A 115,343-nucleotide genomic window follows, 5' to 3' on the forward strand; every position below is an offset into this window, starting at 1 on the left:
TGATACACGAAATAGTTCGTTTCTATGCATTCGTTTAGTTCACTTTATTTTCTCTGGTTCTTCAGAATTTAATTAGTATCTAATTTATTACTAAATCCTTTTGCAAATCTAAAGGCATTCGTGGCAATATCCAGCGGTGTACAATTTTATCAGAGATAAAATTTTTACACCTTAAAGCATCATGCATTTAAAAATCTTTGTGCCCTTGCGATTTCAAGCATTTACATCTTTCATTAAAAACAGAAAGCGCAGCCCAAAAATGGACTACGCTTTCTTCGTAAATTCAACCCTATATAATATTCAGCAAAAGTTTTATTCTTCCCAGGCTTCTACTTTCAATATTTCAATTTTCCTGTCCCCTTCTCTGAAAGGCCAGTCGATAATATCCCCAACTTTATATCCCACTACTGCAAGGGCAATATCGGAAAGAATGGAATGTTTATTCTTTTTAAGCTTTTCTTTGGTAGACGGCACAAAAATATACTCGTGTTCAAAATTCAATGTATGATCCTTTAAGGTCACTTTTCTGTCTACTGTTACAATATCTGCCGGCAAATCTCTTCTCAAAACCTGTTTTGCTTTTCTGAGTTCTTCGGCCAGTCTTTTTTCTTCTCCGATGCTTACTTTTTTCCTTCTGAGAGTTTCTTTTATGGCATCATAAATTCCGGTAGTGACAATAATACGTTCTGACATTTTTTTCGATTTTAAAATTAAAGTGCAGCTATTCCCGATGATCCAATGTAGACTACAGATACCTCTGCCTTCCATAGGAAAACCGCAAAAAACAATAAATAAAAATCTGGAAAATCCCCTGTCTTGGATCCTGACAGGGCTTAATTGATAAAGTCCTTAGAACTTTTCAGAAAAGAATCTCTATGTAGATAAAGTAATGACAGCAACAATCCTGATCGTCGGCATCCTGCTGATAAAAAGATTGTTGCTGTCATTATATGAGATGTTTTTAATTTCTACAAATATAGAACTTAAAAACGGAATCCAGCGGCTGCACTTAAAGAAACTCTTGTAAGACCTTCTTTCTGATCATTTCCAAGATCCAATGTCTGGCCGTTTACTTTCATTTTGTTTAGTGTTCCTGCAGTAAACCCGAATTTTGGCCCAATCAGGAAGTTCTTAGAAACTTCATACTGGTATCCGATACCTGCTTCAAGACCTAAATTGGAACCTGTTCCTTTTACAAATCCGGTCTTGGTGGTATAAGAGATCACCCCAATAGATACATCAGCGGCAAACTTGTGTTTTGTAGGCTTGGTATAATTGGAAAACATCACTGAAGGACCGAAGAAAGTAATATTATCTTTCGTATTTACAGGTACAGAAACGGTTTGCCCATTTGCATATCCTCTCAATGTTCCGCTGCTAGAAGCACTATAATTGGAAAACTTAGCTCCAATCCCGATATTCTTCACATTGTAATATGCTGCGATTTCGAAATTAACTCCGCTTTTCAATCCTTTTACATAATTTCTTTCTTCCATTGAAAGTCCGGATGCTGTTTCAGCGACTCTCCACGCATATCCTACAGCAGGGCTGATGGTTACTTTTTGGGCAAATGAAAATAAAGAACTCGAAATAACTCCTAATAGGATCAGTTTTTTTATCATGGTTTAAAAATTTCCTGCAAAAATAAGGTTTTCACGGCAAGAAATAGCCTAAAGCCTGAAACGTCTGTTCTCTTTTTTGTCGGAAAGTTTTTTCTTACTGTCTAATCTTTTCTGTTTCTGAGCTTTTGAAGGTTTTGTAGCTGTTCTTTTTTTTGGAATAATCAGCGCTTTGCTTACGATTTCTATTATTTTTTCAATGGCCTTGTTTTTATTCATCAGCTGGGTTCTGCTTTCAGAAACCGTAAGGAATAGAAAACCTTCAACGTTGATTCTGTTTTTCAGTTTATTCTGAATCAATGCTTTTTCATCTTCATTGAAAAATTCAGAGGCATCCACTTTCCAAAGTACGGTAACAGCCGTCTCCACTTTGTTGACGTTTTGCCCTCCTGCCCCACTGCTGCGGGAAGTTTTGAAGCTGAGTTCTTTTGAAAAGTTTTTCATTGTTTTAAAATGTAGAATAAGGCGTTATAGTTTTGCTGTTATGTTTTGATATAATTCTAACCTGTTTACTTTTCCGTTGGGAGTCCTCGGAATTTCTTTAATGAAAATAATTTCTTTAGGATGATGAAAATTTTTCTCAAAAGGGGTTACTGAAATTTTCCTGATTACCTCTTCAGATTCATTTCCTTCTATAATTAACATCAATTTCTGGCCCAAACTTTCGTCCGGAAAGCCTATAAATACGGCTTCATTGGGAATCTCTTTTTTCACCAGAGCTTCAAGGGCTTCCGGGAAAATTTTTGCTCCACCGGAGTTGATCACGTTATCTATTCGTCCCAGAAATTTAAACTGTTTATCATTTTTAATTTCAACTAAATCATTCGTTTGCAGCATTTCATCATTCACATTGGGAGCATAGATCTTCAGACAGGCTCTTTCATCCAGAGAGATGTTTACATTTTCAAAAACCGTAAAATAATCTTCCTGTAACGGCATCAGCTGTTTCAACCCAATATGAGATAAAGTTTCCGACATTCCATAGGTTTCAAAAATACGGTTTGAGCTGCTGAGATTCATATGGAGGATCTTATTTTTCAAACTTTCTGAAACGGCTGCTCCGCCAATAATCAGATTTTTGATCAAATGAAGCTTATCTAACGAGTTTTCTACCTGAAGTGGGGTCATCGCACAAAAGCTGATTTCTTCTTCTACATTTTCCAGAGGCTTTAAAGAGGGTTCTGTGACAAAGAGTTTTAAATGTCTTTCCATAGAACGTACAATCATCATTTTTCCTGAGATATACTCTACCGGCAGGCATAATAATGCGGTATCACCTTCTTTTAACCCTAAAAAGTTGCAGGTCATCACTGCAGAATTGATCATTTTCTTTTTTTCAATTTCAAAAATTTTAGGAACTCCGGTAGAACCTGAAGTCTGAACGTTTACCATTGCACTATCAGAAAGCCATTCTTTCAGAAAAGTTTCTACTTTTTTTTCAAATCCCGTATGGAAGGATAATTGATTAATATTGAGATTATTGAAGTCTATCAGCATGTTTTCCGTAAATAAAATCTACAGTAAATTTAAAAAAAATTTTAAAAAGTTCTTGTATATAAAGAAAAAAGCTGTAAATTTGCACCACTAAAACAAACAGACTCATGGTGTAGCGGTAACACTACTGATTTTGGTTCAGTCATCTGGGGTTCGAATCCCTGTGAGTCTACAAACCACTCTTTTTTAAGGGTGGTTTTTGTTTTTTATTCTCTTTTGAAAAATAAAACTGAATTCGTCACAAAAGTTGTGGACCCCAGCAAAAAGTTGAGTTCATCTGAATAGAAAAAAGGTCATGTTCTTTACCAATTAGAATCAACAGTTGTGGAGATAGGGTTTGACGCAAGGTTTTAAGTTTGTGTATGCTTTATTTTAAGTGAACTAAGAAGGGATCGATTTTCAATCGATCTGAAGAAGCGAGCGAATAGTCACAAAGCTTCATCAGCGACGAAGTTGCATTACATAGCCTCCTAAAATAAAGTATTCGAATCACTAATTCTTTGTGCCTATAAAATTTAGAATAATCAATCGGTATTCAATTGTTTTGCCACAACTTTTAAGAATGATCCTATTTTTACCGTTCACGAAATCAATATTTTTTAGAGCCATAGAAAAAAGTATGTCTTCTGAAAATCCTTCTATCAATGGACGAATGTTCATCCAGGTTAAATAGATTTGAATTCCATATATGGCAACCAGATATTAAATTATAAAAACTTAGCGCCAGATAAGGATAGATGGCTTTATAAAAAAAAATCAAACTCAAATCTGGTTCCTTATTTCCAATCACTTCCTCATAAAAATATCTAGCTGCAATTACAATATTCGCCAGTCCATTTATGGTACTCATATAAAATACTGATGAATTGATTATTAATTCACCCGTCTTATTTCGGTTAAAAATACTTGTTACTGCAATTACAGAATAGCGAGGTCAAAAAACTTTTATAAGGACCAAAAAACAATGAAATTTGCAGTCTTAAGAATGTGAATAATCAATTGGAGTCAAAAAAAATACACCAAGAAAACATTATAGAAAAATGTAGTTGATTTTAGAATAAACTACAAAAAAACATTGCGAAAATATATGTTTTCTAAGTTGTAACCCTATTAATAATTCACTAATTAATAGTACGATAAAAGAGAGGGAACATCAATAATTACTCAAAAGAAATAGAATTCTATTTTACTACAAAAAGCCTATCCAGAATAGTCTTTCCCTCAAATCATCAATTTTATAAAAACTAATTTCCAATAATAATGAAAGTACCATTAAAAACAATATTTAGCTGGTTCGAAAAGGGTGATATGCCCACAGAAAATCAGTTTCAGCAGACCTTTTCTTCATTCCGACATTTAGATGAGAACATCAAAATGGAAGAGGTAACGGGTTTAAATGAAACTTTTCAAAAAACAGTATCCAGCACCACTTTTACAAATCATCTGCAAGATGAAAGCGCACACGATTTAGTGCTCGCAAAACTTAATGCATCCAATCTTACTGCTAGAAATGTAGAAGAATGGAAAGAAAAATTAAAGATCAAACTAGCAGCCACTATAGACGATGGTGAAGAGACCGGAAATGTCTTTACAAAGAAGCAAATCGAGGAACTTGTAAATATACTTCAGGAGCAGATAGAATTGCTTAAAGGTTCGGGAGCAAATTCTTCTTTTGGAGGAATTTTAAGGCCTACTGATCATATTATTGTTAAACCTGGATCAGCAAAATGGTTTTGGGCAGGGAGTGGAGTTTACGAAAATGCTTCAGGAGTTAAGATTGAAAATTTCGGAATCATTTCCTTTGACGGTTCTGTTTGGTCTGTTCTGGAGGTTAATATGCCTGGAGGTGGAACAGATGGTTTTATTGATTTAACACAAGAAGATTAAAATGAGATATACAGGAAGAATTTATTTTACAAATTATGAAAGATCGGATAAAGAAGTTGCAGATAACTTCATTTATCCCGTGATGTTCTTCATTAAAAATGAAGAAGGAAAAATCATTAAACAGATTGCCTATTCAGCTTTAGGAGAAAAGTCAGAAAGTGAATACGGAACTGGTGGGGGACCCGGAGGAGGCAATGGAATTGTTTTCCGCGCAAAATCTGAAATACCTGCATCGTTCGTAAAATCATTTGGAAGTGAGGTTAGATTAGTTTTTTCATGGTCATCCATCGACAGCGTTGATGGTAGTGAGACTGGCGGAGGAACTGCGAGTATTTTAAAAGGAAACACAATCCTATTTAATAAAAACATTAATCAGGGAGCCAATGATATAGATATAACCCCATATATTTTGGCGGGAGATAATACAATAACGCTTAGTATCACCGATAGTTATGGAAATAATAGGAAATTAAAATATGATATTCAAACAATAGCACTTGCTTTAAGTACTACATACGACAAGACCACTATTAATTCGGGACCCATCATTTTCCGATATATTCCAACCGGAAATGTTGAGAAGACGATTCATTTCAAATTAAATGGATCAGATCTTCCGCCAGTAGTTACTTCAATTAATAACAAAGAGCTTCTTTATGAAATTCCTGCACAGTCGCACGGAGTTCATATTTTAGAGGTGTATATGACCGCTGATTTGTCAGGAGAAATCATTGAGAGCAATCATTTATTTACAGATATTATCAGTGTTGTTGCCGGTAATTTAACGCCTCTGGTTTCTTCAGCCAATAATGTTGTTGCTAATCAATATGCTCCAGCTTCGATTGAATATCTGGTGTATTCACCATCGTCAAATTATAGCGATGTTGAGATTTTGGTCGATGGAGTGAAGGTTTCTGAATTACTTGTAAATAGAAGTTTGCAGAAGTTCACCTATACATTTACGGACTCAGGGGCACACACTGTGACTTTTAAATGTGGCAATGTCACGAAAAATACTTCAGTAGTTGTAGCAGCATTTGATATTCAAGTTGAAGCCGAAACGTTAGGCCTGGAATTATTTTTAAGCAGTCGAAACAGAAGCAATTCAGAGATTAACAAAAACGAGTGGAAATACAAAAACCTGTCATGTACTCTTACAGATTTTGATTTCAGCACCAATGGATGGATTCAGGATTCAAAGGGTTCTGTGGCGCTTAAAGTGAGCGGAAATGCAAGGGTTGAGATTCCTTTCAAGATTTTTGATAACGATTTTAAAACAGGTGGTAAAACATTAGAATTTGAATTTTCAACTTCAGATATAAAAAACAGTGACAGTACTATTTTTTCTTGTAAAAATGGAAATGTTGGATTTGTTGCTACTTCAAATTCGTTTTCGTTCAGTTCTGAGCAGGACAGTACGTCCATATTTTTTAAAGAAGAGGAAAGGATTCGTGTAAGTGTAGTTGTTACAAAGGTTGCAGATCAAAGATTGGTATTTGTGTATATCAATGGAATTATATCTTCATTATATCAGTATAATTCATTAGACAGCTTTTTACAACAAGCTCCTCAAAACATTACCATTGGAAGCAGTGATTGTACTATTAATCTATATAATATCAGGGTTTATAATAATAATCTAAACGCCGACCAGATGTTGTCGAATTTTATTGCTGATATGGATAACCTGGTTGAAAAAGTCAACATTTACGAGAGAAATAAATTGTACGATGCATTCGGAAATTTGTCCTACGATAAATGTTTACAATCAATTCCATGTTTAACCATTGTTGGAGATCTGCCAACTTATAAAGGCGATAAAAAAACAATTGTGGGTGAGTATGAAAATGCTCAAGATCCTACAAAATCGTTTTCTTATGTAAATGCGAGTATTGATGTTCAGGGTACATCATCACAATATTATCCCCGAAAAAACTTTAAAATCAAATTTAATGGAGGTTTTAAAAATGGTGAAATAAATTCTTCAAAATACAAGCTTCGTGACAATTCATTGGCGGAAAAGACATTTACTTTTAAAGCTGACTTCATGGAATCTTCAGGTTCTCACAACATTGGTTTGGCGAGGCTTGCACAAGATTCTTTAAATCAATTGGGTTATTTGGTTCCACCACAATTGGTAAATCCAAATATCAGAACAACGATGGATGGTTTTCCAATGCTTATATTTCACAGAGCGACACCAGATTCGGAGCGTATTTTCTTAGGAAAATATAATTTTAACAATGATAAGTCGAATGAAGCAACGACAGGTTTTACAGGTGGTCAGGAATGCTGGGAATTTTTAAATAATACGTCAGATAATACCTTATTTATTGCTACAGATTTTCAAAGTGTAGACGGAAATGGTAAGCATTTATGGAAAAATGATTTTGAGGGACGATATCCGGAAAATAATGAAGATACATCGAATCTTGAAGCTTTGCATAAATGGATTGTGAGTTGCAAAAATAATCCTGCAAAATTCAAAACTGAGGCTCCAGACCATTTTAACATTCAGTTTTTACTGTTTTATTATGTATTTACTGAGTTTTTTGCAATGGTCGATCAGCGCGCTAAAAATCAAATGTTTGCGATGTATCCGGATGCGCAAGGAAACAACCGTTGGTATCTTATATTTTATGATAATGATACGGTTTTGGGTCTTAATAACGAAGGCCACAATGTGTATGATTATTGGGTGGAAGCTCACGACCAGGTAGGAAGTGGTTTTGTCTGGAATGGCGCGCTTTCAGAGCTTTGGAAATTGGTTGAAGTTGCTTTTGATACTGAGATTACGGCTTTGTATCAGAAAATGAGAACTTCAGGAATTCTGACTTATGATAAGTGCAATACTTATTTTAACACATTAGAATCTGACAAATGGGCGGAAAGTATTTTTAATGAAGATGCGAAATATAAATATATAGATCCTTTGGTTGTTGCAGGGAACGGAAGTTACTTATACACTGCACAAGGTTCAAGAAAATCGCACAGGAATTATTGGTTATTAAATAGATTCAGATATATGGACGGAAAGTATGACACCTCTACTTTCTCATCTGATTATATCACGATGCGACTTTATACCCCTTCGGGCACGCCTGTAGTTGCTCCCAATGCTAATTTTTTATTAACGGCTCAGAAAGACGGCTACACTAAAATTAAGTTTGGTTCCTATATCAACCGTGCGAGGCTTAGAAAAAATGTTTCATCTTTAGTTCAAGCTCCGGCTATTACTTTTAACGATACAGAAACCATTATCTATGGTGCCTCTGCAATTAAAGACCTTGGAGATTTGTCAGGAAAGTATCTAGGTACTTTAGATGTTTCAAAAGCGACGAATTTATCGAGACTTCAAATTGGAAGTCAAATTTCCGGTTATTCAAATCAAAATTTGAGAAACTTGTTTATTGGTAATAATACAATTCTGGAGGAGTTGGATGTAACGAATTGTCCAAATCTAAAACAGTCAATAGATCTTACTGCTTGTACAAGTATTAAAAGAGTTTCTGCTGCAGGAACAGGAATATCTTCGGTATTATTGCCGAAAGGTGGCTTGCTTACTTCCTTAATTTTGCCAAGTACAGCAAGTACTTTAATATTAGATAATCAAAAATTTATTACCAATTCTAACTTAACTTTTACAGCAAGTTCAATTAAAACACTTGTTATCAAAGACTGCCCTTTAATTAATGTAAATAATATTGTTTCTTATCTAAAAAATGTAAGTCGATTAAGGGTTAATAATCTGAATGGAAGTAGTGCTTCTAGTGAGATTTTTTTTCCTATCATTAATGCTAAAGGTATTGATGATTCGGGTAACACAACGCCTCATTCTGTAGTTGAAGGAATTTGGAACTTTACTACCATATATCAAGAAGATAAAGATTTCATGGAAGCCAATTGGCCAGACTTTAAATTTACATTTTCAAATGTTGCCACTTTCATTCAAATTTCGAGTGCGATCAGGAAAGCTACATTATTAAATGTCTTTGATACCAACGGTGATGGAGAACTCAGTTTTGCGGAAGCAAGAGCTGTTATCAATATTCCTGCTGACACTTTCAACAAATCTGTTAATGCCTCGAGAGACCTTTCTTACAGTTTTGATGAGTTTAGATTTTTCACGAATGTGGAGACAATTGGAGATAGAGCATTCAATTCAAATAAATTGGAAAGCATTATTTTTCCTCCCAATATAAAGAAGATAGGTTCTAATGCATTTTACTTTCAGTATAATGCTGTTATAGTCGGAAATTTTGATAAGCTAGAGGAACTTGGTGATGCTCCATTTTTTGGAAAATACTTAGATATTAATTTATTTAAGAATGTTAAAACTTATACAGCAAATTCATTTACGTACATGTATCCGAGAGCGGGGAAATATTCTCTTCCTTATATCACAAGAATTTTCAGTGGCATGCTTACTAATAATGTAGGTTATGAAACTGTTGAAGAGCCTGTTTCCAATCTTGTTGATTTATCCGGGTGTACGAGCTTAGAAAGAATGGATTCGTTCGGTTTGAATTTAAGACCTCTTAAGGGAGATAATGAAGTTACTATTATTCTTCCGGCTTCCATTAACTACCTGGAAAACTACTGCATGCCTATGAATCCATCTGCAGGTCAATCAAGCGTTACAAAAGTAATAATAAAAATTTTGGCAACGACACCTCCTATTTTAGTAGGAACAAACATAGTTTCTGATGGGGTTATTATTGATAAAGTAGAAATTCATGTACCTGCAGCAAGCGTTTCTGCTTATAAAACGGCAACCAATTGGAGCTATTTCGCCGCAAAAATTTATCCGATAACATAATAATAAAATATGACACAGACAGACAATATAATAAAAGCAGAGCCAGGGAAATGCTTTAAAAGAAAAATAGATGGGGTTGTTTTTGGCGATGAAATCTATTTAGGAACAACTTACTATCTCGACGGTATACGGCTCGAAACTCCAATTCAGGAAACTCCTGATGATTTTGAAGAAATTGATATCGAGGTTCAAACAGAAGAAATTGATTAAAAGATGATAAATTTATTACTTATTTCCCGAACGGAAATTTATAACGAGTCCTGACAATATGATAAAGATCTTAGGGCAAAAATAAATAATTATAAAATTTACATGTTTAAAAATCTCAAAATACGATCGAATATAATGGCAAATCAGTTAGAATAATATAAATACGAATGTGTTTTTATGATGTAAGCTTTGATAGAACTATAAGGTCTTCAACTATTTGGTTCGACATTTGTTCGCTTTTGACTACAAACCACTCTTTTTTAAGGGTGGTTTTTGTTTTTTATCTTTTTTGAATAATATTCCTCTTTCCTAAAAATTTTAAAATAGATGCTAGCTTATACAGATCATAATCGATCATCTGGCGTTCACCCATTACCACTTTTTGTAAGAACGCCCAATCTTCAGTAAGGCTTCCCATTGTAAAATTTTCAGGTTTTTCATACGGGTCATACAAGTCTTCATCTAAAATATTCCAGTACAGGTCATCATCAAGTACTATGACTTCTGCATCGCCTAGTTTACTCAATTCATCTGATAGATGTACGATAAGATTTTTTACATCCGAAACTTTCAGGACCGGATTATTATTTTCCATGATTGTATTTTTTTATTTACTCTTTAAGCGCATTCAACACCTCTATAGCTTTTGCAGCATCCTTCTCATCCACAAATATATGATCATGAAAATAGGCCGCCACGACATTGCAACTAATTCCTGCATCACTTAAAGCTTGTGAAAACTTTGCCGTCAAACCAACAGCTGATAAAGAAGAGTGAACCTCCAGAGTGATCCATGAAGCGACATAGCTGAAGTCTAAGTTTAACGCTTCCGCATCTTCTTTTTTGATTACAATCGTTACACTTTCCGTCTCTTTAAACAGAAACAAAATTTTTGACATAGGAATTGTATCGATGTCATTGACTGTACAATACACATATTTCCCTTCATTAAGTGCCGGATTTAAATTTTTCAAAATATTCTTTAAACTAATTTCGCCCTCCATAATCGATTATTTTTTATTTTGAAACCTACTGGTGGTTTCCTATTGATGATGGGATAAAATTAGTGATATATTTTGATCAAAATACGTTTGTTTAATTCCTGATTTTTATTTTATGCATTAAAGTAATATACTTACCACAGCATTTCTTTTAAACCATACAACCCAACAGTCTCATTCAATATCACTTATCATTTTTTATACGAAACGGTATTCTCACAATATCCACTACCTTTTCGCCACGGTTATTCTTTCCTGCCACCCATTTTATTTTATCGGTTGATTTTACAGCTGCCGCCTTTACCTCATCATTGAATGGTCCGCTTTTTCCATAAGTAGAAATATTGATCACATCTCCTTCGTCATCAATCTTTAGTATAATTTCTGTATTCAGGTTCTTGGGAAGGGAGGCCAATGCAGTTTTATTCAAATTGGTTTCCACTTTTTTTACAAAAGCTTTATTACCATCAGGGAACTGTGCCGGGAAGGGATTTACAGGCGGCGGCGGAACTGAAAAATCCTGTGGCTGTTTTGATTCATATTTATTAACCAGTTTTGGATCTGGTTTTCCTTTTGTATTCTGTGAAAATGCAACCGTTGACGAAACAACACAGATGATGAGTATTATTTTTTTCATGATTATAAGATGTATAAGTGGGTTAAAATATGGGTAAATCATACTCCTTTCTATCTGATAGTGAATATCTTTTACCAACCATCCTAAATTAGCAAAAAAACTAATCAAGTCTCAATAAAAAAACCCCTAAAAAGTAAAACTTATCAGGGGTATTTATTTTTCAAATGACATTCATTATTTCTTAAGATCATCAATTTCATCCTGAATCGATTTGATTCTGTCTCTCAGTTCCTGGCTTACTCTTCCGGGAATCTTTTTCACTTTTCTAAGATCAAGAGCCAGCATAATGGAAGCCACTCCCATAAAAATAAAGGAAACCCCAGTGAGTGTCACTAAAGAAATCCCTGTAAATATAGGATTGAATATCAGTAATAAAGAAAAAATGATGCCTCCTACACTGGCAAGAGCAACATTTCCCCAGCTCATTATTTTCATACTTTTCAGGTCAAAGGCAAAACCCAGCAGCTGAAAGGAACGGAATAACAGCGTAAATCCGATCACAAACGGAAGTACGGTCATTGAAATCTGAGGATTGGCGATAAGATAAACCCCGATTGCCGTAGTCAATAGTCCACTGACAAGGAACCAGCCCCAGCCCTGTAATGATTTGCTGTTTTGGAGGGAAAAGAATATTTCCGTGATTCCGGAAAATAAAAAGGAGACACTAAAGAAAACAGAAAGCGTCACATACGTAGCAAGGGGTACGCTGAATACATAAAAACCGCAGATCAGAAAAAGGATTCCGAAAATCAAAGGGATGTACCAATGTTTTACCGTGTTGGTAAGCGTCTGAAATAAATTAGCCATAGGTGTCTTTTTTAGTCTTGCCTACTTTGGAGAGCGGTGTTCGGCTTGTCCGCAGGAATTCCAAACAGGCTATAATTTTCACCCGAATTTGAAATACAACCTTTACTAAGGTACGAAAAATAATGGATCAAAGCATCAAAATCATCCATGAATCAGTATTTAAAGGATAGGATTTAAGGGCCCATCATACAAAAACATCTCAAGGAAATAGTGGGTATGAGCCGTTTTCTATGAGATGTTTTTAAGAAATTACTGATCTTTATTAATTGCCTATTTCAAAAGGTTTCCTGCAGGCTGCTGCTGGGTAACGCAATGTACCATTCCCCCGTTTTCGTACAGGTTCCGTACATCTATTCCTATAACTTTTCTACCCGGATACTGCTCCTGAATGATCTTATTGGCCACAGCATCATTAGGATCTCCGTAATTAGGAACCAGCACCACTGTATTGGCAACGTAATAATTGACATAAGAGCCTTTTTCATCCAGCTGTTTTCCATACGCCGTTTTCACTTTATTTTTGGTAGCCGGCAGATAGACTTTCTTATATTCTTTTCCATTGACATTGGAAGCAGTATACAATGTGTTGACATCTTTTTCGGAAAGCCCAAGCTCCAGAAGGTCATCTTCTTTCATCGTGATCATAGTACGACCGTCAACGAATTTCATAAAACCATCAATGTGCATATCGGTAACATCTAATCCTGTCACCCCGTCCAGCCAGATCACTTTTGATACTCCGTAATAGGTTTCAAACATTTCTTCGGCTTCTTCCTGAGTGATTCCTTTGTTTCTTGTCGCTCCTTTTTTCTGACTGATCACTGAGCTTTTACAAGCCATCAGCACTCCGTTTCCATCTGTTTCCACAGACCCGCCTTCATTCACCATTTCTTCATTCAGATCAATCACTTTTACGCCCAGATCTTTTCCTATACGTTGCGGAATTTCATCACAGTTTTCAAAGTCAAATTTTTCACCCCAGCCATTGAAGCCCCAATCTTCTATTAAAACATTTCCTTTTTGATCTTTCACGAAAATAGGTCCGTTATCCCTGATCCAAACATCATCTGTAGGATAAATTCTGAAATCAATATTTTTCAGCGGAATTTTATTCTGTTCCAGAAGGTTTACGATTCTGTTTTTTTCTTCGGTATTATAAGCAATAATGTGAACTTTCTCTCCTTCCTGTAATGCTTTGGTCATATCAATCCAGGTCTGCTCTACTCTTTTACGGTAAGTATCGCCATGCTGATAATGATGCGGCCATTGTAACCAGGTTCCTTCGTGACGTGAAGATTCTTCCGGAAAATGATAAGTAGTCTGTGCCCTATTTACGATAAAACTCAATGCTAAAATGAGTGTGAATAATTTTTTCATATGTTTTAAAATTTCTTTCCTATAAAAACACCGAAATTGACATCGGTTTCAAAATCCTTTCCGGTCTGAGAAATATTACTTCCTATCCCGAACTGCATTTTTTTCTGATTTTCTATCCCTAAACGAACAACCTGGCTGCTGGCCTGATGTTCTTTAAAACTGAAGTCTGATTCTACAATCAGCATGCTGTAAAAGTTGAGTTTCTCATTGATTTTCGGAGTATATTCCAGTAAAGTATACAATCCAAGCCCCAATTCTTTTGCTTTTGTAGAATAGGTTACTGCAGGGAAAATACTGATATTCCAAACTTCATTTTCTTTTCCATAAGCCAGCCCTACAGATGGCATAATATCTTCTTTTGAAATATGGACTCCAGCAGAAACACCAAGATTTCTTCCGATTCCGTAATTGAGATTCTGATAGACTTCAGGATTTATTTTTTGTGATTTATAATCATAAGCGAGGGTTGCCGAAGCGAAATAATTCCATTTTCCACTGAAATCTTTATTATAAATTCCCAGCAGTTCAGTTTCTTTATTTCCCCCATATGCCTGCACAGAAATTTGTGATTGGGCACAAAAAGGCAGTAATACGAGGAAGAGAAATATATTTTTCATTCTATCTGTTTTTTGAAGTTTTACATTGCAAATTCATCATTGTGATGATTTACAGGTGCAAAATTAGGTCTCTCAAAAAAACAAATCTTGTCCTAAATTGACATTCTATTCATACAGCGAAAAAAATAAATACAGGAAATCATATCTCCTGCTTCCCATTGTAAATATTCTTCAAAAGCTTCTGAATGATCTGGTAAAGCAAATTGTTCAGCAAGCCCAAAACGATGGAAAGAAGGATCTATTTTCAAAACAGATCCATTACTAATTTACAGAAATTTAAAACAAAAAAAAGATGGAAATCAAACGACTTCCATCTTTCCAAACCTCTTTAGGCTTCTTATATTGTTAGCTAGGTTTATATAATTTATACATGACAAACAGGAATCCTATCCATATCGGAATCAGAATTACCTGAATTTCCATTCCCGTAATGCTCATTAATCCTAAAATAAGAACTAAAAATGCAATACAAATGTAATTGGAAATCGGATAAAATATAGACGGGAACTTCGACTGAATTCCCTCACGGGTAATGGCCTTTTTGAATTTCAAATGTGTATAGCAGATCATCAGCCAGTTAATAATCAATGTAGATACCACTAAAGCCATCAGGTATTGAAACGCTTTTTCCGGTACCAGTTTATTGATAATAATACAGATTCCTGCAAAGCATGAAGAGATAATGATCGCATTGGTAGGTACTGAATTTTTATTAAGCTTTTTCAAAAACTTAGGTGCATTCCCCTGCTGAGCCAATCCGAAAAGCATACGGCTGTTACTGTACACGCTACTATTATATACGGATAAAGCAGCAGTAAGTACAATAAGATTAAGAACATTCGCTATCAATACATTGAATTGAATCACTTTACCAAAAAGACTGAATTCCATTCCATTCAAATTCTCAAATACCATTACAAACGGACTTGATCCTTCTGTAATCTGTCTCCACGGGCTTAATGAGAACAGGATTACTAAAGCTCCTACATAGAAAATTAAAATTCTATAGATCACCTGATTAGTTGCCTGAGGAATGGTTTTCTCCGGGTTTTTAGCTTCTGCTGCGGTAATTCCGATCAGTTCCAATCCTCCGAAAGAGAACATGATCATGGCCATTGCTGCAAACAACCCTGAATATCCGCTATCCGTTTTATTGAATAATCCTTTCGGGAAAAATCCACCGTCGTTCCATAAGTTTGTAATAGTAGCTTTTTCTCCTCCGGTCCCACTGATCAACAGATATACACCGAAAACAATCATTGCAATAATCGCAATCACTTTGATGATGGAAAACCAGAATTCTGTTTCTCCATAGACCTTTACAGAAGCAAGATTAAGGGCAGTGATGACGACAAAAAAGAATAAACTGGAAACCCAGAGTGGGATTTCCGGCCACCAGAAATGAATATAATGTCCAATGGCTGTAAGCTCGGCCATACTTACGAGGATATAAAGAATCCAGTAGTTCCACCCTGAGGCAAAACCTGGAAAATTTCCCCAATATTTATAGGCAAAGTGACTAAAACTTCCCGATACCGGTTCCTGAACAACCATCTCCCCCAGCTGACGCATGATAAAAAAGGCAATGATTCCGGCTAAAGCATACCCTAAAATAACCGATGGTCCGGCTAATACGGCTGCAGGTCCTATTCCCAGGAATAATCCTGTTCCTATGGCACCTCCAAGGGCTATTAATTGTATGTGTCGATTTGTTAATCCTCTAACTAAAGTCTCGTTTTGTCCTGTTTTATTTTCGTTGCTCATTGAATGAATTATTCGGTCGCTAAATATATAAAAACTTTTCAGAGAAATTCGCATTCTATGGGGTAAATTGGCAATTCATCCCACAATGCCCGTCTTCGTTTTAGGCCGGAATTGATAAATATCTTTATGATAATTTTAGCGTAATGAATCAGTTGGTAGGTATGCATACATAATAGTTTCAGTTCAACTGCCCGCAGGATTTATCAAAATAAAAGTTTAACTGAAGTTTATTGCAACTAAAAAGAGTCTTACTTCCTAGGTTTGCATTATCAAAAAATACGGATTAGAAACACAAGCTACTTAAACACAAAATCAATATGACCTTCCCAAGTAATTTGAGAAGGTCATTATGTATGATTACTACAATTGAGTTTAAAGAAAAAGGCGAATTGATTCTTACCTATTTTCCAATATTTAAATTCTATTATTTTAAATTAAATCTGATCTTTTACCTGTTTTTTTTAAGCCCAGCTTAGCTTTATTGAAATAATTCAGTCCAATTCTCTACCTATACTAAAATGACATATATCTGTCATTTCACAAATCTTTCTGATCAATTAATTTCGTAACAAAGTAAAAATGAATACGATATTAGCATCTACCTTAACTATTTATAAATACCCTCAATAATACTTGCAAAATATTAAAGTAACTAATTTAAAAAAAATAAAATCTAAGATGAAAAAAAAATTATTATCAATCATGACCATATTCTCCATAGTTCATGCTTTTGGACAGGTAGGTATTAACACCGATACTCCAAAATCTACTCTACATATAGAGAAAGGTAAAGTAACAGGTAATCCTGATGGTGTAATCGTTCCACGATTTGATGTTTATGATCTTGGTACTAAAGATAGTCAATACGGAAATGATCAAAATGGCACATTGGTATTTATTACCAGTGAAACAGCTGGTACTACGGCAAAAACAGTAAATATTCTAGAAAAAGGATTCTATTTTTATGATAGTATACAATCTGTATGGGTAGCAGTGGGGTCCTATGCGGGAGGACAACCGCTTGCGGTTTGGGTAAGAAACCCTTCCGGACAAAGAGTGGAACTAGCTGTAAAATCTGATGGCTCTTCAAGAACTACAGGAACCGAATTTGTAGCAACTGATAATGGAAATGTTGGTATAGGCAAAGCAGAACCAGATTCAAATGCGATGCTTGATGTAACTTCATCTAATAAAGGAGTATTGTTACCACGTCTAAGCACCGCACAGAGAGATCAGATCCCAGCAGCCCTGGCCAACGGATTACTGATTTATAATACAACGCAGAACTGTTTCAACTACTATGACGACAATGTTGCCAAATGGTTAAGTCTCTGTGGTACGCAAGCACCTGCAAAATTCACCTTACAGGATTGCACTTCTTCCCCATCTGGCCCATCTGGTACTTATAAAGCAGGTACAGCTGTTACATCAGCAAATACTTATACAATAAGCGTGAACGTATCTGAACCTGGAACCTACACGATAACAGCTAATACTACGAATGGATATAGTTTTACTAAATCTGGTACATTTACTCAAACAGGCATTCAGACTATAGTTCTGGACGGCCAAGGAACACCTAGTACAGGGCCTAGTACAGACACTGTATCTCTTATATTCAATGGAATTTCAGTGGCTTCTTCTTGTGCTACAATCAGTGTAGCTGGCAATACAACATCATTCAAAGTAAACTGTAGTGGGCTTTCAAAGAATGGAGTCTATACAAAAGGAACTACAGCTACTTCAGCAAACTATATTGATGTACCAATAACTTCCGTTACAACGCCGGGTACAGCTACCATTACTACCAATACGACTAATGGACTAACGTTTTCTTCCGGACCGGTTAATATTACTACAAGTACTTCCAGTATAAGACTGTATGCCCAAGGCACACCTAGCAATACAGACAATGGTACCCTGTATACCTATACATTTACCGCACCTGGTAGCAGTCCGTGTAGTTTTGGAGTCACCGTAGGATCTACGATAGGTACATTTAATAATCCTGCACCAAGCTGCCAGGCTATTTATGATGAATTTAATTCTTCAGGTACTTTAGTAGCCAATGATGGAGAATACTGGATCGGAACCTCAACTTCTAATCGGTATAAAACTAAATGTGATATGGTAGACGCCGTAGAAGCAACTGCACTGGATAAGGAAGTGGGAGGATATACTTTATTAATGTCTTATTCTGAAGGGGTTGCAGATACTAAGAATAGATTTGGAACCAATGGTGTATTTAATTGGGGAGGAACAACTCTGGATAATACGAATGTTGTGACCACACAAACAGGTACTATGAATTATAACGAATTCAGAATTACCACAGCTGAGAAAACAAGATGGGCAGGTAAGGCAACAAGAGAAATATTCACCGATCAGCCAACCAATGCCAATGTTACACTTGCATCTTATTTTAAATATCCAGTATCAAACATAATTACAGGAAGTCAATCGGAGTTCCGTGGAGCAAGTGCTTTGACGGTGACAGGTAAGTATCTTGGAAAAACATTCAATGTCGTAGGAAATACTAACGGAACTGCCAAGGTAAGTATTGATGGAATCCTTATTAGTAATTATAACATGTTTTATAATACAACTTATAACAATCATTGGGATCAGGGAGGCTACTATTATGCACCTACTATCATGAGTAACGGAACTAATAATGCAATTATTTCCAATTGGCCATTATGGGTTGTGGGAGAATATGTAAATGTAATGCCTTTTGGATATTGTGTAGCCGGAATTCAATCCGTAGGCATCAGTGGTCCAGCACAAGGTGGCTATCCTAGTAAGACAATGACTGATGTTTGTATACCGAATGACACAAACCTAGGTAAACATCCCGGAGTAAATGGTACAGATGGATATGTATTGCAATGGTGGGCTAAATAAACCGAATGCTAATTACTGATTATGCAGAATATTAGTCTTTCTATATAAAGATGCATAATTGGAATATCTACTAAAACTATATGTTTTGTGATGAGGCTGCCCAGGTAAAAATTAAAAATGTTTTATACTGAGCAGCCTTTTCCATGTAGCAGAAAGGGGAAGTCTTATGAGAATGGGACATTAAAAGCTAATTTTCAAAATCATACATCGTTACTGTGAATATGAATGGAAGGACGACAACGTTGGATTGCTCTGGATTATAAAAAATGGTCCCTTTGTTTCCAATAGAATTATATAGGTAACAATACTAGGGATACAAGATCGACTGGTGATTTTTGAGACGCCGGAAATAAAATCTAAATAGACCGCAGCATCATTGCGGGGTATAACAAAAGACAAAACAGTCATGAATTTTAAAAAAATACATATAGGAAGTATCGTGGAAAGAAGGCTGAAAGAATGCGGGATAGAAATGTCGCGAATATGCAATTTTATGAAGTGTAGTGAAAAGGAGATAAAGGAAATGTATTTGCAGGAAGATTTTTCTACATTGGTGCTTTTAAAGTGGAGCAAACTATTGGAATATGATTTCTTTAGGATTTATTCACAACATCTTATTCTGTATGCTCCTCCTACAACTATCAAAATAATGAAAGAACAGGAAGACCATAAAATCAGTTTGCCACAGTTTCGAAAAAAGCTTTACACGAAGGAGGTTATTGATTTTATAATTTCTCAAATCGAATCAAAAGAAATGTCAAGAAATGAGGTAATAGAAAAATATAGGATTCCAAAAACTACACTTTATAAATGGATCAATAAACATCTAAATTCAAAGCCCGATGCCCCTTTATCCAACCCTAAATGAAGAAAATAATTTCGCTGAATGAAAGATTTTTTAGCCAGTCTAAGGAAGAACTTCTGTCAAAAATAGAGGAAGGATTTATTTTCTATTTCGAGAGCGAGTGGTATTATATTTTAAAAAGATATTGCTTCGGAAGAAAAAGAATATTGATCATAGAATTTAGAAAACAACACTGTAATTGCTCGGTATAGTATACCTTTTTAAAATATGGAAAAATATAATGACCCTAACTATAATCAGATCTATTCGGATATTATTCAAAAGCAATATCCTGAAAAAATGGCACAATGCAGGGAGCTTCTTATGAAAAGTCCTCTTTCTGCGATGGAAATTCTGGATTTAAACCAAAGAATATTTGGAAAATTAGAGAAGATTAATCAAAAATACCGTTCTTACAATAAATCTGATATATTACAAATTTTGGATTATCAAAAGAGATATAATCTGAACAACAAGCAATTGGCAATTCATTTCAATATTAGCCGTAATTCTGTTACGAAGTGGAAAAGATTTTTTTTATAAATAGAAACAATTATGTTTTTATCAGATAGATTGCATTGAAAAAATAAAGGATCAAAATATTTAATCATTAAAAAAAGCGGGATTATAAGTTATTATATAAACCATTAATTCAGCTGAGGTTTTAGTATTTGTTTTCTTTCTGAGGTTTCGTTTATGATTTTCTACCGTATGATAAGATATGAATAGCTCCTTGGCAATTTCAGGAGAATTGAGACCCTGCCCCATTAATTTTAATATTTGTTTTTCTCTATCGGTAATTACCGGAAATTTCGTCTCTATTTCTTTGATGCCCTGCTCAAAGTACTTATAGTAATACATCATCTTTCCGCTCATATAATCAATAACTGAAATCAATGGCTTATTGATGATCCTGAAGTGAGATAAATCATAAACAATATAGAGAATACTTTCAATTTTTCCTCTTTTATTAATATAAATATCAGGTATTTGTATCATTACCCATGTATATTCATTATGTGCATTAAGTGCCCTTGCATATATATTGAATTTAAAATCTTTTCTTTTATTGTTGTTCATATCCTGATAAGTTTCAGAAGCAAATTTGATTGCTGCCAATACATAAGATCTGTCCTCTACATGAAATTGTTCTATAATAAATTGGAGACTTTGATTTAGCCAATCTTCTTTCGTATATGGGGTCAGTTGATGAATATTTTCGCTTACCCACTTTAGTTTCATTTCTGTATTATTATGTATAAACCAATAAAAAGAACTCATGGCAAATCTTTTTGCCATTCTGATTGTATTTTCAAATATTTTATAATAATCACTTATTCCAAATTCAGTATTTGAAACTTTCATTTTCTTTGAAAATTCTTCAATATTTATAGGAGTGATTTTATTTCTCATTACAGAATATAAAAATTTAAGTAAAAAGTCAACTCAATTTTAAATATACTCTGTATTTTATACTAGTAAAATGACAGATATCTGTCATTTTAAGCATTCCCTAATTAAGAACATAAATATATTATGAACCCCACTTTGTTCTTTAATAATACAAAAAGAATGAAGAATTTTGTGTTGTGATAGTTTATATTAAATACTCTGCATTTTCAGTTTACAAACCATCACATAGCTCAACAGGCTATTATCTCTGCTTGGAAGAATAAATCATCATAAATACTGTGTTCTCATTTTATATCACCAAATATAGATTTTTTTTAAGAGATTTAAAAAATTACTTCTTCATCGCCATCTTTATCATCAGGTTCATGGCTCAAAACACAATTCTAACACAACAAAATAATGACCTCCCCTGATCATTCTTGGGAGGTCATTACATATAGTTTTAGCAGAGATAAAACTGAAAAAATTAAAGAAACTCTTTCGGAACCGAAATATTATTTTTTTTCATGTATTCCAGAAGTCCCTGGTATTTATCTTCATATCCGTCTGTACTGCACTGGTGCGAAATGCTGCATATATCGGAAGGCTTAATGTCTAAAATAGCTGATATTTTAGTAAGGATTTCCAGGTTGATCTTCACCTTAGAATTCTCAATATCTGAATATGCTTTCTGGGAAATCCCCATTTCAAAAGCCATATACTCCTGCGTAAGATCTTTGCTCCTACGAATTTTTCTGATATTTTGTCCACACACTTTCATCCTTTTTGTTTTAGTAGTTTTCGGTATATTTTAGAAGATTATCTATTAGCCTCTAACAAAGTTAATAAATACCTTTGGCAAAACATTATACACGTTACATGATATTTATTTTCATCATAGAAAAAGCTGGAAAATAAGCCTCTTTTCAGAGAAAATATCACTTCGGTAAACACTATTGGAATTTATGGAGACGCAAAAATTTAATTATGACAATAATATTGTCAGAGCATTCCTCTATGCTACTATCGCATTCGGACTTGTAGGATTTCTGCTCGGGCTTACGGCCGCACTGATGCTTTTTTATCCTGAATTGCCTGAATTTTTATTCGGGACGGATGATACAACAATTAAAAGTCTGGCATCGGGTAATATTCAGGGACTGATCAATACTCAGGGTGCTATGGGCTTCGGAAGAATCAGAATGCTTCACACGAGTGCTGTAATTTTTGCTTTTGTCTGTAATTCCTTCTTCTGCGGTGCTTACTACAGTATGCAGCGACTCCTGAAAACAAGAATGTATAGTGATGCGCTTTCATGGATTCACTTCTGGTCATGGCAGTTGATGATTATCTCTGTAGTGATTACATTCCTGATGGGAATCAATACGTCTAAAGAATATGCTGAACATGAGTGGCCTATTGATATTTTAATTACGTTCTCATGGGTCATCTTCGGAATCAATATGTTCGGAACGATTGCCAAAAGAAGGGTAAGACATTTATATGTAGCGATCTGGTTCTATATGGCCACATGGATTGCCGTAGCCATGCTTCACATCTTCAATAACCTGGAAGTTCCTTTATCTTTCACAAGCTGGAAATCTTATTCTGTATATGCAGGTGTAAAAGATGCATTGGTACAATGGTGGTATGGGCACAATGCGGTAGCATTCGTATTAACCACCCCTGTATTGGGTCTGATGTATTACTTTATGCCAAAAGCTGCTCAGCGACCGGTATTCTCATACAAATTATCCATTATTCACTTCTGGTCGCTGATCTTTGTATACTTATGGGCCGGGCCTCACCACCTGCAATATACTGCATTACCGGCATGGGCTCAGGCTGTGGGAACAGGATTCTCTATTATGCTGATTGCCCCATCATGGGGAGGGATGCTGAATGGTCTTCTTACCTTGAGAGGAGCATGGGATAAAGTAAGGGAAAATCCTATCCTGAAATTCTTTGTGGTGGCTGTTACCTGCTATGGTATGGCAACTTTCGAAGGACCTTTATTAGCAACAAAATCATTAAATAAAATCGGGCACTATACCGACTGGGTGATTGGTCACGTACACTTGGGAGCTCTTGGATGGAATGGTTTCATGGCATTCGGAGTAGTTTATTACCTGGTACCAATCATGTGGAGAACACCCCTTTGGTCTAAAAAATTAGCCAACTGGCACTTCTGGCTGGGAACATTAGGAATCATTTTCTATGCAGTTCCGATGTATATCTCAGGATTCACACAGGGATTGATGTGGAAACAGTTCAACCCGGACGGAACTCTATTATGGAAAAACTGGTTAGATACAGTAACCGCAATTATTCCTTACTTTAAAATGAGATTCTTAGGAGGTGTGCTTTATCTGTCCGGAGCAATTTTAATGGTGATCAACGTCATCAAAACGGTTAAAGCCGGTTCATTCCAGAAAGAAGTACCTGCTGAAGCTCCTGCATTAGCCAACATCGGTGGAGCAAGAAAAGAAGGAGAAGGGGTACACTTATGGCTGGAAAGAACGCCTACCCTGCTTGCTATCTTAGCTTTCATTACGGTAGCCATCGGTGGACTTGTGGAAATCATTCCTACCCTATCACTGAAACAAAGTGTTCCTACCATTACCGCAGTAAAACCATACACTCCACTGGAGCTTGAAGGTAGAGATCTTTATATCCGTGAAGGTTGTAACGCCTGCCACTCGCAGATGATCAGACCGTTCCGTGATGAGGTTTTAAGATTTGAAGGAAAAAACGGACAATATTCAAAAGCTGGAGAATTTGTGTATGACAGACCATTCCTTTGGGGATCTAAAAGAACCGGACCGGATCTTCACAGAGAAGGAGGCAGAAACCCGGATTCATGGCACTTCAAACATATGTATAACCCAAGGATTACTTCCGCAGGTTCTATCATGCCACGTTTCCCATGGTTAATTACCAACCAACTGGATCGTACGCAGATGGTGGATAAAATGAAACTGATGAAAAACTCTTTTGATGTACCGTACACAAAAGCTCAGATCGACTCAGCTAATCAGTGGGCAGACAACCAGTCAAAAGCGATTGTAAAAAGAATATATGCAGAAGCTGCTGATGTAAAAGATCAGATGACCAAGGAAAAAACAGCAAAAGGATCAGCTTATATCCCATTGGAACAAAGAGAAATTGTAGCGATGATCGCTTATCTTCAAAGATTAGGTACCGACATCAAGACGACACAGATCCAAACTGCAAGCGTAGACTAATCATTAAAATTGTATTGTCATGAAAACGAGAACCCCTATTTCAATATATATCGCAACCACGATAGGCTTAACGATAATGGCCTTTGAAATGTTCGCCAGCGATTCAGGCTACTTTTCATCACCTTTTTTCTGGGCGTTGATACTGATTGCTATCATCCTTCTTCTCATCATGAATTCCATAGGAGATCTGATCGAAAATGAAAACTTCGCCCGCTTACCGGAAGAAGAAAAACAAAAATATCTGGCAGAAAAAAATGTTCCTTATTACCAGAAACTATGGAACTCTGCTTTCAAAAAGCAGTCTGTGACAGAGGAAAAAGATATTCTGATCGACCATGGTTTCGATGGGATCACAGAGCTTGATAATTCTCTTCCTAAATGGTGGATCGGTCTGTTCTGGTTCGGATGTATATTCTGTGTGGTATATCTTACGGCCTTTACCTTTACAGATTATGCCCATCCGGAAGCTGAGTACACCAAAGAAGCGAAAACGATGCTGGCTTCCATTGAGGAATATGAAAAAAGTGCTCCTCAGATCGATCTGGAATCTGCCAAATACAGTGCTGATAATATCGCAGAAGGTCAGGAACTTTTCAAGACCAATTGTGTAACCTGCCACGGAGACGGAGGGAAAGGAGGTATTGGTCCTAACCTTACCGACACTCACTGGATCAACATCAAAGAAAAAAGTTTATTTAAAAATGTATTCTGGATGCTTGAAAACGGTTCTCCCAACAATCCTACCATGAGACCTTTCATCAAAGAAGGAACCATCACGGGAAGAGATGCTGAAAAAATTGCAGCCTATATTTATCATATTAATCAGGAAACTGCTCCTATTAGCCCGGCTCAAGGTGGTGCCACACCACAGGGAGAAGAGGTAAAATGGGAAAACGGAAACGAATAAAAATTTATTATCTTTTTATACAAACCATGCCATGCCCCCTTTAGAACTACACTAACATTTGAATTTTCATTTTTGCTAACTAACCTTTTCAACATTAAAAAATGATATAAAGGGGGCATTTTAAAGCATAAAAATCCGCACCTTGGCTCGTCTTACTCAACTATTCACTTGACAACTACAGACTAAAAATTCCATAATAGGCCAGCCAAGGCAGGATTTTTGCATTCGCAAAAGGGTACCACAACAAAGAGTGAATAAATTAGTATTATTATCTTTGTTACAAACCCATTTCATTTGAAACTAAAAATCAACAAAAGAAAACTTCTAAGGCGTATTGCAATAACCTTTATTTCAGTATTGGTATTTCTTACCCTGTTGATACTAAGCTTAAGACTTCCCGCCGTTCAGAATTTCATCAAAGACCGGCTTATTGTTTACCTTGAGAAAAAGATCAAAACTCCGGTAAGCCTTGAAAGAGTTTATATCGGATTTCCCAACAGCCTTGTGATGGAAAACCTTTACCTCAAAGGACAGGATGTAGATACTCTTTTGGCGGTTAAAAAGCTGGATGTAGGTTTACATATGCTGAAGCTGCTCAATTCAACGGCTGACATTACTTCTGTAGATCTGGAAGGTGCCCGTGCCAATGTGGTACGAAAGCCCGACGGCAAATTCAATTTCGATTATATCATTGATGCTTTTGCAACCAGTGATAAGGAAGAAAGTTCGTCCAAGCCCTTCATTATTTCCCTTGATAAAATTAATCTAAAAGATATTGGGGTCACTTTCAACGACCAGCAGTCGAAGAATGACATTAAGCTCTACTTCAAATCTTTTGATACAAGAGTAAAAAAATTCGATCTCAATAAAAATACCTACGCTGTCAATGATATTAATCTGGATGGATTAAAATTAAAGTTAAAGCAGGGGATTGTAGAGGAAGTTTCTAAAAAAGTTGAGAAAAAAGTAGATTCTCTTAATGAGAAAAAACCAATGAATATCGGGCTTAGAGGCATCAAGCTTACCAATTTTGATATTGATTATGGAGATGACAATACCAAAACATTTGCCAAGGTTTTATTTAAGGAATTAAGCACAAAGGTTAATAAACTTGATCTTGAAAACAATTCCTACAACGTTGCCAATGTCTTCCTTTCCGGGGCAGATATTAATGCCAACCTTTATCTTCCTGCCCAGAATGCTCAGCCTAAAAATACCAAAGAACCTGAAGTTTCAAAAGCTTCGGATCAGGATAAAGCGATGAAATTGCTTTTAGGCAAGCTGGTTCTTAATGATGTAAAAGCAACTTACAACAATACAGCCATTGCTCCCACCAAACAAGGAATGGACTTCAACCACCTGAATTTTTCAAAAATGAATGTGGAAGTGAGAAGTTTCAAAATGGAGAACAATACTTTTGCAGGAACTGTTAATTCCGCAGAAATCCAGGAGTCACGAGGCTTGGATATTCAAAAATTCAACACAGATTTCGTCTATGCAGAAAAAGAGGCTTATCTCAAGGATCTTTATCTTCAGACTCCGAAAACTTTAGTGCGTAATGAGGTTATTTTAAATTACAACTCTATCGATCAGCTGAGTTCAAACCTTGGAGCAGTAAAAATTTCAGCCAATATTAAAGATTCAAAAATCGGTTTTTCAGATATTCTGAATCTGGTGCCTACTTTAAGAAATACAGTTCCATTTAATAAATACCCGAATGCCATTCTTAATGTCAATGCCAATGTAAAAGGCAGTGTAAATGACCTTTTGATCCGGGATCTTAAAGTATCAGGTCTGGATCAGCTGAGAGTCGTTGCTTCAGGAAAGGTTAAAAACGCGATGAATCCTGATCAGCTGTCTTATGATCTGAACATCGGGGAATTTTCTTCTGAGGCCAGAACCATCTTTAATCTTGTTCCTAAAAATACAATTCCATCCAATATTTCACTTCCTTCTCATTTCAGCATTAAAGGAAATGCAAAAGGAACCACCAAAGTGGTAAATGCAGACCTCAACCTCTACTCCACTCTTGGGAATGCGGCAGTTATTGCCAATGTTGATATGCGCAGGAAAAATCATGAATTGTATGATGTGAAAGCCAATCTTCAGGGCGTACAGGTAGGAAAAATCATCCAAAACAAAGATATAGGCCCGGTTACGGCACAGATTGCGGCAAAAGGAGAAAGCTTTGATTTCAAAAATGCCAATGCATACTTAAAAGGGCATGTTGCTTCAGCAGTCTACAAAGGATACCGTTACCAGAACATGAATTTGACAGGCAAGATCAACAAAGGGGCTTACCATGTAATTTTAGATTCAAAAGACCCGAATGCCAGCTTACTGCTTACTGCTTCCGGAGTTTATGATGAAAAAAATCCTACGGTAAAAGTGAATGGTGAGGTGATCAAACTGGATGTCAACAAACTTGGTTTTTATGAAAAGCCAATGATCATTGCCGGAAAAATTGATGGGGATTTTACAAGTCTTGATCCGAATAATCTGAACGGCTATTTGAACCTGAAAGATTTTGCATTTTCTGATACCAAAGAAGTTTATCCTGTACAGGAACTGAATCTGAAAGCCTCCTCTACTGCAGACTCTACTCAGATCATTTTCAATTCTCAGGTTGCAGACGTAGAGTTGAAAGGAAAATATAAGCTTACCCAGATTTTTGGAGCTTTAACGCAGACAGTCAACCAATATTATCAGTTTCAGAAACCTGATAAAAGCCAGAAAATTGATCCGGGACAGCATTTTGCTTTCACCGCAAAAATTAAAAATGATGATATTATCAGAAAATTTGTTCCTGATCTGAAAAGTTTTGAAACCATTAATTTAACAGGAAACTATGATGCCGATTCTCAGAAAATTGAAATCGACGGACAGGTTCCGCAGCTGCTTTATGGTGAAAATACGATTGAAAACGGAGTTTTAAAAGTAACCAATGAAAACCAGGCACTGCAATACAGCCTGAATGTAGCAGCTTTGAAAAGTTCCAGTTTTTCTTTAAATAAAATCAATATCGATGGGGATGTTGCTGACAACACCATCAGGTATAATATCACCACAAAAGATGAAAAAGATGCGACCCGATTCCTTATTGCGGGAAGTGCCAAATCATTGAATGATATTACGGAAGTCTCTTTAAATCCAAATGGTTTAAAACTCAACTACACCGACTGGAATGTTGCTGAAAACAACAAAATTCAGATCAGCAACAAAGGAATTCTTGCAGACAATTTTATTCTTTCCAATGCGGGTAGTGAGATTTCTATCCAGTCTGAAAGCCCAAGCCCAAGCAGCCCTTTGAATATTTCACTGAAAGATTTTAAGATCGAAACCATTACAGAACTTATTAAAAAAGATACTGTTCTGGCAAGAGGAACAATCAACGGGAAGGCTCAGCTGAGGGATGTGATGAAAGATATGACTTTCACTTCGGATTTAAACATTACCGATCTGATCGTATATGGAAGTCCGGTAGGAAATCTGGCAGTAAAGGTCAACAATGCTTCACCTAAAATCTTAAATGCTGATATTGCTCTTTCCGGAAACAATAATGATGTGAAAATTCTTGGAGATTACAATACTTCCTCGAGTACATTCGACCTGAATATGGCGATCAACCAGCTTCAGATGAAGAGTATTCAAGGTTTCTCAATGAATGCGATTACCAATACGGAAGGCTATCTCTCCGGGAACTTAAAGATCACCGGAACTTCTGACAAACCGAATATTTTAGGAAAAGTAAAATTCAATGATGCCGGCCTGGAGATTGCCAAAACAGGAAGTGACTTCAGAAAACTGAACGATGAGATTGATTTTACCAGCCGTGGTATCGAATTTAATAAGTTTAAAATTAACGATAAAGACGGAAATGCTCTTGTGGTAGACGGACAGGTTCTTACCCAGACTTACAGGGACTTCGCATTTAACCTGAATGTGAATGCAAAAGATTTCAAAGTCGTAAACTCAGAAAAAACAAATGATGCGATGATGTACGGAATTCTTGCGATTGATGCCGGACTTCGTATCCGTGGAAATCTGGATTTGCCAAAAGTAGACGGAAGACTGAGTGTTTCAGACAATACGGATTTCACTTTTGTATTGCCTCAGTCTACACCATCGTTACAGGAAAGAGACGGTATTGTAGAATTTATTGATCAGGATCAGGTTGTCTTAAACAAAACAGTAAAAACGGATTCTCTTAATGCACAAAGCCGTATCAAAGGGATGGATGTAAGTGTTAATATTGAAATAAGCAAAGAAGCTAAACTTTCTCTGATCATTGATAAAGCAAATGGAGATTTTGTACAGCTTCAGGGGGAAGCGGAACTGACCGGAGGAATTGATCCTTCAGGAAAAACAACTCTTGTTGGGGTGTATGAAGTCAACAAAGGAAGCTATGATCTTTCGGTAAGTTTCCTGAAACGTAAATTCGATATTCAGAAAGGAAGTACCATTACCTGGACCGGGGAACCTACCATGGCGATCATGAATATTACTGCCGTATATAAAACCGAAGCCCCTCCTATTGATCTTGTGGAACAGCAGGTCAGCGGACAGAGCGCTTCCGTAATGAATCAGTATAAACAGAGAATACCTTTCAACACTTTATTGAAGATGAAAGGTGAACTTTTGAAACCTCAGCTTAGTTTTGACATTACTACAGAGGAAAAGAATAATTCTATATCGACCAATGTAAAGGAGGTTATCGATCAAAAACTGGCTCAGCTCAGAACGCAGGAGTCTGAAATGAATAAACAGGTATTTGCTTTACTCCTTCTGAACCGATTCATCGGAGAAAACCCGTTTGAGAGTGGTGCCGGAATGTCCGCAGAAACGATGGCAAGACAGAGTGTAAGTAAAATTCTTTCTCAACAGCTGAACAATCTTGCCTCAGGACTTATAAAAGGCGTGGATCTGAATTTCGGTCTTGATTCTTCGGAGGATTATTCTACCGGAGAGAAAAATACCAGAACCGACCTGAACGTAGACATCAGTAAAAAACTGTTGAATGATAGGCTGAAAGTGACTGTAGGAAGTAATTTCGGACTGGAAGGACAAGCCCGTCAGAATGAAAATATGACCAATATTGCCGGTAATGTTTCTGTAGATTACAGCCTTTCCAAAGATGGAAGGTATATGCTGCGGGCATATCGTAAGGACGAATATCAGGTAGCTCTTCAGGGGCAGATCATTGAAACCGGAGTCGGGTTTATCATTACTCTGGATTATGACAAATTCAGGGAGATATTCCAGAAGTCCAAAGAGAAGAAACCTAAAAAGAATCAAAACAATCAAGTGGTAGAATTTAAGTAATGAGTAAAACATTCCCTATATATTGTAAATCTCTGTTGGTTTCCGGATTGGCATCAACAGTAATCTCCTGCAGCAATACAAGATTTCTGAAAGAAGGCCAGATGCTCTATACCGGAGCTAAGGTAAAGATCGAAAACGATACTATCCCGAAAAAAGAAAAGCAGAACCTTCAGTCTGCCCTGGAAGCGAATCTTACTCCCAAGCCTAATTCTACATTTCTAGGAATGCGTCCTAAGCTGTATTTCTATAATATTGCCAAAGAGCCTAAGAAGGATAAAGGTTTTAATTACTGGCTTAAGTATAAAATGGGTGAAAAGCCTGTATTATTGGGAGACGTAGATCGTGAATTCAATAAGGATATTATTGAGAATTATTCTGAAAACAAAGGGTATTTCAATGCGCGGGCTACTTATGATACGGTTTCAAAGAATAAAAAAGCGCAGGTCATTTATACGGTAAGACCCGGTGCCAGGTATCTTGTGGACGGGGTGAAATTTCAGAAAGATTCTACACTCGTCAATCAGGAAATTCAGAGTTTAACGAATAAAACACTTCTTAAAAATGGTCAGCCTTTTGATCTGGACGTCATCAAGGCGGAAAGGGAAAGAATTGATAACGGTTTAAAAGAAAGAGGTTTTTATTATTTCCATCCGGATAATATCATTGTACAGGCAGACAGTACGGTAAGCAAAAATCATAAAGTAGAGCTGAATGTAAAGCTAAAGGAGAACACTCCTGATCTGGCTACTCAACAATTCAGTATTGATAAGGTGGTGGTGTTTCCCAATTACAATATTCAGGATGTAAAAGACGGGAAATACAGTATTCCTATGAATCAGGATTCTCTTTCTAAATATGCTTTTGATGATATTTATGTGATTGACCCACAGCACAAATTCAAACCGAAAATTTTCGACAGAGCACTGTATTTTAAACAAGGAGATCTTTATAACCGATCGAATCATAATCTTACGCTGAACCGATTGATCAGCTTAGGAGTATTCAAGTTTGTGAAAAATGAATTTATTACTTCAGATTCTTTACAGCATAAGTTTGATGCCTATTATTTATTGACACCAAAAAAAATCCAGTCCCTCCGTCTTGAAGCTTTAGGAAGGACCAATTCTGCCAACTATGCAGGGAGTGAGCTGAACCTGAACTGGACGCACAGAAATTTCTTCCGAGGTGCTGAACAATTCAAAGCCGCCATCTACGGAGCTTTTGATTTCCAGATGGGAGGTGCTCAGGATGCCAACAACATCTTCCGTGCAGGAACTAATGTACAGCTTTCCATCCCAAGGATTGTTGCTCCTTTCCGTTTTCATTCTTCCAGTGAATTTGTTCCAAGAACGAATATTACATTGGGATATGAATTCCAAAACAGAACAAAGTATTATACCCTTAATAACTTCACAGCTTCATTTGGGTACTTATGGAAAGAAAATGCAAGAAAGGAACATGAACTGAAAGTGATTGACATCACCCTAGTTTCTCCACAAAAAGTTACAGATCTGTACACAACAGAGTCTGCAAATAATCCTGCCATGCAACGGGTTGTAGCGAAACAGCTGATCTTTGGACCTACCTATTCCTACACCTACACCAATACCATGCTCCCTAAAACCAATACTTTTTATTATAAAGGGACATTGGATCTGGCAGGAAATATTACAGGTCTGGTAACCGGTGCTGATGCCAAAAACGATAAACAAAAAGAAATCTTCGGAATTCCTTTCAGTCAATATGCCAAGATTGAAAACGATTTCAGATTCTATCATAAGTTTACGGAAAAATCTTCTTTGGCCACGAGGTTTATTGGCGGAATTGCCTATCCATACGGAAATTCAGAATTCGTTCCTTTCTCTAAGCAGTTTTTCTCCGGAGGGAGTAACAGTATCAGAGCATTCCGTGCAAGAACTTTAGGTCCGGGAAGTTTTGACCCCAGAACCATAGGTCAGGGTATTTACTTCGATCAGTCCGGAGATATAAAGCTTGAACTAAATGCCGAATACCGTGCTAATCTTTATAAATTTCTGAATGCTGCCGTTTTTGTGGATGCCGGAAATATATGGCTTATCAACAATGATACCAGCCGACCTGGCGGAAAATTCACCAAAGATTTTTTAAATGAAATTGCTGTAGGCGCCGGAGTGGGGCTGAGACTGGATTTTTCTATCCTGATTTTAAGATTAGACCTGGCGATGCCATTGAGAGTTCCTTATTATGCCAAGGGAGACCGCTGGACATTTGATAAGATCAACTTCGGTGATCCGGGCTGGAGAAAAGATAATCTTGTTTTTAATATTGCTATTGGCTATCCATTTTAATATAGTTTGATATGATTAATAATGCTAAATTTTTCTGGGAGGTTCTGAAAGATACGTTTACAGAATGGAACAACTCTTCTGCATCAAAAGATTCGGCGAGTCTGGCCTATTATGCTATTTTTTCTATCCCGGGATTATTGATCATTATCATTTGGGTACTCGGAAACTTTTTCGGTGAAGAAGCAATCCGGGGGCAGATCAGTACACAGATCAGCGGCATTATGGGACCTGATGTTGCCAAAAGTATTGAAGGAATGCTGGCAGGTGCCCTGATTGACAAAAAAAATATTTTCATGAAAGCTGTGGGAGTAGGAGCTTTGGTTTTTGGTTCCACTACCCTGTTCTTTCAGCTGCAACATACGTTGAATGCACTTTGGGATGTAGAAGCTGCTCCCAAAAAAGCTTTACTTAAATTTTTATTGGACAGGGCCAATTCTCTCGGGATGATTCTCATTTTGGGTTTCTTACTGATGATCACAATGGTTTTGTCCTCCCTTATCAGTCTTTTTAATAAGATCATCACCCAATACTTTGGATTTGAGACGTATATGCTCGTTGAATTCGTCAATTTCTCAATCGGATTCGGACTTGTTATGCTTCTATTTGCCTTGATGTTTAAAGTATTACCTGATATACAGATTAGCTGGAAGTCCGTTTGGCGGGGTGCTTTTTTAACAACGGTATTATTTACACTGGGAAAATTTTTATTAAGTCTTTATTTCAACCAGGTAAAACCTACTTCAGCATTTGGAGCTGCCGGAACAGTGATTCTGATTATGATGTGGATCAACTACTCCTGCATGTTGATCTTTTTCGGAGCTAAATTCACGAAAGTATATACGTATAAAAAAGGCTATGAAGTGGTTCTCTCCAAACATGCACGATGGACTCCTGCCAAACTCTATGCCGATAGCCTGAAACAAATGGCTGGCAAAAAAGACCATGAAATCCCGAATGTGCCGGACTCAAAACAATTGTAAAATATCTGATATAGTTAGAATAAAAAAGCCTTTTGAAAATTCAAAAGGCTTCTATTTTTTACATTCTGTTTACGGTTCCTATTCCCAGCAGTTCTAACGCTTTTTTGATCGTTTTCGCTGTCAGGTCCGAAATATTTAAACGGAATTGTTTTACATTTTCATCTTCCTGATTCAGGATCGGATTATTCTGATAGAACGAGTTGTATGTTTTTACAAGGTCATATACATAATTGGCCACTAAAGCAGGACTTAATGTTTCTGCAGATTTTGCCACTACTGTTTTAAAGTTAGCCAGCTGCATGATCAATTCCTTCTCAGATTGGTTTAATTCAATATCAGCCGTTTCTGTCTGCAAAGTACCCGCTTTGGCTAACAACGACTGAATACGTGCATAGGTATATTGGATAAATGGCCCTGTATTTCCGTTGAAGTCAATACTTTCAGCCGGGTTGAAAAGCATTTTTTTCTTAGGATCCACTTTCAGCATGAAATATTTTAATGCTCCCAATCCTACCGTTTCATAAGATGCTTCTTTATCTTCTTCTGAAAGGGTTTCAAGTTTTCCTAGTTCCTGAGCTTTTGATTTTGCGGTTTCATACATTTCCTGCATCAGATCATCGGCATCTACCACAGTTCCTTCACGGGACTTCATTTTACCTTCCGGTAATTCTACCATTCCATAAGAAAGGTGGAATAGCTGATCTGCCCACTGGTATCCTAATTTTTTAAGGATTTTAAATAAGACCTGGAAGTGATAATCCTGCTCATTTCCTACGGTATAGATCAGCTTCTGAATATCGTTTTGTTTAAAACGCTCCACTGCCGTACCCAAATCCTGAGTCATATAAACAGAGGTACCGTCTGAACGTAAAAGTAGTTTTTGATCAAGACCTTCATCTGTCAGGTCACACCAAACAGAACCGTCTTCTTTCTGATACAGTACTCCTTTCTCCAATCCTTCCTGAATAAGATCTTTTCCTAAGATATAAGTATTGCTTTCATATTGAACCTGGTCAAAGTCAACGCCTAGTCTTTTATAGGTTTCATTGAATCCTTTGTATACCCAGGAATTCATTTCAGCCCAAAGATTTCTTACTGTTTCGTCACCATTTTCCCAATCAAGAAGCATTTTCTGAGCTTCTTTTATCATTGGGGCATCTTTTTTAGCCTGCTCCTCTTCTACTCCCTGACCTACAAGTTCTGAAATCTCTTTTTTATAATTTTTGTCAAACTCAACGTAATAGTTCCCTACAAATTTATCTCCTTTTGTATGGGTAGTTTCAGGAGTTTCTCCGTTTCCGAATTTCTCCCATGCCAACATCGATTTACAGATATGAATCCCTCTGTCGTTGATGATCTGAGTTTTTATCACATCATAGCCAGCCTCTTTCAGGATCTGAGCAACAGAAAATCCTAACAGGTTATTTCTGATGTGTCCTAAGTGCAAAGGCTTATTGGTATTGGGTGAAGAATATTCTACCATTACTGTAGCATTCTTCTTTTCTATTGTTGAAAAACCGTCGCTTACCGATCTGAAGTTATCTACGAAAAACTGGTTTTTAACTTTAACGTTAAGGAAACCTTTTACTACATTAAAGCTTTCGAAAAGTTCGGTCTGCTCTGTTAAAGCTTCCCCTAACTCAACCCCAATGCTTTCAGGATTTTTTTTCAATTGCTTCACCAATGGAAAGGTAACGATCGTAAAATCGCCTTCAAATTCCGTTTTATTTTCCTGAACTTCCAGTTTGATGTCTTTCAACTGATAGACATTCAAAATGACTTCTGAAAGTTTCTGTTCTATAATATCTTTAATATTCATCTCAAAATTTAAAGTACAAATTTAGTGAAATAAAAAAGACAAGCCCATAATACAAAGCCAGACATTCAATCATTTGACAGATTTTTTAAATATTTACATTGAAAACCAACATCATGCACATATTTTCTCTATATTTATTATACTCATTAAACAAAACTTTATTATGAAAAATCTAAAAAAATTCACGAAAACAGATCTTAAAAAAATTACTGCCGGAAATGCACCATGCTGCGAGCCATGGGGGAAATGCCCTACTGGCTACAAACAATGTCAGGCATGGGGCGCGTGTGTACCTAAATCCGAAAATTGTGGAGGATAAAAAAGAGCTCATATAAGCTCTCTTCTCCTTAAATATGTCTATAAAAAAACCGCCCGAAGGCGGTTTTATCTTTAAGAATTTATTCTTTTCTGAAAACGAGAATGGCTTCATCATTTCCAGGTTCACTGTCTAAATTCTTACTGTTATCTAGTATTCTGAGTTCAGTATCAGAAAATCCGTCTATTTCTTTTTTCAACGTTTTAGAAATTCCAGCTTCTGTATAGGTAAGGGTAAGGGTACTATACAGTTTATCAAAATTCCATTTACCAGGAAAAGATTCAACTTTATTACAATTGCCGGTTGACTCTGCAACAGCATACCTTTCATATACTCCAGAGAAATCAGCGTTAATCAGCAACTGTCCTTTACGTTCGCAGTCACTCAACATAACATCTTTTCCTCTAAATTCATATTTATATGGTTTCCAGCTTCCATTTACATTTTGATTTTCAACGGTTACATTTCTATCATCATCACTGGAACATGATGCTACTCCTAACAAAAGAAGAATTCCTATAAAAAGTCTCATATAAAGTATTTAAGTTATTTAAACAGAATCGTTGTCTAAACAACAGGTTATTAATTAAAATTTATCCCAGAAGATCTTCGTGGTCACTTTGTCTCCGCCTATTTTTGCAGCAGCAGCTTTAACATATGTTGCATTTAGAAGATATTCCTGATCTGAATAAAACATTCTAACAGGAACTCCCTCCACTAATGAACCTGCAGGATTCACAAATACCGGGTAATCATACTTTCTTGTAAAATTCCAGGCTTGGAAACCTTTATTAAACATAGCTACCCATGATTGTTCTCCCAATGATTTTTTCCAGTTTGCAGCATCATACGGATTAGCAGCAACATAAGCCATAGCATTTGCATTACTCACTCCATACTCTACCATTGAAGCCATAATTGCCTCTGAATATATACCAGCAGCAGTACCACCAACACTAAATCCTCTCTGTGCAGCTTCTGCTCTCAAGAAAGAAATTTCAGTATAATCTAACAAGAATCCTTGAGCATTTTCTCCTGAAATAGCATCAGTAAAATGTGAGAAATCATCAAATTCATTTTCTGAACCGTATTCTCCACCTACGAAAGCACCCGCTACTTTTGTAAACCAAATATCTCTTCTTGGATCATTTTTAGAGTTCATAAAATTAATCAAAACATCTGACGGAATAAAGTCATTTCTACCAGACTGGATGACATCCTGATAAACAGGATTAGACAATAACCCTGAAGGGAAAGTCTGCAGACCGAAATTATCCTGTTTATCAGTAAACAATCCGGCATTGTATGCTGCTTCCGCATACGTTTTAGAAAGTGCAGGTTCTACATCCGCTAAAGTAACAGCTAGTTTAAACTTCAATGAATTTCCCATTTTCTTCCATTTGGACATGTCTCCTTTATAGATAAGATCATTGGAATATCCTGTTGTAGAAGTATTCATCATCGCAATTGCGGCATCAATCCTTTTAATAAGATCCAAATAAATGGTTTTGGCATCATCATAAGGAATTTCTGCATTCCCTGGGTTTTCTGCAGTAGCCTTTAAGGCTCCAAAGTAAGGAACATCTCCATAAGTATCTACTAAGTTAGCCCATGCATAAACATTGGTCAACTCTATCATGGCTATATTATTATTTTTCTTAACCGTTTCTACGCCTTCTGTTTCAAGAAATCTTCTGGCATCTCTCAATGCGGATAAAACTCCGGGAGAATTAGCTGTAGCTAAAGCTGAAGACATCATACGATTGTAATGATTCCTTGGAATTGGTCTTGCTGTCATATTGTAATTACTCTCATCTACGTATGTTGTTTCCGCCCATTGCTGAGTAAAAAAACGAGTTATATTACGGTTAACATTTACATTCAAAACCTGATTAAGTAATGCCTGTTCTGCACTGGCAAAAAGTACTCCCGAAGGAACTTCTGTGGGGTGTTTCGGATCTTCATTCAGTGACGTTATATCTCTTTCACATGAAGTAGACGTTAATGTTAATGAAGCCAAACCTATGATTAAAAATAATTTTTTCATTTTTTAGAATTTTAAAGTTACATCAATACCAATATCACGAGTTGTAGGAAGCGATCCTATCGACTGCCCTTTAGCAGCTAAACCATTACCTGTTCCTGTTTCAGGATCTGCATAAGGCAGGTTCTTGTGAATAATCCAAAGGTTTCTACCTACTATAGAGATTTTTGCATCTCTGATCCCAGTATTCGCTAAAACTGATTTTGGTAAATTGTATCCGATACTTGCTTCTCTCAGCTTCACATAAGAAGCATCATATACAAATCTTTTATTTGGCATGGCGTTATATCCATCAACACGTCCACTAATTCCCGGCTGAGAAGTTGGAGTGGTGTTTACATTTCCATTCGGATTTACCCCTGGATATACAATTCCACTTTCTCTATAGTCAGCAGTTTCTGCGTATAGACCAGTTGAGATTCCGTATCCCATATCCGGAGAAAATACATCTCCTCCTTTTTTCACATCAATAAGGAAACTTACTGAAAACTCTTTATAACGGAAACTGTTTCTTACACCTCCTACCCAATCTGGGGTAATATTTCCAATAATCTGGTTATTATTTTTCAGGTATCTTCCTGTTGTTGCATTAATAACTTTTTCTCCGTTAGCATCATATACATAATCAGACCCAACTAAAGCTCCAAAAGCTTCACCTACACGGGCATTCATAGAGACATTATTTTGATAACTTGCTAACAAATAATTCTGTGAATTTCCGTTTAATGAAATTACCTCATTATCATTTTTAGACCAGTTTACATTTACATCCCAAGTAAAGTTATTGGTTTTAAATGGTGTACCATTCAATTGAACTTCTATCCCTTTATTATTAATCTGTCCTGCATTTACAAGGAAAGTTCTGTATCCTGTTGCAGAAGAAACCGGAAGATTAATAATCTGGTCAAATGTTCTTGTTTTATAAATAGCAATGTCAAAACCTAATCTGTTTTTGAAGAACTGAGCTTCCATACCAAATTCAGTTTCTTTTGATCTTTGAGGTTTTAAGTTTGGATTGGCAAGGAAATAAGGTTGATCGAATAAACCTTCTCCTCTTGCTTTAAATGTGTTTACCAATCTGTAGTTAGTGGTAGAGGAACCTACTTCAGCATAATTTGCTCTTACTTTCCAGAAACTTAACCAAGGTTGTTTTACAAGTTCTGATAAAATTACAGCACCTGTTACTGATGGATAACCATAGCTGTTATTTCCTTTTGGTAAATTAGACGATTGATCGACACGATAAGTACCATCTATGAATAAGAAGTTTTTATATCCAAAAGATGCAGTAGCATATAAACTTGAAGTTAGGAATCTTGCATAGTTTTCATCAGGAGGAAGTATTGTTCTCACTGAGTTGGATATTGCAAATAAACCAGGCTTTGATAAACCTCCTTCTGTACTCATATACACATTATCGATCAGGTTTCTTCTAACGTTCCCTCCAACAATACCGCTTACATTCAGATCAGAAGTAATATCAAATTTATAATTTGCAAATAAATCAAAATTCAATTCGGTATTCTTTACGTTTGTTCTTGCATAACCTGAGGTAACGTTTAACCCTGAAGCACCAAATACCTGTGGCAGTGATCCGTTCATTAATCTTTCTTCTACCACCATTTGTAAATCATCGTAAGATAATTTACCTGTAATTCCGAAATTTTTAGAAATATCATACTTCAACTGTGCATAACTGAACACCCTGGTTCTGTCATCAGACTGATAGTTTTGATACCTCTGGAAATAAGGGTTGTTCCAGAATTGAGGAGTTCCGTTTGATGGCGAAGTTCTGTTCCATGAAACGTTAGAATTACCATTATTAGCATAGGCATCTCTCAATGCAAGTACATCAACGTTTGTTTGCCACCATTGTCTGAATCCTGAGAGAATATTATCTGAATACCCCGTTTCATTACGCCCTTTTGTATCTTGTAAAGTTAAAGTCGTGAAAACAGAAGCATGCAATTTATCTGTAAAGTCATGGTTGAATTTAGCTGAAATTGTATTTTTTCTCAATTCAGAATTTGGCATCAAACCATTGGAAAGCATATTGGAATAGGATAAGGAAAGATTAGAAGTCTTGTTTCCTTTTTCAATGGTAATTGTATTAACGTATGTGACTGGTGTTTCAAAAAATTTGATAGGTCCGTTTTTAGCTGCAACCCAAGGCGTTGGTTTTCCGTAATTAGGAGAATGTGGATCATATGAATCCCACTGGTATACTAACAGGCTAGGGTTAAATGCAGGTCCATAAGATGCATCATCTCCAAAGTTGGCATAGTTATATCCATCGGGAGAAAGTTTACTATTAAACTTACTTGTATATCCTGCACCGTATTTTGACTGATAGGTAGGGAAAGTAGATTTATCAATAAAACCAGCCGTAATTCCGGAGTTTAAAGTAACTCCCCAACTTCCGTCATTAGTTCCTCTACCACTTTTAGTAACAATCAGGATTACCCCGTCGCTTCCTCGTTCCCCATAAAGAGCTGATGCTGCTGCACCTTTCAAAACGTTGATTGATTCAATATCTTCCTGATTAATATCTGATAAAAAGTTACCATAATCGAATGAAGCACCTGTTGAAACGGTTGTATTATTAACAGGAGATCCATCAATTACAATAAGGGGAGATCCTCCTGACAGAGATTTATATCCTCTGATCAAAAGGTTTGCAGATCCGCCAAAGTTGTTGTTTGTATTTACCTGTAATCCGGCAACCTTCCCAGAAAGAAGTGACGCTACGTTTCCTGTATTGGTCGTTCCGCCGGTTAGTTCTGCGGCTTTTACTTCTTCAGAAGCATAACCCAGTGATTTTTTTTCTCTTTTAATCCCGAGAGCAGTTACTACTACGCCCTCAATCTCTTTTGTTTTAATAGTATCATTCTTTTGCTGGGCATTGGCAACAGCTATGGAAGAAGACAGTACTAAAACAAGAAGACTTGCTGTTAGTTTCTTCATATCAAATTAATTTTTGTGACTGTACAAATTTGTAAAACTTTCTTAATACCACAAAGCAAAATTTGAAAAAAATATCATTTATTCAATATTTAAGAAAAAATAATGATTAAAAAATAATAAAATTAGTTAAAACCAATACATTTAACGAAAATCAAATATTTAAACATTATATTTTTTTAGGAAATAATAACAATCATTTAAATTGATATTATCTATACTTTTACAGCGTATTTAGCTATATAACATACTGAATCTCAATACAGTGAACTAATTTTATTAAAGAAAATGTTTCACTTAGTGTAGAAATACAATGCTATGCATATTTTTTTTATTCATCAAAAATTTTTGTTTAAGGCCCTACAAAAACGAAAAAACCGCCCGAAGGCGGTAGTAAAATATATTAAAAATTTGTATTGGTTACTTCAACCAGAATGGTGCATATTGATTTGTTTTTGAAAACGCATCATTCTTCATCATGTTCGGAACATTTGCAGAGTTTGCAACATATTCAGACTGTGGATAAATCAATCTTACAGGTCTTGTAGCAGTAGTTGCACCAACAGGCATAGGAGTAACAGGGAATCCTGTTTTAGTATAACTGATAAATGTCTCTGTCGGATTAATGTTAGTTAAAGCAATCCATCTTTGATATTGAATAGCAGCGATCTTATTGGTAGAAGCATTCCATCCAACATTAGCTTTGGTATTACTATTTGCAATATAATTATTTGCAGAAGTAGCTGAAATCCCATAGAAAGTAAACGAAGCTCTGATCCCTGCTTCAAAATGAGCTTGTCCACCGCTGAATTTTGCAGGATATAATACAGCTGCTTCAGACTGCAATAATTCTGCCTCAGCCAAAGACATTACTATACCATCTTGTTTGGAACCTTCGCTGGAACTAATTTGACCACTTGAATTAAGTACTAGAAACTGTTTTATACCTAACCCAGCATAGTCACCTCCCGCGTTACTTGGATTAGATGTTACCCCTTGTTGTAGACCATAAAAACCTTCAAAGCCATCCGTAATCTCAGCATCTTCTAAATTAGCCCATGCATTAGCATAGAACATTCTTTGTATTCTAGAATCTACTACTCCAGAGGTAAGAGGCGTTCTTCCCATCATATTATCAACAATATTAGCACTTGCTAATACTAACCTATAGTTCGCACTAATTTCACCACTAGTTATATTAATAGCTCCATAGCCTCTATATAATGGATTCTGTTGCGCTACAGAAGCTGAACTATATCCAGGATTTATAATCGCTGATTCAGTAATAAAACCTTTAGATAACGTCGGCCATGTATTCATTGCAGAATCTCTATAAGCAGTTACCGATGAATCTGTTGCACCTGATAGCCTTACTAACATTTTAAGCTTAACAGTATTACCAAATTTAATCCAATCAGCTGCAACACCTTTAAACATAACATCGGAAGAAGCAAGAATTGTAGGAGGAGTTGTAGTATTCAATAAAGCTAAAGCTTCATCTAACTCTTTTAACAAAGCTCTATATACTTCCTGTCCTTTATCATACTTAGGAGTAACGTTACCTTGAAATTTAAAAGCCTCAGAATATGGTACATCATTATACAAATCCACAATAGTTTGCATGTAATAAGCTTTCATAATTTTTGCTGCTGCAACATAACCAGGATACGCTGCATTAGCATTTGGAGTATCTATAATTCTTTGTAAATTTCCAATTCCAATATAGTAATTATCCCATATTCCATTGTAAAAAGTACTATTAACGTTCATTTTCATTTCATCGTCAAACGGTGCGGTATATTGATATATATTACCCACCCATGCATTCATCATCAAATTTCCAAATCGGTTTAATGTAACTGAATGTGTTGCATGTAAGGTTGTTTCGGCAGCAGCTAACCTTTCTTTAGGAGACAACTCACTGTTATACGCTTCATTGTCATTATGGTTGACATCAATAAAATCATTCGAGCAAGAAGCAGAACTCAATAATAATGCTGCTATAGCAGATGTATAAAGTATTTTTTTCATTTCAGATTAAAATTAAAAGTTAATAATTGTATTAAAACCAATTACTCTCGTTGAAGGATACTGGGTTTGTGAAGAGATCCCTCTTATGTTACTACCATTAGAAAGACTCGCCTCAGGATCAGTATATCCTCTGTTTTCTTTAGAGAATGAATAGAAAGGATTTCTTGCATAAAGACCAAACTGTAGTCCTTCTATTCCAAAACTTCTTGCAGTATCTCTATTTAATGTATAATTAATTCCTAATTCTCTAACTTTAAACGATCTTGCATCAATAACAAAATTTTCAGCAATACTAGAATAAGTACCTCCATAATAACTAGCCAGACCCGCATAAGCATTTCCTCCGGATTTAATACTTGTATTAGCAACATACTGTCCTGCAGAGTTCATATAAACTGAATTAGGAATTACATATCCTCCCTGAGATCTGTCATATTCTGCAGAATCAACTAAATAACCTCCCCACGCTAAACGATACATGGTATCTGAATAGATTTTGTTACCAGCTCTATAATCCATGGTTGCATATACACTCCAGTTTTTATATTTTAAGTTCGTATTAAGAGTTAAAATATATTTTGGATCTGTCTGCCCAAGATTTACGAATTTATTTGTAGCAAGAGGATTACCTGTCTTCTCATCAATAATAATTCTTCCCTGATCGTCTCTCAAATATCCTGTTCCTTTAATAATAGGGAAAGTTTCTCCTTTAACAGCATAAATACCAACATTTCCAGAGCTATAGATAGCTACCTCATCCTGACCATCTGGTAATTCTAACACTTTTTGTCTTTGGGTATAATAAGAAGCTCTGATATCCCATTTAAAATCTTGTGTTTTTATTGGAACAAGTCCTAGTTCGATTTCAATACCTTTCGATTGAATCTTACCGATATTAATCAATTTACGGCTTATCCCCGATGTACTGGAGGTACTTTGCCACGTAATAAGATCCTTAGTATCTGTCTGGAAGGCATTAACATCCAACAAAATTCTGTCTTTCAAAAAGCCTAATCCTAAATTAAATTCAGTCGACGTAATAAATTGAGGTTTTACATTAAATGCTGTAGGTTGTGAATTTCCAATAAAGCTCAATGGTCCTCCAGCAAATGGGAAACCACTTCCTAAGACTGCAGTATCTTCAATTCCAAAAACACCAACAGGATCGTCTTGTCCTACTCTTGTCCAAGATCCTTTTACAACAAATCTGCTTAAGTCATTCGAAGCTTTTAGCCCGCTAAATGCATTTTTCGCGTTAAATGAAACCCCAACAGAAGGATAAACATATCCAGAGTTACTATTTGCTACATTTTCTGAGTTGATGAATTTGGAACTCCATTCAGATCTAATGGTTGCATTTAATGATAGATAATCCTTATAATTTAAATCTAAATTACCAAAAAATGCATATTTTCTTGCAAGAGTTCTTGCGTTGTTCAGGTTATAAGGTTGTGTAGGAGTAACTACATTCCAGACAGTATATTTACCTGGGATATTTAACCCGGTTCCTCCCGCAGAAGTAATTTTAGAATATGACTCCTGAACGTTGAATCCGGCAAGGAAATTCATTTGCAGATCATTAGTCAGTTCATAATTAAAATCTGCCATCAAATCATTATATAAGAATCTATTAATAGAATTTGATTGAGCATATGAAGCTCCGATAGCAACTAATCCAGCAATTGTAGGTCTTTGTCCAGTACCAGAATAGGCATCTCTCCATGATAGGCCGTCTCCTACAACATATTGACCTGAACCATTGTTTACAATTCTAATATGTTCATTTATTTTATAGGTTAGGTTAAGAGTTCCATTAAAGGTTGTTGTCTTACTTGTTCCACGGTTATGTTTAATATCCCAATAAGGGTTAACCATATACTTAGTCCATGCATAAGCTCTATCATTATTCAATACCCCATCAAATTGACGGATATCAATTTCAGATGGAGCATGTAGGAGATTCGGATAAATATCACCATTTGTAACATTTGTAGAATTGTTGGTTATTGAAGCCATTCCATCTACAATCCATTTATCTTTTTTGAAGCCACCTTTAAATAAGACACTGGTTCTTTTATTGATATCATCTCTTACAATAAATTCTTTCTGCTGATTATTGATCGTCAATGATGCATATGCATCAGAATCACCTGTAGAAACTGTTAAACTGTTATTCAATAAATATCCTGTCTGAAAGAATTGTTTTACATTATCTTTCGCAAGAGGTGCATATTTAAAAAATAACGAAGAAGAAATATCTTGTTGTGGTGTATTTCCATTATCTCCGTTAATCGTAATTACACCATCTCCATTAACATCATACAATGGGATACCAGAAGGCAACATTTGCCCTGCATACTTCGGATCGTCATAAGCAGGTCCCCAACCTCCATTTTCAACATGAATTCTTTGCCCATCCCATCCTTGTCCATATTTTTTTTGTCTATCCGGAACAAATAAAGCATTCTCAAACTCAACCCCACTATTTAAAGTAACTTTAACTCTTTTACTTCCAGAATTACCTTTCTTAGTGGTTACAATGATAGCTCCATTTACCCCATCAGATCCGTATAAAGCCGCACCCTGCATCCCTTTCAGAATTGTTTGGGACTCAATCATATCTGAAGGAAGCTGCGTATAAACACTCACAGATGATTTTACACCATCAATAACAATCAAAGGAGTAGTTGAACCAGTAAGCGTTTTAGAAGTTCTAATTCTAATATCTAAGTTACCATTAACCCCTGAATTTGACTGGCTAATTGTTAATCCGGCAACTTTACCAGTAAGTGCAGCTGCTGCATTCTGGTTATTAGCCTGAGTCAACTCAGCATTATTAACAACAGCAGCGGACGAAGTTTGTTGATCCAACTTTTTCTTAATCCCCATTGCTCCTGTTATCACAACCTCGCCAATTGCGGTTTCTTTTAAAGTATCCTTTTTTGGCTTCGTCTGAGCACCAACCATACCTAGGGAAGATGACAGAACAACAATTAAAACACTTGTAGTTAATTTCTTCATGTTTAATTTGATTATTTTTTTTATTGCCTACAAATATGTGAAACTTTCTTAAAATCAGCAAATAAAAATGTTAATTTCTCATAATTAATACAAAAAGTATCAAAGAAAACCAACTATAAAGCCTTACAAAACAACAAAAAGATGCAAATATTAAAAATCAAAAAACACGGTAAAATTTACAAAAACACAACATAAATAGAACAAAAAGCCTAATAAATCTAATAAAAACACAAAATAATCAAAATCCCGCAAAACCATTTCTTTTAAAATTTCATACTTTTGTATTCTTAAAAAACTTCATGGAGTTAATAAAAAATTGGTCAAATCTTTACATTGAAGCAGGATGTGATGAGGTAGGAAGAGGCTGTTTAAGTGGGCCTGTGGTAGCTGCAGCGGTTATTTTGGATGACGAGTTTAAACAAAACCTGGTCAATGATTCAAAAAAATTAACATTTAAGACCAGAATGGAACTGGACAGCTACATCAAGGATAATGTAAAGAATTACGCTATTGCAGAACTTCCCCCTTCATTCATTGATGAGCACAATATTCTCAATGCAAGTATTCATGCTATGCATCGTGCACTGGATCAATTAACAATAACGCCGGAACTTATTTTAGTGGATGGTAATAAATTTCATCCCTATAATTATATTCCACACCAATGTATCATCAAAGGAGACTCCAAAGTATTATCGATTGCAGCAGCCTCTATTCTTGCGAAAAATTACCGGGATAAGCTTATGATCGAGCTGCACGAAGAACATCCTGAATATGGCTGGAATACGAATTTCGGCTATGCTACAAAAAAACATCAGGAAGCCCTTATAAAATACGGACCTACCAAACATCACAGACAATCGTTCAGACTGAAATATGACTAAAGAAATATAATCAATCATTCGATTTATACCTCTCTATTCAACCTTTAAGTCCTATCATCAATAAAAAAAGAGAAGCAACCAATGCTTCTCTTTTTTATTATCAATGAAATGAATTATTTCTTTTTATTTCTTTGCTGCTCCTGAGATTGTTGTTGCTCCTGAGCTTTCTCCATCATCTCTCTCATTCTCTTCTGGAACTTACCTTCTGTTTTTGGTTTCTCCTTATTAGACTGAATCTGAGCATGAATTTTCTTTTCATCCAAAATCCAGTATTTAATCACAAGAATGATCAGAATGTTAATTGCATTGGATACGAAATAGTACCAAGAAAGACCTGATGCGGAAGTATTCAGGAAGAATAAGAATGTAATCGGGAAGATATACATTAATACTTTCATATTTGGCATTCCCTCCTGCTGTGGCTGCTGCATATTTCCTGAAGTCATTACAGTATATATAAGGATTACCACAGTACAAGCCAATGCAAAAATACTTAAGTGATCTCCTAAGAAAGGAACTTTGAATGGTAATTTGATCAGATCATCATACGCAGTCAGATCTTTTGCAAACCAGAACCCTTGCCCTCTCAGATCAATAAAGTTCGGGAAGAAACGGAATAGTGCATAGAAGATCGGGATCTGAACCAATGCAGGTAAACATCCGGCCATCTGATTCACTCCGGCCTTTCTGTATACTTCCATGGTAGCCTGCTGCTTCTTCATCGGATCTGCATCCTTAAATTTAGCATTAACCTCATCAATTTCCGGACGGATCACCTTCATCATCGCACTCAGCTTATGCTGCTTATACATAATTGGTGAAAGGATCAGCTTTACAATGATTGTCATTACAAAGATCACCCATCCTGCAGATAATCCCCAGCTTGCAATAATACTATACAACCACATGAAGAAATAACGGTTCATCGCTCCGATAAACGACCATCCTAATGGAAGAATTTCATCAAAGTTTTTATCGTATGACTTCAGCAATGGTAAATCCAATGGCATGAAATACCATGTAAAATCCTGATTCAGCTCGCTACCTGTCATCTGAACAAAACCTTCATAGTTTAATTTTTTCAGATATTCTCCTTCTTCTACATTCTCCTGATTTCCTTTGCTTTGAGTAAACCCATTCTTAGCCTCGATTACTGAAGTGAAAAACTGTTGCTTCACACCAATCCAGTTAAGGGTTTCTTTTTCTTCCTCCATGGTCGTTCTTCCATCATAATCATAATCTTTATAATTATTGAACGCATAAGAGAATTCTGAGTGAGACTGCTCCTGAGCTCTTCCTTTTTCAAGGTTTCTCACATTATAATCCCAGATGAAATCTGCTTTGTTGTCAGAAGTTATTTTAGAAAGTCCCTGAGTTCTTACTTTAAAATCAAGGGTATATTTTGGAAGTAAAGTATAGATAAACTGAATCACAGCTCCGTTATAGTCAGCAGTTAATGTCACTGCGTTCCCATTCACGCTTGGTGAGAAAACTAAATCTTTAGTATTGATTACCTTTCCTGTTTTATCCTTAAACTGGAATCCGTATTTTGAATTGTTTTTATTGATCAGGTAAAGGGGCTGATCTGCATTATCCGTTGTGTGGTTATATGCTTTATACTTTAAAAGTTCTACTTTGGAAACCTGTCCTCCTAAGCTTGAAAATTCCAGTTTCAATTCATTATTTCCAAGACTTGCTGTCTGAATCGCACCAGGAGTTACATTTGGATTGATATTGCTTGCCTGAGTTTGTTTTACAGCATTTTTTACCTGTTCAGTTTTCTGCTGCTGAGCTTTCAGCTCCTCTTCTTTCGCCTGTTTGTTCTGGAAATAGAACATAAAACCAAAGAGAACCAGACATAAAACCGCAAAACTAATCATTTGCCTCTTATCGATTCCGTTGTTTTGTTGCATTTTATTTTTATTATAATTAAAATTTCCTATTTTTTCATTTCTACAGGGCTATAAGAAAACTGATAGATCTGTAGCAATTTTGAGCTGACAAAAATACTGTTTTTTTATCAAAACTCTATACTATAATGCATTAGTATATAATAAACTCAGGCTGAGAAAAATCAACCTGAGTTTATATATAAACGTTTATGATAAAAATTTACCTTATTTCTTTTCGCAAGCTTTAATGAAAGCTCTGAATAGAGGATGTGGTGTGGCTACCGTACTCTTATATTCCGGGTGATACTGAACCCCTACATAGAACGGGTGATCAGGAAGCTCAAGAGCTTCTACCAATCCTGTTTCAGGATTAGTTCCTGTAGCAAGGAAACCGTTCTTTTCAAATTCCTGAAGGTACTCACTGTTGAATTCATAACGGTGACGGTGTCTTTCAGAAATATTTTTGCTTCCGTAGATGTCATAAAGCTTAGAACCGTTCTTCAAAGCACATTTCCATGCTCCAAGACGCATCGTTCCTCCTTTATCGATTACATTTTTTTGCTCTTCCATTAAAGAAATTACAGGATCCGGAGTCGCTGTATCAAATTCCATTGAATTGGCCTTTGTATGTCCTAAAACATTTCTTGCAAATTCAATCGTCATAATCTGCATTCCTAAACAGATTCCCAACATCGGAATTTTATTTTCTCTTGCATATTTTGCAGTAAGAACTTTTCCTTCAATCCCTCTGTCTCCGAAACCTGGAGCTACAAGGATACCATTCACTCCTTTCAGCGTATCTTTAATGTTTTCTTCGGTAATATCACCGCTGTATACCCATCTTACTTTTACTTCAGTTTCAAGGTCAGCACCTGCATGTTTGAAAGCTTCAGCAATTGAAATATAGGAATCCTGAAGGGAAACATATTTTCCTACCAGTGCAATCTCAACTGTTTTCTTAGGGTTCTGGAATTTCTTAAGGAAACTTTTCCAGTCTTTAAGATCAGCATCTTTATCGCTCTTCAGATCCAGTTCCTTCAATACTACATCGTCAAAATTCTGCTTCTGGAGATACATCGGAACCTCATAGATTGTTTCCAAATCTTTACATTCGATAACATTATCTAAAGGAACGTTACAGAATTGAGCCAGTTTTGCTCTCTGATCTTTTGGAATTTTATGCTCTGTTCTGCAAACCAATACATCAGCCATAATTCCGCTTTCCATAAGCTGGCGAACAGAATGCTGAGATGGTTTTGTTTTTAATTCTCCACTTGAAGCCAGGTAAGGCAATAGTGTCAGGTGAATTACCATAGAATTGCTCTCTCCTAACTCCCACTTCAACTGACGTACAGTTTCAATGTAAGGTAAAGATTCAATATCCCCAACAGTTCCTCCGATCTCAGTAATAATGATGTCGTAGTTCTGTTTTGAAAGGATCTTAATTCTACGTTTGATTTCGTTAGTAATATGAGGAATTACCTGCACTGTTTTTCCAAGGAAGTCTCCTTTTCTTTCTTTTTCGATAACAGTCTGGTAGATTTTCCCTGTCGTAACGTTGTTGTTTTGGGATGTAGGAGCATCAAGGTAACGCTCGTAGTGACCTAAATCCAGATCCGTCTCCGCACCATCTTCAGTCACATAACACTCTCCGTGTTCATAAGGATTCAAAGTTCCCGGGTCGATATTGATATAAGGATCAAGTTTTTGGATCGTTACGTTAAAACCGCGTGATTTTAGCAATAGTCCCAGAGAAGCAGAAACGATTCCTTTTCCCAAAGATGAAGTTACACCTCCTGTCACAAAGATGTATTTTGTATTCTTTTTACTCATTAGATTAGGTTTGTGCAAAGTTATGGGAAAAAGAAACACAAAGCAATTTTTTACATTTTGAAAATACAAAAACACCCTTCAAACAATTATAAAACCTGATTAAAAATTTTATCTATATTTGGTATAGACAAATGAAACAAAGCAATAACCATCATGATTTCGGTATATAAACTAAAGCCAAAATTTCAGCAGCTGCTCACTCCTGTCTTATTATTTTTTAATAAGAATAATATTACGGCCAATCAGATTACGGTCGGCTCAATCCTATTATCTGTTGCCATTGGCGTATTATTCTGGAATGCTGATATTTCGAAATGGTTCTTTTTAAGCCTTCCTATCGGACTATTGATACGAATGGCTTTAAATGCACTGGACGGAATGATGGCCCGAAGATTCAACCAAACCAGTAAACTTGGAGAAGTACTGAATGAAGTAGGTGATATTATTTCTGACGTCATTATATTTTTTCCTTTGTTGAAGTTTCAGCCGGAAAGTCTATATCTGATCGTTATCCTGATCGTTCTAAGTGTGATCAACGAATTTGCGGGACTGATGGGAAAAGTTGTCGGAAAAGAGCGACGTTATGACGGTCCTATGGGAAAAAGTGATCGTGCACTTATTTTGGGTCTGTATGGATTATTAATTTTTTTTGGAGTTAATATCACTTCCGTTTCAGAATATATTTTCGGAATCATCATTATTTTATTGCTGATCAGTACCTATACCCGACTTAAGAAATCACTGAATGAAGCCTAAAGAAAATAAATTTGCAGACGTTCCTTTAAGGGTAAAAACATGGATCTATATCATTATCGTTTTTGCTCTCGGCATTTCACATCCGTTTGCCATGGCCATTTTTGTTTCTTGGATTGGACTACAGTCGTTTTTTGAATTTTCAAAAATGTTTCAACTTCCTTCCAATCTTGTTTTCCCATCCATATTCATTGGTATTTCACAATTTTATCTGCTATACTATTTAAATATTGAAAACTACTTTTTATACAGTTCTCTTCTTGGGGTATTGGTCTTAGGTTACTTTTTATTATTAAAATCATCATCAAAACAATTGTTTAGAATTTTCATAGCCCTACTCGTCTGTCTTTTTTCTTTTCCCCATTTGTATTGGATAAGAACTTCCGTTAATGGCCTTAATGCTATTATATTTGTTGTGGTGGTGACAGAGCTGAACGATGTATTTCAGTATCTGATGGGCAAATTCTTTGGCAAACGTAAAATCACACCTCAGATAAGTCCCAATAAAACATTGGAAGGCCTCATTGGTGGAGTTTTCCTGACGGTTATTTTAAGTAATATCTTAGGATTTTTCCTGCTTAAGACAGACTTTCTAATCAATAGTATCCTGGGAATAGGTTTGGGCATCTCTGGTTTTTTTGGAGATATTTTCATGTCTTATCTCAAAAGGAAAACGAATGTAAAAGATACCGGAAATCTTCTTCCTGGACATGGCGGGTTATTGGACAGAGTGGATAGTCTGGTTTTCAATGCGCCTTTGTTTTTCTGGATTTTAACCCTTCTGATAAAAAATTAACACCATGAATGAACAATTTAAAAGGGCTGTTATTTTCTCAGGAGGCGGAACAAGATTAATGATTTACCTCGGTATTTTTGCAGCTTTAGAAAAACTGAATTTAAAACCTGATATTCTCATCGCTTCCTGTGGTGGTTCATTTGCTGCAACATTGATCAATGCTTTCCCAGATCACCTTTCCCGGAAAGAATACATGAAATCTGAAGAATATTATCAGTTTGTCACTCACACAAAATTGACCAGGCATAAAAAATTGTCTGAAATAGGACTTTTCTCCCTAAAAAAAATATTTGAAAAAAGAAAAGCTCCTGTTATTGAAGATATTTTCAATCGGTATATTGTTGAAATGCCTCAGGATCTCTCTGACTGCTTTCCTTCTCTGAAAAATACAGAATTTTCCAAAGAAATTCCCACTATGATCATAGGCTCTGAGCTTTTATTTGAACCTCAGGAATCCGGACAGAGCAGAAATGAAAAAAAATTATTCCGCAAAACGATTTTCACTGATCCGGAAACGGCTCAACGAATAAGTTATGAATACCTCGCTACTTCTTCTGACAGCTTTAAAAACAGTGCTGTCGAAAAAGCATCAAAAATCATAACAGCATTTTCTATGCTCGAAAGTACACGGGCCTCTATTTCAGATATGTTTTATGTACAGCCGATGCTTCTCCACAATCAATATTATATGGGTGGAGTGATCGACCTTGTCCCGATTGAACTGGCCAGGCTCCTTTCCGAAAAAGTGATTTCAGAAAAAAAACAGCCTTATACCCTCGTGGAAGAAGCCCTTATCCGTTCTGTATTTGGGTTCAGTGCCAATGAAAGACTGTTGGAAACCGAAAATATACTGTCAGATTTTCAGATTGATACTACCAGCATCAAAAAGAAACTGAAGGGACATTATTTAGAAAAGGGGATCAACTGGAAAAAGCTTGAACTTGATTTTTCTTTTCCAAAAACCTACCAGCAGTTTGTACAGGATATGGAAATGCAGTGGCAGTATGGTTTTGATCAGACGGTGAAATGCGTGAAGGGAAAGTTGTAATTTTTTTAGATACAAACATCTTTAGAAACCTGTACAATCTGTGAGAAAATAAAAATAGAAGACATCCGTAGCAAAAATACCCTTATCTTCACTTTTAAAATTTATTTTTACATCCAATTGAAAATCATCACATCTTCATGAATGTTTTTATTGCAGGCGGCACTTCAGGGATTGGCTATTCTTTGGCCACACATTATCTTGAAAAAGGATACCATGTAGGAATCTGCGGAAGAGCCCCGAAAAAAGTTCCAAACAATAGTTTCAAAAATCTGGAAATTTTTCAGGCTGATGTCTGTGATATGAACTCAATAGGATCTGTTTTGGAAGCCTTTCTTGTGGATAAAAAAGAGCTTGATATTTTCATCAACTGTGCAGGAAGTTATGCTGAAGATGTAGCAGGAAGAATTTCATATGATGAAGCCGAAGAAATGCTGCAAACCAATATTCTGGGTACTGCCAATTGCTTTGAAGTGGCCAGAAGAGCAATGAAAAGTCAGCGAAAAGGAAATATAGCCGTCATTGCTTCCGTTTCAGGAATACTGGAATATGAAAACTCAAGTCTTTATACCAAAACAAAACGTTCTGTGATTCAGATTGCAGATGCTTATCGAAGAGCATTGAAACCTTTCGGAATTTCTGTAACGACTATTGCTCCGGGCTATATAGATACTGAAAAGCTGAGAGTACTCAACGGAAATGATTTAAGCAAAAAACCTTTCCTTACAGACGTGGAGACCGCCACCAGTCTTATTTCCGAAGCTATTGAAAAAGAAGAAAAAATAATTATTTTCCCTGTAAAAATGAAGTGGATGATGAAATCTTTAGCCCTCCTTCCCTCTTCATTATTAAACAGGATCATGTTCAGAAAGGCCAAATGGATGAAAAACGACTGACAATACAACAAAAGATCTACGCATTTCTTCTTTGTACCATTGTATTTGCAGTGGTTTACAATGGTTCTGCCCTATATCTTTCAACTCTGGCAGAAGTTCCTTCATTTGTTTTTTGCTTTGAAAAGTACATTCCTTTCATTCCGTGGACCATCATTCCGTATATGACAAGCGGACTATTTTTCTGTCTTGTATTTTTTTGTTGTACACATAAAGAACAACTTAAAGTTTTAACACAGAGAATGCTTTTTGTAACGATCATTGCCGGGATAGGGTTTGTTTTATTTCCTTTAAAATTCTCTCTGCCCAAACCCGAAACTGGAAATATTTTTTTCGGATATTCTTTTCAGTTTTTAAAAACATTTGACTCCCCTTTCAACCAGGCTCCATCACTCCATATTGCCTATGCTTTTATTTTCTGGTCAGTTTTCAGAAATTTAAAAAAAGGCAGAAATCTTTTAATGGTCTGGCTCATTCTTTTAGGTATTTCTACACTGACAACTTATCAACATCATTGTATTGATATAATAACCGGAAGTATTCTTGCTCACCTCAGTTTTGTCATCTTCCCTTATAGAAAAAATGATTTTCTGTACAGAAACTTTCAGGTGGCCAATATCTATTTTCTCTCCGGATGGATTCTGATTCTGGCAGCATTATTACTGAATGAATTTTCGGGAAATGCCGGGCTGTTTTTATGGTGGCCAGCTCTGATGAATCTCTTTATCGGGCTTCATTATCAAAGGAACAATATCTATTTTTTAAAAGACCAAAACGGAAATATTCCATGGTTCAAAAAAGTATTGTACGCACCTTATCTGCTAATATATTGGGTATTCTGGAAATTCTTCAGAAAAAACAAAATCCCTGTAGAAATTCTCCCCGGTCTTTATATTTCATCCAGGCCTGATGCTGAAGATATGAAAAATTTTGGAAATATTGATTCCCTAAAAGTGTATGATCTGTCTGCAGAAATGGAAGAAATCTCCATGATAAAAGAAAAGTTGAATTATCATTCTGTCTCTTTTCTGGACATAGGTTCTTTTGAAACTGACACCACAAAAAAACTGGTTGCTGATATTAGTGAAAGCTACAAAGCGCTTCCTGAAGAAGGAAAAATCCTGATCCATTGCACCATGGGATTTACAAGAAGTTCAGTCATCGGGATTTTGGTGATGAAAAATATTCTATCTTTACCTTTAGACGAAGCAATAAACACCATGAAAACCATCAATAAGAATATGGTCATCCATTCTTATCTACAGGATTTTCTGAAAAAATTTTAATTTATGAACAGCGGACATTTTAAGAGTTTTGACAATAATGAGATTTTCTATCGAGAATGGAACTACCAGCCCCATCAGAAAAGCATCATCATGATCCATCGGGGACATGAGCATTCTGAGAGACTGAATGATATTGCCCAATCTTCACAGTTTTCAAAATATAATATCTTCGCCTTTGATCTTAGAGGGCACGGTTATACCAAAACTCCTACCTCATCTGTCTTCATGGATTATGTAAGAGATCTTGATGCATTTTCCAGGTTTCTTTCTTCACAATACGATGTGAATATTTCAGACATTTTCGTGGTGGCTAACAGTATCGGCGGTGTGGTGGCTTCTGCCTGGGCTCATGATTTTGCTCCCCGGATTGCCGGAATGGCATTACTGGCACCAGCCTTTAAAATCAACCTCATCGTTCCTCTGGCCAATGAGATGATTACCCTCGGAACCAAACTTAAAAAAGGGCTGATCATCAAGAGCTATGTGAAATCTAAAATGCTGACTCATGATCCGGAACAACAAAAAGCTTATGATACAGATCCGCTGATCTCTCGTTCTATAGATGCAGAACTTCTTATTGATCTCGCAAAAGCAGGAAAACGCCTTGTAGAAGATGCAGAAGCTGTAGATACACCAACACTGATTCTGGCTGCAGAAAAAGATCATGTGGTTTTCAATAAAGAACAGAAAATCTTCCATGATAAACTTGATACGGATCTGAAAAAGTATGAAGTTCTACCAGGCTTTTTTCATGGAATCTTATTTGATACCGGAAAAGAAAAAGTTTATGATAAAATTGTGGAATTTGCAGAAGAATGTTTCAATAAAGCAGCCAAGCAGCCCACTCTTTCTCCTGACCGTTTTTCAGTAAAAGAATATGAAGATCTACAGAACAATGTAGGGAACAACCTAAACTTTAAGTTACAGAAATTCTCGCTCGGGAAAATTGGAAAACTAAGTAATGGGATGGCCATCGGATTAAAATATGGATTTGACTCCGGTGCCTCATTGGATTACGTTTACCAAAACCAGCCAAAAGGAAAGCTAGGCTTTGGAAAAATGATGGATAAAAATTACCTCAATGCCATTGGCTGGAAGGGAATCCGTATCAGAAAACAACATCTGCTTCAGCTTCTGGAACATAATATTCAGGTATTGAAAGAGCAAGGCAGAAAAATCAAGATCCTGGATATTGCCGGCGGAACCGGAAATTATTTATTTGACATCAAAGAAAAATATCCTGATGCTGAAATTGTGATCAATGAGTTTGTCAAGTCAAATATTGAAATCGGAGAAAAAGTGATTCAGAAAAAAGGATACCAGCACATCCGCTTCACCAATTTCGATTGCTTTGATCCTGAAACTTATAAAAAATTGAATTTTGAGCCTAATATTACCATTGTATCCGGAATCCTGGAATTGTTTGGAGATAATGAAATGGCCAGCAGAGCAATTCGTGGTATTGCATCAGTCTCTGAAAAGAATGCACATCTTGTCTACACCGGACAGCCGTGGCACCCACAACTCCAGATGATCGCCTATGTTCTGAATAACCATCAGAATAAAGACTGGATCATGAGACGACGTTCCCAGAAAGAGCTGGATAGGATCATGGCTTTCAATTCTGTGCAGAAAGAAAACATGCTGATCGATGATTTCGGAATTTTCACAGTTTCTTCGGGGAAAATAAATATTGAAATCTAATTAAAGCTAATTGCCACGAATAAAATAGTGTGTAAAAAATTTATTACCGTAAAAAGAGAAGAGCCTTTTGTACATTTAATAAGATATAATTTACATATGTCTTAAAATACGCGAATAAAAAAATTCGTGCATTCGTGGCAAAAAAATAAGACGGGTTTTTGATATTTAAATTCATTTAAGTCCCGGAAGAAAAATGCTTTTTTTTTATAACTTCGCGGTATGGCAAAACTGAAAACAGCATATTTCTGTCAAAACTGCGGAACTCAATACCCTCAATGGCTGGGACAATGCAAAAACTGCGGCGAGTGGAATACTCTCGTAGAAGAAGTAGTGGAAAAACCCTCTCATAAAACCCCTCCATTTTCAAAAAGCAAGCAACACGTCATCAATATTGTTGAAGTGGAAACCAGTGAGGAACCGAGAATAAAAACACCTTCCGAGGAACTGAACCGTGTTCTGGGAGGCGGTATTGTTCTGGGATCTGTCACCCTGATCGGTGGGGAACCTGGAATTGGAAAATCTACCCTTCTCCTTCAACTTGCATTGAAGATGAAGAAAAAAATCTTTTATGTTTCCGGAGAGGAAAGTGCTTCTCAGATCAAAATGAGAGCCGACAGACTGACGGATATTCAGAACCCGAACTGTTTTCTCTTTACTGAAACTTCACTGGAAAAAATTCTTCACGAAGCTAAAAAACTGGAACCGGATTTTGTGATTATCGACTCTATCCAGACGCTTCAATCCCAACTTATAGAAAGTTCTCCGGGAACGGTTTCTCAGATCAGAGAATGCTCCAATGAGATCATCAAGTATGCTAAAGAGAACAACACTCCGGTATTTCTGGTGGGACACATTACCAAAGACGGGCAAATTGCAGGTCCTAAGGTATTGGAACACATGGTGGATGTCGTTTTAAATTTTGATGGGGACCGCAATCACCTTTTCAGATTGCTGAGAGCCAATAAAAACCGTTTCGGTTCTACTTCTGAAATTGGAATTTATGAAATGATCTCCCAGGGTTTGAAGGAAATTAAAAACCCTTCTGAAATTCTGATCACCAAGAAATTTGAAGAACTTTCCGGAAATTCTGTAGCGGTAACACTGGAAGGAAACCGTCCGATGCTTCTGGAAATTCAGGCATTGGTAAGTACAGCGGTTTACGGTACACCTCAGAGAAGCTGCACCGGTTTTGATTCTAAAAGACTGAATATGCTACTAGCTGTATTGGAAAAAAGAGCTGGTTTTCAATTGGGAGCTAAAGATGTCTTCCTCAATATCACCGGAGGGATAAAGACAGATGACCCGGCTCTGGATCTGGCGGTCATAGCCTCTGTTCTTTCCTCCAATGAAGACATTGCCATTTCGGAGCACTATTGTTTTGCCGGAGAGATTGGTCTGAGTGGAGAGATCCGCCCCGTTGCCCAGATCGAACAGAGAATTACCGAGGCTGAAAAACTTGGATACGAAAAGATATTTGTCTCCAATCTTAATAAAATCCCAAAGAGAAAATTCGGAATCAAGATTGAAGAAGTGAGCAAGATTGAAGATTTCCATGAAAGACTTTTTTAAAGCAGAAAAAGGAGTCTGGGTAGAAACATTGAGTAATGATCAAACTTTGTATAAAAATTTTTATATTCGTTTATGAATTATCTGGCCCATTCTTACCTCACGTTTACTGACGGACAAATTGTCGGCCAGTTTTTGGAAGATTTTATCCGAAACAAAGACCGCTTTTCTTTTCCCAAAGATATTCAGGACGGTATTACGCTGCACAGGGCTATCGATACGTTCACAGACTCCCACCCCGCCATTCATGAAGCAAAAAAAGCATTTGCTCCATTGGTAAGACTCTATGCCGGGGCATTTGTAGATGTTGCTATGGATTATTTTGTTGCTAATGATCTTTCTTTACACTCCCTTACAGAATGGAAAGCTCATTCTCTCAAAGTCTACAGTGTTTTGAATGCCAACGAAAAATGGCTGCCTGAACATTTCAAAAAAATGCTGGTAAAAATGGAACATGACGACTGGCTTTACAATTACCGTGAAGACTGGGGCATTAAATTCAGCATTCAAAATGTACTCAATAAGGCAAAATATCTGGATAAAGACATTCCTGTTTTTGAAGCTTTCCTGAATAATAAGGATCTTTTACAGCAATGTTACAATGACTTTTTCCCGGATCTGATTGCACATGCCCAAGGTATCAACACTACTTTACAATTGGAAGACTAGTGTCAAATCAAAAAAAAACACTTATCCGGTAAAAGATAAGTGTACTATAAAATTGTGTTATTAGAATTTTTTATACCTGAATATACTATAGAAAAGTCTTTGGGGAACACCTTCCTATTGATGTTTTTATAAAATCGTATTAATCACCGATCCTGAATACCAAAAGCTGCGTTGAAGTCGCAGTCAGAGTCATCCCTGTACCTGTACAGTTTCCGGATTGACCTCTTCCCAGACGAATCGGCCAGGTTCTTCCGGCAGGAACTGTAGTAGAATATGTAATAGTTCCCCCATGATTTGATAAAATTCCTGAATTATGGTATGCTGTACTATGAATTCTTTGAGTACCCGAAACTCCTGTTGGAAAATCAACAATATATGAACTGTTTCTACATTTATCAGCCTCTACCGTAGTTCCATTATCATTGTTATGTATTGCTTCATATACAAAAGTTATCTGATAGGTTCCGGCTGGAAATGTAATGGTACTGGTTCCCGCATTATAACTCATCCCTGAGATTGAATTTTTTATGACAGACATTGGAACAACTGATGAACTTCCCGCCGCTACTCCATTAAGGAAATCCGCCTGAGCTACATCCAATCTGAAAAGAGCAGGGTTTGGAATGGATAATGCTCCAAGCGTACCAATGGTTTTCACCACACCATTAGCATCCAAAACCATAAGAGGATCTGTAGTGGTATTTCCTACAGTAGTCCCCTGTAAACGTAGAGGATCTGTTCCGTTTACGTGAAGTCTGTTTGTAGGTGCTGCAGTTCCCAACCCTACCCTGTCATTAGCCGCATCTACAGAAAGTGTAGTTCCATCTACAGAAAAAGCATTAACCACTGATCCATCAAAAGCAAGAGTATTTGCGCCTTGGGTCACAGTACGATTTCCTGTTAAAGTTCCATCATTATTATAAATATTAACAGAACTTGCAGCTGGAATGGCTTTCCAGGTTCCTACTCCGGCAGCATCAGAAGTAAGTACATATCCGTTGGCCTGATTTCCATCTACAATCTTTACAGCAGGCACTGGAGTAGCAGGAGTTCCTGTTGAATGTACATCTAATTTTGTGGTGGGAAGAACGGTCCCTATTCCTACATTTCCTGAAGACTTTATGGTCATTCTTGCCGCATAGTCTGTTGCATTTCTTGTGAAGACCTGTAATCCTGCATAGTTATTGGTCACATCCCGGTCTATTCCTATAATGGATGCTCCTGTAACCCCTGCAGGGTTGGTAGAAGGGATAAACTCAATTCCCCCAAACAAAGGGTTTGTCACATTATTATTATACAAGGTAATATTTCTTGGAGTTCCCTGGGCACAGGGTGCGCCACAGTTATCAATTCCGGCAGATAAAACATCCGTTACAGTTCCTGCTACAGGATTTAATATGGATAAAAAGCTTGCAGGAGCAGCGGTACCTATCCCCACCCTTCTGTTAAGGGCATCTACTGAAAAATTATTACCATTCACAGAAAAAGCATTAACGGCATTCGCTGTAAATGCCAGAGTATTGCTTCCCTGCGTTACCGTTCTGTTTCCTGTAAGTGTACCATTGGCATTATAAATATTGGTCTCGGTAATATTATTGGGGTTATGAAGTTTGACCCATACGGATCCGTTATAATAGTAATAACCTACGGCATCAATATTAACTGCATTTCCCGCTTGTGATCCATTACCCACTCCATTCACATAAATCAAGGTGGAAGTGGGAATTCCTGTCATACTTTGTGCTCTCAGCCTATCTACACGGGTTATTAAAAGACCATCTACCGCATTAGAGGTACCTGTTGGGTCTTTGGCAGTGATATCCAATGTTGCCGTTGGGTTGGATGTATTAATCCCTACCTGAGCGAAAGTAAGCCCACTAAAAGCGAGCAGTACTAATGTAAAGTTCTTTTTTTTCATTTTCATATTAAGTTATTTAAAATTTGGGATGATTTTTAGTTTCCTTTGACAAAACATATAGTAACTCAATGCTTTTATCAAGCAAAAAGACCATGAAATTATATCAAATTTTCAGAAGATTGAACCGGATCGGTTTCAACCTTAGAAAAATGGTGATTGGTAAATAGAATACAGAATAAATTTATCATACATTATATTATCAATAATTTAGTTATTAAAATTTAAAAATATATCAATTACTCATTAATTAATTTTCAGAAGCAAAACAAAAAATATATCAAACAAAAACATCAAAATAATGCAAAATATTCAATAAATATAATTAAAACATTTAAAATAAAATTAAAAAAAATGTTAATAATTTAAATTTAATCTCTTATCAATATCTTAACAAATCAAAATTAATCAATATAAAGTGATTTACAGTTATATAATTTCTACCTTTTTGAACACAACAATAAAAAAAGCAAAAACTAATAGTTTTTGCTTTTTTGTACTCGTAAACAGTATAATGTTTTGTTTTTAAAATATTTTATAAGTGTATCTATTGGGATAGGATAATTTTTCGCTCTTTCTTTCTCCATTGACAATGATATGGACAATATTGATCTGATCATCAAACAGATTATACAGAAAGCTTACTGCAGCTTCTACTTTTTTAGGTTTTGCTACAGCTTCTGATTCCAGAAAAATATTTACAGATTCATGATCTTCCTCGTAACCCACATAATTTATTTTTAAAAATTTATTGTCTGCCTTCAGCTTCAGATATTCTGCACAATACTTTTGTAAAGCCTCATTAAGCCTCACTTTGTATTTATCATCATTGAAGTGAAAAGACCCACCATATTTTTTGCTCAAACCATCCTCCAAATCATCTAAAAAGAATCTCCCGGTTACTTCAAAAGTGGTAGATTTTGAATTATAATTGATTTCTACAGAGCCTACATGATAAGGATGAACCGCTTCAACGCTTATAAAACTTTGAAATACAAGCATTAAAGACAAAAGAAATCCAAAAAAAAGTCTGCCAGACATTGATTCTATTTTTGTGACAAATATAAAAAAAGCAGCAGTTATAAAACCGCTGCTTGCATGATCTGATTTATAAAAATCTATTGCTTGATTATTTTCTTGGTAATCTTTTGATTATCATCTGCGGTAATGGTAAACATATAAGTTCCTTTTACCAATTCTGAAACATCAATTCTACCTGAGTTTGTATTCACATTTACGGTTTTCACCAATTTTCCTGAAGCATCATAGATGGTTACGGAAGCTTTAGAATATTTGCCCAATGTCACATTCACAAAATCTTTAGTAGGATTCGGGGTAATATTTACGTCGGAAGTCAACTTAATATCTGCTGTACCCAACGTTGAACTTGTTTTCACAAAATACCCTCCAAAACCTGAAGTCTGGAAGCTTACTTCCCAATATTTATAAGTATCATTCCATACAATATCGTTAATATCCGGAGTAATAACGGTTGCCGGACTTCCAAAAGATGCTATTGTCCCGGTACTGCTCGTTCCTTCATATTTCTCAACAAGAAGATTGGCCTTATTAGCTATATCACCTGGCGACGAAGGCAATTTGATACTGCTTGTCAGGTTATAGGCATCGAACTCGCTCTGTTTAAAATACAAAGTCAATTTTCCGGTTGCCGCAGTTGCATTGACAGCTGGATTCATCTCAAATCTTCTGGACACATAACCCGGTTGTACATTATCTACCCATACTTTTGATGTTACACTTCCAGATACTGTACTTACCGTTTCTTTTTCCACTCTTGAAATCAACTGGCAGTTATTAGTAAAATAATTATATCCGGCAGCTAGCGTACTTGCTTTAGTCTGATTGGATATAGCCAGATTTTTGACTTCAGCAATATTCTCATAAATCATTGCCCTCATTTTAAGATCAAACGTTCTTGGATTCCACGTTGTACCATCTGTAGAAGTTTTAGATCTGTTATTCACTACACTATTTTCCGCTTTCATGGCAATTTTTCCGCTTAATCCGTTTACCACTATATAAAATTCTTTTCCGGTTACCGTTTGTATGTTCAGATCAGAAAGGTTAATATAGTTCCAGGTAAATTTCTGAGTATCATTAAGCCATGAAGTCACAGTCTTAGTCGCAATAATGTCTCCCGGATCTCCGTTGGCATTTACTTTTCTGATTTGAATATCTATCGGAATATCTGAAGGAATCGTAGTTCCTGTTAAAAATGAGAAACCACCCAGTTTCCCGGTCAGCGTTGGGTTATACCGAACGGCAAGCGCCATATTATCGAAATAAAAATTAGATTCCGTATTGGCAATGATATAGGGTTCATCATATGTTACAATTTCAAAATTAGATTTTACACATCCCAGTTCATCAGTAACAGCCTTATAAATATCTAATTTACCATATCCCCATCTCATATTAGGAACAGTTCCTGTTGCTCCATCTATTCTTGCATTGGATGTAAGACGTGACTTCACCTGTGCAGCCGTTAACGCTGAGTTTGCCTGAAGGAGTAATCCCACAGCGCCCGTCACTCCCGGCGAAGACATACTTGTTCCCTGGTTTTTCACATAATAATTAGTTCCGGCAATAATATCCGTTGCTGCCGGAACAGAATCTGCTGATCTTGATGAAATCACATTCTGCCCTGATCCTGCTATATCAGGTTTTTGGAAACCATCAACCCTAGGCCCCTGAGCACTAAATGTTGATATAGATTCCTGTGGAGTAAGTGTATAACGTCCGCTGGTTCCGCTATACCAGCTTGCTCTTCCCATATAGGAAGCTACAGTGATGGCACTGGAAGCATTTCCAGGGCTTCCCACTACATATTCATTATCTCCGTTTTGAAGAGTGGTAGCCACTCCCTGACTGTAAAGCCAGCTATGAGTTGTTATGGGCTGAGTTCCGTCATTGGTTATTTCCAATGTATAATTCCCCTGGCAATTGGCTGTAGAAGCAGATACTCTGCTTATCACCAACTGAACATAGCGTTTATTGTTATCTGTACTCCAATAATTGTACATGGTCGCTGTAAAACCACCTCCCAATATACTATGAGCTGTTGTAGTACTTATATTCTGGGTATACTGCAGACCATCAGGAGTAGTTAGTTTTGCAGTAACCGGAGTATTATCATTAGCATACATGATAAAAGAAAATACGGTTGCTGCAGAAGTATTGCTTCCTACAGTAAAAGAATAGTTCTGTGAAGTATTAGGCTCTATATCAACTTTTCGGTGAAGATTGGCTCCATAATCGTTTCCGGCAGAAATCACCACCACTCTTCCCGGTCCTGAAGCTGTAAAGTTATTAACGGCAACTTCATGAGATGCTGTTCCGTCGTGGGCAGTTCCCTGTCCACCGATACTCATATTGACAACAATAGGTTTGTTCAGCGCTGTCGCTACATTTTTGAAGTACGTTAAAGCATTAATGGTATTGGTCGTTGGGAAAGATCCGTTTCCACCTTTTACAAAAACAATATCAGCATCTGAGGAAAAACCTTTATGTCTTTTATCTGCAAAACCGGCCCCATTACCGGCAGCAGTTCCTGATACGTGAGTTCCGTGCCCATTGGTGTCATTTTCTCTGACAAATCCTGCAGGTGTACCATCCAGTTCATCTTCAATCTGTGCTCTGGTATATTCTACCCCTGTAGAAAATCCTGTAGGAGTGGTTTCTGCTCCCTGTGCGGTTAAAGTCTGATCCCAGATAGAAACGATTCTACTTTTGGTCTGATCATCAGCTTTTCTGAAATCCGGATGCTTCCAGTCTATCCCGGAGTCATAGATTCCCACCAATACTCCTGTTCCGTTATAAGCCGTATTGTTGAAAGCACCATCCTGTAAAAGGCTTGCTCCTGATTGCGCTCTGCTTACATCATTATGAAGCTCATCAAATGTAGGTCCCATTACAGAGGTTACATAGGGAAGTTTTGTCAGTTTCTCAATATCTTCAATGGTTACCAAAGCTGTAGAAAAAGTCGGCAGCTGGCTCTGAACCAGGAATCCGTCAGATTTCAGCTTTTCCGGTTCTTTAGTGTAGATAATACACGAGTACATCGTTTGTGCCCCCTTGGAAGTTACCACCAGATGCTGATCCAGTTTCATATCGGCACGCTCCAGATCCATTACCGTTTTTCCTTTGGCAATATTCTCCTTATTTTTTAATAATAAGTCAAAACGGGAATCCAATTTCTGGACCTGTCCATAAAAACCATAAGAATACAATCCTAAAAAGGCTGCTGCAGCATTTCTAAGAAGCTTCGCTCCTCCATGCGAAATGTTTACTTTTGTAAAAAATAATTTTTTAATATCCATTTTCATTTTTTTAACAATACAATTATACAATTTTTATCTGATACAGAAATCATTCAAAACATCGACAATCATTACAAATAAAAACAAACAAAAACTCAATAATTCACTTATTTTAACAAAATATTCAAAACCTAATAATCTACTATCACAATGCAGGATTTTCTATTTTATTTAAACCTTGGATGGGAACATATTATCTCGCTGGATGCTTTAGACCATCAGCTGTTTGTTCTGGCGCTTATTGCTGTTTATTCTTACAGTGACTGGAAAAAAATTCTGATTCTGGTAACGGCATTTACGATCGGGCATTCCATTACATTAGCTTTAAGTATTCTGGATGTTTTCCGGGTTCCTTCTGACTGGGTTGAATTTTTAATCCCGCTTACCATCGTTCTGACTTCTCTGGATAACATTATCATGAAAAACAAGAAACAAACTTTAAAGCGGGCCAATTATTACCTGGCACTGATCTTTGGTCTTGTTCACGGGATGGGATTCGCCAATACAGCAAGGGTGATGATCTCCAAAAGTCAGAGTTTAGCACTCCCATTACTTGGATTCAATATCGGGTTGGAATTGGGACAAATTGTGATTGTCTTCGCCATTTTAATCATTCTTTTTATCCTGCTCAATCTTTTTAAAGTCAATAAGAAAGACTGGATCTTGTTTGTATCTTCCGGCGTATTGGCTTTATCATTAAAAATGACTTTAGAAAGAATTCCTTTTTAAGCTTGAAATGTTTTGATTTTTTCAACTGCTTATTACTATCTTTGATAATTATTAAATCATTTCGGTTATGAAGCTAAAAGTTGTTATACTTTCACTTTCTGTATTTGCTTATACAGGTTTCACCGCACAAAATATTCAGAATAACCCTGGCAGCAACCATGGAAACAAGTTTGAACAACTGGGAACTATTCTACCAACACCCAACATCTACAGAACGGCTTCAGGAGCTCCGGGACACGGATACTGGCAAAACAGAGCCGATTACAACATTACCGCCTACCTTGATGAGGATAAAAGAAATCTGAAAGGTTCGGAAACGGTTACTTATTACAATAATTCTCCGGATGACCTGGATTATATCTGGCTTCAGCTTGATGAAAACGAGCATTCCAGCATCAGAAATGCAGGCTATGACACGTCATCTGTCCTTCGCCCTTCCACTACCGATCAGCAACTGAAGGTAACGGAACTTCCTGTGAAAGACAACGGCTATGGAGTAATTCTTGAAAAAGTAACGGATGCCTCAGGCAATCCTTTGAAGTATACGGTCAATAAGACCATGATGCGTATTGACCTTCCAAAAGTTTTGAAGAAGGGGGAGAAATTCGTTTTCAAAGTAGACTGGAACTATAATATCTCCAACAGGATGAAAATGGGCGGCCGCGGAGGTTACGAAAACTTCCCGGAAGATGGCAATGATCTTTATACCATGGCACAATGGTATCCGAGAATGTGCGTTTACAGCGACTTCCAGGGCTGGCAAAATCATCAGTTTACCGGAAGAGGTGAATTTGCTTTGGTTTTCGGAGACTTTAAGGTATCTATGAACGTTCCTGCCGATCATATTGTAGGCGGAACCGGAGAATGTAAAAACTATGATCAGGTATTAACGTCTGATCAGCTTTCAAGATACAGAAAAGCAGAAAATGCTTCTGAACCTATAGAAATCGTTACGTTGGATGAAGCTAAAAAGGCTGAAAAAAATCATTCCAAACAAAGAAAAACATGGATTTTTGAGGCCAAAGATGTGAGAGATTTTGCATGGACCTCTTCCAGAAAGTTTGTCTGGGACGGAATGCGCGTAACGATTCCTGAAAACAACAACAAAGTAATGGCAATGAGCTTCTATCCAAAGGAATCTTATGGTCTTTACAGAAAGTTTTCCACAAAAGCTGTTGCCCATACCATTAAAACCTATTCAGAATTTACCATTCCATATCCATATCCTGTAGCTCAGTCTGTAGAAGCAGCCAACGGAATGGAGTATCCTATGATCTGTTTCAATTTCGGGAGAACCGAAAAAGACGGAACTTATTCTGAAGGGACGAAAAACGGAATGATCGGTGTGATCATCCATGAAGTGGGCCACAACTTCTTCCCTATGATCATCAATTCGGATGAAAGACAGTGGGCCTGGATGGATGAAGGATTGAACACCTTCACGGAATATCTTACGGAAGAAAAATGGGACAATAAGTTTCCATCGAAAAGAGGTCCGGCATGGACGATCGTAGATTATATGAAACTTCCAAAAGATCAGTTGGAACCTATCATGAGTAATTCTGAAAATATTGTTCAGTATGGTCCCAACGCATACTCAAAGCCTGCTACCGGTCTGAATATTCTTCGTGAGACCATCATGGGAAGAGAACTTTTCGACAAAGCATTCAAAACCTATGCAAAAAGATGGGCATTCAAGCATCCTGAACCTGCAGACCTTTTCCGTACCATGGAGGATGCCAGCGGTGAAGATCTTGACTGGTTCTGGAGAGGCTGGTTCTACGGAACGGATCCTGTAGATATTGCTATTGACAAAGTGACGGTAGCAACACCCGATCTGGAAACAAATCCAAAAGCAGCGGCTGAAGTAAAATATCAGGTTGAAAAGCCATTGGTAAGCAGTTTTGAAGATCTTTCAAAAATAAGAAACAGAGAAGACAAGAATATTAAATTCTATGTTGATACTGATAAAGAGGCTCAGGATTTCTACTACAGATATGACAGAGGTCAGGAAAAAATAAATACCAAAGAATATACCTCGAAAACGGAAGCAGGTCTTCCTTTAGATGCTAAGGATAAAGAGAAATTCAAAAATATTACAGCGTATCAGATTGATTTTGTAAACAAAGGCGGATTGGTGATGCCTATTATCCTTGAGTTTACCTTTGAAGATGGTTCTAAACTGTATGATAAATCGGCTGCACAAATCTGGAGATTAAACGAACAAAAAGTTTCCAAGACGTATTATTTTGATAAAAAGCTGAAATCTATCCAGTTGGATCCTATGAGAGAGACTGCGGATATTGATACTACTAATAATTTCTGGAGCAGTGCAGGGTCCGGTTCGGAAACTTCAAAATTCCAGCTCTTTAAACAAAAACAAGAGGCTGGCTCTGTAAGAGGAGGCGCCAACGGAAAAGTAAACCCAATGCAGGCGGCAGGAAAAAGCTAATACCATTTTTTAATAATAACCATGAAAAAACTCACTGCATTATTGCTGTTCATTGCAACAGCCACTACTCTACATGCCCAATCCCTGCAATTTTATACGGGCAAAAGAGACTTTCTTCCTATTGAAATCCTTATGGAAGATGGAAGTACAAAAAAAGGATTTGCTCAGGATTTTATGCTCCCTGATGTTGCTACTTTCCAGTTTATTGGAGGTAACAGCGAGAAAAGTGCTCATTTAGACAGAAAAGAAGTCAGATTCAAATCTTCAAAAGAAGATACAAATGTACAGCTGATTCCGGTATCTGATATTAAAAGCCTTATGTATACCAATGAGGATACCCATGAAGTTTTCCAACTGGATAAACGAATTGTAAAGGAAATCAATAACGATCTGGAAATGGAATCGAAAGGAAGAGTATTAATGCTTCCTTTGATGGAGAAAGGCCCGATCAATCTCTATGGTTACAGAAGTATGATGTGCAAAGCCAGCTATGGAAATAATTTTTCTGCAGGGTTTGACGGAAATGAAGACAGTTGTCAGCTGACCTATGTCATGATTTACCTTAGTAAGCCGGACGAAACCGTTGCCGTTGCTCCGGTAGACTATAGCTCATTAAGTCCTTTGGCCCTGTTCAATATGAAAACGCTCTATAAAAAGTTTTATAAAGCTTACGAAATTGTAGGAGCCGATTGTCCTGAATTCCTGAAAAAGGTAGATGAAGCCAGAAAGAACGATTATTTTTCCAACAAAACCTTTAAGGAAAATAAAAGAGAATCTGATGCAGAAAGAAAAGAGCAGATTAAAGGAAAAAAAGGTGCAGAGGCGGCAAAGATCAATATGCACTACAAAACGGAGCTGTACACCAAGATGTATAAAAAGCTTATTGATGATTATAAACAATCCTGTAAATAAGATTAAATCTAAAGTTCACCCACCCGGTGAACTTTTTCTTTTGTAAAAAATCAATCCAGAAACAGAAAAGAGTTAAAAATCAAAATGTTGTAACTTTTCAACACTCCCCTTCTACTTATTAGAAAAAAAATCATGAAAACAATTCTTTTCCTATTCATAATAAGTAGTGCTCAGCTTTTTTCACAAAAGCTACTGACTCCTGAGAACTCCGGTATAGATTCTAAATTGATAAAAGACGAAACCTCCGAAGCAATATGGTATGCTGAAAATGCAGGTTCCAAAATAGAAATGGGAAGCATTACCACCGAGCTTAAAAAATTAAATAAAACAGATCTTCTCATCAGAACCACTGTAAAATTAAAACAGGCACCGGATTCAAACTGGACAGATAGCACCCTGGTGAAAACGGCTAATTTTCTGCCTGCCTATCATTCTTCTTACAATATGATGCGGGATATGGTCCTGAAGTCTGAAAAAGATAAAGTGACCGGATATTATCTGGATAAAAAATCCGGAAAGAAAGACCTTGTAGATCTTCCTGCAGCCCGTTATTTCGACAGCAGCAGCTATGCAATGCTGATAAGGTTTCTTCCTTTAAAAGAAAATTATACGACAGAAATTTCCATTTTTGATTACAATCCCAATGCGGCCCATAAAGGAATGATGAAAGCCTACATTCTGGAAACAAAAAAATCCGAATATAAAGGGAAACCGGTATGGATGGTAAAAACTACTGATGACATCTCGGATAAATCCTCTACAACAACCTATTATATCGACCAGCAGACCAGAAAAATTGTGAACCAGGAAATGGATATAAAGGGTAGAAAAATGTATCTGGAACCCATTCAATAAACAGAGAGCAAAACAGTAGTCTCGTAGCAAGTAAGAATAGAAGCCGGAAGTTTTTCCGGCTTTCACTTTTCATTTTTCTGCCAAATTTTCACATTCGGGAATAAAAGTCTGCCATTTCAGCCACCGTTGCCCCATGGCATACATTTAGAGAATTACAACACAGAAATAATTAAAAAATAAATATATTATGTCAGTAAACTTTAAACCATTGGCAGACAGAGTTCTGGTAGAGCCAATCGCAGCAGAAACTAAAACAGCTTCAGGTATTATCATCCCGGACACTGCAAAGGAAAAGCCGCAAGAAGGTACTGTAGTGGCAGTAGGCCCTGGAAAAAAAGACGAGCCTACAACAGTTCAGGTAGGTGACAAAGTTCTTTATGGAAAATATTCAGGGGCTGAATTGAAGTTGGAAGGTAAAGATTATTTGATCGTAAGAGAAGCTGATTTATTAGGAATTATTGGCTAAGATCACAGACATCAGATTTCAGATTAAAAATCAAATTAAAAAACTATCGTTAGTTGTCTAATATCTGACATCTAACATCTAATATCTAATCAAAATGGCAAAAGAAATAAAATTCGATATTGAATCAAGAGACGCTCTAAAGAGAGGAGTTGATGCATTGGCTAATGCAGTAAAAGTAACTTTAGGTCCTAAAGGAAGAAATGTAGTAATCGAAAAATCTTTCGGTGCTCCACATGTAACTAAGGATGGTGTTTCTGTTGCAAAAGAAATCGAACTTGAAGATAGAGTAGAAAATATGGGAGCGCAAATGGTAAAAGAAGTTGCTTCCAAAACTAATGATATTGCAGGAGACGGTACTACTACCGCTACTGTTTTGGCACAAGCTATCGTAAGAGAAGGTCTTAAGAATGTAGCTGCTGGTGCTAACCCAATGGATCTTAAAAGAGGTATCGACAAAGCGGTAACTGCTGTTGTTGAAAACCTTAAAACTCAGTCTCAGGCTGTTGGAGATTCTACAGATAAAGTAAAGCAAGTTGCTTCTGTATCTGCTAACAATGACGAAACGATCGGTGCTTTGATCGCTGAAGCTTTCGGAAAAGTTGGAAAAGAAGGTGTAATCACTGTAGAAGAAGCTAAAGGTATCGATACAACAGTAGATGTTGTAGAAGGTATGCAGTTTGACAGAGGGTACCAGTCACCTTACTTCGTGACTAACCCTGAGAAAATGTTAGCTGAACTAGAAAACCCATATATCCTTTTAGTAGAGAAGAAAATTTCTTCAATGAAAGAATTACTTCCAGTTCTTGAGCCAATTGCACAAGGTGGTAAGTCTCTATTAATTATCTCTGAAGAAGTTGAAGGTGAAGCTTTAGCTACTTTGGTAGTAAACAAATTAAGAGGTTCTCTTAAGATTGCTGCTGTAAAAGCTCCAGGATTCGGAGACAGAAGAAAAGCAATGTTAGAAGATATCGCGATCCTTACAGGTGGACAAGTGATCTCTGAAGAGCAAGGTTTCACAATGGAAAACATCTCTTTAGATATGCTTGGAACTGCTGAGAAAGTAACGATTGACAAAGACAACACAACTGTTGTAAACGGTGGTGGTGACGAAGCGAAAATCAAAGGAAGAGTAGCTCAGATCAAAGCTCAGATGGAAACTACAACTTCTGACTACGACAGAGAGAAACTTCAGGAAAGATTAGCTAAGTTAGCTGGTGGTGTTGCTGTACTTTACGTAGGTGCTGCTTCTGAAGTAGAAATGAAAGAGAAAAAAGACAGAGTTGATGATGCCCTTCACGCTACAAGAGCAGCTGTTGAAGAAGGTATTGTTGCAGGTGGTGGTGTTGCTTTAGTAAGAGCTATCAAATCTCTAGACAACCTTTCTGGTGCTAACGCTGACGAAAACACAGGTATCAAAATCGTTAAGAGAGCTATCGAAGAGCCATTAAGACAAATCGTTGCTAACGCAGGTGGTGAAGGTTCTGTAATTGTTGCTAAAGTAGCAGAAGGAACAGGTGACTTCGGATACAATGCGAAAACTGACGAGTATGTTCAAATGCTTGAAGCAGGAATCATCGACCCAACTAAAGTAACAAGAGTTGCCCTTGAAAACGCAGCTTCTGTATCTGGAATGCTTTTAACAACTGAATGTGTGATCACTGAAGTAAAGAGCGCTGAACCAGCTATGCCAATGGGTGGTGGAATGCCAGGAATGATGTAACGGTCAACGACCGCAGCAAATTAATATATAAACCGCTCTACTTGTAGGGCGGTTTTTTTATATTCGTAAAAAAAACATGAAAACCTTATTAGCCATAATTTTCATAATTGTTTCACCTATTTTTGTTTTAGGTCAAAATAAAAATACGATAAGTTGTAAAATCACTTACTTACCTACTATTAGATATGAGAATACATCAACTAAAATATCAAAAGAACAAGCAAAGAAAATAGACAGTTTAATTCATCTTAAATCCTATAAAATTAATCTTAGTGATAATGATATTAAAATGATAAAGGAACTCTATGAGCAAAATGATTTTGAAGGAAATAAAATTTACAAAATTTCGGAATCAGCTTTTTTAAAATTACTTAATGAGAAAGAAATCATTATTGATTTTAATAGTATACATTCAGTTTCAGAAAAAAGTATTACAGATCTAATAAGCTCAGTGGTTGATGGTGCTCCTTTCACTCTAACAACAAATACAAAAAATAACCATTTAACCTATGAAGATAATTTTTTCGCAATGCCAATATTTAGAAAATTGCAAAAATATCTTATTTTTTATACTATTTATCATGAAATAACTTTTTGTAAAAATGATAATAAGCTTGTAAAGGACTATTTTGGGAGGAAGAATTTAATGAAAAATATAATATATTTTATGGGAAAATTGGAATCATATTAACTATATAAAACCTCGCTACCGCACGATTGTATCATATAGCTTTGGCTTTTAGACTATTATTAGAATGTTTAATTTATAATCCATAACTCTTACAAAAGAATTTTATTCGCATTAAGCGACAACTAAAACAAACCATGAAAATAGAACTCATACCCGTCATTGAAATTATAAACTATGATGAGGATTTAAATATACCAGACAATGGCCCCTATTGGGAATATCAGGATGACTGGGAACTTTACAGGCAGCTTTCGAATAAAAAAGCAGGCTTTAAAGAAGATCTTACTCCCTACCTGAAAGGCTCCTCATTATACAGAATATCTGACATTTCCCATGATGACTTACTCAAACTTGTATTGGAACAAACGCAAGAAATGAGGGAGCATGATAATGACAGGGAATTTTGTTCCGCCTTTTCAGGTGGTTATGTATTAAGAATAGATAACGAAGACAAAATATTCCCTCAATGCTGCAGCGACCTGGGCTGTATAGAAAGTTGGCAGGATCTGGTGACAGATCAAGTACGTACTTATTATCAGGGACATCCTACACCAGTGGTCTCATTTATAGACAATTTTATAATTTTCGACTTAACAATAAAGGAAACAGATTATGAAAAGTTCGTCCCTACTCCCCTTCAAACAATAGTAAAAGTAAACAGAGAAGAGTTAGTGATCGCAGTGAAAGAAGTACAGAAAGAACTGCAAGAATTTTCAGTTAAACTCAACAAAATAAATACAGACAACCAACTCCATATTGACAATATTGAAAAGTTATTAATATTTGGACAGTATGACTAAGTTGCCTCGCTACCGGAGATTAGATCGTGTGGCTTTGGCTTTTAAATTATAGTATTAGAACGTTTAATTTATAATACCACACGAAAGGATTCGTGCGGTAGTGGGGCTGGATGCAGCATATCTTATTATTGAAAGAAAGAAAGAAAGAAAGAAAAATGGCTCAAACAACATTATCATAATAGTATATAATTTATAATAGTACAATATGTAAATTTGGGTCTTACTAAAATTTATCACAACATACTGTTACTGTGCGGAACGGAAAGTATTAACAAAATAAAAACTATTCATGAAAAAAAAATTACTGTTAGGAATATTGTTCTCCATTTCCATATCTTTTAACATCAAAGCTCAGGATTTTCCACAAAAATTTGAAAAGGAATTTTGCACTTGTTTATCCGGTAAAACAAATTATACTGACGAAACATTTAAAACTTGTTCATATGAAGTAATGACAAAACTTAAGAAAGATTTTGAAAACTTCCATAGCAGCACAGCTAACAAAAATAGAGATGATTTCATGAAAGATCTTATGGTCAGATTAATAAATAATTGTGATCCTTTCTTTATTCATATGACTGATTTAAAGAAAACAGGAATAGATAAGTTTAGAAATGATTATAAAGAAATAAGTATTGATTCTCTAAAAAATAAATTTACGGACACAAAGCTTTTAGCTGATTATTTAGAAATGGCGAATTGGAATTTTGCCAATAACAACACTGAAGAAGCTGAGAGGATGTATAAAGAAATTCTAAAAAATGAACCTGATCAAATGGACGCAACTTATATGTTAGGGTTACTTTATGATGAGCTGAAAAAATACCCGGAAGCAAAAGTTTTATACGACAAAATGTATAAAAACACAGGAAATATACAGTATAGGTTATATTCAGAAATGGATTTGAAAAGGATGAAATGATGGCCACAGATTTCGGACAATAAAGTGCCTCTATCCTCGCTACCGCACGATTGTATCGTATAGCTTTAGCTTTTAGATCATAGTATCAGAACATTTAATTTATAATACCACACAAAAGGATTCGTGCGGTAGCGGAGGAGCAAAGTCCCCTGGCTTTGAGCCAGTAAAATAAATATATTTAAAACCAATCTCCGAAATCTGAAGACTGAAGACTTCGGGGACCGGGAAAAATTAATAATTATATTCAAATGATTAAGATTGAAATACATTCTCTTGCAGGACAACTTGATATTGAAATCAAAAGAAATGAAAACGGTTATTTTCTTTTAGTTATTTTATCCACATCCCACTATTTTAAAGAAAAGGGTAAAGTCTGGAACGGTAAAATAATGAGAACAGAAAAGCTTTTTGAAATAATAAGTCTTATAAAAGAATGTTACAGAAAACCATCTGTACCTACCAAAATAACGATCCTTGATGGAACATTAATAAAAATAAATTTAAATGATGAGGGATCACAAATTGCATTGCAGCTGATAGATATTGATGAAAATACAAATGAATCTGAACTCTTGCAAAATATTAAAAAGCTCGTAAACGAAGTAACAGGCAATGGATACTACTCTACAATATTATTTAGATGATTTTATGGGCTAATCTTCTGGATTTTGCCTTTTAAAATAATTACATTATCTAATACCAAAATATGACATACAACAAATTTTATTATAGTATTAATCTTAGACAGCTTCCAGAAAACAGAGATCTAGAAACTTATCTCTTAGCTTTATTAAAACTGGTGGAACAGGAAAGAGAGCAAACCTTAACTACTGATTTATTATTAAAACTCTTACATGACGCATGTAATTCTGAGCCAAAAAAATTTGATAAAGAATGGCTTAAAATTGTAACCGCACCTGATGAGGAAGATGTTTATAAAAAAATGAACAATAAAGCCAATAGTTCTTTAGAAGATATTGGAATTTATTATACCATTGCTGTTTTACAATTTCAGATTGCCGAATTACATAAAATGAAAGGGAAACAGCTCAATGATGAAGGCCGATCTTTTGGAATTGATTCTGAAACAGGAAACAGATGGTATAATTTTGATCCCCACTCTATTTTAGAATGTGGTATGCGATGTTATTTAGACTATTGTGAAGATGATGAACAGGAGTTTGAAGTAAGTTGGCAAACTTTGGGTGACTTGCTAGAAATGGGCAGAATATATGAGTAAAAATTAAACTCGGTTGTTTTATCGATGATTAACGAAAAAGTATTCAGATATGTTAATAGATTGCGTAGTAAAAAAATAGCTTTACAAAAATTATATATCCCGGATGATCACCATCATAACGTTTAATTTATAATATCACACGAAAGGATTCGTGCGGTAGCAGAGACTGGTAATATTGGATGGGACAAATTAATAACAACACAATATGGGATATTGGCGCACACTACATTTATTTGATGACAGAAAATTTTATACAGAAACGGTTCCTGCATTGAAAGGAGAAAAAGGAGACCTGACTGACGATTGCCGGGAATTTTTAAAGACTCACGTTGTAGGAGGCACATTACATCTGTCTGAAGAGAAACTGGAAAAGCTCGTAAATAAAACTGTTGAAAAGATTATTTCAATATCAAACTCATTAGACAAAACTTTCAAAGTAAACAACCTCCATCAGAAAGTAGCAAACACGAATGATGAGATGGCATTTTTTAATAATTTAGAAGGATATTATGATTTTACAAGGTTTTTTGAATATTATATCTTTAACACCTGTGCCGATTTTTTCCCTCATATAGGCCTCGGAAAAGGCGGAGTCTTCCGGAATTTCAAAATATCTGAAAAAAAACTTTCCGGTGCAATCATTGAAGAACTTGATGATTGGAACAATTTTTTTTGTTTCCATGGAATGGGAATTACCAACTGGATGTCTCATGATGATCTTCAATACCTTTATCTCGACAAGGATAATCTGAAACATGATGGCAATGAAATAGCAAAAGCCTTTCTTACTCTTCTTGAAATAGCACACACCTACGAACTTGGCTTTATTATGGGAGTCGATATGAGAGATGAGATCTTACAATCACTGCCCGACCATAAGACCGTAAGACCTGACCTCTGGAATCTACAGAATTTATCCGGACTAATATGGAGCATGTAAACCCTCGTGGCCGCATGATTGTATTGTGTGGCTTTGGCTTTTAAATTATAGTATTAGAAATATCACACGAAAGGATTCGTGCGGTAACAGGGCAATGCGTATATTTGGACGTTATCTGCAATTTAAAAAAACTGCATCCATGAAAAATATTTGCAAGCTAATTTTAGTGTTTATTTTACCAATTTTATTTGGATGTAAAGACGAAAAAAAAATACAAAGAAAAGAATTTCTAAAAATTGCAAAAATTTATTTTAGCGAAGAGTTAAAAAAGAATGCAGATTATAAATCCTTAGACTCTTTGAGAATATTAAGAATTGACACATTGTCTGATAAAGATGAATTATATGTATATATATGTCAATTATATAGATATAAAAACCATTTATTATCACAATCAAAATCGCCGAAAGATTTGTACGAATTAAAATATGGAACTGATGATTTTGGTTCGCAAATGTATGAAGACTACGTAAATAAGTTAGAATATAAGTCTGTAAAAGAAAAAGAAGCAAAATTTAATGTTCTGAGGGATTCTATTGACATTATTAAAAAACAAATAAAACATTATGAACAATTATTAGTCAAAAAAGATAGTTTAAATTTATGTATGTATGAAGTTGAATATTTTTATCAAATAACAAATAAAAATATGATTACTGAAAAGGGTGTGACAGATTTAATATTTACAAAGGATATGAAAATATATGAAAATAAATATCAGGTTATGACCGAGTACAAAAATCTTCAAAAAAAATTTCCATTTATTAAATAGAAAAACTGCAGATAACATTGTATTGGCAAAATGCAGAGCTAAACTCCAAATTATAAACACTCTTCTTTTTCACCAATACTTTTTTTATTATGTAATATAGGTTAATAAAAACAAATCCCAGCTCTCACTAGGATTTTTTCTTTATTTCTATCTCCTTTACAAATTCATATTTCTCTTCCAAAATTGGCTGTTCCGGCCAGAAATCTTTTGGAGAACACCCCAAGGCTTTAGATATTAAGTTTAGGCTTTTAATATTGTATTTTGCAGTTTTAGAATGCGCTTCAATATCTGAAATATAACTAGTGCTTTTACCAATAGCCAAAGAAAGTGAAGTTTGGCTAATACCTCTCTGTTCTCTTATTTCTTTCACTTTTGAAATTATATATCGCTCTATTTCGTCTAAAGAATCATGCATAATGACAAAGTGAGCCAAAAACAAAATAAAAAACTAAGGACTATAGTCCTGTATATTGAAAATATTATTATATTTGGAAAAGATTACTCATTAGAGTAATTTTGCGATACTTCAAAGAAATATAGAAGCTATTGCTTAGAATCTTGCTTTTGAAAACTGGTAATTTTTAATAGGAACAAGACGATAAGCAGGAAGCTCACGACCTAGGCGTGGGCTCTCCTTATCTGTTCCAATGGTATACCAGTGCCTCAAAAGCGGATATTGTAGAGTCTCATGCCGTTTTTATTTTCATGCTGTTCTGCTTTTCTACAATCATCTTTTTCTAAGCTTGCTTTACAATATAAAGTATCATGATACGGTACAATGGGGTGTACAATCCATTGCGGCTTTCGGGCTTTTAGAAAAACACAAATTCTATTATATTCATTCGGCTAGTATAAACAGGAAGTTAAGGCATTGCAGGGCTTACTTCTTTACTGCCGGGTAAAATCGTACAAAAAAATACACACTCATGAAAAAAAACAGAACAGACTTTCAATCCCGTCTTGAAAAAGACAGGAAGAAACATTACGGCTTACAGCAAATGGAAACATTTTTTCAGCTCAATGATGTGACAGCTACCAAAGAGCTTTTAAACAACATTATGAGCTATGCCTTTAAAAGAGATAGCTGGATAAAAGAAGAACCGTCTGTTATTTATCATTTTCATCAGGCGATGCGTTCATTCATCCGTGCGGGCTACTTCATCATGCTGAAGGAAAAGAAATTGGCGGTCAATACTCAGTTGGAAGATGTTTCTCCATTGGTTCTTGGCTTGCTTTCTGAAAAAGAATATCAAAATCCTCTGCTGGTATTTAAAAAAGCATTCAAAGAATACAGCATCAAAGAATTTGATTATTTTATTTCCGGGATGGTTTATTTCTCAATGGGAATCTATGATAATCTACCGGAAAGGAACATGATAAATCCATACATTCATCTAACCAAAATGCTGGATGCAGCCTACCTCATTATTGAAAGGAAAAATAAACGGACAGCGATCAAGGCAAATTAATATACTAACCGCTCTATTTTTTGTAGAGCGTTTTTTTATCTAAAAACAAATACATAAGTTTACAGGTTCTGAAAAACTCAAATACATTTCACAAAATGGAAAATAATAAAGGAACCTCTTTTACAGATGATATTTTAGACAATGGGCCATTTTATCACGGAACAAAGGCTGATCTGAAAATCGGAGACTTGCTTACTGCCGGGTTTAAATCCAATTATTATCCAGAAATAATCATGAACCACATCTATTTTACCGCTCTGGTAAACGGGGCCGGGCTTGCCGCTGCACTGGCCAAAGGAGACGAATCGGAACGCGTGTATATTGTGGAACCCACGGGAAAATTCGAAAATGACCCGAATGTAACGGATAAAAAATTTCCGGGAAATCCTACAAGATCTTTCCGAAGCCAGGAACCTTTAAAAATTGTTGGGGAAGTAAAAGACTGGATCAGATTAACAGATGAAGAACTCCAAAACTGGCGGGACAGAATAGCCCAGTTACGCAAAAATCCGGGTGCAGAAATTATCAATTAAAACAATTAACCAGATAATCCCTTCGCTAGCGCGAGCATCATGCTCGTGACTTCTTATACCTGCACATCATATCTTATTCTATCTAAAAATACCTCAACTTTTACCTATATTTGTTTCTGTAACTTACCCAAATACGCAAAACAAAACTAATAACCAACCGTTCAGGAAAACTCTATACTCAAAATGAAACTAAACGTTAAATATTTTTCAATCTTAGCTATTTTTCTAATTTCAACCTTTTCTTTTGCCCAAAAAAAGACTCCTTTTCAAATCAATGGAGAGCTATTTGAGTTTCCCGGAAAATGGGAATATAAGGATCAACTTAAACAATCCGGACAGTTTCGCTTAAGCAATAAAGAAGAAAAAATAAACTTGTTAGTCTCTGTAAGAAAACCTGAAAAATTTGAATTTTATAAAGCAGGTTTAACGGAAAAAGAATTGCTGAATGCATTTTACAAATGGGAATATGATTACTGGGCATCTTCAACCGGAGTGAAAGCCGAAGTTTCTGAAGTGAAGCGAAACGAAGACAAAAATTATATCATCTGGAAAATTATTGTACGAAACATGCCTCAGAATGATCATAAGGACCAGACTTCATATTTACTATATGCCGTTAGAAATAACAATCTGATTTCATTCAATCTAACCAACAATACAGATAAAAAGATACCATTAACTGAAGCAGAATCCGTGGAACTTCTTGAAAAGATTTATTTGAAATAAAAGATGAAATGATGACCAGGCTTTACTGCAACCATACGAAAAGATTCGTGCGGCAGCTAAGGATTTTTAAAATTGCAAAACGATTTCAAAACCATTAATACCATAAAAAACTAATACAATTTCATGAGCTTTTATTTTACGATAGGATCCGAAAAAAAAATCACGTACAGACAATTATCCGATAAATTAAAATCAGACAACATAGAATTTAGCTATGTAGAAAATATTGATGAATTTATTGATGAATATAACTGCAAAGCTTTCATTAAAGATAAATCCACTCGTGGAGTCAATTTAAATTATCGGGAACAGGAGTATTCAATCGGATTGAATATCGTTTCCAGTGAAACAGATTTTGAAATCGCATTAAATATTACTGAAGTAATATCTGAATTGACACAGTCCCCAATATTACCCGAGGATGAAGAAAATCCTATTGACCTCATTACCTTTAAAAATAATTATGACAGTAAATGGATAGAGCAGGAAAAATATGGAGGAATAAGTATTTTCATAGACAAAATTGGCAATGATGGGGAAACATTAGAAATTGGATGTTGCTATATGAATTATAAGGTAGGACCCAATATTCACAAAAAACTGGATACCCGTACAGAGAAATCTTACTATGACGGACTCGTTAGCCATATCAGCAGAACACAATTCTGGGACAGAGAAAAATATCAGATTCCCAATATCATACAAACTACCAATAGGGAAACAGGCGAAAAGAAAAATATTATTATTTTATATCAAAATGGAAAACAATTTCTAAGTAAGGCAGATGTAGTTGTTGTATCTCATGAAGAATCCAGAATTGAAATCCCGTACGAAAAAATAAAACTATTAGCTTCTGAAAAGTTTCATTTAGTAGATGAAGTACAGTATCTTGTTGACGAATTAACAGATGAAGAATATGAAAATATTTATTTGAAAGCAGAAGAAATTTCAACCCTAAAAGAAACTGAAAGTATAGCCGGGCTAAACTCTGCATTCGAAGCTCAAAAGAAATGGTGGGAATTTTGGAAATAATCCGGAATGCAAACGGCTGATCAGTAAAAAGATATTAGACTTCAATGTAATAAAATATAAAAAAACAATCATGAATTTCATAAAAAACATCTTATCAGAATCAAAAAAGAAAATATCCATTATTTTAACCTTACAGGTTCCTGAATCAGATTTACCCACTTCTGAATATGCAGGTTTTAAAATGATAAACTGTTTTGATATGCCTGAAAAATATGAATATCATTCATCAAAAGAATATTACCTCAGGAAACTTGAATACATTTCTGACGAGATCATGAGTTCTGAAGACAATATTTTATTCTGCAATAGCGAATTAAATATTGAAGACTTTGATACCCTCTCCGAAATGCTGAAGCAGCACGGATTAATTATCAACCAGGTTTTAGTACCCAATCTATCCAAAAGAAACAAAAAATTGGCTGAAGGACAGAAAGCGTACAGAGATCATAGTCGCTGGCTTGATTTTTATCCGGGAGAAATAGAGGACATCTATAACGAATTTGAGGAGAGAATTAAAAGTTTAAAAACAAAATATGAAAATACCGAAACGAAAATATTAGAGATATAAAAATCGGCCTCATTACATCCTATGTTTGCTATAGGGTTGTATCGTGAGGCTTTGGCTTTTAAATTAATATTTAATCTATACTACATACACCATACGAAAAGATTCGTGCAGTGGCAGGGATAAAACTACCACTATATTCCACAAAAGCTCCTTACTTTGTTGCACCTATAAAATAAACAATCTGAAGTTTTCCTACTTCAGATAACAAACACCTACACGCCCTACTCTTGTCCAGATAAAATACCCCTATCCCTCAAATTTTATTTATATTTGTCTCCATAACGTATACAAATGGAAAGCAAAAACTTGGTTATTTCGACCATAATCAAAGCAGTTTTACCTACAAGCAAAGAGCAGTTTTTCTCTTGCTTCACCTAGCTTTCTTTCCTTTGTACATTATACAGCGACCATGTAAATAAAACTCAAAACTGATCAAATAAAAGATGCTCTTTAACTCTATAAGCTTTGCAATATTTTTACCAATAGTATTCCTGCTGTATTGGTTTGTAACCAATAAAAATCTTAAGCTTCAAAATGTATTATTACTATTAGCAAGCTACTTTTTTTACGCGTGTTGGGACTGGCGTTTTCTATTTTTGCTGATGTTTTCTACGCTTTTAGATTATTTTACTGGCCTGAAAATGCAGGATGCAGAAAATCAAAAAAGAAAACGGTTTTGGTTTTGGCTAAGCATAAGCATAAATCTTGGATTTCTTGGTGTATTCAAATATTACAACTTCTTTGCAGAATCTTTTGCCGAAGCAGTTTCTCACATGGGTCTGCAGGTAAACCCCTGGACATTGAAAATAATTCTTCCGGTAGGTATTTCGTTTTATACATTCCACGGACTTTCATATGTAATCGATATATACAAAGGCAGAATCAAAGCGGAAAGTAATTTTGTAGATTATGCGGTTTTTGTGAGTTTCTTTCCTTTACTTGTTGCCGGCCCCATTGAAAGGGCAACCCATTTGTTACCTCAAATAAAAAAAAGACGAAATTTTGATTATTCACAAGCTGTGGACGGCTTGCGGCAGATACTTTGGGGTCTTTTTAAGAAAATCGTTATTGCTGATAACTGTGCCGAAATTGCCAACCAGATTTTCAATAACTCTGCGGATCAATCCGGAAGTACTTTAGTATTAGGCGCTGTATTTTTTGCCTTTCAGATTTATGGAGACTTCTCCGGATATTCTGATATTGCTATAGGAACGGCAAGATTGTTCGGAATAGATTTATTAAGAAATTTTGCATTTCCTTATTTCTCAAGAGACATTGCTGAATTTTGGAGACGCTGGCACATTTCGCTTTCTTCCTGGTTCAAAGATTATTTATACATTCCTTTAGGGGGCAGCAAAGGGGGAAACTGGACGCGGATACGTAATACATTCATCATCTTTATTGTCAGTGGTTTCTGGCACGGAGCCAACTGGACCTTTATTGTTTGGGGAGCCTTAAATGCTCTTTTCATTATGCCATCCATTATCATGAAGACCCACCGCAATCATCTGGAAACAGTAGCCCAGGGCAATTCTTTTCCTACGGTAAAAGAATTTTTTCAAATGATCACAACTTTTGCTTTGGCTGTATTTGCGTGGATATTTTTCCGGGCAGAAAATATAACTCATGCGTTTTCATATGTTTCAGGGATATTTTCTAAATCTCTTTTTTCCGTTCCAACTATTATACCCCGTTTTCTTACTCTTCTTCTTATTATTTTTGTTATTATCGAATGGTTAGGCAGAGAACAGCAATACGCTATTGCAAAGTTGGGAATGAGATGGAAAAGCCCGTTTAGATACGCCATGTATTATGCAATCATTATTGCCATATTCTGGTTTGCAGGAGAAGATCAACAGTTTATTTACTTTCAGTTTTAATCTATGAAAAGATTTATTTCAAAAACAGCATTCTTCGTTGTGCCATTCCTGATTTTGTATCTCATTACCTATTTATTTTATGCAGATAATGACAATTCAGGAGATTTATTGCGTATAGGATCTCTTCCATATATAGACAAGAAATACAGGGAAAAATTCACTGCGTTTGAGCATGAAATAAAGTTTACGAAGTTATCCGAATCGAAAAAGAAAACGTATAAAATCCTTACTATCGGAGATTCATTTTCAGAACAAGGTAAGTCCGGGTATCAAAATATGCTGGCCGGAGATTTTAATATTTTGCATATTGACCGCTTTATTTCTGGTAATCAAATTCAAAAATTCATTGAATTGTGCAATGGTAATTTTTTTGACACCTATAAAGTTCAATATGTGATCTTACAAGGTGTAGAGCGAAATCTAATTAAGGATATACAAAATATAGATAATAAATCCAAAATTGATATTGATAAGATTGATTCAATAATCATGCATCATAAACCTCAACAAATTAATGAAGGATACAATTTTTTTTCGCGTACCACACTGAGATTTCCTTATTTGACTTTTAAATATCGTACAGACAAGAATTATCTAGCTAACGGACAAGTTTATAATGTTGAATTAAAGACGGCATCATTATTTAGCAATCATTCCAATAAGCTGCTTTTTTATATTGATGATCTGAATAATTCCCAACAAAATAATGTACCCGAAAATGCCATCAAACTCAACGGAATCTTAAACCAATTTTCTGAAAAGCTTAAAGAAAAAAACATAAGACTTATCTTTTTGCCTTCACCAGACAAATACGACATATATTACGACTATATCGCTGATAAACAAAATTTCACCAAACCTGTATTTTTTGATAACTTTGATAAGCTCAATAAAGAGTACATCTACATCAACTCAAAAGAAATATTAACAAAAGAATTGAACAGCAAAAAAGACATGTACTATTTTGATGATACTCACTGGTCACCAATAGCATGCACACTCATAGCACAAAAAATAAAAGAAGCAATAATGTCACATGAATAAAGTACGAACGCATAACAATGTATCTCTATAAAGCTGTAACTCTAAGCAAAATATATGGAAAATGGGAATTATGGACTTTACGCTAATAAATATAGAAAAGACCCAATTTTTATAGGAAATTTCGCTATTAAAAACAATTCCCGGATTGTTTACAGGAAATCAGTAAAAACAAAACTTAAACACCCGTGAAAACAAAGTTATTATTTCTTTCATTTTTCGGCTCATTGCTGGCCCATGCACAAACACTTCATTTTAAAAGCCTTGCCAATATGTCTATAGGCAGAGGGGCTACAAGCAGTGTAATGGTGAATAATGATCTATATGTGAGCAATGGCTACCAGGAAAACGGAGGTAACGCCAATTATATTGAAAAATATAATATTACTGATAATAAGTGGAGTGTTATCAATTCTAGTCTGGTTCCCAAAAGATTTGCCAATTCGGAGACTTACAATAATAAAATTTATATTTTTAATGGTTGGGGAAACAGCCATCTTGAAATTGTAGACCTTGCAACCTATAAAATAACGAAGGGAGCTATTAATCATTCCTATACAGGAAATTCAGGGTCTGCAATCTACAATGGCAAAATATATGTATTTGGAGGCAGCGGATTAAATGGAGCCGCCACTACTGTATTTTCTAAAAGATTCCAGTATTATGATATTGCTTCCAATACCTGGAATCCATTACCAGATATGCCCACAGCAAGAGAAACAAGCGGCAAAATTGTGAATGATAAACTTTATGTGATTGGTGGTTTCAACGGTACTCCATCCCGTCTGATCAATGTTTACGATCTCAGCACTAATCTTTGGATCAAGCAATATACGATGCCTATTGGGATAGCCGGACACTCATTAGCAGTATCCGGTAATAAGATTTTTATTGTAGGTGGGGTTAATAATCAAAGTTTTCTGGCCTATTTTGATACGGCAACCAATAAATTACATCAGCTATCATCCAATATGATTCCCAGAAGACATGCTGCAGCGGAAATACATAATAATAAACTATACATCATCGGTGGAAGTACAACCTCTTCAACCAAATCATCAATTAAAAGCATACAAGTAGCCGATATTGATGATAACCTTTAACAAAACTATCGTAAGCTAATTAAAGCTATTTGGAATTGGTATTTTTTCTATAAGCCTTTAAATAAAAAAAGCATCATTATGTTTATAGAGGGAATAGATTGCAAATATTTTTTCTGAAGCAATATTTCTTATACATTTGGATACAGATATTTTATCTTTACCCTAATCTTTACCAAAACCACATAACTTTAGATATACCTTTCCTCTATGAAAAAAGCATTTGAGTTCCTCAAGCAATTAAGAAAAAACAACAACCGGGAATGGTTTGCCGATCACAAATCTGAATATGATTCTATCGTAAAAGAAAACAAAGTTTTTTTTAATAAGATCTATGCTGAACTTCAGGAGCATGATCATCTAAAAGGTATCCATATTTTCAGAATTTACAGAGATGTTCGGTTTTCCAAAGATCAAACCCCTTACAAAGACAATTTCGGGGTGGGATATTCCCGCTCAAAACCTATGTTGAGAGGTGGATATTATATTCAGCTGGAGCCGGGAAACAGTTTTGTGGGTGGTGGTTTTTGGGGACCTGAAGCCAAAGATTTACTTCGCATCCGCAAAGAATTTGAAATCAGTACCACAGAAATTGAAAAAATTACCTCTGACGAAACTTTCGTAACCTATTTCGGATCGCTTCAGGGGGACTCAGTAAAAACAGCACCCCGGGGTTTTGATAAAAATCATCCTGCCATAGATCTGATCAGAAAAAAACAATTTGTGGTCATGAGAAAATTTACGGATAAAGAAGTTCTGTCTGATAATTTCCAGAAGGAAGTTATTTTAACTTTATTGGCAATGCGTCCCTTTTTCGATTATATGAGTGAAGTACTGACCACTGATCTCAATGGAGAACCTTTGTTTTAAAACTGATCGCATTTTTCGAAAAAATACCATTACCCATTCCTCTTAATAAAATAAAGCCAAAACGAAAAAAATTCTCTTAGTATTTTCCTTATCTTTAAACTTCGGTTTTCATTACAATTCAATATCAAAAGTAATCTCTGAATTGTTTGCAGAAAATCAGTAAAAACAAAACTTAAACACCCGTGAAAACAAAATTATTGATCCTTTCATTTTTCGGCTCATTCTTAGCTCATTCACAAACACTACATTTTAAAAAACTTCCAGGGATGCCTACAGCCAGAGGCGCTGTAAGCAGTGTAATTCTAAATGACAACATTTATGTAGCCAATGGCTATACAGCCATTAAAAATGCCAATTATATTGAAAAATATAATATTACTGATGGCCGCTGGACTATTATTAACTCCAGTCTGATTCCCAAAAGATTTGCCAATTCCGAGGTTTACAATAACAAAATTTATATTTTCAACGGTTTGGAAAATTTTAATCTTGAAATTTTAGATCTTACCACCAATACGATAACCAATGGAGCCGTTAATCCTTTTTATGCCGCAGGAGCCGGTTCTGCAATCTATCATGGTAAAATATATGTGTTTGGGGGCAGCGGATTAAACGGAGCCGGGAGCAATGTATTTTCTAATAAATTTCAGTATTACGACATTGCTTCAGATACCTGGCATTCATTACCGGATATGCCTTCAGCCAAAGAAACAAAAGGCAAAATTGTGAATGATAAGCTTTATGTGATTGGTGGTTTCAACGGGATGGCCTCTAATCTGATAGACGTTTATGACCTTAAAACCAATCTCTGGACCCATCGATATACAATGCCTGATGGGGTAACCGGACATTCTTTAGCAGTAGCCGACAATAAGATTTTTATCGTAGGCGATTATGTGAATCAAAATTATCTGGCCTATTTTGATACTGCCACCAACCAACTCCATCAGGTATCATCCAATATGATTCCCCGAAGGCACTCAGCAGCAGAAGTATATAACAACAGATTATATATCATTGGTGGAAATACAACCACTAGCCTCTCCTCATCTATTAACAGCACAGAGGTTGCAGATATTAATGAATTAACGATCAATCTGAATATACCGCTTTCTCAGTAGATGAGAAACAAAGCCTCAAAGATTTTTACAATATTAAACCCGAAAAACCAAATGGAAAAACCGGATATAATTAATTTAAGCTTCAACAATACGGAATATAATATTGAGATTATAGGAAACGTGGACAAAATAGATGGAGCTTATTATTATACTTTTAAATTTGACAAAGATCATTTCATTACCATTTCAAAGTTTGATGGAGGACCATGGAAAATAATCAATATGTCGAAAGATAATATTGCTGAAAAATTAGGAGAAATAATCGACCGAATGCCTTAAAAAAGCCTATGTAAAGGCAGTTCGGGTTCTTCAAATAAATGAAGGCAAGACTTATTTTCCAGCTTTGACACAGTAAGAAAGTTAAATCTTTACCACAAGACATTCCCAAAGATGAGGACTTTAGAAAATAAAAAAGAGATGAAGTCTAAAAAACAGATGACCATAAAAAACGAAATTAATCTATGAGAATAGCCATTTTTTCTGACATCCACGGAAAAATATTATTACCATTCAAATTGGTTGATCTGTACCAAAAGGAAACAGGCAACACCATTGATTTTATTCTGCAATGTGGAGATATGGGAGCCTATCCCAATATTGAAAATCTGGACAAAGCAACGATAAAACATGCCCAATATGATAGGGACGAATTGGGATTTCATGACGACTTTACAACGATAAATCCAGCCATTAAGTCATTTTTAGATGAACTTAATATTGATATGATCTGTGTACGGGGAAATCATGAAGACCATGATTTCTTAGACCACCTGGAAAAAGAAAATTTTCAGGAAAGCCTGTTTCCTATTGATGCTTATGGAAAAGTCTTCGTATGTAAATCTGGCCTAAAACAGGAATTAAGAACTGATAATGAAGTTTTGTCTTTTGTAGGGATTGGCAGAATTGGTGACCGTAAAGGAAGATCAGAAAAGCGGTTTATTCAGGACTACGAAAGAAAAGAAATAAAAAAACTGCTTAAAACAAAAGATCTTTTTGATGTCTTAATCACCCATGATAAAGATGACAGCTCCCAAAGAGGCTATGGAATGGCTGAAATCAGAGCGGTATTAGATCATGTTATTTTTCATTACCATTTTTATGGACATACTGGAGAACCCTTCAAACAGGAAACAGATGAAAATGGCATCACGCAATCCATCAAGGTAAAAGAGCTGGAATTTAATGAAAGTGGAATTTTAGAAAAAGGCTGCATGATTATACTGACAAAAGAAAACGGAAAATTAGACCTTGAAATTGTTGATCAGAAACTGACCAATAAAATGACAAAATACAATTGGAAATCGCAATAAAATTTTGCCTACAAAAATACACTTTCGCAATAAGTAGTCTGACTTTGAAGCCATTAAAATAAAACTATTCGGTACTCAGGGGAATGGTTATAGTTTCTAAGAGATCCTTAGCAGAAAAATCTAAATGAATCTGTTTTTATAGAGAAGTCCCGGAAACTTGTTATCTTTTTGTGGTCAGCTGAGTTTCACAATCATCAGGAAATTTGTAAGTTCGTGACACTAACCCATATTTATATTAATAGTAACTTTCAAAAATGATTTGTAAACAGAAAGATTCATATTTTATTATTTTACCGATTGTCATTTTTATCAACTTAATTATAGCCTGGTATATAGGTGACTATTTAACCCCTGATTCATATGATTATATAGAAATTGCTGATCATCTGCCAATCATTAAAGATTCACTGTTTCCGATATTTTATCCTAGTCTGTTAAAAATAATCAATATCATCATCAACGATTATTTGATCACCTACAAGATCATTAATATTATATCGATCCTGTTTTGCTTTATTTACACTTATAAATTTAAATTTTATTGGAAAGAAATCTGGGCCATTCTGGCATTTTCATCGTTTCAGTATAATTATATTTTTGCATGGAGTGAAAATATAATATTACCACTTCTTATTATATTTCTTCATTTAAATTATCTGTTCTACACAGACAAAATTGACTCTAAAAAATATCTGTTAAAAAACACAATAACTCTGGTATTGCTAATTTTAACTAAATACAATTCAATATTCTTTGTCTTTCCTACAGCAATATTAAGTTTACTGTATCTGCGATTAAGCAAAAAGTATTTTTATGCTCTTGCTTCTTGTTTTATAAGCGTTCTGATCTTAGTGTTCTATCTTTTTTTAAATTACCAATTCACAGGATATTTCACCGGTAATCGCTCAGAACTCACAAAGTTGAATTTCATAAAATATATCAGTTTATCCAAATATGAAATAACAACAACCATAGAGCCATTCGGGCGCCCTATCAGTAAGATAGTAGAATTACAAAGCCTGCCCCGTATATGGCAACTTCCCTACCTGCTTTCACTAGGAATCGTGGGAATACTGGGTATAGCCATATTTTCTGTGCTTAAGAAAAGTAAATATTATGTATCAAAATATAACGTTTTTTTGATCGTCAACAGTTTAACATTTATATGCTTAACATTAGTTTCTGCTTATTTCACAAGAATTGATGTCTTAGGTCCCAGACTGTTATTAGGGTTTTCGTTTCCGTTATTACTGGCCCTATTTGTATTTATTAAAGAAAATAAAATAAACCTGCCTTCACTTCTGTTAGTAGGCATCTCATTAATATCAGCAGTTCTTCATACGATAACATCCATCATATATGGCTATATATAGATTGTTTTGGTAAAAATGCTATAAACACTTAGAAAATCATCATAAATCTCCTGACTTAAAAACAAAAAATAACATCAAGGAAACAAAAAAACAAGTATGCTATATCAAACAAAATTAACCGAAAATCAAACGATAGAAATCCTGATGAACCATCTTGAGAACAATGGATGGAAAATAGAGAGTTATTGTCTGGGCCAGACAAGAGGGCATGATATTGTAGCTGCAAAAAATGGAGAGGTGATGTTTATGGAAGTAAAAGGCGCAAAAGCTGACGACAGCTCTCCTACCAAAAAAAGAAGTCATTTTGATAGTGGCCAGGTAAAAACACATTTTGGTAAAGCCATCGTAAAAATGTTAGAAGAAAGATTCAAAAATCCCACGGTAACTTTAGCAATAGCTCATCCGGATGATGAAAACATCAGGAAAGCAATAGGAAATCTAACCCCACAACTGAAAGAATTAAATATTCATCATTACTGGGTTTCTGGAAATGGAGATATAATGATTGACTAATCTAATTAGCCAGGAAACCGTTTAAAATTTATTTGACATTCTGATTTCAGTCAATAAACACCATTACATCAAAATGACACAGCAAATACGGGATTCATTACATTACAAAGGGAAAAAATATTCTTTGAATAATGAAATTTTAGACTATTTCTTCAAAGAATTCCCTGAAAAGAAGCCTAAAAATATAGGATCATTTTCAGCTTGCTGGAGAGGTTATGTCGCAGATTTTGAAATAAAGAACAACGAGTTAATTATAAAAAAAATGCGTTGGATGTTCAGTAAAGAATCTGAGGATCATCATCGTACTCTAAAAAATATATTCCCTGATGACAAATATAATTGGTTCTCAGGATTAATCAGGATTGATGATTTTAGAGGGAAATATGACGATGAAGATGACGAAGAAGGTATTTATGAATTGCTCGAGATACGGGATGGAAACTTTATCCGCCATTGGAAATTAAATTTTGTGGATTTTAATGACTTCAAAAAAATAATCTTCACAGATTATAAAACAACAAAGGAATATGAAAAACTATTCCTTCTGTGGAAAAATAATAATCCAGAAATTACAGCAACAAAAATCGATGAATATATTTTTCAAAATATCATTCGCAATGTCCGAAAAATATAATAATTGTAGCTTATATCACATTCCTGAATAATTCTCAGACCAAAATTTATTAGTAAATTCGAATACTAATAATCATGATATGACAGCCGAAGAACTTGAAGCATTATTAACCGAAAGAGCGAACTCTTTTGGCTTGAAAAAACGGGCTTTTGACACCTTAAATTCTATACTTTCAGAAAAGCCTGATGATCTGATAGGTGGCTTTGAACGCCATGAAATCAAAACGATCTTTGACGGCTATCAATACAGGATTGATGATCGCTATATCGCTCCTGTTATTAAGGCCAGAATAGGCATTTATGTTGAAAATGAAATTTATCTCGACAACCTAGAGCCTATCGGTTATTATGAGCTTGAGTCTGATCTGAATGGTGAAATTGTAGACGATTGTTTTGTCATCGAACAGGAAAAATATTTGAAAGATATTGGAATCACTTCATACTTTAAATACATGAATGAGAAAATGCCTGGTCAATATTTGAGAAGGAATCACTTTCAATATGAGTTTGTAGCCTATATTTCTTTAATTGGGACATCCTTTATAAGTAAAGCATTTGAAAGTGCCGGTGTATTTATCAGCAGAGCAAACGTATATCTAGCAACAACGGACAATTCTTTTCTTGACAAAGATTACCTAAAGGAAGCAAGAAAATTCTTAAAAATGATGAGCGCCTATCTGATCGAAAACGAATTGGTATCGGGAAACCTGAAACAAAAATTATCTGAAGGACGTTAATCATCATCTTACAAAAGATCCAAAACAATCCTAATAAAACTAAAAATAGAAAAAACACAGCATCAGGAATGACAACAGATAAAATTCTAACGATTAAACAGATCATTGAAAAAGATAAAAAGACAGATGGCGATTATTGGGTAAACGGTGGGAATGAAAGGATCTACGAAATTCTTGATACATTTAATGACGCAGATTGGAAAGAACTTGATCGTGATCTGGTCAATTTTAAAGATCATGAACATTCTATTTTTGCAAGAGCAATATTACATTATGACGAAGACAGAAAGATAAACATTGACAATTATCACTTGTTCTTTAAAGAATTTATTCTGCTAAAAGATTACGAAGATTGTGATTGCTTACTCTTTGACATGTTTTATATTGAAAATGTTAAAAATCCGGATCTGGAATTCCTTAACGACGTCAGGTTGAAAATACAATTCCTGGAAGAATCAGGTTTTTCTACCAACGAAGAAATTTTGCGTTTAGCTTATGATCGTATAGAAAAAGGGATAAAAAAAACTCTTTCTCCACAGAACCTACCTATAAATATACTCTGAAATTAGAAAGATTTGGAAAACAAACGACTATTATTTTACTTCAATATCTCCATAAAAAAGACTTTATTACCCTAAATTTATGACCAATATTACCCATAGAATCTTTAAATACCGGGATTCCTCCAGGCAGCTCTACAACAATTATTTTCTTAATGTAGACTGGAAAGATTCCGAATATTATTCTCACGAATATTTTGAGGAGATCGATGAAATTCTTTTTCAAAAAACCGTGCTTAATCAGATTAATTCTGAAATCCCGATCTTGAAAAATGATCATGATTTTTATGAAAATATAAAAATCATTCCTAATTATGGACCTTTAGGTTTTGGAACCATGTTCGCTCCGGCCCATCAACAGTTTACTGAATGGAAACTCTTACAGTTGAAAACAAAGGAAAATGATTTCAGACTGATCTCTTTTTTCGATTGGACCACTGAAAAGACAATGGAAATGCAATATGCAAGGGTAAGGCTTGTTCATTCTGAAGAAATTCCGGAATTAACAGGCTATGACTTTCTACTGGAAAGCTGGAATTCTGAGTTTTATGCTGTATAAAAACCCTCAAAAGTTTCAATAACAAATACTAACAAAACAATATATTTACAAAATGTCAAAAAAACTAATAGACAAACTCGCCTGGATCGAACTAAAAAACAAATCAATTCTCTCAACCAAAAGCTACGGAAAAGACAAATACTATATTCCGGGCGGTAAAAGGGAAATGGGAGAAACTGACGAAGAAGCTCTGATCCGTGAGATCAGTGAAGAATTAAGTGTCACAATTGATCCTGTAACGCTTCAATACATGGGAACTTATGAAGCTCAGGCACATAGCCATGAAGAAGGGATCATCGTAAAAATGACCTGTTATTCCGGGGAGTATTCAGGGGAATTAAAAGCCAGTGCTGAAATTGAAGAAATGAGATGGCTAACCTATTCAGACAAAGACAAAATATCGGAAGTTGATCAGTTAATTTTTGATGACTTACATCGTAATAACCTATTGGATTAAGATACAATCTATCAATTTGAATAAATACACTATCATGAAAAACCTGCTTTCAATTTTCCTGGGAGGTAGTATACTATGGAGCTGCCATTCAAATAACAAAATAGAAACATTAAATCGGGATCATGCATTTAAAATAATTAAAGCAACAGATTCCACCTCCTTTTTACAATGGACGAATGGAAAAACATCTCTCCGTTCATCAAAACCCATCAGCAACCATTATCTTGATGATAAAACTCATTTACAATGGAGCAATGAAAAATATATGTGCCTCAGGCATTCAAATGGAAGTGATACCTGGACCGATTTGATTTTACCATTTACCAATAATGAAGTAAAATTGTACGAAAATCCATTATCCTATGAACCTGTAAAAGGTATTGTAGTCTACGAAACCGATTCTTTGCCTTATAAACTGGTCGCAGAAAGTATGGATGGTAAGAAAAAACAGTTCATAGGAGAAAACTGGAAAAACTGTTCAAGCCTATTTCCTCATTATTGTATTGACAGCATCCGTATCGAAAATAAAGAACTTTATGTAGACTGGGTTCTGCCCGATAAAACCAATCCGCACCATTCAAAAGAGATACAAAAAGTCAGACTTGATTTTCCATAAAAGTTATTCAATTTTTTTTGAGTTTTTAATCATCGTTATTTCAAGGAAGTGGCAGGTTTTTCATATTAGTATTTAAATTTACAACAGAATACTTCAATTCATTAACGTTAATATTCAATATCATGATCGATTTAAAGTACGTTCAGGAACTTATTGAAAAAGAAATCAGCCCTGATTACGAAATCCGGGAATACTTCGATACCCAAGATATGGTGATCGTCTTCTGGAAACATAAAATATATGATATGGATGATGAAAGAGGACGTATTATCGGCTCCGGCCCTGTAGTTTATGATAAAGCTACAAAAGAATACAGAGTTTTAGGCTCCAGAGAATGGTTTGATGAAGACATCTGTCAGCTTTTTGAAACCGATGAAACAAAAGAAAAGATAAAGGATCATGAGTATCTGATGGATTTATTTGAAAGTAATGAAGAAAATCCTAGCCACTCGCATCTATTGACCGAAAAGATAAAAAAGAATATTCTGCGTCGAAATTATATCAATACAGATGATGTTGATTGTTTGTCAATTTTAACCGGAGTGAGAAGAATGGACAAGGAAGTGAATAACAAATTTGATCTAATACGCAAACCGGAGTGGAATTCTACAGACCACTGCGTTGTTGTATCTGATGATCAGGTCGCCAAAGAAAAACTGATCAATATCTGGAAAGAAATCAATTTCGAATACAAAATACTATCAGAAACTGAACTGTTGTTATTTCGGACAAGGGATTAAATTATTTATCAATATTTGCAGTACAAAATCAGAGTGCTTTGGAAATATTTCACCTCTTTTTTTATTCCCTAATCAATATCGATGGTGGACACATACTCTATTATGAAGAAAATAAAAAATTTGTGAAAGCTATTTCCGATTTTGTGCACAAAACGAACTATTAGATCATTCAAAGAAATTTCTTCCCTTCTATGTAGGTGGAAAATTTCCGGTTAAAAGTCAACATTAATCAAATATTTGAGTCCGTTGCTTTTTTTATTTTTACCTTCACAAAAAACTTAATATAGACATGGAAAACATAGAACTGGAAATTGATGAAGCTTTCAAAAAAACATTTCTATTCCCCCGGGAAAAACCAATCACTGATTTTTTTACAAACATTTTAGATTCAGAATATAAATTCAGAGAAGATAATACCAACATTGAAGTGCTTAGTGTATGTTATTATGCTTCAAGTCCTTTAAGTTTTATTTTTGTTTCCCCCAGCTACGATTATTATGATCAGGGTAAAACGATTCAGACTCCTGAACTTCATTTGAAAGACCACGGATTAGAAGACTATGATTATATTCAGGTGCATGAATTATGCAGAGATGTTTTGGATGAAAACAATATTGATTATTCTGAACACCTTGATGAATTTGACGATTTGGATCCTGCCAACTATTGGGAAAATCAGTTTCAACTGGAGAAAGATTTCCTTCTTCATTGCTGGAAAAATGCGAAAAAAGAAACTCAGTCTACACTGCATGCCTTTTTAGAGTCTTCAGACGGAGCTGGCAGAATCTATGACCTGAACAATGGTAATGCGCTTGATGACGATGATATTGACCAGTATCTGCAGACTAAAGGGATTATTATACAAAAAGAAATATAGCCATATGACCATTCAACACCAGATCGAAGAATACATCACCATCCAGTCTGAACCCAAACGCAGCGATATGGAGCAACTTCACCGTATCATCATGGAGCTCATGCCAGGATGTCGACTGTGGTTTTTGGATGGCAAAAACAATGAAGGTAAAATTGTTTCCAATCCGAATATCGGTTATGGACTTTATACAATGACCTATGCAGATGGAAAAACCAAAGATTTTTATCAGATCGGCATGAGTGCCAATACAACAGGTATATCGGTCTATATTATGGGAATAGATGACAAAACTTATCTGAACAGAACATTTGGAGAAAAAATTGGAAAAGCAAATGTGACCGGATACTGCATTAAGTTCAAAGCTCTTAAAGATATAAATATAGACATTCTTGAAACTGCTATGCGGTATGGAAGCGAGCAAAAACATTAATCTTTCACTTACCAAAACTATTATAATGGTCATGAGAAAAACATTAAAAAAGATAAGTTTGAAGACTTTTATAAGAAGATGATGGGGATAGCATTATTAATAGAAAAGAGTAAAACAACAGCTAAAGTGAACAATACCTATAAAGATCAACTCGACATACTACGCCAGCGAATTCCTGTCGGGATCCGGCACGGATTGATCCTGCTGGAAAGAACTGGTGGAGATCTGGAGAAAGCTGAAATACTGTTTCAGGAAGAAATGACCGCTCAGATCATCCATAAAACAGAAGTAACAAAGGAAACCGCAGTCAGATATTTAAAGCAAAATGATTTTGATATTCCCCGGACGCTGAAAAGCATCGATGAAGATCGCTACACGCTAACCGAACTTATTCTGAGAAAATTCAAAGACAAAAAGGAAGAGGCCTTAGACAAAATCATGATTGTCGTTGAAGAAAAATACCACCTCAAAAGAAAATTCTGGCTCATTTTTGATGACTTAAAAGAACTGGATCCGGCAATATACTGCTTTCTAACTTCTATGGAATGGCTTAATTATGAAAGCTGGGAAAGCTATGGAACGGCTTTGTCATTCAATTTGGAAACAGTCTGTGAACAGTTTGAAAAAACATTGGGACTTCATGACCTTTCCGTTTCTCTACGACATGCAAAGGATATTCAGAAAATGATTGATGATCAGCATAAAACTAATGAAGGGATTCAGAATTATATCACCGCGAACAACGAATTACAAAACAACCGGGATTATCTACAATGTGAAGCGTATTTTATTGCTCAAAGGCCAGTTCTTATAGACAGGCTTTACGAATTGGTAAAAAATAATATGGATAAATTCCCTTAGAATATCATAAGGTTAAACTAAAGATTTCAGGGATCAGATTTAGCTGTATAAATGCCCAAATCAGGTATTATTTATATATTTAACAAGTAAAAATGCAGCATGATGACATTCAGAATTGTCTTACTTTCCCTATTGGTTTTTATTAAAATATCAGCCTGTAAATGTGCATATACTCCTACCTTACAGTCTTCTTTTAAAAAGGCAGATTTTGTTTTCATAGGAGAAATTGAAGGCTATACAGAAGCTCCATCAGGATTTAAAACATCTCAGAACATTTTAAGCAGGGTCAGGATTGATAAGGTTTACAAATATGAATACAATGATCAGTTCTATAAGGATTTCGCTACGCTATTCGCTTCTCCCATCCGTTCCTGTGATGTTCCTTTTACAGAAAAAGGAAAGTTTCTGATTTTCGCCTATTTTGAAGAAGATACCGGGTTTCTTTATTCGGAACACTGTCTGCTGCAGAAAAGAGCAGATCAGCTTTCCCCGGAAGATTTAAAAGAACTGGAAGCATTAAGTACCGAATATAAAAACACACTCAGAAATTCAGAAATCTTAGCTAATGAAAATCCGATGGATGTTATTATTGATGAACCAACCCCATCCAACAGGAAAATAAATGATCTGAAGACAGAAATTTCAGATCTCAGTCAGCAAAATGACCGGTACAAAATAATCATTTATGTTGCTACTTTTGCCATCGCCATGCTGCTGATGACCTTAGGTCTGGTATGTAGGAAGAAAAATAAGCAAAATGTATAATCAGCATTTGATCAGTATTAAAAACGAAAACTACAATCAACTTCCGACAGATGAAAACAACGATTCTATTTTGCCTTTCTCTCCTGGTCTTCTTCACCTTGGGTTGTAAAGAAAAGATCAGAAATGAAGATCAGTTTATTCTCTTTCAGGCCAGTCCCGGAAAGGGAAATATAAAACTGTACTGGAAAAACGACCGGCATCAAATTCTGAAAAGCATCGGCCAGCTGAAAAAAGAGGTTGAAGCTCAACATGAAAAACTACAGTTTGCCATGAATGGAGGGATGTTTGAACCCGACAATTCTCCAAAAGGACTTTATATCGAAAATTTTAAAATACTGAAGCCCATAGACACCCTTCAGGGCTCCGGAAACTTCTACCTTCCTCCCAATGGAATTTTTTATCTGACTCAAAATAATCAGGCAGGCATCGTTGAGACTAAAAAATATATACAAATTCCGGAAATAAAATATGCCACTCAATCCGGTCCAATGCTGCTATTGGATGGGAAAATAAATCCGGTTTTTCAAAAAGACTCCAAAAATCTGAATATAAGAAATGGGGTCGGTATTTTAAGCAATGGAGATTTAATCTTTGCGATGTCTAAAAAAGAAGTCAGTTTCTACAAACTGGCTCAGCTTTTCAAAGAAGCAGGATGTAAAAATGCATTATATCTTGACGGCTATGTATCCAGAGCTTATCTTCCTGAAAAAAACTGGATTCAGGATGACGGGAATTTCGGAGTGATGATAGGAATTACAGAAGTAAAATAAAGTTGAGGAATCATCTGGCCTGTCTGGTTTAAAAAATAAAATATCCTTATCTTTCCCTTAGAAAATCATAAACCATTCATTACCCATTACGAAAAATATGAGAAAAGTAATATTAGATTTGGCCACCACTTTAGACGGATTTATTGAAGGGCCCAACGGAGAAATCGATTGGTGCATTATGGATGATGATATGAATTTTGAGGGCTTTATTTCGGGTATTGACACCATTTTTTATGGACGGGTGAGCTATGATGCTTGGGGAAATTACCAGCCTGATGAAAATGCTGCTCCAGAAGAACAGGAATTCTGGAAAACCATTCATGCAAAAACAAAATTTGTGTTTTCAAGTCAGGATAGAACCGATGAAAATGCAACGTTTATTCATTCTAATCTGGCAGAAAAAGTTTCGGAAATAAAAAAACAGGACGGAAAAGACATCTGGCTGTATGGCGGAGCAAGTCTTATCAAAACTTTTATTGAGTACAACCTGATCGATATTTACAGAATATCCGTTCATCCGGTAGCTTTAGGAAGTGGAAAACCTCTTTTTGAAGATCTGAAGAAAAGATTAAATTTAAAACTCATTACAACCAATGTTTTCAAATCTGGTGTGGTACAACTGATCTATCAACCGGAAAGAGATGAAACAGAGTAATAATTTTATACTTATTTCCCTAAAAAAATTATTCGCATGAATATAAAATTGGATACAATCATCTTCTATGTAAAAGATATACAGCTGATCAGGAACTTTTATGTTGAAAACTTTAATCTGAAAGTCACTGAGGAAGATCACATCTGGATTCTCATGAATGCCGGGGCGGTCAATATCGGGCTTCACAAGATCGGGGATCAGTATCTGGACAAAATAGCGGCTGGGTATCAGTTTGACAACAATACCAAACTCGTTTTTGAGGTAGATACAGATATTGAAACTGCCAGAAACGAACTTTTGTCAAATGGCATTCAGATGCGGGAAATCAAAACCTTTGAAAATTATAACTTCTGGCTTTGTGATGGCGTTGATCCCGAGGGAAATGTATTCCAGTTGAAATGTAAAAAGTAATTCAAATGTTATCCTTAATATCTAAGTCAATTTTTTGAAGCAGACCTATCGAACTCGGACAGGCCTTTTATTAATCATTCAAAAAACAATACCATGAAAAAAATATCCGGAATTTTATTTTTGATAGCCACCCATTCTCTATTCGGACAACATATAGCAACCATTGAAAAACAGCTCAACACTGCCTTTCAAAAAATTGACTACTGGTCTTCGGAGGGCAGAAGTCTTGAATCTTCTTCTGATTCCCTATACGCTGCCAATACAAAGTTTGAAAAGCTATTGCTAAAATATACTTCTTCAAATCCCCAGACACTCAGCCATGATTTCAACAGCCTCAAAAAAAACAGGCTCACAATTGCCACTTCAGAAGACGGAAAATTCCGGATCTATTCATGGGACACCTGGACAGGCGGAACCATGCATTTTTTTAAAAATGTATACCAGTATAAAACCGGAGATAAAGTACATTCAAAAATCATAGACAGTGATTCGGAAGGTGATCCGAAATCTTTTTATTATCAGATTAATGACATCGTTTCTCAAAATAAAAAATATTATCTTACCCAAAGTACTTCTATATTCAGTACAGGACTTTCTGCTCATTATGTAAAAATCTTCTCTATTGAAAACGGCCAACTGAACGATGCTGCCCAATTGATCAAAACTCAGACAGGAATCAGAAACCAGCTTCAATATGAGGTAGACCTTACCGCATCCGCCAATAGAGACAATGAGATCAGGAATTATAATATTGAATATGATAAAAAAAATAAGATCATCAGCATCCCCTTAATTCTTGATGATTATAAAATCACTTCAAAAAAGATCCGCTATCAGTTTAAGGGTAAGTATTTTGAAAAGATCTGAACTAACTTTTAATATTCTAAGAATCTAATTAATCATAAACTCATTAATATTGAAAAAAGTAATTGCTGCAGACATTCTTATCATCGTCTTAATTTACCTTTATTATCCGGTATTTGGCAGTGAAAGTATTTCCTATTTCATTATTTTTTTATGTTTTGTTGTTCTTTGTTTTTCAATAGCAAAAATGTATGCTCCGAGTGATCAGGAAAATTATGAATCCGTCGAAAAAGAAATGGATAAGAAATATGCAGATGATGGTATTTTCCAATATACCGATGACGGCTTTTATGTAAACCGGAAAAAGACAACAGAATGGATCAAATGGGATCAGATTATTTCTGTATATTCCTTCAGTATTCCCATCTTACACCGTACAAGACAAACAGGACTGGAGATCATCACTGATGAAAACAGTTATGAATTCATCTATGAAAATACCCCCGGAATAGAAAAACTGACAGATCAACTGATCAGTCATCTTCCCGATTGGAAACTTGATTCTTCTACGATCAGAGATAACTCCGGAGCTGAAAAAACAATGTTGTTCCAACGAAACCATATTTCAAACATCTGATTAAATGCAACCGATATTCCAAACAAAATATTCAAAATGCCCGTTATCCTTAAAATAAAAAGCTCTCTTAGCTGGGCATTTACTTTTGTTGGTGGTATTGCTCTGATCATTTTACTTTTTATTATTTTAATCATTCTTCCTTTAACCTCAGCCCAAAACACTTATTTTCTATCAGCGCTAAGTTATATTTGTTCCGCAGTTCCTTTTGCCACATTTTTTATATTCTTACTTCGGATCTGGATATGGAATACTTTTGGGAAAACAATTCTCAGTATTGAGCCAGATGCAATGACAGTCCGGTATAAGAATAAATTGTTCACCCATCCAATCACTTATCTTAAAAAAGAAATTGATCATATTGAGACAAAAGATCTTACCCTAGAAAAACTTAATAAACTGGGCTTCCGTTTCCACTTTTCACTGAGCTCCGCCACCTATTCTGTTGTTATCATTAAAGAAAATAAAGAAATCAGAATCGTGGACTGGATTACTGAAGAAAAAGCAGATGAAATAACCGGTACATTAAAAAAATTATGGCGCTAGAAATGTAAATACACATTTTGAAAAAGAATATATTTGATCTAGGATCTTTTTATTACAATCTTCCTATTCGATAATGTATAATCCTTCCAGAAGAAATATTTTGTATTTTAAACCTCAAAAAAAAACTAAATATGAAAAGGCTGCTATGTTTCCTGATCTTCATCTTCGCACTCAATTATTCTTTCGCTCAAACTGAAAATTATACCCGTACCATGAATGATTTTCAAAAGCAATTCAATACTGCGGATTATAATAAGATTTTTGAGAGTTTTTCACCGGAGATGAAACAGGCACTCCCTATTAATGAAAACAAAGAATTTCTGACTGATCTGAAATCCCAGATGGGAGCTATAAAAAGTGTAGAATTTATAGAGTACCAACAGTCTACTTATGCGATTTATAAAGCACAATTTGAAAAAGGAATTCTGGCAGTCAATATTTCACTGGATGCCCAGAATAAGATCAATGGTCTTCTCATAAATCCTTATAAAGATCCCAGCAAAGTAGTGAATGCACTGGCTTCCTATCCAAAAGAAATTGCAGAACTGATCTATTCAACCACCAGACAATTTCCTGAAGAGACCCAATTGTCTATTGCAGTTACTCAAAATGGGAAAACCCAGTATTATGGAGTACTCAAGCATAATGATTCTGTAAAATCTGTTCAGAATCAAAACAAAGCTTTTGAGATCGGTTCTATTACGAAGGTATTTACTTCAACGGTTTTAGCTTCTCTTGTGGAATCTAAGAAAATAAAACTTACAGACCGGATCAACCCCTACTACTCGTTTAGCTTTAAAAATCATAAGAATATAAATTTTGAAGAGCTGGCCAATCATACCTCCGGTCTTCCGCGTCTGCCTGAGAATCTGGATGTATCAAATGAGATCAATCCTTATAAAAATTATCATACAAAGGAACTCGAAGATTATCTTAAAAACCTGATGACATCGGCGTCTACAGCTTCAAAAAGCTTTTCATACTCCAATCTGGGTGCAGGGTTACTAGGCTATACACTTGGCTTATCCCAAAAAACAACCTTCCAGAAATTATTACAGAAAACGGTTTTTGATCAATACGGAATGACCCATTCTTTCACCAGCACTGAAAATCTGGGGAATAGTCTTGTGAAAGGACATAATGCCGGAGGAGAAACCGTATCCAACTGGGATTGGGATGTTCTTTTCGGAGGGGGTGGCATTGTATCTACTACTGAAGATCTGGTAAAGTTTGCCAATGCTCAGTTTGATCCTGCCAACAAAGAGCTTGCTTTGACTAGAAAACCAACCTTTACCGTAGATAAAACGACAAAGATCGGGCTGGGCTGGCACATTATTTCCACAAAAAACAATAAAGAAATATTTTTCCACAATGGAGGAACCGGTGGTTATTCATCTTCAATGACGATGGATATGGAAAGCAAAACAGCAGTAATCATCCTGTCGAATGTTTCGGGAATTAATGATTCTGTTGATCGTTTATGTTTTAAATTATTAAGCCAGGCAGACAAAAAATAGACTTGATGATGTTTTTATTTTAAGAAAGGATGTAATACTTTAGTGTTTGCAGTTGTCTTATCTAAAAACAATACATGAGAGTTATTTTAACCTGCCTGATGGTACTCCTGGCAGCCAATCCTTTTTTTTCGCAGAGAACCCAACAAATAGAACAACTATTAAATGCTTATGAGAAAGCCGGGCTATTCAGCGGTTCTGTTCTGATTGCTGAAAAAGGGAAAATTATTTTTGAAAAGAGCTATGGCTACAGAAACGCGCCCAAAAAAGAAAAAAATACCAACAACAGCCTTTACCGTATTTTTTCTACCACCAAAATGTTTACTGCCGCCGTCATCCTCAAACTGGAAGAAGAAGGGAAGTTATCCATCAATGATAAACTTTCAAAATATTATCCGGCTTATCCAAAGGGAGACAGCATCACCATTGCCAACATACTTTCACATACATCCGGAATCCCAAGTGAAGAAAACACGAACTATACCGTTGACGAAGGGACCTTCATACAATATATTTCAGCAAAACCGCTAGATTTTTCACCAGGAAAACAATGGAACTATTCCAATTCCGGATATTATATTTTAGGGTATATCATCAAAAAAGTGACGGGATTAGACTATGACAAAGCGATAGAAAATTACATTCTGAAACCCGTTCAAATGACCCATAGCGGATTTCATTTTAATGCTGTTACTGATGAAAACAAGGCTTTAGGCTATGAGTTTGTATCAGAGAATATGTCCAACGAAGCTTTTCGTTTTAAAACTGATCATCCTTTTGCTGCAGGAGCGATGTATTCTACTGTCGGTGATCTGTTCAAATTCAACGAAGCTCTTAAAAACTATAAAATATTAAAGAAAGAGACTCTTGAAAAAATGTTTACGCCTTACCTTAATGATCATTATGGGCTTGGCGCTCAGGTTTCCAATATTTTAGGAAAAAAGGCTACCGGACATGATGGCGGCGGACCGGGTTACCGAAGCAGATATTACAGAATTTTAAAAGATGATCTCTGCTTTATTCTGATGACCAATTCTGAACTGTCACACGCTGAATTCTTCATACCTAAAATCGAAAGTATATTATACAATCAGCCTTTCAATATTCCGTCTATAGCCAAAGTACCAGAAAAGGATCTTAAAAAGCTGGAAGGAATTTACACTTCCGGTGACACCAATTTCTATATTACCATCGCAGACGGTTATCTTATTTTCAATGGAAAAAACTATGGAAGAGGGGCATTACTTCCCCTTAGCAGTACTCGTTTTCAATTGGATGAAAAGTTTTCTCTTACATTCAAACCGAATGAAAGCGGCCAAATAGAATCATTTGTTGTTCAATTCCGGGATGGTACTGTGAAAACAGCAAAAAGGAAAACAGATAATCTTCCGAATCCCTGGGCTATTATTGGAGATGCTACCCCTTCCGGATGGGATGGAAAAGATATTCTGCTGCAGACAGACCCAAAACATCCGGGGATCTATTCTCTTAAAAATTATAAGCTCAATAAAGGGAAGTTTAAATTCCGAATGGACAATGACTGGGGTACCTGCTTAGGACTGAATGATGATGGTATGAGCATCGCTCGGGATGCTTATGATTTCCATGTAAAAGAAGAGGGTATTTATGACATTGTACTTGATATGCGCAATACAGTAAAACCTCAGTACAGCATCAAAAAGGTTGGTCAATAAAAAATTAACATTCATATATTACAACCGGAACCGGAGAACCATAGCATATTGGTATCCGGTTCTTTTTTTGTCTTCACCTTTTAGAAAAATAACTCTCGTTATATTTTTTCACGCAATACCTTCTGTAAAGTATAAGCTATTTAAAAACTTCATTTTCAGCCTATTTTATTTCAAAACGAATTGATATTTTATTTATTTTTATAGAACCGAATGACCTCATAAAATATTACCTATGCCACATTTCATTGTAGAATGTTCACAAGACATCCTCCTTCAGAAAACACCTGATGAAATCATGGATGCCATATATGAAACAGCAGATGCCACCGGTTTATTTGCTCCCAATGACATCAAGGTAAGACTTCAGCCTTATCAGTATTTCAGATTGGGAAACGGTAAGAAAAACTTTCTGCATGTCTTCGGCTACATTATGGAGGGGCGAACGACAGAACAAAAAGCAAATCTTTCCAAACGGATCAGTATAAAACTTACAGAATTACTCCCGGAAATATCTTTTCTGTCTGTCAACATCTGTGAGTTTGAAATGGCTACTTACAGCAATAAAGCCCTTATCAACCCTCAAAACACTGATCGCAATCGTCATTTCGGGCTATAAACACTCCACTTCACCCTAAAATATAAATAATATGAGCTTAAAAGCATTAGTTACCAAAACTGTTCAGTACAACAATTGGGTAGTCAATAAATACATCGACTGGTTATCTACAAAATCTGACGAACAGCTTAACCAGGAAACCATTTCAAGTTTCCCCACCATTTTAAAGACCCTGCACCACATCTGGCAGACCCAGGAATACTGGTGGAGCCATATTTCAGAAGGTAATGACTTCGATTTTGAGAAAACCCTGACAGTAAGCAGCAAAGAAGATGTTTTCAATGCCATTAAAAGCAATTCTCAAAAACTGGTAGATTATGTAGAAAGTTTATCCGAGGAAGAGCTTTCTAAAAATATAAAGATTGAATCCCAATGGTTTCAATGTGATTTCTCAAAGTATGAATATATTCAACATGCGATTCTGCACGGAACCTATCACAGAGGCCAGATTGTGACTATGGGAAGAAATATCGGAATTACAGATGCTCCTATGACGGATTTTAATTTCTGGAATATCTACAAGGACCAATAATTCCGGAAAAATGGGAGAACTTTTCGAATTAATTTCTGATAATGCCATAAAGAAACTGGACTCATATTATACGGAATGCCATATCTGTGGAAAAACGGAGGTTGATCTGTACCCATATCAGGGACAGGTTATTCTGGACAATGGAGAAATTGACGATGATATTTACGCTGCCTGTCATGATTGCCTCCAAACCAGACCAATGACCCGTGTCTGTAGTTTTCTGTATGAAGAAGTTGTTGAAAAATACCTCAGCTCACTGAATTTAGCACAAGACCACAAAGCGGAACTTAGAATAACATTAATGGAAAAATACAACCGGACACCGGATATTCCATTGTTTATGCAGCGACCGGATATTCCGCTTTGTTGTGAAGATATTACAGAATTTACAGGGTATCCGCAAAATGACAAAGAATTGTATGAAGTCAGTGAACAGTTAATGTATTGGGAAGAAGGGCCCAAAGAAAGAAGTGAATATGATGATTTTAAAACCTATGGAAGTCCTGAAAGTTTAACGGAAATAGCAACTTTCAAATGTCCGCATTGTGACAGAAAATATTTTACGTTTCAGTTTACCTAGTTCTTTCAATGAGATTAATGAAAAATCAAATACAATTATAGGCATAGAAAATTTAACCATTTAGCTACAAAAAATTTCCGTACCTGTTTTTTTTATGATATTTTCGTTTAAAAATAACCATGAAAAAGATTATCAAATTCGTTAAATACGTTCTGTTGACCGTATTGGCTATCATTTTAATTTCCGTTTTATACATTTTTATAAGCAACAAAATCTTTATCGGAGGTCAGGATGAAAAGTTTACAGATTACCTGAAAAACAACCATATACAAATCCAGGACAAAATAGACGGTCGACTCTTCGATGACAGCTTCTTCAGTTCCCAGGTTATCCTTTTGGGGGAAGTTCACGGATATGCGGATAATCAGAAACTGGATCAATACTTTCTGAAATTTTTAAATCAAAAAGCGGGTGTAAAATATTATATTGCTGAGATGGACAGCCTCAATTCTAATAAGCTCAACCATTTCTTAAGAGGAAGTACAAAGGATCAGAATTTGCTTAAGGAAGTTGTGGTAGCCATTCAAAAAAGAATTCCACAACAATCCAGTAAAGAACTTCTGGAAAAATGGAGTGACATCTATGATTACAATCAAACTTTGCCGGATTCTTTAAAAATATCAGTGATCGGTATTGATACGGACTTTAATGATAACTCCCGTAAGATTTCAAGAGATTCTGCCATGATTGTCAACTTCAAAAATTCATTGAAAAAACTGAATATTGAAAATGAAAAGTTTTATGGGCTTTTCGGATTTTATCATGTACTTCAGCACGGTACCATGAAAGAAGGGAAACCTTTTGCTGAACGTCTTAAAAATTCCGGTTTTAAAACATCCAGCATGGTAAGCTACACGCTTGACAGTGAAATGTATCTCCCAAAAAATCCTCAATTCCCAACCCCGGAAGATCAGAAAATAGACTGGATCAATGCAGACGGCCCGTTCATGCTGGTAAAAGGGATCAATGATTTTAAGGAACTGGTAAAGCCTAATTCTATGACTTTATTCCGTTTAAATTCTAAAAATTCGCCGTATCAAAATTCGGATAAGCTTATTTCGATCAAATCCAGAATGTTTGGGGAAAACTTTAACCCACAGGAACATACCAATACTTTAGACTATTTCCAGTATATCATACTTTTAAAAAATTCAAAAGCTCTGACCCCTATCCAATAATTTTGGTATCAATTCAAATCTTTTCAATGAAAAAAATTATTCCGTTTTTATCTGTATTGATTGTCTTTTCCTGTTCTACAAGGACACCTTCAAACTTTGCGGATAAAAAATTTGATTATAACAGACTGGAAGCGGTTCCTGACAGTGTAAAAGTTGAGAATATAGTAATCAAAAACCTGTTCAAGCACCAGTTACTTGCCCATAAAAACCAACAGTATGACTCTGCCAGAATCGTAAAAAACGTTTATCTGCCTCATAAAAAACTATGGGACAGCTGCTACGCAATGATCTTTGGTGATGAAAATGCCCATCTCTTCAACAATCCGAAAGGCATGATTGCCTGGAATAAATCTCTGTATGAAAAAAATAAACGGGAGTTTGAAGACAGAGCCAATATTCTTTTGAGTATTGATACCCAAAAACTGTTTAAGAAAACGTTGACACAATTCAATAAGCTGGTCCCTTATCAGCCTAAAGCCAAAATAAGTCTGATTTTCACCCCAATGACCGGGGTTTCATTCGGTGGCTGTAATGCTGAACAGTTTGCACTGGAACTTAATAATAAAGGAGTTGACATTCTCTATTCTCTTGAAAAGGGACTCCCCCATGAACTCAATCATATGGTGTATGAGCATTTCAAAAAAGCTGATTCTGATGGAGCAACAGCTCTGAGCAAAACCATTGATGAAGGTTTTGCCTGTTACTTTACTTATGTATTCTTTGACCGCAAAATGCAGAAATATGAAGCAGTGGAAAATATGGCAAAAGAGGATTGGGACTGGTACTTCAAAAATGAAAAAGAACTTTTCACAAAACTGAAGCCTTACTTTCAGGATACTTCAGGAAAAAATCCTTTGCTCCGGAATGAGAAGTTCAAATTATTTCCAGATGCTCCCAAGTCACTAAATTACTGGCTGGGCTTCAGAATAATCGAAAAGTATGTAGAGAAAAACGGACCTGATTCCTGGAAAGATGTCTACCAACTTTCTGCACAGGAAGTTTTGGAAAAAAGTGGTTATGAAAAATACATCAACAGTCTGCCGTAATTTGTAATATTTCCCGTAAACAAAAATTTTTATCCGCGGCCTCTCCGAAAGGAGAGGCCGCGGATCGTTTAATGAATAAGCTATCCATTATGTTTCAATAAAATGTGGATAAGTTTTCCACAGATGATTCAAACAAGCGAATAAAATGTGGATAACTTTTTCAAAGACATAAAAAATATGTTTAAAATTATAGTATTCAGATTTTTACATAAAAATTAATATCCACATCTGTTTTCCACAAAAAAAATCAAATGTGGATAAGTGTAATGTGGATAACTTTTTTTAAAGCTTTTCAAGGCTATATGATTGGTGCTGGTTGAAAAGCATTTTACAGTAAATTTTAAATTATAATTATTTATAAGTTTTTTTCTTAAATTGCATCAAACAAATCACCAAATGAAGATATATCATGAAAAACAATCTACAAAAATAAGTCCCTACTTATAATATCTACAAACAAATGAAAACAAATTTAGTAACCCAATACCCTCATTCAAATGACAACAACCGACATCAAAGAAAACATCATCCCTTATATCGGGGAAACATTACCGTACATCTCTGTTCCTGAAAATATTATTTTCAATGAACATATCATAGAGGCCGAAATCGAAGATTGGAATTTTGAAAAGGAAAACTTCTCCAATCTGATAAAAATATTGTCCTCATGGGGAAGCTTCAGTCTGTACAAGCTTTTAAATGATACCAGCAAAGAAAAAATTTATTTTCTGGGTGAAAAGATCAGAATCAGAAAACTCTCCTATAGAGAACCTGACACTGTATGCATCACCAGTGAAAGTATTCTGGAATCAAAAAGAAAAGGGAAGTCTTATATTCAGGTAAAAGATAAGCACTCGGGAGAAGTATTATACAGCTCGGAGATAGACTACTACATCATAACACAGGACGCATTTGAACTTTTTTATAAAGATTTTTTCACTCCTGTTCCTGTGGAATATCACGACAGCAGTTTTCCAGAAAGCACAATAATCCGGACAGAAATTCCCAATCATTTTACCATTTCAACAGCTCCTTTTACTCCAAATCAATGCAAAGGTCATTTTGAAAACTATCCTATAGTGCCTTTCGCATTTTTAGCCAATTGCCTTTTAAAAGAGATTTTCAATTTTTTAAATGAGCAGGAAGCATACGAAATAGACAGTCTGGAAGGCTATGCTTCCAAAGCACTTCCAACAGGTATTGTTTTCATTACCGAAGTTTACCATCAAAAGTTTTTAAAAAATCTGGTGTATTTCAAATGTGAAATCAAAGACACTTCCGGAAATTCATATGGCGTCATTATTTTTAATATAAAATCAAAAAATTAAATTTATGAAATAAGCACTGTAGCAATACAGTGTTTATTTTTTATCACCCGCTTTTCAAACTAATTTTTCCAGCCAAGAAACGAAGGAATTTTTGATGAGTTTATAAATCATATAAAATAACAACCTAATTTTCATCTGGAACGTCAATCCATTTTTCGTAATTTTCCCTCTCCAAAATAACAATCCAGAAATAATGAAAAAATATCTTTTCATCTTTACATTCCTTTACATCCAGTGTTTTTCACAGGAAAAGATAAAACTGTCTCACGCCTCTCAATATGATGACTTTATTGAATTGGGATTAGAAATGGATAAACCTACGAGTAAATTTGACCTGATTCGCCTGGATACCCTTACTGTTACTGACAACAAAATGAATGTGTTAAAAGAGAATAAAGATGATTTTTTGAACTACGGCTACAATAATGGCAGATCAAAAACAGTACACTACTCCATTCCTGAGAAAAAATTCAAAACACTCACCATCAAAGGAGTCATGAAATATTTTACCCCTTCAGAAGAGAAAGGTTCCTATTTTAATCTGGGAAAACTCAAAAATATAAAGAGGAATGTTAATCTTGTGGATAAAGCGATTACAGACAAAAATCCTGATCTTTATTTCAGTGTGATCGATTCTACGGCATTCAATAAGGTTTTTCCTAATTTCCGATACAAATCCGATAACGGCAAAGATTATCAGAACCCTGACTTCAAAAGTTATGACATTATGTACGCTTACAAAGACAGCAATCAACAGAAACTCATCTACTTCATCAATGACAGCCCACTTCCAGGGTATAACAACCTGATATTAAGGGACAAAAAGACAGGCATCATCTACAAACTGGTCAAATTAAAACAAAATATGTCACCTTCGGAAAGAGACCAGATCAACGTGGAATTCATGATTGAAAATGAAAAGTCTGTCAGAAAAATTCCTTTTGAACTGAAAGACGTAACGGTAGTTGAAAAATAAATCAGAATGGTCACTCCGCCACGAGAAGAAAAAATGGTGCATTCGTGGCCATTAAAAGCAATCAATCTTTAGTGGTCTTTTTGTAATTTTAAATGATTAATAATACAGGCATTAACTAATACCAAGAATTTCAAATGGAAAAATACGCAATATCATCAGACGGTCAGGAAATTCATTATAAAGAATCCGGAAATGGGAACACAGCGCTTATACTAATCCACGGATGGCTTGGAAATACAGAATGGTGGATCGATCAGCAAAAACACCTTGAAGATCGCTTTCATGTTGTTTCACTGGATCTTGCCGGACATGGAAAATCCGATACTACCCGGAAAAACTGGACCAGTGAACTTTACGCAGACGATATAAAAGCAGTAGCTGATGATATTGAGACTTCAGAAATTATACTTGTGGGGCATTCTATGTCCGGCGCTTATGTGCTTGAAGCTGCTTTAAAAATTCCAAAAGTAAAAGCTATTGTATTGGTGGATACTTTAAAGAATCTTAGTGAATCTTTTACAGAAGCTCAGGCTGAAGAAGTCATGTTTACACAATACCAAAGTGATTTTAAAAACGCTGTGGAAAACTTTCTTCCTCAATTCCTTTTTGTAGAAAAGACACCTGCTGAAGTAAAGAAAAGAATTCAACATGAGTTTCTCCAAAACGAACCGGAAACTGCCATTAATCTTCTCAGACCTTTATACAGAACAGATTTCAGAAAAATAGCAGAACAGGTTCATGTTCCTGTGATTGCCATTAATTCCGACGCTTCTCCTACGTATAAGGAAAACAACCGCCACTACCTGAAAGATTATGATTATGTAACCATCACCGATGTCGGTCACTACCCAATGCTTGAAAGACCGGAGGAGTTCAACAAAATTTTGGATGAAGTTCTTGAGAAATTGGCTTAAATAAAAGTATTGATGCAGAACACAAAAATATTTACCACAGTCTTTGCCAGTGTTTATCCACATTATGTTCAGAAAGCGGAAAAGACGCTGCCCAGCAAAGAAACATAACCATGATTAAAAAAGCTTATATTCACACATATGGTAATAAAAAATTAGAGCCGGAACATCAGGACGTGGTCAATGTACTGGAAAAAAGAAATATTGAGTACGAACTTTTTACCGATAAAAAGATTCTCCGGAATCAATTGCCCATCGACCATACAACATTTATTGTCGGAGATCATTTTGTTTTTTCCCATATTTTTAAAAAGTACAATATTCAGCCCCCTTCAGACTCCTATCCGAAGAGCCTTCGCAATTATCTCAAAAGAAATATCAGAGAAACAACGATACAGGAACTTTCGAACAGCTATGATGAAGGTATTCCATCTATTTTTGTAAAACCAAAATCAAAGACTAAACTTTTTACAGGATTTACAATAGAATCATCTCTTGATTTCTATCGTCTGATGGAATTTCCCAAGAGCACGGAACTTTACTGCTCCTCTATTGTAGACTGGCTGGCAGAATACAGAGTATTTGTAAACAATTCAAAAATTGTAGCGGTCAAAAGATACAGTGGTGAAGAAAAATATAACCTGGATATGACGACTGTACAAAATGCCATACAGGATCTGGAGAAATCAAAAGAAGGCACCAGCGCTTATGGGATTGATTTTGGAGTTTTATCTACCGGAGATACAGCTCTTGTGGAATGGAATGACGGCTACGCTTTGGGATCTTATGGCCTTGACCAGGAAATCTACACCGATCTGCTACTGGAAAGATGGTCTGAAATCCTGAATACAATATTTCTCTCTAACCGCTAAATGCTTCAGTGGATAAAAATCTCTTCAAAAATCAACCCTAAAACCATACTTCATCCTGTAAAAATGAAACTTTCACCGACTCACCTGTTTTCCTATTGATAAATCCTATCAAAAGCACTTTCTCATTTCAAAAAACTTCCCGAAATTAGCGGTCTGTGCGTTAAATATGATTCAATGAAATAAAAATTTAAATTACAACATACAGCAAAACTTAGTATAAGTTTTCTTCGGGGCAGGGTGCAATTCCCTACCGGCGGTTACAGTCCGCGACTCCTTTCTTATGAAGGGACTGATCTGGTGAAATTCCGGAACCGACAGTTAAAGTCTGGATGGGAGAAGAAAATGAGATGATCGGTAAGATTCCTTATGGACTCTTATCGTGTCGTATTTCATTTCCATGTACCGAAGACTATTTTAACTTTTAAAAGTAAAATAACATGGAAAAATTATTAGAACAATTCGGAGCAACCTCCAAAGAACGTGTAGAAAAAGCACTTTCAACATTACAAAAAGGGAAAGGCATTCTTCTGGTAGATGACGAGAACCGCGAAAACGAAGGTGACATCATCTATCCCGCTTCCACTATTACAGAACAGGATATGGCCCTTTTGATCCGTGAATGCAGCGGCATTGTCTGCCTGTGTATTTCTGAAGAAAAAAGCCAGCACCTCAACCTCCGTCCAATGGTGGAAAACAACAATTCAAAAAACCAAACTGCATTTACCATTTCTATAGAAGCCAAAGAAGGCGTAGAATCCGGTGTTTCAGCAAAAGACAGGGTAACAACAATCAGAACCGCTGTGGCAGCAGATGCCCAGGCAGAGCATATTGCCAGTCCGGGACATGTTTTTCCTCTGATCGCTAAAAAGGGAGGCGTCTTCGAAAGACGTGGCCATACGGAAGGAAGTGTAGATCTTGTCAAAATGGCCAATCTGGGCGATGATGCCGTACTTTGTGAACTGACCAATGAAGACGGTTCAATGGCAAGACTTCCGGAAATCGTAGACTTTGCCATCAAAAAAGGAATGAGCGTTGTTACGATTGAAGATATTTACGCTTACCGCAAAATGATTCTTAGCAACTAA

The 115,343-nt window shown here is 35.7% G+C and carries 101 protein-coding genes, 1 tRNA gene and 1 riboswitch; of the genes, 77 read left to right on the forward strand and 25 right to left on the reverse strand.

Annotated features, from left to right (window positions below):
• Positions 1-312: 312 nt before the first annotated feature.
• From AC106K_RS18770 to AC106K_RS18785, 4 genes are all read right to left on the reverse strand, one after another.
• Positions 313-693: a GreA/GreB family elongation factor gene (locus tag AC106K_RS18770; protein WP_482446979.1), complete on the reverse strand. Its 381-nt coding sequence runs from the start codon at positions 691-693 to the stop codon at positions 313-315.
• 290 nt (positions 694-983) lie between these two features.
• Complete coding sequence (locus AC106K_RS18775) at positions 984-1,622, reverse strand: hypothetical protein (RefSeq protein WP_482446980.1); 639 nt, start codon at positions 1,620-1,622, stop codon at positions 984-986.
• Between the two features lie 48 nt (positions 1,623-1,670).
• Positions 1,671-2,063, reverse strand: coding sequence for an alternative ribosome rescue aminoacyl-tRNA hydrolase ArfB (gene arfB, locus AC106K_RS18780; RefSeq protein ID WP_482446981.1), 393 nt, complete (start codon positions 2,061-2,063; stop codon positions 1,671-1,673).
• A 24-nt stretch (positions 2,064-2,087) separates the two neighbouring features.
• Entirely contained in the window at positions 2,088-3,116 is a 1,029-nt protein-coding gene (locus AC106K_RS18785; protein ID WP_482446982.1) for an AMP-binding protein, read from the reverse strand.
• 98 nt (positions 3,117-3,214) lie between these two features.
• Here AC106K_RS18785 and AC106K_RS18790 point away from each other — a divergent pair.
• The 4 genes from AC106K_RS18790 to AC106K_RS18805 all read left to right on the forward strand — a co-directional run bounded on the left by AC106K_RS18790 (position 3,215) and on the right by AC106K_RS18805 (position 10,029).
• Positions 3,215-3,285 (forward strand) — tRNA-Gln (locus AC106K_RS18790).
• A gap of 1,088 nt (positions 3,286-4,373) precedes the next feature.
• Complete coding sequence (locus AC106K_RS18795; RefSeq protein WP_482446983.1) at positions 4,374-5,000, forward strand: hypothetical protein; 627 nt, start codon at positions 4,374-4,376, stop codon at positions 4,998-5,000.
• 82 nt (positions 5,001-5,082) lie between these two features.
• Positions 5,083-9,819 carry a leucine-rich repeat protein gene (locus AC106K_RS18800; RefSeq protein WP_482446985.1) on the forward strand — a complete coding sequence of 1,579 codons (4,737 nt, stop codon included), beginning with the start codon at positions 5,083-5,085 and terminating at the stop codon, positions 9,817-9,819.
• Positions 9,820-9,828: 9 nt separating this feature from the next.
• A complete protein-coding gene (locus AC106K_RS18805) occupies positions 9,829-10,029 on the forward strand; it encodes a hypothetical protein (RefSeq protein ID WP_482446986.1) in 201 nt (66 codons plus the stop codon).
• Between the two features lie 280 nt (positions 10,030-10,309).
• Here the strand turns inward: AC106K_RS18805 and AC106K_RS18810 are convergent, their stop codons facing one another.
• The 7 genes from AC106K_RS18810 to AC106K_RS18840 all read right to left on the reverse strand — a co-directional run bounded on the left by AC106K_RS18810 (position 10,310) and on the right by AC106K_RS18840 (position 16,232).
• Positions 10,310-10,624, reverse strand: a complete 315-nt coding sequence (locus AC106K_RS18810) for a hypothetical protein (RefSeq protein ID WP_482446987.1) — start codon at positions 10,622-10,624, stop codon at positions 10,310-10,312.
• A gap of 16 nt (positions 10,625-10,640) precedes the next feature.
• On the reverse strand, positions 10,641-11,033 hold the full coding sequence (locus tag AC106K_RS18815) for an ACT domain-containing protein (RefSeq protein WP_482446988.1): 393 nt from the start codon (positions 11,031-11,033) through the stop codon (positions 10,641-10,643).
• A gap of 181 nt (positions 11,034-11,214) precedes the next feature.
• Positions 11,215-11,667 carry a hypothetical protein gene (locus AC106K_RS18820; protein ID WP_482446989.1) on the reverse strand — a complete coding sequence of 151 codons (453 nt, stop codon included), beginning with the start codon at positions 11,665-11,667 and terminating at the stop codon, positions 11,215-11,217.
• A gap of 174 nt (positions 11,668-11,841) precedes the next feature.
• Positions 11,842-12,474 carry an HdeD family acid-resistance protein gene (locus AC106K_RS18825; protein WP_482446990.1) on the reverse strand — a complete coding sequence of 211 codons (633 nt, stop codon included), beginning with the start codon at positions 12,472-12,474 and terminating at the stop codon, positions 11,842-11,844.
• A 270-nt stretch (positions 12,475-12,744) separates the two neighbouring features.
• Positions 12,745-13,851 carry an agmatine deiminase family protein gene (locus tag AC106K_RS18830; protein WP_482446991.1) on the reverse strand — a complete coding sequence of 369 codons (1,107 nt, stop codon included), beginning with the start codon at positions 13,849-13,851 and terminating at the stop codon, positions 12,745-12,747.
• Between the two features lie 5 nt (positions 13,852-13,856).
• Entirely contained in the window at positions 13,857-14,468 is a 612-nt protein-coding gene (locus tag AC106K_RS18835; protein WP_482446992.1) for a hypothetical protein, read from the reverse strand.
• 345 nt (positions 14,469-14,813) lie between these two features.
• Entirely contained in the window at positions 14,814-16,232 is a 1,419-nt protein-coding gene (locus AC106K_RS18840) for an amino acid permease (RefSeq protein ID WP_482446993.1), read from the reverse strand.
• Between the two features lie 678 nt (positions 16,233-16,910).
• Here AC106K_RS18840 and AC106K_RS18845 point away from each other — a divergent pair.
• The 3 genes from AC106K_RS18845 (at position 16,911) to AC106K_RS18855 (ending at position 20,523) form a co-directional block, all read left to right on the forward strand.
• Positions 16,911-19,136: a hypothetical protein gene (locus AC106K_RS18845; RefSeq protein ID WP_482446994.1), complete on the forward strand. Its 2,226-nt coding sequence runs from the start codon at positions 16,911-16,913 to the stop codon at positions 19,134-19,136.
• Between the two features lie 406 nt (positions 19,137-19,542).
• Positions 19,543-20,004, forward strand: coding sequence for a transposase (locus AC106K_RS18850; RefSeq protein WP_482446995.1), 462 nt, complete (start codon positions 19,543-19,545; stop codon positions 20,002-20,004).
• Positions 20,005-20,208: 204 nt separating this feature from the next.
• Positions 20,209-20,523 (forward strand): helix-turn-helix domain-containing protein, encoded by a 315-nt coding sequence (locus AC106K_RS18855; RefSeq protein WP_482446996.1) that lies wholly within the window; start codon positions 20,209-20,211, stop codon positions 20,521-20,523.
• Positions 20,524-20,583: 60 nt separating this feature from the next.
• Here AC106K_RS18855 and AC106K_RS18860 read toward each other — a convergent pair whose 3' ends face one another.
• The gene (locus AC106K_RS18860; RefSeq protein ID WP_482446997.1) at positions 20,584-21,393 is read right to left on the reverse strand and encodes a response regulator transcription factor; all 810 of its coding nucleotides are present in this window, start codon (positions 21,391-21,393) and stop codon (positions 20,584-20,586) included.
• Positions 21,394-21,859: 466 nt separating this feature from the next.
• Positions 21,860-22,153, reverse strand: a complete 294-nt coding sequence (locus AC106K_RS18865; protein ID WP_047097729.1) for a helix-turn-helix domain-containing protein — start codon at positions 22,151-22,153, stop codon at positions 21,860-21,862.
• A 184-nt stretch (positions 22,154-22,337) separates the two neighbouring features.
• Between AC106K_RS18865 and ccoN the strand changes: the two genes are divergently transcribed.
• The 5 genes from ccoN (at position 22,338) to AC106K_RS18890 (ending at position 34,153) form a co-directional block, all read left to right on the forward strand.
• Positions 22,338-24,617, forward strand: coding sequence for a cytochrome-c oxidase, cbb3-type subunit I (ccoN, locus tag AC106K_RS18870; RefSeq protein WP_482446999.1), 2,280 nt, complete (start codon positions 22,338-22,340; stop codon positions 24,615-24,617).
• Positions 24,618-24,636: 19 nt separating this feature from the next.
• Positions 24,637-25,524: a cbb3-type cytochrome c oxidase N-terminal domain-containing protein gene (locus tag AC106K_RS18875; RefSeq protein WP_482447001.1), complete on the forward strand. Its 888-nt coding sequence runs from the start codon at positions 24,637-24,639 to the stop codon at positions 25,522-25,524.
• 294 nt (positions 25,525-25,818) lie between these two features.
• Positions 25,819-30,846 (forward strand): translocation/assembly module TamB domain-containing protein, encoded by a 5,028-nt coding sequence (locus AC106K_RS18880; protein WP_482447002.1) that lies wholly within the window; start codon positions 25,819-25,821, stop codon positions 30,844-30,846.
• Complete coding sequence (gene tamL / locus AC106K_RS18885; RefSeq protein WP_482447003.1) at positions 30,846-33,173, forward strand: translocation and assembly module lipoprotein TamL; 2,328 nt, start codon at positions 30,846-30,848, stop codon at positions 33,171-33,173. The genes AC106K_RS18880 and tamL overlap by 1 nt, the downstream gene beginning before the upstream one ends.
• Before the next feature lie 11 nt (positions 33,174-33,184).
• Positions 33,185-34,153 (forward strand): YihY/virulence factor BrkB family protein, encoded by a 969-nt coding sequence (locus AC106K_RS18890; protein ID WP_482447005.1) that lies wholly within the window; start codon positions 33,185-33,187, stop codon positions 34,151-34,153.
• Positions 34,154-34,211: 58 nt separating this feature from the next.
• On the opposite strand, the gene argS is transcribed toward AC106K_RS18890, so the two are convergent.
• Entirely contained in the window at positions 34,212-35,972 is a 1,761-nt protein-coding gene (gene argS, locus AC106K_RS18895; protein WP_482447007.1) for an arginine--tRNA ligase, read from the reverse strand.
• Positions 35,973-36,135: 163 nt separating this feature from the next.
• On the opposite strand from argS, the gene AC106K_RS18900 reads away from it, so the two are divergent.
• Positions 36,136-36,291, forward strand: coding sequence for a hypothetical protein (locus tag AC106K_RS18900; protein WP_482447008.1), 156 nt, complete (start codon positions 36,136-36,138; stop codon positions 36,289-36,291).
• Between the two features lie 79 nt (positions 36,292-36,370).
• On the opposite strand, the gene AC106K_RS18905 is transcribed toward AC106K_RS18900, so the two are convergent.
• The 5 genes from AC106K_RS18905 to AC106K_RS18925 form a co-directional block, all read right to left on the reverse strand.
• Positions 36,371-36,820: a lipocalin-like domain-containing protein gene (locus AC106K_RS18905; protein ID WP_482447009.1), complete on the reverse strand. Its 450-nt coding sequence runs from the start codon at positions 36,818-36,820 to the stop codon at positions 36,371-36,373.
• A 54-nt stretch (positions 36,821-36,874) separates the two neighbouring features.
• On the reverse strand, positions 36,875-38,335 hold the full coding sequence (locus tag AC106K_RS18910; protein WP_482447011.1) for a SusD/RagB family nutrient-binding outer membrane lipoprotein: 1,461 nt from the start codon (positions 38,333-38,335) through the stop codon (positions 36,875-36,877).
• 3 nt (positions 38,336-38,338) lie between these two features.
• Positions 38,339-41,296: a SusC/RagA family TonB-linked outer membrane protein gene (locus AC106K_RS18915; protein ID WP_482447012.1), complete on the reverse strand. Its 2,958-nt coding sequence runs from the start codon at positions 41,294-41,296 to the stop codon at positions 38,339-38,341.
• A gap of 417 nt (positions 41,297-41,713) precedes the next feature.
• A complete protein-coding gene (locus AC106K_RS18920) occupies positions 41,714-43,324 on the reverse strand; it encodes a SusD/RagB family nutrient-binding outer membrane lipoprotein (protein ID WP_482447013.1) in 1,611 nt (536 codons plus the stop codon).
• 12 nt (positions 43,325-43,336) lie between these two features.
• On the reverse strand, positions 43,337-46,345 hold the full coding sequence (locus AC106K_RS18925) for a TonB-dependent receptor domain-containing protein (RefSeq protein WP_482447014.1): 3,009 nt from the start codon (positions 46,343-46,345) through the stop codon (positions 43,337-43,339).
• A 299-nt stretch (positions 46,346-46,644) separates the two neighbouring features.
• On the opposite strand from AC106K_RS18925, the gene AC106K_RS18930 reads away from it, so the two are divergent.
• Positions 46,645-47,229 carry a ribonuclease HII gene (locus tag AC106K_RS18930; RefSeq protein WP_482447015.1) on the forward strand — a complete coding sequence of 195 codons (585 nt, stop codon included), beginning with the start codon at positions 46,645-46,647 and terminating at the stop codon, positions 47,227-47,229.
• Between the two features lie 113 nt (positions 47,230-47,342).
• Here AC106K_RS18930 and yidC read toward each other — a convergent pair whose 3' ends face one another.
• Complete coding sequence (gene yidC, locus AC106K_RS18935) at positions 47,343-49,142, reverse strand: membrane protein insertase YidC (protein WP_482447016.1); 1,800 nt, start codon at positions 49,140-49,142, stop codon at positions 47,343-47,345.
• 204 nt (positions 49,143-49,346) lie between these two features.
• Positions 49,347-50,954, reverse strand: coding sequence for a CTP synthase (locus AC106K_RS18940; protein ID WP_185290483.1), 1,608 nt, complete (start codon positions 50,952-50,954; stop codon positions 49,347-49,349).
• A 153-nt stretch (positions 50,955-51,107) separates the two neighbouring features.
• Between AC106K_RS18940 and AC106K_RS18945 the strand changes: the two genes are divergently transcribed.
• The 8 genes from AC106K_RS18945 (at position 51,108) to AC106K_RS18980 (ending at position 59,666) form a co-directional block, all read left to right on the forward strand.
• Complete coding sequence (locus tag AC106K_RS18945) at positions 51,108-51,710, forward strand: CDP-alcohol phosphatidyltransferase family protein (protein WP_482447017.1); 603 nt, start codon at positions 51,108-51,110, stop codon at positions 51,708-51,710.
• Positions 51,700-52,503, forward strand: a complete 804-nt coding sequence (locus AC106K_RS18950) for a phosphatidate cytidylyltransferase (RefSeq protein ID WP_482447018.1) — start codon at positions 51,700-51,702, stop codon at positions 52,501-52,503. The genes AC106K_RS18945 and AC106K_RS18950 overlap by 11 nt, the downstream gene beginning before the upstream one ends.
• Before the next feature lie 4 nt (positions 52,504-52,507).
• Positions 52,508-53,551: a patatin-like phospholipase family protein gene (locus AC106K_RS18955; RefSeq protein ID WP_482447019.1), complete on the forward strand. Its 1,044-nt coding sequence runs from the start codon at positions 52,508-52,510 to the stop codon at positions 53,549-53,551.
• A 137-nt stretch (positions 53,552-53,688) separates the two neighbouring features.
• Entirely contained in the window at positions 53,689-54,444 is a 756-nt protein-coding gene (locus AC106K_RS18960; RefSeq protein WP_482447020.1) for an SDR family NAD(P)-dependent oxidoreductase, read from the forward strand.
• Positions 54,426-55,727 carry a phosphatase PAP2/dual specificity phosphatase family protein gene (locus AC106K_RS18965; RefSeq protein ID WP_482447021.1) on the forward strand — a complete coding sequence of 434 codons (1,302 nt, stop codon included), beginning with the start codon at positions 54,426-54,428 and terminating at the stop codon, positions 55,725-55,727. Before AC106K_RS18960 ends, AC106K_RS18965 begins: the two co-directional genes overlap by 19 nt.
• A gap of 3 nt (positions 55,728-55,730) precedes the next feature.
• Positions 55,731-57,431: a bifunctional alpha/beta hydrolase/class I SAM-dependent methyltransferase gene (locus AC106K_RS18970; RefSeq protein ID WP_482447022.1), complete on the forward strand. Its 1,701-nt coding sequence runs from the start codon at positions 55,731-55,733 to the stop codon at positions 57,429-57,431.
• Between the two features lie 219 nt (positions 57,432-57,650).
• On the forward strand, positions 57,651-59,000 hold the full coding sequence (radA, locus tag AC106K_RS18975; protein ID WP_482447023.1) for a DNA repair protein RadA: 1,350 nt from the start codon (positions 57,651-57,653) through the stop codon (positions 58,998-59,000).
• A gap of 72 nt (positions 59,001-59,072) precedes the next feature.
• Complete coding sequence (locus AC106K_RS18980; protein ID WP_482447024.1) at positions 59,073-59,666, forward strand: acyl carrier protein phosphodiesterase; 594 nt, start codon at positions 59,073-59,075, stop codon at positions 59,664-59,666.
• Positions 59,667-59,805: 139 nt separating this feature from the next.
• Here AC106K_RS18980 and AC106K_RS18985 read toward each other — a convergent pair whose 3' ends face one another.
• The 3 genes from AC106K_RS18985 to AC106K_RS18995 form a co-directional block, all read right to left on the reverse strand.
• A complete protein-coding gene (locus tag AC106K_RS18985) occupies positions 59,806-61,590 on the reverse strand; it encodes a hypothetical protein (protein ID WP_482447025.1) in 1,785 nt (594 codons plus the stop codon).
• Positions 61,591-62,106: 516 nt separating this feature from the next.
• Positions 62,107-62,622, reverse strand: a complete 516-nt coding sequence (locus tag AC106K_RS18990; protein WP_482447026.1) for a DUF6702 family protein — start codon at positions 62,620-62,622, stop codon at positions 62,107-62,109.
• Between the two features lie 77 nt (positions 62,623-62,699).
• The gene (locus AC106K_RS18995) at positions 62,700-65,921 is read right to left on the reverse strand and encodes a S8/S53 family peptidase (protein ID WP_482447027.1); all 3,222 of its coding nucleotides are present in this window, start codon (positions 65,919-65,921) and stop codon (positions 62,700-62,702) included.
• Between the two features lie 150 nt (positions 65,922-66,071).
• Here AC106K_RS18995 and AC106K_RS19000 point away from each other — a divergent pair, with 150 nt between their 5' ends.
• The 13 genes from AC106K_RS19000 (at position 66,072) to AC106K_RS19060 (ending at position 78,420) form a co-directional block, all read left to right on the forward strand.
• A complete protein-coding gene (locus AC106K_RS19000; protein ID WP_482447028.1) occupies positions 66,072-66,650 on the forward strand; it encodes a HupE/UreJ family protein in 579 nt (192 codons plus the stop codon).
• 67 nt (positions 66,651-66,717) lie between these two features.
• A complete protein-coding gene (locus AC106K_RS19005) occupies positions 66,718-69,102 on the forward strand; it encodes a M1 family metallopeptidase (protein ID WP_482447029.1) in 2,385 nt (794 codons plus the stop codon).
• Between the two features lie 21 nt (positions 69,103-69,123).
• On the forward strand, positions 69,124-70,014 hold the full coding sequence (locus tag AC106K_RS19010; protein WP_482447030.1) for a hypothetical protein: 891 nt from the start codon (positions 69,124-69,126) through the stop codon (positions 70,012-70,014).
• Between the two features lie 132 nt (positions 70,015-70,146).
• A complete protein-coding gene (locus AC106K_RS19015; RefSeq protein WP_482447031.1) occupies positions 70,147-70,869 on the forward strand; it encodes a DUF3108 domain-containing protein in 723 nt (240 codons plus the stop codon).
• Between the two features lie 187 nt (positions 70,870-71,056).
• Positions 71,057-71,335, forward strand: a complete 279-nt coding sequence (locus AC106K_RS19020; RefSeq protein WP_034696138.1) for a co-chaperone GroES — start codon at positions 71,057-71,059, stop codon at positions 71,333-71,335.
• Between the two features lie 94 nt (positions 71,336-71,429).
• Positions 71,430-73,055 carry a chaperonin GroEL gene (gene groL / locus AC106K_RS19025; RefSeq protein ID WP_129054448.1) on the forward strand — a complete coding sequence of 542 codons (1,626 nt, stop codon included), beginning with the start codon at positions 71,430-71,432 and terminating at the stop codon, positions 73,053-73,055.
• Positions 73,056-73,131: 76 nt separating this feature from the next.
• Complete coding sequence (locus tag AC106K_RS19030) at positions 73,132-73,746, forward strand: hypothetical protein (protein ID WP_482447033.1); 615 nt, start codon at positions 73,132-73,134, stop codon at positions 73,744-73,746.
• Between the two features lie 134 nt (positions 73,747-73,880).
• Positions 73,881-74,546 (forward strand): hypothetical protein, encoded by a 666-nt coding sequence (locus tag AC106K_RS19035; RefSeq protein WP_482447034.1) that lies wholly within the window; start codon positions 73,881-73,883, stop codon positions 74,544-74,546.
• Positions 74,547-74,835: 289 nt separating this feature from the next.
• Positions 74,836-75,468: a tetratricopeptide repeat protein gene (locus tag AC106K_RS19040; protein WP_482447035.1), complete on the forward strand. Its 633-nt coding sequence runs from the start codon at positions 74,836-74,838 to the stop codon at positions 75,466-75,468.
• Between the two features lie 248 nt (positions 75,469-75,716).
• Positions 75,717-76,112 (forward strand): hypothetical protein, encoded by a 396-nt coding sequence (locus AC106K_RS19045; protein ID WP_482447036.1) that lies wholly within the window; start codon positions 75,717-75,719, stop codon positions 76,110-76,112.
• 62 nt (positions 76,113-76,174) lie between these two features.
• Positions 76,175-76,708, forward strand: coding sequence for a hypothetical protein (locus AC106K_RS19050; protein WP_482447037.1), 534 nt, complete (start codon positions 76,175-76,177; stop codon positions 76,706-76,708).
• A 205-nt stretch (positions 76,709-76,913) separates the two neighbouring features.
• Positions 76,914-77,648 (forward strand): hypothetical protein, encoded by a 735-nt coding sequence (locus AC106K_RS19055; RefSeq protein WP_482447038.1) that lies wholly within the window; start codon positions 76,914-76,916, stop codon positions 77,646-77,648.
• A 139-nt stretch (positions 77,649-77,787) separates the two neighbouring features.
• Positions 77,788-78,420: a hypothetical protein gene (locus AC106K_RS19060; RefSeq protein ID WP_482447039.1), complete on the forward strand. Its 633-nt coding sequence runs from the start codon at positions 77,788-77,790 to the stop codon at positions 78,418-78,420.
• Positions 78,421-78,547: 127 nt separating this feature from the next.
• Here the strand turns inward: AC106K_RS19060 and AC106K_RS19065 are convergent, their stop codons facing one another.
• Positions 78,548-78,835, reverse strand: a complete 288-nt coding sequence (locus tag AC106K_RS19065; RefSeq protein WP_065395189.1) for a helix-turn-helix domain-containing protein — start codon at positions 78,833-78,835, stop codon at positions 78,548-78,550.
• Positions 78,836-79,346: 511 nt separating this feature from the next.
• On the opposite strand from AC106K_RS19065, the gene AC106K_RS19070 reads away from it, so the two are divergent.
• The 42 genes from AC106K_RS19070 to ribB all read left to right on the forward strand — a co-directional run bounded on the left by AC106K_RS19070 (position 79,347) and on the right by ribB (position 115,343).
• Entirely contained in the window at positions 79,347-79,889 is a 543-nt protein-coding gene (locus tag AC106K_RS19070; protein ID WP_482447040.1) for a hypothetical protein, read from the forward strand.
• Positions 79,890-79,984: 95 nt separating this feature from the next.
• Positions 79,985-80,422 carry an NAD(+)--rifampin ADP-ribosyltransferase gene (arr, locus tag AC106K_RS19075; RefSeq protein ID WP_482447041.1) on the forward strand — a complete coding sequence of 146 codons (438 nt, stop codon included), beginning with the start codon at positions 79,985-79,987 and terminating at the stop codon, positions 80,420-80,422.
• 183 nt (positions 80,423-80,605) lie between these two features.
• Positions 80,606-81,148 (forward strand): hypothetical protein, encoded by a 543-nt coding sequence (locus tag AC106K_RS19080; protein ID WP_482447042.1) that lies wholly within the window; start codon positions 80,606-80,608, stop codon positions 81,146-81,148.
• A gap of 123 nt (positions 81,149-81,271) precedes the next feature.
• On the forward strand, positions 81,272-82,180 hold the full coding sequence (locus AC106K_RS19085; RefSeq protein WP_482447043.1) for a hypothetical protein: 909 nt from the start codon (positions 81,272-81,274) through the stop codon (positions 82,178-82,180).
• Between the two features lie 70 nt (positions 82,181-82,250).
• Positions 82,251-82,748: a hypothetical protein gene (locus tag AC106K_RS19090; RefSeq protein ID WP_482447044.1), complete on the forward strand. Its 498-nt coding sequence runs from the start codon at positions 82,251-82,253 to the stop codon at positions 82,746-82,748.
• A gap of 443 nt (positions 82,749-83,191) precedes the next feature.
• The gene (locus AC106K_RS19095) at positions 83,192-84,628 is read left to right on the forward strand and encodes an MBOAT family O-acyltransferase (protein ID WP_482447045.1); all 1,437 of its coding nucleotides are present in this window, start codon (positions 83,192-83,194) and stop codon (positions 84,626-84,628) included.
• 3 nt (positions 84,629-84,631) lie between these two features.
• Entirely contained in the window at positions 84,632-85,672 is a 1,041-nt protein-coding gene (locus AC106K_RS19100) for an alginate O-acetyltransferase AlgX-related protein (protein WP_482447046.1), read from the forward strand.
• 185 nt (positions 85,673-85,857) lie between these two features.
• Positions 85,858-86,772: a Kelch repeat-containing protein gene (locus AC106K_RS19105; RefSeq protein ID WP_482447047.1), complete on the forward strand. Its 915-nt coding sequence runs from the start codon at positions 85,858-85,860 to the stop codon at positions 86,770-86,772.
• 207 nt (positions 86,773-86,979) lie between these two features.
• The gene (locus AC106K_RS19110; protein ID WP_482447048.1) at positions 86,980-87,639 is read left to right on the forward strand and encodes a DUF2461 domain-containing protein; all 660 of its coding nucleotides are present in this window, start codon (positions 86,980-86,982) and stop codon (positions 87,637-87,639) included.
• Positions 87,640-87,821: 182 nt separating this feature from the next.
• On the forward strand, positions 87,822-88,760 hold the full coding sequence (locus tag AC106K_RS19115; RefSeq protein ID WP_482447049.1) for a Kelch repeat-containing protein: 939 nt from the start codon (positions 87,822-87,824) through the stop codon (positions 88,758-88,760).
• A gap of 51 nt (positions 88,761-88,811) precedes the next feature.
• Complete coding sequence (locus AC106K_RS19120; RefSeq protein ID WP_482447050.1) at positions 88,812-89,039, forward strand: hypothetical protein; 228 nt, start codon at positions 88,812-88,814, stop codon at positions 89,037-89,039.
• Between the two features lie 182 nt (positions 89,040-89,221).
• On the forward strand, positions 89,222-90,070 hold the full coding sequence (locus tag AC106K_RS19125; protein ID WP_482447051.1) for a metallophosphoesterase family protein: 849 nt from the start codon (positions 89,222-89,224) through the stop codon (positions 90,068-90,070).
• A gap of 1,469 nt (positions 90,071-91,539) precedes the next feature.
• Positions 91,540-91,956: a hypothetical protein gene (locus AC106K_RS19130; RefSeq protein ID WP_482447052.1), complete on the forward strand. Its 417-nt coding sequence runs from the start codon at positions 91,540-91,542 to the stop codon at positions 91,954-91,956.
• A gap of 124 nt (positions 91,957-92,080) precedes the next feature.
• Positions 92,081-92,590 carry a hypothetical protein gene (locus tag AC106K_RS19135; protein ID WP_482447053.1) on the forward strand — a complete coding sequence of 170 codons (510 nt, stop codon included), beginning with the start codon at positions 92,081-92,083 and terminating at the stop codon, positions 92,588-92,590.
• Between the two features lie 79 nt (positions 92,591-92,669).
• Positions 92,670-93,326, forward strand: coding sequence for a hypothetical protein (locus AC106K_RS19140; RefSeq protein ID WP_482447055.1), 657 nt, complete (start codon positions 92,670-92,672; stop codon positions 93,324-93,326).
• 68 nt (positions 93,327-93,394) lie between these two features.
• Entirely contained in the window at positions 93,395-93,889 is a 495-nt protein-coding gene (locus tag AC106K_RS19145) for a hypothetical protein (protein WP_482447056.1), read from the forward strand.
• Between the two features lie 79 nt (positions 93,890-93,968).
• Complete coding sequence (locus AC106K_RS19150) at positions 93,969-94,445, forward strand: hypothetical protein (protein ID WP_482447057.1); 477 nt, start codon at positions 93,969-93,971, stop codon at positions 94,443-94,445.
• Between the two features lie 52 nt (positions 94,446-94,497).
• Entirely contained in the window at positions 94,498-94,902 is a 405-nt protein-coding gene (locus AC106K_RS19155; RefSeq protein WP_482447058.1) for an NUDIX hydrolase, read from the forward strand.
• Positions 94,903-94,936: 34 nt separating this feature from the next.
• Positions 94,937-95,518, forward strand: coding sequence for a hypothetical protein (locus tag AC106K_RS19160; protein ID WP_482447060.1), 582 nt, complete (start codon positions 94,937-94,939; stop codon positions 95,516-95,518).
• 122 nt (positions 95,519-95,640) lie between these two features.
• Complete coding sequence (locus tag AC106K_RS19165) at positions 95,641-96,258, forward strand: hypothetical protein (RefSeq protein ID WP_482447061.1); 618 nt, start codon at positions 95,641-95,643, stop codon at positions 96,256-96,258.
• A 289-nt stretch (positions 96,259-96,547) separates the two neighbouring features.
• Positions 96,548-97,135: a hypothetical protein gene (locus AC106K_RS19170; protein ID WP_482447062.1), complete on the forward strand. Its 588-nt coding sequence runs from the start codon at positions 96,548-96,550 to the stop codon at positions 97,133-97,135.
• Between the two features lie 4 nt (positions 97,136-97,139).
• Complete coding sequence (locus AC106K_RS19175; protein ID WP_482447063.1) at positions 97,140-97,565, forward strand: DUF1801 domain-containing protein; 426 nt, start codon at positions 97,140-97,142, stop codon at positions 97,563-97,565.
• 78 nt (positions 97,566-97,643) lie between these two features.
• Positions 97,644-98,426, forward strand: coding sequence for a hypothetical protein (locus AC106K_RS19180; protein ID WP_482447064.1), 783 nt, complete (start codon positions 97,644-97,646; stop codon positions 98,424-98,426).
• Between the two features lie 99 nt (positions 98,427-98,525).
• Entirely contained in the window at positions 98,526-99,191 is a 666-nt protein-coding gene (locus tag AC106K_RS19185; RefSeq protein ID WP_482447065.1) for a hypothetical protein, read from the forward strand.
• A gap of 50 nt (positions 99,192-99,241) precedes the next feature.
• The gene (locus AC106K_RS19190) at positions 99,242-99,961 is read left to right on the forward strand and encodes a phosphodiester glycosidase family protein (RefSeq protein WP_482447066.1); all 720 of its coding nucleotides are present in this window, start codon (positions 99,242-99,244) and stop codon (positions 99,959-99,961) included.
• A 97-nt stretch (positions 99,962-100,058) separates the two neighbouring features.
• A complete protein-coding gene (locus tag AC106K_RS19195; protein ID WP_482447067.1) occupies positions 100,059-100,616 on the forward strand; it encodes a dihydrofolate reductase family protein in 558 nt (185 codons plus the stop codon).
• Positions 100,617-100,652: 36 nt separating this feature from the next.
• Positions 100,653-101,027 (forward strand): VOC family protein, encoded by a 375-nt coding sequence (locus AC106K_RS19200; protein WP_482447068.1) that lies wholly within the window; start codon positions 100,653-100,655, stop codon positions 101,025-101,027.
• Positions 101,028-101,120: 93 nt separating this feature from the next.
• Positions 101,121-101,894, forward strand: a complete 774-nt coding sequence (locus AC106K_RS19205) for a hypothetical protein (protein ID WP_482447070.1) — start codon at positions 101,121-101,123, stop codon at positions 101,892-101,894.
• Positions 101,895-101,943: 49 nt separating this feature from the next.
• Positions 101,944-102,468, forward strand: a complete 525-nt coding sequence (locus AC106K_RS19210; protein WP_482447072.1) for a hypothetical protein — start codon at positions 101,944-101,946, stop codon at positions 102,466-102,468.
• Positions 102,469-102,504: 36 nt separating this feature from the next.
• Entirely contained in the window at positions 102,505-103,011 is a 507-nt protein-coding gene (locus AC106K_RS19215; protein ID WP_482447073.1) for a hypothetical protein, read from the forward strand.
• 131 nt (positions 103,012-103,142) lie between these two features.
• Positions 103,143-104,528 (forward strand): serine hydrolase domain-containing protein, encoded by a 1,386-nt coding sequence (locus tag AC106K_RS19220; protein WP_482447075.1) that lies wholly within the window; start codon positions 103,143-103,145, stop codon positions 104,526-104,528.
• A 74-nt stretch (positions 104,529-104,602) separates the two neighbouring features.
• On the forward strand, positions 104,603-106,219 hold the full coding sequence (locus tag AC106K_RS19225; protein ID WP_482447076.1) for a serine hydrolase: 1,617 nt from the start codon (positions 104,603-104,605) through the stop codon (positions 106,217-106,219).
• 232 nt (positions 106,220-106,451) lie between these two features.
• Positions 106,452-106,835: a 5-carboxymethyl-2-hydroxymuconate Delta-isomerase gene (locus AC106K_RS19230; protein WP_482447077.1), complete on the forward strand. Its 384-nt coding sequence runs from the start codon at positions 106,452-106,454 to the stop codon at positions 106,833-106,835.
• 31 nt (positions 106,836-106,866) lie between these two features.
• On the forward strand, positions 106,867-107,367 hold the full coding sequence (locus tag AC106K_RS19235) for a DinB family protein (protein WP_482447078.1): 501 nt from the start codon (positions 106,867-106,869) through the stop codon (positions 107,365-107,367).
• Positions 107,368-107,377: 10 nt separating this feature from the next.
• Positions 107,378-107,947 carry a hypothetical protein gene (locus tag AC106K_RS19240; protein ID WP_482447079.1) on the forward strand — a complete coding sequence of 190 codons (570 nt, stop codon included), beginning with the start codon at positions 107,378-107,380 and terminating at the stop codon, positions 107,945-107,947.
• A 119-nt stretch (positions 107,948-108,066) separates the two neighbouring features.
• Positions 108,067-109,125, forward strand: a complete 1,059-nt coding sequence (locus AC106K_RS19245) for a hypothetical protein (protein WP_482447080.1) — start codon at positions 108,067-108,069, stop codon at positions 109,123-109,125.
• Positions 109,126-109,151: 26 nt separating this feature from the next.
• Positions 109,152-110,171: a DUF2268 domain-containing putative Zn-dependent protease gene (locus tag AC106K_RS19250; protein WP_482447082.1), complete on the forward strand. Its 1,020-nt coding sequence runs from the start codon at positions 109,152-109,154 to the stop codon at positions 110,169-110,171.
• 497 nt (positions 110,172-110,668) lie between these two features.
• Complete coding sequence (locus AC106K_RS19255) at positions 110,669-111,499, forward strand: hypothetical protein (protein WP_482447084.1); 831 nt, start codon at positions 110,669-110,671, stop codon at positions 111,497-111,499.
• Positions 111,500-111,692: 193 nt separating this feature from the next.
• The gene (locus AC106K_RS19260; protein ID WP_482447085.1) at positions 111,693-112,475 is read left to right on the forward strand and encodes a hypothetical protein; all 783 of its coding nucleotides are present in this window, start codon (positions 111,693-111,695) and stop codon (positions 112,473-112,475) included.
• Between the two features lie 134 nt (positions 112,476-112,609).
• Positions 112,610-113,389 (forward strand): alpha/beta fold hydrolase, encoded by a 780-nt coding sequence (locus tag AC106K_RS19265; RefSeq protein WP_482447087.1) that lies wholly within the window; start codon positions 112,610-112,612, stop codon positions 113,387-113,389.
• A 110-nt stretch (positions 113,390-113,499) separates the two neighbouring features.
• On the forward strand, positions 113,500-114,258 hold the full coding sequence (locus AC106K_RS19270; RefSeq protein ID WP_482447089.1) for an ATP-grasp domain-containing protein: 759 nt from the start codon (positions 113,500-113,502) through the stop codon (positions 114,256-114,258).
• Positions 114,259-114,477: 219 nt separating this feature from the next.
• Positions 114,478-114,603, forward strand: a riboswitch (FMN riboswitch).
• Positions 114,604-114,695: 92 nt separating this feature from the next.
• Positions 114,696-115,343, forward strand: coding sequence for a 3,4-dihydroxy-2-butanone-4-phosphate synthase (ribB, locus tag AC106K_RS19275; RefSeq protein ID WP_482447091.1), 648 nt, complete (start codon positions 114,696-114,698; stop codon positions 115,341-115,343).

This window comes from Chryseobacterium sp. FR048, from assembly GCF_056844665.1.

Bases quoted from the DNA above. Each gene is read 5' to 3' on its own strand.
- AC106K_RS19005 (WP_482447029.1), top strand. From the start codon at position 66,718: ATGAAGCTAAAAGTTGTTATACTTTCACTTTCTGTATTTGCTTATACA.
- ribB (WP_482447091.1), top strand. From the start codon at position 114,696: ATGGAAAAATTATTAGAACAATTCGGAGCAACCTCCAAAGAACGTGTA.
- AC106K_RS18865 (WP_047097729.1), bottom strand. From the start codon at position 22,153: ATGAAAGTGTGTGGACAAAATATCAGAAAAATTCGTAGGAGCAAAGAT.
- AC106K_RS18785 (WP_482446982.1), bottom strand. From the start codon at position 3,116: ATGCTGATAGACTTCAATAATCTCAATATTAATCAATTATCCTTCCAT.
- AC106K_RS19045 (WP_482447036.1), top strand. From the start codon at position 75,717: ATGATTAAGATTGAAATACATTCTCTTGCAGGACAACTTGATATTGAA.
- AC106K_RS18800 (WP_482446985.1), top strand. From the start codon at position 5,083: ATGTTCTTCATTAAAAATGAAGAAGGAAAAATCATTAAACAGATTGCC.
- AC106K_RS18985 (WP_482447025.1), bottom strand. From the start codon at position 61,590: ATGAAAATGAAAAAAAAGAACTTTACATTAGTACTGCTCGCTTTTAGT.
- AC106K_RS19090 (WP_482447044.1), top strand. From the start codon at position 82,251: ATGAATTTCATAAAAAACATCTTATCAGAATCAAAAAAGAAAATATCC.
- AC106K_RS19220 (WP_482447075.1), top strand. From the start codon at position 103,143: ATGAAAAGGCTGCTATGTTTCCTGATCTTCATCTTCGCACTCAATTAT.
- AC106K_RS18900 (WP_482447008.1), top strand. From the start codon at position 36,136: ATGAAAAATCTAAAAAAATTCACGAAAACAGATCTTAAAAAAATTACT.
- AC106K_RS18920 (WP_482447013.1), bottom strand. From the start codon at position 43,324: ATGAAAAAAATACTTTATACATCTGCTATAGCAGCATTATTATTGAGT.
- tamL (WP_482447003.1), top strand. From the start codon at position 30,846: ATGAGTAAAACATTCCCTATATATTGTAAATCTCTGTTGGTTTCCGGA.
- AC106K_RS18905 (WP_482447009.1), bottom strand. From the start codon at position 36,820: ATGAGACTTTTTATAGGAATTCTTCTTTTGTTAGGAGTAGCATCATGT.
- AC106K_RS19095 (WP_482447045.1), top strand. From the start codon at position 83,192: ATGCTCTTTAACTCTATAAGCTTTGCAATATTTTTACCAATAGTATTC.
- AC106K_RS18980 (WP_482447024.1), top strand. From the start codon at position 59,073: ATGAATTATCTGGCCCATTCTTACCTCACGTTTACTGACGGACAAATT.
- AC106K_RS18825 (WP_482446990.1), bottom strand. From the start codon at position 12,474: ATGGCTAATTTATTTCAGACGCTTACCAACACGGTAAAACATTGGTAC.
- AC106K_RS19110 (WP_482447048.1), top strand. From the start codon at position 86,980: ATGAAAAAAGCATTTGAGTTCCTCAAGCAATTAAGAAAAAACAACAAC.
- AC106K_RS19015 (WP_482447031.1), top strand. From the start codon at position 70,147: ATGAAAACAATTCTTTTCCTATTCATAATAAGTAGTGCTCAGCTTTTT.
- AC106K_RS18940 (WP_185290483.1), bottom strand. From the start codon at position 50,954: ATGAGTAAAAAGAATACAAAATACATCTTTGTGACAGGAGGTGTAACT.
- AC106K_RS18830 (WP_482446991.1), bottom strand. From the start codon at position 13,851: ATGAAAAAATTATTCACACTCATTTTAGCATTGAGTTTTATCGTAAAT.
- AC106K_RS19060 (WP_482447039.1), top strand. From the start codon at position 77,788: ATGAAAAATATTTGCAAGCTAATTTTAGTGTTTATTTTACCAATTTTA.
- arfB (WP_482446981.1), bottom strand. From the start codon at position 2,063: ATGAAAAACTTTTCAAAAGAACTCAGCTTCAAAACTTCCCGCAGCAGT.
- AC106K_RS18930 (WP_482447015.1), top strand. From the start codon at position 46,645: ATGGAGTTAATAAAAAATTGGTCAAATCTTTACATTGAAGCAGGATGT.
- AC106K_RS19140 (WP_482447055.1), top strand. From the start codon at position 92,670: ATGACAGCCGAAGAACTTGAAGCATTATTAACCGAAAGAGCGAACTCT.
- AC106K_RS19250 (WP_482447082.1), top strand. From the start codon at position 109,152: ATGAAAAAAATTATTCCGTTTTTATCTGTATTGATTGTCTTTTCCTGT.
- AC106K_RS18990 (WP_482447026.1), bottom strand. From the start codon at position 62,622: ATGTCTGGCAGACTTTTTTTTGGATTTCTTTTGTCTTTAATGCTTGTA.
- AC106K_RS19130 (WP_482447052.1), top strand. From the start codon at position 91,540: ATGCTATATCAAACAAAATTAACCGAAAATCAAACGATAGAAATCCTG.
- AC106K_RS18875 (WP_482447001.1), top strand. From the start codon at position 24,637: ATGAAAACGAGAACCCCTATTTCAATATATATCGCAACCACGATAGGC.
- AC106K_RS19125 (WP_482447051.1), top strand. From the start codon at position 89,222: ATGAGAATAGCCATTTTTTCTGACATCCACGGAAAAATATTATTACCA.
- AC106K_RS19035 (WP_482447034.1), top strand. From the start codon at position 73,881: ATGAAAATAGAACTCATACCCGTCATTGAAATTATAAACTATGATGAG.
- AC106K_RS18925 (WP_482447014.1), bottom strand. From the start codon at position 46,345: ATGAAGAAATTAACTACAAGTGTTTTAATTGTTGTTCTGTCATCTTCC.
- AC106K_RS19065 (WP_065395189.1), bottom strand. From the start codon at position 78,835: ATGCATGATTCTTTAGACGAAATAGAGCGATATATAATTTCAAAAGTG.
- AC106K_RS19195 (WP_482447067.1), top strand. From the start codon at position 100,059: ATGAGAAAAGTAATATTAGATTTGGCCACCACTTTAGACGGATTTATT.
- AC106K_RS19170 (WP_482447062.1), top strand. From the start codon at position 96,548: ATGGAAAACATAGAACTGGAAATTGATGAAGCTTTCAAAAAAACATTT.
- AC106K_RS18835 (WP_482446992.1), bottom strand. From the start codon at position 14,468: ATGAAAAATATATTTCTCTTCCTCGTATTACTGCCTTTTTGTGCCCAA.
- yidC (WP_482447016.1), bottom strand. From the start codon at position 49,142: ATGCAACAAAACAACGGAATCGATAAGAGGCAAATGATTAGTTTTGCG.
- AC106K_RS19080 (WP_482447042.1), top strand. From the start codon at position 80,606: ATGAAACTAAACGTTAAATATTTTTCAATCTTAGCTATTTTTCTAATT.
- AC106K_RS18890 (WP_482447005.1), top strand. From the start codon at position 33,185: ATGATTAATAATGCTAAATTTTTCTGGGAGGTTCTGAAAGATACGTTT.
- AC106K_RS19240 (WP_482447079.1), top strand. From the start codon at position 107,378: ATGGGAGAACTTTTCGAATTAATTTCTGATAATGCCATAAAGAAACTG.
- AC106K_RS19120 (WP_482447050.1), top strand. From the start codon at position 88,812: ATGGAAAAACCGGATATAATTAATTTAAGCTTCAACAATACGGAATAT.
- arr (WP_482447041.1), top strand. From the start codon at position 79,985: ATGGAAAATAATAAAGGAACCTCTTTTACAGATGATATTTTAGACAAT.
- AC106K_RS18960 (WP_482447020.1), top strand. From the start codon at position 53,689: ATGAATGTTTTTATTGCAGGCGGCACTTCAGGGATTGGCTATTCTTTG.
- AC106K_RS18815 (WP_482446988.1), bottom strand. From the start codon at position 11,033: ATGGAGGGCGAAATTAGTTTAAAGAATATTTTGAAAAATTTAAATCCG.
- AC106K_RS18770 (WP_482446979.1), bottom strand. From the start codon at position 693: ATGTCAGAACGTATTATTGTCACTACCGGAATTTATGATGCCATAAAA.
- AC106K_RS19255 (WP_482447084.1), top strand. From the start codon at position 110,669: ATGACAACAACCGACATCAAAGAAAACATCATCCCTTATATCGGGGAA.
- AC106K_RS18840 (WP_482446993.1), bottom strand. From the start codon at position 16,232: ATGAGCAACGAAAATAAAACAGGACAAAACGAGACTTTAGTTAGAGGA.
- AC106K_RS19180 (WP_482447064.1), top strand. From the start codon at position 97,644: ATGATGGGGATAGCATTATTAATAGAAAAGAGTAAAACAACAGCTAAA.
- AC106K_RS18820 (WP_482446989.1), bottom strand. From the start codon at position 11,667: ATGAAAAAAATAATACTCATCATCTGTGTTGTTTCGTCAACGGTTGCA.
- AC106K_RS18970 (WP_482447022.1), top strand. From the start codon at position 55,731: ATGAACAGCGGACATTTTAAGAGTTTTGACAATAATGAGATTTTCTAT.
- AC106K_RS19070 (WP_482447040.1), top strand. From the start codon at position 79,347: ATGAAAAAAAACAGAACAGACTTTCAATCCCGTCTTGAAAAAGACAGG.
- AC106K_RS19225 (WP_482447076.1), top strand. From the start codon at position 104,603: ATGAGAGTTATTTTAACCTGCCTGATGGTACTCCTGGCAGCCAATCCT.
- AC106K_RS19150 (WP_482447057.1), top strand. From the start codon at position 93,969: ATGACCAATATTACCCATAGAATCTTTAAATACCGGGATTCCTCCAGG.
- argS (WP_482447007.1), bottom strand. From the start codon at position 35,972: ATGAATATTAAAGATATTATAGAACAGAAACTTTCAGAAGTCATTTTG.
- AC106K_RS19260 (WP_482447085.1), top strand. From the start codon at position 111,693: ATGAAAAAATATCTTTTCATCTTTACATTCCTTTACATCCAGTGTTTT.
- groL (WP_129054448.1), top strand. From the start codon at position 71,430: ATGGCAAAAGAAATAAAATTCGATATTGAATCAAGAGACGCTCTAAAG.
- AC106K_RS19175 (WP_482447063.1), top strand. From the start codon at position 97,140: ATGACCATTCAACACCAGATCGAAGAATACATCACCATCCAGTCTGAA.
- AC106K_RS18945 (WP_482447017.1), top strand. From the start codon at position 51,108: ATGATTTCGGTATATAAACTAAAGCCAAAATTTCAGCAGCTGCTCACT.
- AC106K_RS18860 (WP_482446997.1), bottom strand. From the start codon at position 21,393: ATGAGAAATAAAATCACTCCTATAAATATTGAAGAATTTTCAAAGAAA.
- AC106K_RS19270 (WP_482447089.1), top strand. From the start codon at position 113,500: ATGATTAAAAAAGCTTATATTCACACATATGGTAATAAAAAATTAGAG.
- AC106K_RS19215 (WP_482447073.1), top strand. From the start codon at position 102,505: ATGCCCGTTATCCTTAAAATAAAAAGCTCTCTTAGCTGGGCATTTACT.
- AC106K_RS18965 (WP_482447021.1), top strand. From the start codon at position 54,426: ATGGATGAAAAACGACTGACAATACAACAAAAGATCTACGCATTTCTT.
- AC106K_RS19010 (WP_482447030.1), top strand. From the start codon at position 69,124: ATGAAAAAACTCACTGCATTATTGCTGTTCATTGCAACAGCCACTACT.
- AC106K_RS19160 (WP_482447060.1), top strand. From the start codon at position 94,937: ATGAAAAACCTGCTTTCAATTTTCCTGGGAGGTAGTATACTATGGAGC.
- AC106K_RS19190 (WP_482447066.1), top strand. From the start codon at position 99,242: ATGAAAACAACGATTCTATTTTGCCTTTCTCTCCTGGTCTTCTTCACC.
- AC106K_RS19200 (WP_482447068.1), top strand. From the start codon at position 100,653: ATGAATATAAAATTGGATACAATCATCTTCTATGTAAAAGATATACAG.
- AC106K_RS18955 (WP_482447019.1), top strand. From the start codon at position 52,508: ATGAATGAACAATTTAAAAGGGCTGTTATTTTCTCAGGAGGCGGAACA.
- AC106K_RS19185 (WP_482447065.1), top strand. From the start codon at position 98,526: ATGATGACATTCAGAATTGTCTTACTTTCCCTATTGGTTTTTATTAAA.
- AC106K_RS18855 (WP_482446996.1), top strand. From the start codon at position 20,209: ATGGAAAAATATAATGACCCTAACTATAATCAGATCTATTCGGATATT.
- AC106K_RS19235 (WP_482447078.1), top strand. From the start codon at position 106,867: ATGAGCTTAAAAGCATTAGTTACCAAAACTGTTCAGTACAACAATTGG.
- AC106K_RS18950 (WP_482447018.1), top strand. From the start codon at position 51,700: ATGAAGCCTAAAGAAAATAAATTTGCAGACGTTCCTTTAAGGGTAAAA.
- AC106K_RS18910 (WP_482447011.1), bottom strand. From the start codon at position 38,335: ATGAAAAAATTATTTTTAATCATAGGTTTGGCTTCATTAACATTAACG.
- AC106K_RS19055 (WP_482447038.1), top strand. From the start codon at position 76,914: ATGGGATATTGGCGCACACTACATTTATTTGATGACAGAAAATTTTAT.
- AC106K_RS18775 (WP_482446980.1), bottom strand. From the start codon at position 1,622: ATGATAAAAAAACTGATCCTATTAGGAGTTATTTCGAGTTCTTTATTT.
- AC106K_RS19145 (WP_482447056.1), top strand. From the start codon at position 93,395: ATGACAACAGATAAAATTCTAACGATTAAACAGATCATTGAAAAAGAT.
- AC106K_RS18810 (WP_482446987.1), bottom strand. From the start codon at position 10,624: ATGGAAAATAATAATCCGGTCCTGAAAGTTTCGGATGTAAAAAATCTT.
- AC106K_RS19155 (WP_482447058.1), top strand. From the start codon at position 94,498: ATGTCAAAAAAACTAATAGACAAACTCGCCTGGATCGAACTAAAAAAC.
- AC106K_RS19085 (WP_482447043.1), top strand. From the start codon at position 81,272: ATGAGCTTTTATTTTACGATAGGATCCGAAAAAAAAATCACGTACAGA.
- AC106K_RS18795 (WP_482446983.1), top strand. From the start codon at position 4,374: ATGAAAGTACCATTAAAAACAATATTTAGCTGGTTCGAAAAGGGTGAT.
- AC106K_RS19020 (WP_034696138.1), top strand. From the start codon at position 71,057: ATGTCAGTAAACTTTAAACCATTGGCAGACAGAGTTCTGGTAGAGCCA.
- AC106K_RS19265 (WP_482447087.1), top strand. From the start codon at position 112,610: ATGGAAAAATACGCAATATCATCAGACGGTCAGGAAATTCATTATAAA.
- ccoN (WP_482446999.1), top strand. From the start codon at position 22,338: ATGGAGACGCAAAAATTTAATTATGACAATAATATTGTCAGAGCATTC.
- AC106K_RS19040 (WP_482447035.1), top strand. From the start codon at position 74,836: ATGAAAAAAAAATTACTGTTAGGAATATTGTTCTCCATTTCCATATCT.
- AC106K_RS18805 (WP_482446986.1), top strand. From the start codon at position 9,829: ATGACACAGACAGACAATATAATAAAAGCAGAGCCAGGGAAATGCTTT.
- AC106K_RS19230 (WP_482447077.1), top strand. From the start codon at position 106,452: ATGCCACATTTCATTGTAGAATGTTCACAAGACATCCTCCTTCAGAAA.
- radA (WP_482447023.1), top strand. From the start codon at position 57,651: ATGGCAAAACTGAAAACAGCATATTTCTGTCAAAACTGCGGAACTCAA.
- AC106K_RS19205 (WP_482447070.1), top strand. From the start codon at position 101,121: ATGAAAAAAATATCCGGAATTTTATTTTTGATAGCCACCCATTCTCTA.
- AC106K_RS18850 (WP_482446995.1), top strand. From the start codon at position 19,543: ATGAATTTTAAAAAAATACATATAGGAAGTATCGTGGAAAGAAGGCTG.
- AC106K_RS19050 (WP_482447037.1), top strand. From the start codon at position 76,175: ATGACATACAACAAATTTTATTATAGTATTAATCTTAGACAGCTTCCA.
- AC106K_RS19100 (WP_482447046.1), top strand. From the start codon at position 84,632: ATGAAAAGATTTATTTCAAAAACAGCATTCTTCGTTGTGCCATTCCTG.
- AC106K_RS18915 (WP_482447012.1), bottom strand. From the start codon at position 41,296: ATGAAGAAACTAACAGCAAGTCTTCTTGTTTTAGTACTGTCTTCTTCC.
- AC106K_RS19000 (WP_482447028.1), top strand. From the start codon at position 66,072: ATGCAGGATTTTCTATTTTATTTAAACCTTGGATGGGAACATATTATC.
- AC106K_RS19245 (WP_482447080.1), top strand. From the start codon at position 108,067: ATGAAAAAGATTATCAAATTCGTTAAATACGTTCTGTTGACCGTATTG.
- AC106K_RS19165 (WP_482447061.1), top strand. From the start codon at position 95,641: ATGATCGATTTAAAGTACGTTCAGGAACTTATTGAAAAAGAAATCAGC.
- AC106K_RS18845 (WP_482446994.1), top strand. From the start codon at position 16,911: ATGAAAAAAAAATTATTATCAATCATGACCATATTCTCCATAGTTCAT.
- AC106K_RS18995 (WP_482447027.1), bottom strand. From the start codon at position 65,921: ATGGATATTAAAAAATTATTTTTTACAAAAGTAAACATTTCGCATGGA.
- AC106K_RS19030 (WP_482447033.1), top strand. From the start codon at position 73,132: ATGAAAACCTTATTAGCCATAATTTTCATAATTGTTTCACCTATTTTT.